Annotated in this window: 100 protein-coding genes, 7 tRNA genes and 4 pseudogenes; 43 read left to right on the top strand and 68 right to left on the bottom strand. The window is 61.3% G+C overall.

Annotated elements, in window-relative coordinates:
* Positions 1-239: 239 nt before the first annotated feature.
* The 3 genes from ACF8FG_RS02435 to ACF8FG_RS02445 are packed head-to-tail and all read right to left on the bottom strand — an operon-like array spanning position 240 to position 4434.
* Positions 240-2651, bottom strand: a complete 2412-nt coding sequence (locus ACF8FG_RS02435; protein ID WP_019437906.1) for a DUF3772 domain-containing protein — start codon at positions 2649-2651, stop codon at positions 240-242.
* Positions 2652-2707: 56 nt separating this feature from the next.
* On the bottom strand, positions 2708-3760 hold the full coding sequence (ada, locus tag ACF8FG_RS02440) for a bifunctional DNA-binding transcriptional regulator/O6-methylguanine-DNA methyltransferase Ada (RefSeq protein WP_392518598.1): 1053 nt from the start codon (positions 3758-3760) through the stop codon (positions 2708-2710).
* Between the two features lie 47 nt (positions 3761-3807).
* Entirely contained in the window at positions 3808-4434 is a 627-nt protein-coding gene (locus ACF8FG_RS02445; RefSeq protein WP_014589644.1) for a DNA-3-methyladenine glycosylase, read from the bottom strand.
* Positions 4435-4605: 171 nt separating this feature from the next.
* Between ACF8FG_RS02445 and ACF8FG_RS02450 the strand changes: the two genes are divergently transcribed.
* Positions 4606-5121: a sigma-70 family RNA polymerase sigma factor gene (locus tag ACF8FG_RS02450; RefSeq protein ID WP_014589643.1), complete on the top strand. Its 516-nt coding sequence runs from the start codon at positions 4606-4608 to the stop codon at positions 5119-5121.
* Positions 5108-6064, top strand: coding sequence for a FecR domain-containing protein (locus ACF8FG_RS02455; RefSeq protein WP_019437910.1), 957 nt, complete (start codon positions 5108-5110; stop codon positions 6062-6064). The genes ACF8FG_RS02450 and ACF8FG_RS02455 overlap by 14 nt, the downstream gene beginning before the upstream one ends.
* A 7-nt stretch (positions 6065-6071) precedes the next feature.
* Here the strand turns inward: ACF8FG_RS02455 and ACF8FG_RS02460 are convergent, their stop codons facing one another.
* The 3 genes from ACF8FG_RS02460 to ACF8FG_RS02470 form a co-directional block, all read right to left on the bottom strand.
* A complete protein-coding gene (locus ACF8FG_RS02460) occupies positions 6072-7229 on the bottom strand; it encodes an MFS transporter (RefSeq protein WP_014589641.1) in 1158 nt (385 codons plus the stop codon).
* An 83-nt stretch (positions 7230-7312) separates the two neighbouring features.
* The gene (locus ACF8FG_RS02465) at positions 7313-7450 is read right to left on the bottom strand and encodes a hypothetical protein (RefSeq protein WP_019437911.1); all 138 of its coding nucleotides are present in this window, start codon (positions 7448-7450) and stop codon (positions 7313-7315) included.
* A gap of 103 nt (positions 7451-7553) precedes the next feature.
* Positions 7554-8768: an MFS transporter gene (locus tag ACF8FG_RS02470; RefSeq protein WP_392518599.1), complete on the bottom strand. Its 1215-nt coding sequence runs from the start codon at positions 8766-8768 to the stop codon at positions 7554-7556.
* A gap of 193 nt (positions 8769-8961) precedes the next feature.
* Here ACF8FG_RS02470 and ACF8FG_RS02475 point away from each other — a divergent pair, with 193 nt between their 5' ends.
* Together ACF8FG_RS02475 and ACF8FG_RS02480 are read left to right on the top strand one after the other, a co-directional pair.
* Entirely contained in the window at positions 8962-9885 is a 924-nt protein-coding gene (locus tag ACF8FG_RS02475) for a FecR domain-containing protein (RefSeq protein WP_014589639.1), read from the top strand.
* 95 nt (positions 9886-9980) lie between these two features.
* Positions 9981-10057 (top strand) — tRNA-Met (locus ACF8FG_RS02480).
* Between the two features lie 130 nt (positions 10058-10187).
* Here the strand turns inward: ACF8FG_RS02480 and ACF8FG_RS02485 are convergent.
* Positions 10188-10802: a LysE family translocator gene (locus ACF8FG_RS02485; RefSeq protein WP_014589638.1), complete on the bottom strand. Its 615-nt coding sequence runs from the start codon at positions 10800-10802 to the stop codon at positions 10188-10190.
* Positions 10803-11029: 227 nt separating this feature from the next.
* On the opposite strand from ACF8FG_RS02485, the gene ACF8FG_RS02490 reads away from it, so the two are divergent.
* Entirely contained in the window at positions 11030-11947 is a 918-nt protein-coding gene (locus ACF8FG_RS02490; RefSeq protein ID WP_019437366.1) for a LysR substrate-binding domain-containing protein, read from the top strand.
* Here ACF8FG_RS02490 and ACF8FG_RS02495 read toward each other — a convergent pair.
* Genes ACF8FG_RS02495 through ACF8FG_RS02505 form a run of 3 tightly spaced genes read right to left on the bottom strand, consistent with a single transcriptional unit; the run spans position 11887 to position 13757 of the window.
* The gene (locus ACF8FG_RS02495) at positions 11887-12462 is read right to left on the bottom strand and encodes a D-Ala-D-Ala carboxypeptidase family metallohydrolase (RefSeq protein WP_318075812.1); all 576 of its coding nucleotides are present in this window, start codon (positions 12460-12462) and stop codon (positions 11887-11889) included. The genes ACF8FG_RS02490 and ACF8FG_RS02495 overlap by 61 nt on opposite strands.
* 57 nt (positions 12463-12519) lie before the next feature.
* A complete protein-coding gene (gene rimI, locus ACF8FG_RS02500; protein ID WP_014589636.1) occupies positions 12520-12975 on the bottom strand; it encodes a ribosomal protein S18-alanine N-acetyltransferase in 456 nt (151 codons plus the stop codon).
* On the bottom strand, positions 12972-13757 hold the full coding sequence (locus ACF8FG_RS02505) for an energy transducer TonB (protein WP_081384656.1): 786 nt from the start codon (positions 13755-13757) through the stop codon (positions 12972-12974). Before ACF8FG_RS02505 ends, rimI begins: the two co-directional genes overlap by 4 nt.
* 211 nt (positions 13758-13968) lie before the next feature.
* On the opposite strand from ACF8FG_RS02505, the gene mksB reads away from it, so the two are divergent.
* Genes mksB through mksF form a run of 3 tightly spaced genes read left to right on the top strand, consistent with a single transcriptional unit; the run spans position 13969 to position 18783 of the window.
* Positions 13969-15258, top strand: coding sequence for an Mks condensin complex protein MksB (gene mksB, locus ACF8FG_RS02510; RefSeq protein WP_003247449.1), 1290 nt, complete (start codon positions 13969-13971; stop codon positions 15256-15258).
* On the top strand, positions 15248-15955 hold the full coding sequence (gene mksE, locus ACF8FG_RS02515; RefSeq protein WP_003247452.1) for an Mks condensin complex protein MksE: 708 nt from the start codon (positions 15248-15250) through the stop codon (positions 15953-15955). Before mksB ends, mksE begins: the two co-directional genes overlap by 11 nt.
* Positions 15952-18783: an Mks condensin complex protein MksF gene (gene mksF, locus ACF8FG_RS02520; protein ID WP_019437368.1), complete on the top strand. Its 2832-nt coding sequence runs from the start codon at positions 15952-15954 to the stop codon at positions 18781-18783. Before mksE ends, mksF begins: the two co-directional genes overlap by 4 nt.
* Positions 18784-19010: 227 nt before the next feature.
* On the opposite strand, the gene ACF8FG_RS02525 is transcribed toward mksF, so the two are convergent.
* The 5 genes from ACF8FG_RS02525 to rplU all read right to left on the bottom strand — a co-directional run bounded on the left by ACF8FG_RS02525 (position 19011) and on the right by rplU (position 22698).
* A complete protein-coding gene (locus ACF8FG_RS02525; RefSeq protein ID WP_010951941.1) occupies positions 19011-19472 on the bottom strand; it encodes a CreA family protein in 462 nt (153 codons plus the stop codon).
* A complete protein-coding gene (gene proB / locus ACF8FG_RS02530; protein ID WP_014589633.1) occupies positions 19469-20587 on the bottom strand; it encodes a glutamate 5-kinase in 1119 nt (372 codons plus the stop codon). The genes ACF8FG_RS02525 and proB overlap by 4 nt, the downstream gene beginning before the upstream one ends.
* Positions 20588-20672: 85 nt before the next feature.
* Positions 20673-21899 (bottom strand): Obg family GTPase CgtA, encoded by a 1227-nt coding sequence (gene cgtA, locus ACF8FG_RS02535; RefSeq protein ID WP_003247460.1) that lies wholly within the window; start codon positions 21897-21899, stop codon positions 20673-20675.
* Positions 21900-22087: 188 nt separating this feature from the next.
* Positions 22088-22345 carry a 50S ribosomal protein L27 gene (gene rpmA, locus ACF8FG_RS02540; protein WP_003247464.1) on the bottom strand — a complete coding sequence of 86 codons (258 nt, stop codon included), beginning with the start codon at positions 22343-22345 and terminating at the stop codon, positions 22088-22090.
* Between the two features lie 38 nt (positions 22346-22383).
* A complete protein-coding gene (gene rplU / locus ACF8FG_RS02545; protein ID WP_003247466.1) occupies positions 22384-22698 on the bottom strand; it encodes a 50S ribosomal protein L21 in 315 nt (104 codons plus the stop codon).
* Between the two features lie 244 nt (positions 22699-22942).
* Here rplU and ACF8FG_RS02550 point away from each other — a divergent pair, with 244 nt between their 5' ends.
* From ACF8FG_RS02550 to ACF8FG_RS02560, 3 genes are all read left to right on the top strand, one after another.
* Positions 22943-23911 carry a polyprenyl synthetase family protein gene (locus tag ACF8FG_RS02550; RefSeq protein ID WP_014589632.1) on the top strand — a complete coding sequence of 323 codons (969 nt, stop codon included), beginning with the start codon at positions 22943-22945 and terminating at the stop codon, positions 23909-23911.
* Positions 23912-24071: 160 nt separating this feature from the next.
* The gene (locus ACF8FG_RS02555; RefSeq protein ID WP_010951939.1) at positions 24072-24413 is read left to right on the top strand and encodes a zinc ribbon domain-containing protein YjdM; all 342 of its coding nucleotides are present in this window, start codon (positions 24072-24074) and stop codon (positions 24411-24413) included.
* 84 nt (positions 24414-24497) lie between these two features.
* Entirely contained in the window at positions 24498-24743 is a 246-nt protein-coding gene (locus ACF8FG_RS02560) for a hypothetical protein (protein WP_010951938.1), read from the top strand.
* 26 nt (positions 24744-24769) lie between these two features.
* On the opposite strand, the gene ACF8FG_RS02565 is transcribed toward ACF8FG_RS02560, so the two are convergent.
* From ACF8FG_RS02565 to ACF8FG_RS02585, 5 genes are all read right to left on the bottom strand, one after another.
* Positions 24770-25387 (bottom strand): FKBP-type peptidyl-prolyl cis-trans isomerase, encoded by a 618-nt coding sequence (locus tag ACF8FG_RS02565; protein WP_003247482.1) that lies wholly within the window; start codon positions 25385-25387, stop codon positions 24770-24772.
* Between the two features lie 85 nt (positions 25388-25472).
* Positions 25473-25778, bottom strand: a complete 306-nt coding sequence (locus ACF8FG_RS02570; protein ID WP_014589631.1) for a DUF6482 family protein — start codon at positions 25776-25778, stop codon at positions 25473-25475.
* A gap of 216 nt (positions 25779-25994) precedes the next feature.
* Positions 25995-26483: a TIGR00645 family protein gene (locus tag ACF8FG_RS02575; RefSeq protein ID WP_003247486.1), complete on the bottom strand. Its 489-nt coding sequence runs from the start codon at positions 26481-26483 to the stop codon at positions 25995-25997.
* Positions 26484-26672: 189 nt separating this feature from the next.
* Positions 26673-27011: a hypothetical protein gene (locus ACF8FG_RS02580; RefSeq protein ID WP_010951936.1), complete on the bottom strand. Its 339-nt coding sequence runs from the start codon at positions 27009-27011 to the stop codon at positions 26673-26675.
* A gap of 162 nt (positions 27012-27173) precedes the next feature.
* Positions 27174-29612, bottom strand: coding sequence for a Lon protease family protein (locus tag ACF8FG_RS02585; protein WP_004575710.1), 2439 nt, complete (start codon positions 29610-29612; stop codon positions 27174-27176).
* 250 nt (positions 29613-29862) lie between these two features.
* Here ACF8FG_RS02585 and ACF8FG_RS02590 point away from each other — a divergent pair, with 250 nt between their 5' ends.
* The 4 genes from ACF8FG_RS02590 to ACF8FG_RS02605 all read left to right on the top strand — a co-directional run bounded on the left by ACF8FG_RS02590 (position 29863) and on the right by ACF8FG_RS02605 (position 33414).
* Positions 29863-30351 (top strand): DUF3015 domain-containing protein, encoded by a 489-nt coding sequence (locus ACF8FG_RS02590; protein WP_003247492.1) that lies wholly within the window; start codon positions 29863-29865, stop codon positions 30349-30351.
* A gap of 71 nt (positions 30352-30422) precedes the next feature.
* Complete coding sequence (locus ACF8FG_RS02595; protein WP_049586363.1) at positions 30423-32276, top strand: DUF4105 domain-containing protein; 1854 nt, start codon at positions 30423-30425, stop codon at positions 32274-32276.
* Positions 32277-32492: 216 nt separating this feature from the next.
* Positions 32493-32849 (top strand): hypothetical protein, encoded by a 357-nt coding sequence (locus ACF8FG_RS02600; protein WP_070383435.1) that lies wholly within the window; start codon positions 32493-32495, stop codon positions 32847-32849.
* A gap of 67 nt (positions 32850-32916) precedes the next feature.
* Positions 32917-33414, top strand: coding sequence for a GreA/GreB family elongation factor (locus ACF8FG_RS02605; RefSeq protein ID WP_014589629.1), 498 nt, complete (start codon positions 32917-32919; stop codon positions 33412-33414).
* A gap of 164 nt (positions 33415-33578) precedes the next feature.
* Here ACF8FG_RS02605 and gdhA read toward each other — a convergent pair whose 3' ends face one another.
* From gdhA to ACF8FG_RS02620, 3 genes are all read right to left on the bottom strand, one after another.
* Positions 33579-34919 (bottom strand): NADP-specific glutamate dehydrogenase, encoded by a 1341-nt coding sequence (gene gdhA, locus ACF8FG_RS02610; RefSeq protein WP_003247498.1) that lies wholly within the window; start codon positions 34917-34919, stop codon positions 33579-33581.
* Positions 34920-35140: 221 nt separating this feature from the next.
* Positions 35141-36808, bottom strand: coding sequence for an energy-dependent translational throttle protein EttA (ettA, locus tag ACF8FG_RS02615; RefSeq protein ID WP_010951931.1), 1668 nt, complete (start codon positions 36806-36808; stop codon positions 35141-35143).
* A gap of 304 nt (positions 36809-37112) precedes the next feature.
* Positions 37113-37517, bottom strand: coding sequence for a hypothetical protein (locus tag ACF8FG_RS02620; RefSeq protein WP_014589627.1), 405 nt, complete (start codon positions 37515-37517; stop codon positions 37113-37115).
* Between the two features lie 248 nt (positions 37518-37765).
* On the opposite strand from ACF8FG_RS02620, the gene ACF8FG_RS02625 reads away from it, so the two are divergent.
* The 3 genes from ACF8FG_RS02625 to ACF8FG_RS02635 all read left to right on the top strand — a co-directional run bounded on the left by ACF8FG_RS02625 (position 37766) and on the right by ACF8FG_RS02635 (position 44358).
* Positions 37766-41596, top strand: coding sequence for an EAL domain-containing protein (locus tag ACF8FG_RS02625; RefSeq protein WP_014589626.1), 3831 nt, complete (start codon positions 37766-37768; stop codon positions 41594-41596).
* A 306-nt stretch (positions 41597-41902) separates the two neighbouring features.
* Positions 41903-43156: a serine hydroxymethyltransferase gene (gene glyA / locus ACF8FG_RS02630; protein ID WP_014589625.1), complete on the top strand. Its 1254-nt coding sequence runs from the start codon at positions 41903-41905 to the stop codon at positions 43154-43156.
* 248 nt (positions 43157-43404) lie between these two features.
* Positions 43405-44358, top strand: a complete 954-nt coding sequence (locus ACF8FG_RS02635; RefSeq protein ID WP_070383433.1) for an arsenic resistance protein — start codon at positions 43405-43407, stop codon at positions 44356-44358.
* Positions 44359-44386: 28 nt separating this feature from the next.
* Here the strand turns inward: ACF8FG_RS02635 and ACF8FG_RS02640 are convergent, their stop codons facing one another.
* The 9 genes from ACF8FG_RS02640 to ACF8FG_RS02680 all read right to left on the bottom strand — a co-directional run bounded on the left by ACF8FG_RS02640 (position 44387) and on the right by ACF8FG_RS02680 (position 54106).
* Entirely contained in the window at positions 44387-44734 is a 348-nt protein-coding gene (locus ACF8FG_RS02640; RefSeq protein ID WP_070383432.1) for a RidA family protein, read from the bottom strand.
* A 16-nt stretch (positions 44735-44750) separates the two neighbouring features.
* Positions 44751-46169, bottom strand: a complete 1419-nt coding sequence (locus ACF8FG_RS02645; protein ID WP_318075759.1) for an aldehyde dehydrogenase family protein — start codon at positions 46167-46169, stop codon at positions 44751-44753.
* Positions 46170-46181: 12 nt separating this feature from the next.
* Positions 46182-47225 (bottom strand): homoserine dehydrogenase, encoded by a 1044-nt coding sequence (locus tag ACF8FG_RS02650; protein ID WP_014589621.1) that lies wholly within the window; start codon positions 47223-47225, stop codon positions 46182-46184.
* Between the two features lie 198 nt (positions 47226-47423).
* Positions 47424-47861: an Lrp/AsnC family transcriptional regulator gene (locus tag ACF8FG_RS02655; RefSeq protein ID WP_014589620.1), complete on the bottom strand. Its 438-nt coding sequence runs from the start codon at positions 47859-47861 to the stop codon at positions 47424-47426.
* A complete protein-coding gene (locus tag ACF8FG_RS02660; protein WP_014589619.1) occupies positions 47858-49246 on the bottom strand; it encodes a threonine synthase in 1389 nt (462 codons plus the stop codon). The genes ACF8FG_RS02655 and ACF8FG_RS02660 overlap by 4 nt, the downstream gene beginning before the upstream one ends.
* 24 nt (positions 49247-49270) lie before the next feature.
* Positions 49271-50155, bottom strand: a complete 885-nt coding sequence (locus tag ACF8FG_RS02665) for a LysR substrate-binding domain-containing protein (protein WP_014589618.1) — start codon at positions 50153-50155, stop codon at positions 49271-49273.
* 45 nt (positions 50156-50200) lie between these two features.
* On the bottom strand, positions 50201-51640 hold the full coding sequence (locus tag ACF8FG_RS02670; RefSeq protein WP_014589617.1) for an amino acid permease: 1440 nt from the start codon (positions 51638-51640) through the stop codon (positions 50201-50203).
* 142 nt (positions 51641-51782) lie between these two features.
* Positions 51783-53054: a cystathionine gamma-synthase family protein gene (locus ACF8FG_RS02675; RefSeq protein ID WP_104886707.1), complete on the bottom strand. Its 1272-nt coding sequence runs from the start codon at positions 53052-53054 to the stop codon at positions 51783-51785.
* A gap of 167 nt (positions 53055-53221) precedes the next feature.
* A complete protein-coding gene (locus ACF8FG_RS02680; protein ID WP_189637576.1) occupies positions 53222-54106 on the bottom strand; it encodes a homocysteine S-methyltransferase family protein in 885 nt (294 codons plus the stop codon).
* Between the two features lie 118 nt (positions 54107-54224).
* Here ACF8FG_RS02680 and ACF8FG_RS02685 point away from each other — a divergent pair, with 118 nt between their 5' ends.
* Together ACF8FG_RS02685 and ACF8FG_RS02690 are read left to right on the top strand one after the other, a co-directional pair.
* Positions 54225-55046, top strand: coding sequence for an ABC transporter substrate-binding protein (locus ACF8FG_RS02685; RefSeq protein WP_318075755.1), 822 nt, complete (start codon positions 54225-54227; stop codon positions 55044-55046).
* On the top strand, positions 55043-55864 hold the full coding sequence (locus ACF8FG_RS02690) for an amino acid ABC transporter permease (RefSeq protein WP_003247513.1): 822 nt from the start codon (positions 55043-55045) through the stop codon (positions 55862-55864). Before ACF8FG_RS02685 ends, ACF8FG_RS02690 begins: the two co-directional genes overlap by 4 nt.
* A gap of 61 nt (positions 55865-55925) precedes the next feature.
* Here ACF8FG_RS02690 and ACF8FG_RS02695 read toward each other — a convergent pair whose 3' ends face one another.
* From ACF8FG_RS02695 to ACF8FG_RS02705, 3 genes and pseudogenes are all read right to left on the bottom strand, one after another.
* Positions 55926-56285, bottom strand: a complete 360-nt coding sequence (locus ACF8FG_RS02695; RefSeq protein WP_318075753.1) for a hypothetical protein — start codon at positions 56283-56285, stop codon at positions 55926-55928.
* Between the two features lie 5 nt (positions 56286-56290).
* Positions 56291-56542: pseudogene (locus tag ACF8FG_RS02700) on the bottom strand (Hcp family type VI secretion system effector); the annotation flags it as partial.
* Between the two features lie 118 nt (positions 56543-56660).
* Entirely contained in the window at positions 56661-57590 is a 930-nt protein-coding gene (locus tag ACF8FG_RS02705) for a malate dehydrogenase (protein ID WP_014589614.1), read from the bottom strand.
* A 430-nt stretch (positions 57591-58020) separates the two neighbouring features.
* Between ACF8FG_RS02705 and ACF8FG_RS02710 the strand changes: the two genes are divergently transcribed.
* Positions 58021-59406, top strand: coding sequence for a gluconate:H+ symporter (locus ACF8FG_RS02710; RefSeq protein WP_318075752.1), 1386 nt, complete (start codon positions 58021-58023; stop codon positions 59404-59406).
* 64 nt (positions 59407-59470) lie between these two features.
* Here ACF8FG_RS02710 and ACF8FG_RS02715 read toward each other — a convergent pair whose 3' ends face one another.
* From ACF8FG_RS02715 to ACF8FG_RS02730, 4 genes and pseudogenes are all read right to left on the bottom strand, one after another.
* On the bottom strand, positions 59471-59698 hold the full coding sequence (locus ACF8FG_RS02715) for a hypothetical protein (protein WP_014755271.1): 228 nt from the start codon (positions 59696-59698) through the stop codon (positions 59471-59473).
* Entirely contained in the window at positions 59691-59819 is a 129-nt protein-coding gene (locus ACF8FG_RS02720) for a hypothetical protein (protein WP_260441141.1), read from the bottom strand. Before ACF8FG_RS02720 ends, ACF8FG_RS02715 begins: the two co-directional genes overlap by 8 nt.
* A 593-nt stretch (positions 59820-60412) precedes the next feature.
* Complete coding sequence (locus ACF8FG_RS02725) at positions 60413-60880, bottom strand: helix-turn-helix transcriptional regulator (protein ID WP_318075746.1); 468 nt, start codon at positions 60878-60880, stop codon at positions 60413-60415.
* Positions 60861-61241: pseudogene (locus ACF8FG_RS02730) on the bottom strand (type II toxin-antitoxin system HipA family toxin); the annotation flags it as partial. The gene ACF8FG_RS02725 and the pseudogene ACF8FG_RS02730, both read right to left, overlap by 20 nt.
* A 1012-nt stretch (positions 61242-62253) precedes the next feature.
* On the opposite strand from ACF8FG_RS02730, the gene ACF8FG_RS02735 reads away from it, so the two are divergent.
* Positions 62254-64251: a CHAT domain-containing protein gene (locus ACF8FG_RS02735; RefSeq protein WP_392518600.1), complete on the top strand. Its 1998-nt coding sequence runs from the start codon at positions 62254-62256 to the stop codon at positions 64249-64251.
* Between the two features lie 591 nt (positions 64252-64842).
* On the opposite strand, the gene ACF8FG_RS02740 is transcribed toward ACF8FG_RS02735, so the two are convergent.
* The 3 genes from ACF8FG_RS02740 to ACF8FG_RS02750 form a co-directional block, all read right to left on the bottom strand.
* On the bottom strand, positions 64843-65520 hold the full coding sequence (locus ACF8FG_RS02740; RefSeq protein WP_392485058.1) for a hypothetical protein: 678 nt from the start codon (positions 65518-65520) through the stop codon (positions 64843-64845).
* 71 nt (positions 65521-65591) lie between these two features.
* Positions 65592-65825 carry a hypothetical protein gene (locus tag ACF8FG_RS02745; RefSeq protein WP_392518601.1) on the bottom strand — a complete coding sequence of 78 codons (234 nt, stop codon included), beginning with the start codon at positions 65823-65825 and terminating at the stop codon, positions 65592-65594.
* Positions 65826-66265: 440 nt separating this feature from the next.
* Positions 66266-67021 carry a hypothetical protein gene (locus tag ACF8FG_RS02750; protein WP_392518602.1) on the bottom strand — a complete coding sequence of 252 codons (756 nt, stop codon included), beginning with the start codon at positions 67019-67021 and terminating at the stop codon, positions 66266-66268.
* A gap of 256 nt (positions 67022-67277) precedes the next feature.
* Between ACF8FG_RS02750 and ACF8FG_RS02755 the strand changes: the two are divergent.
* Positions 67278-68133, top strand: a pseudogene (locus ACF8FG_RS02755) (IS5 family transposase).
* A gap of 1195 nt (positions 68134-69328) precedes the next feature.
* Here ACF8FG_RS02755 and ACF8FG_RS02760 read toward each other — a convergent pair.
* The 3 genes and pseudogenes from ACF8FG_RS02760 to ACF8FG_RS02770 form a co-directional block, all read right to left on the bottom strand.
* A pseudogene (locus tag ACF8FG_RS02760) lies at positions 69329-70484 on the bottom strand (Fic family protein).
* A 251-nt stretch (positions 70485-70735) separates the two neighbouring features.
* Positions 70736-70811 (bottom strand) — tRNA-Thr (locus tag ACF8FG_RS02765).
* 71 nt (positions 70812-70882) lie between these two features.
* Complete coding sequence (locus ACF8FG_RS02770) at positions 70883-71293, bottom strand: pilin (RefSeq protein WP_012051131.1); 411 nt, start codon at positions 71291-71293, stop codon at positions 70883-70885.
* A gap of 216 nt (positions 71294-71509) precedes the next feature.
* Between ACF8FG_RS02770 and ACF8FG_RS02775 the strand changes: the two genes are divergently transcribed.
* The 4 genes from ACF8FG_RS02775 to yacG are packed head-to-tail and all read left to right on the top strand — an operon-like array spanning position 71510 to position 74407.
* Positions 71510-72718: a type II secretion system F family protein gene (locus tag ACF8FG_RS02775; RefSeq protein ID WP_019437920.1), complete on the top strand. Its 1209-nt coding sequence runs from the start codon at positions 71510-71512 to the stop codon at positions 72716-72718.
* A 2-nt stretch (positions 72719-72720) separates the two neighbouring features.
* Positions 72721-73587, top strand: a complete 867-nt coding sequence (locus ACF8FG_RS02780) for an A24 family peptidase (RefSeq protein WP_318075734.1) — start codon at positions 72721-72723, stop codon at positions 73585-73587.
* Positions 73587-74210, top strand: coding sequence for a dephospho-CoA kinase (gene coaE / locus ACF8FG_RS02785; RefSeq protein ID WP_014589601.1), 624 nt, complete (start codon positions 73587-73589; stop codon positions 74208-74210). Before ACF8FG_RS02780 ends, coaE begins: the two co-directional genes overlap by 1 nt.
* Entirely contained in the window at positions 74207-74407 is a 201-nt protein-coding gene (yacG, locus tag ACF8FG_RS02790) for a DNA gyrase inhibitor YacG (protein WP_014589600.1), read from the top strand. The genes coaE and yacG overlap by 4 nt, the downstream gene beginning before the upstream one ends.
* Before the next feature lie 176 nt (positions 74408-74583).
* Here the strand turns inward: yacG and ACF8FG_RS02795 are convergent, their stop codons facing one another.
* Complete coding sequence (locus ACF8FG_RS02795; protein ID WP_076402508.1) at positions 74584-75291, bottom strand: energy-coupling factor ABC transporter permease; 708 nt, start codon at positions 75289-75291, stop codon at positions 74584-74586.
* An 86-nt stretch (positions 75292-75377) separates the two neighbouring features.
* On the opposite strand from ACF8FG_RS02795, the gene ACF8FG_RS02800 reads away from it, so the two are divergent.
* From ACF8FG_RS02800 to ACF8FG_RS02815, 4 genes are all read left to right on the top strand, one after another.
* Positions 75378-75809, top strand: coding sequence for a hypothetical protein (locus tag ACF8FG_RS02800; protein ID WP_014589598.1), 432 nt, complete (start codon positions 75378-75380; stop codon positions 75807-75809).
* Between the two features lie 55 nt (positions 75810-75864).
* A complete protein-coding gene (locus tag ACF8FG_RS02805; protein ID WP_003247546.1) occupies positions 75865-76494 on the top strand; it encodes a DUF1780 domain-containing protein in 630 nt (209 codons plus the stop codon).
* 132 nt (positions 76495-76626) lie between these two features.
* The gene (locus ACF8FG_RS02810; RefSeq protein ID WP_008091951.1) at positions 76627-76800 is read left to right on the top strand and encodes a DUF3094 domain-containing protein; all 174 of its coding nucleotides are present in this window, start codon (positions 76627-76629) and stop codon (positions 76798-76800) included.
* Between the two features lie 84 nt (positions 76801-76884).
* The gene (locus tag ACF8FG_RS02815) at positions 76885-78180 is read left to right on the top strand and encodes an NAD(P)/FAD-dependent oxidoreductase (RefSeq protein WP_003247549.1); all 1296 of its coding nucleotides are present in this window, start codon (positions 76885-76887) and stop codon (positions 78178-78180) included.
* A gap of 191 nt (positions 78181-78371) precedes the next feature.
* Here the strand turns inward: ACF8FG_RS02815 and ACF8FG_RS02820 are convergent.
* The 8 genes from ACF8FG_RS02820 to rluD all read right to left on the bottom strand — a co-directional run bounded on the left by ACF8FG_RS02820 (position 78372) and on the right by rluD (position 83690).
* A tRNA-Lys gene (locus ACF8FG_RS02820) sits at positions 78372-78447 on the bottom strand.
* 5 nt (positions 78448-78452) lie between these two features.
* Positions 78453-78529 (bottom strand) — tRNA-Pro (locus tag ACF8FG_RS02825).
* 47 nt (positions 78530-78576) lie between these two features.
* Positions 78577-78652: transfer RNA gene (locus ACF8FG_RS02830), tRNA-Lys, on the bottom strand.
* Positions 78653-78658: 6 nt separating this feature from the next.
* Positions 78659-78735 (bottom strand) — tRNA-Pro (locus tag ACF8FG_RS02835).
* Positions 78736-78739: 4 nt separating this feature from the next.
* Positions 78740-78815: transfer RNA gene (locus ACF8FG_RS02840), tRNA-Asn, on the bottom strand.
* 362 nt (positions 78816-79177) lie between these two features.
* Positions 79178-81742, bottom strand: a complete 2565-nt coding sequence (gene clpB / locus ACF8FG_RS02845; RefSeq protein ID WP_019437916.1) for an ATP-dependent chaperone ClpB — start codon at positions 81740-81742, stop codon at positions 79178-79180.
* Between the two features lie 248 nt (positions 81743-81990).
* Entirely contained in the window at positions 81991-82731 is a 741-nt protein-coding gene (gene pgeF / locus ACF8FG_RS02850) for a peptidoglycan editing factor PgeF (RefSeq protein ID WP_014589596.1), read from the bottom strand.
* Complete coding sequence (rluD, locus tag ACF8FG_RS02855; RefSeq protein WP_049588123.1) at positions 82728-83690, bottom strand: 23S rRNA pseudouridine(1911/1915/1917) synthase RluD; 963 nt, start codon at positions 83688-83690, stop codon at positions 82728-82730. Before rluD ends, pgeF begins: the two co-directional genes overlap by 4 nt.
* A gap of 147 nt (positions 83691-83837) precedes the next feature.
* On the opposite strand from rluD, the gene ACF8FG_RS02860 reads away from it, so the two are divergent.
* The 10 genes from ACF8FG_RS02860 to ACF8FG_RS02905 all read left to right on the top strand — a co-directional run bounded on the left by ACF8FG_RS02860 (position 83838) and on the right by ACF8FG_RS02905 (position 93741).
* Positions 83838-84857 (top strand): outer membrane protein assembly factor BamD, encoded by a 1020-nt coding sequence (locus ACF8FG_RS02860; RefSeq protein ID WP_004577276.1) that lies wholly within the window; start codon positions 83838-83840, stop codon positions 84855-84857.
* Between the two features lie 94 nt (positions 84858-84951).
* On the top strand, positions 84952-85182 hold the full coding sequence (locus tag ACF8FG_RS02865) for a PP0621 family protein (protein ID WP_019437915.1): 231 nt from the start codon (positions 84952-84954) through the stop codon (positions 85180-85182).
* Between the two features lie 266 nt (positions 85183-85448).
* Positions 85449-86213, top strand: coding sequence for a FadR/GntR family transcriptional regulator (locus tag ACF8FG_RS02870; RefSeq protein ID WP_019437914.1), 765 nt, complete (start codon positions 85449-85451; stop codon positions 86211-86213).
* 90 nt (positions 86214-86303) lie between these two features.
* Complete coding sequence (locus ACF8FG_RS02875) at positions 86304-87506, top strand: ABC transporter substrate-binding protein (RefSeq protein ID WP_019437913.1); 1203 nt, start codon at positions 86304-86306, stop codon at positions 87504-87506.
* Positions 87507-87571: 65 nt separating this feature from the next.
* Positions 87572-88432 carry a branched-chain amino acid ABC transporter permease gene (locus tag ACF8FG_RS02880; protein ID WP_003247565.1) on the top strand — a complete coding sequence of 287 codons (861 nt, stop codon included), beginning with the start codon at positions 87572-87574 and terminating at the stop codon, positions 88430-88432.
* A 1-nt stretch (position 88433) separates the two neighbouring features.
* On the top strand, positions 88434-89453 hold the full coding sequence (locus ACF8FG_RS02885) for a branched-chain amino acid ABC transporter permease (protein ID WP_014589591.1): 1020 nt from the start codon (positions 88434-88436) through the stop codon (positions 89451-89453).
* A complete protein-coding gene (locus ACF8FG_RS02890) occupies positions 89453-90205 on the top strand; it encodes an ABC transporter ATP-binding protein (protein WP_014589590.1) in 753 nt (250 codons plus the stop codon). The genes ACF8FG_RS02885 and ACF8FG_RS02890 overlap by 1 nt, the downstream gene beginning before the upstream one ends.
* Positions 90205-90900 (top strand): ABC transporter ATP-binding protein, encoded by a 696-nt coding sequence (locus ACF8FG_RS02895; RefSeq protein WP_009683015.1) that lies wholly within the window; start codon positions 90205-90207, stop codon positions 90898-90900. The genes ACF8FG_RS02890 and ACF8FG_RS02895 overlap by 1 nt, the downstream gene beginning before the upstream one ends.
* 152 nt (positions 90901-91052) lie before the next feature.
* A complete protein-coding gene (locus ACF8FG_RS02900) occupies positions 91053-92330 on the top strand; it encodes a Zn-dependent hydrolase (RefSeq protein WP_318075695.1) in 1278 nt (425 codons plus the stop codon).
* Position 92331: 1 nt separating this feature from the next.
* Entirely contained in the window at positions 92332-93741 is a 1410-nt protein-coding gene (locus tag ACF8FG_RS02905) for an amidase (RefSeq protein ID WP_318075693.1), read from the top strand.
* Positions 93742-93953: 212 nt separating this feature from the next.
* Here ACF8FG_RS02905 and thiO read toward each other — a convergent pair whose 3' ends face one another.
* The 5 genes from thiO to ACF8FG_RS02930 are packed head-to-tail and all read right to left on the bottom strand — an operon-like array spanning position 93954 to position 96781.
* Entirely contained in the window at positions 93954-95051 is a 1098-nt protein-coding gene (thiO, locus tag ACF8FG_RS02910; protein ID WP_135199443.1) for a glycine oxidase ThiO, read from the bottom strand.
* Between the two features lie 54 nt (positions 95052-95105).
* The gene (locus ACF8FG_RS02915; RefSeq protein WP_318075690.1) at positions 95106-95495 is read right to left on the bottom strand and encodes a type IV pilin protein; all 390 of its coding nucleotides are present in this window, start codon (positions 95493-95495) and stop codon (positions 95106-95108) included.
* A gap of 1 nt (position 95496) precedes the next feature.
* Positions 95497-95961, bottom strand: coding sequence for a hypothetical protein (locus tag ACF8FG_RS02920; protein WP_070383407.1), 465 nt, complete (start codon positions 95959-95961; stop codon positions 95497-95499).
* On the bottom strand, positions 95958-96602 hold the full coding sequence (locus ACF8FG_RS02925; protein WP_014589584.1) for a PilW family protein: 645 nt from the start codon (positions 96600-96602) through the stop codon (positions 95958-95960). Before ACF8FG_RS02925 ends, ACF8FG_RS02920 begins: the two co-directional genes overlap by 4 nt.
* Positions 96599-96781, bottom strand: coding sequence for a prepilin-type N-terminal cleavage/methylation domain-containing protein (locus tag ACF8FG_RS02930; RefSeq protein ID WP_014589583.1), 183 nt, complete (start codon positions 96779-96781; stop codon positions 96599-96601). The genes ACF8FG_RS02925 and ACF8FG_RS02930 overlap by 4 nt, the downstream gene beginning before the upstream one ends.
* A 109-nt stretch (positions 96782-96890) precedes the next feature.
* Here ACF8FG_RS02930 and ACF8FG_RS02935 point away from each other — a divergent pair, with 109 nt between their 5' ends.
* Complete coding sequence (locus ACF8FG_RS02935) at positions 96891-97373, top strand: GspH/FimT family protein (protein ID WP_019436798.1); 483 nt, start codon at positions 96891-96893, stop codon at positions 97371-97373.
* A gap of 76 nt (positions 97374-97449) precedes the next feature.
* Here ACF8FG_RS02935 and ispH read toward each other — a convergent pair whose 3' ends face one another.
* The 6 genes from ispH to murJ all read right to left on the bottom strand — a co-directional run bounded on the left by ispH (position 97450) and on the right by murJ (position 104785).
* A complete protein-coding gene (gene ispH, locus ACF8FG_RS02940) occupies positions 97450-98397 on the bottom strand; it encodes a 4-hydroxy-3-methylbut-2-enyl diphosphate reductase (RefSeq protein ID WP_004577287.1) in 948 nt (315 codons plus the stop codon).
* Between the two features lie 14 nt (positions 98398-98411).
* A complete protein-coding gene (gene fkpB / locus ACF8FG_RS02945; protein ID WP_003247607.1) occupies positions 98412-98849 on the bottom strand; it encodes an FKBP-type peptidyl-prolyl cis-trans isomerase in 438 nt (145 codons plus the stop codon).
* Complete coding sequence (gene lspA, locus ACF8FG_RS02950) at positions 98842-99357, bottom strand: signal peptidase II (RefSeq protein WP_014589581.1); 516 nt, start codon at positions 99355-99357, stop codon at positions 98842-98844. The genes fkpB and lspA overlap by 8 nt, the downstream gene beginning before the upstream one ends.
* Positions 99350-102181, bottom strand: coding sequence for an isoleucine--tRNA ligase (gene ileS, locus ACF8FG_RS02955; protein WP_014589580.1), 2832 nt, complete (start codon positions 102179-102181; stop codon positions 99350-99352). The genes lspA and ileS overlap by 8 nt, the downstream gene beginning before the upstream one ends.
* Positions 102178-103128: a bifunctional riboflavin kinase/FAD synthetase gene (gene ribF, locus ACF8FG_RS02960; protein ID WP_014589579.1), complete on the bottom strand. Its 951-nt coding sequence runs from the start codon at positions 103126-103128 to the stop codon at positions 102178-102180. Before ribF ends, ileS begins: the two co-directional genes overlap by 4 nt.
* Positions 103129-103246: 118 nt before the next feature.
* Positions 103247-104785 carry a murein biosynthesis integral membrane protein MurJ gene (gene murJ / locus ACF8FG_RS02965; protein ID WP_014589578.1) on the bottom strand — a complete coding sequence of 513 codons (1539 nt, stop codon included), beginning with the start codon at positions 104783-104785 and terminating at the stop codon, positions 103247-103249.
* A gap of 250 nt (positions 104786-105035) precedes the next feature.
* Here murJ and rpsT point away from each other — a divergent pair, with 250 nt between their 5' ends.
* On the top strand, positions 105036-105314 hold the full coding sequence (rpsT, locus tag ACF8FG_RS02970; protein ID WP_003247625.1) for a 30S ribosomal protein S20: 279 nt from the start codon (positions 105036-105038) through the stop codon (positions 105312-105314).
* Between the two features lie 234 nt (positions 105315-105548).
* Here rpsT and ACF8FG_RS02975 read toward each other — a convergent pair whose 3' ends face one another.
* The 3 genes from ACF8FG_RS02975 to ACF8FG_RS02985 are packed head-to-tail and all read right to left on the bottom strand — an operon-like array spanning position 105549 to position 109111.
* Complete coding sequence (locus ACF8FG_RS02975; protein ID WP_014589577.1) at positions 105549-107849, bottom strand: PqiB family protein; 2301 nt, start codon at positions 107847-107849, stop codon at positions 105549-105551.
* On the bottom strand, positions 107842-108465 hold the full coding sequence (locus tag ACF8FG_RS02980; RefSeq protein ID WP_014589576.1) for a paraquat-inducible protein A: 624 nt from the start codon (positions 108463-108465) through the stop codon (positions 107842-107844). Before ACF8FG_RS02980 ends, ACF8FG_RS02975 begins: the two co-directional genes overlap by 8 nt.
* Complete coding sequence (locus ACF8FG_RS02985) at positions 108452-109111, bottom strand: paraquat-inducible protein A (protein ID WP_020190949.1); 660 nt, start codon at positions 109109-109111, stop codon at positions 108452-108454. The genes ACF8FG_RS02980 and ACF8FG_RS02985 overlap by 14 nt, the downstream gene beginning before the upstream one ends.
* Between the last annotated feature and the right edge of the window lie 205 nt (positions 109112-109316).

The raw sequence follows: 109316 nt of genomic DNA on the forward strand, positions 1-109316 counted from the left end.
ACAGTGAACGGCGGGTGGAAATTGGCCAGCAGGCCTGACCCTTTCGCGGGTAAACCCGTTCCTACACGACGGCCTGTGTCCAACCCCAGAGGTGTGTCCACCACCAATCTGTGTAGGAGCGGGTTTACCCGCGAATACGGTAGCGGCGGCAACAGTGAACGGCGGGTGGAAATTGGCCAGCAGGGCCGGCCCTTTCGCGGGTAAACCCGCTCCTGCCAGCTGGACAGCCCACCCGATGCCTACACCGACTCGTCAGCCGGCCGCGCCCCCTCCTGCACCAGCACCATGCTCTGCGGCGAAGACAGTGGAATGCCTTCATCACGCAATCGGCCAAGAATGGTGAACAGCAGGTCGCTGCGGGCTCCCGATACCTGCCGCGGCCCGGCCACATAGCCACTCACACCAATCACCATGCCGCTGGCCGTCAGGTCCTTGAACGACACCGAGGTAGCTGGCGCATCCAGAATCGCCTCATGCTCATGGTAAGCCGCCAGCAGCAGCTCACGCACACGGTTGGCATCGGTCTCCAGCGGCAGTGTCAGGGTAATGCTGACCACGCCCAGCGCGTTGCCCATGGTCACGTTGCGCACGTTCTGCGAGATGAACTGCGAGTTGGGCACGATCACCGTGGAGCGGTCAGACATCTGGATCTCGGTGGCGCGGACATTGATGCGGCGGATATCACCCTCGACACCCGCCAGGCTGACCCAGTCGCCGACCTTCACCGGGCGCTCGGTCAGCAGGATCAGGCCGGAAATGAAGTTCTGCACGATCTGCTGCAAACCGAAACCGATACCGACCGACAGGGCACTGACCACCCAGGTCAGGCTGGTGAGGTTGATACGCAAGGTCGACATCACCAGCATGGCCAGGAACAGGAAACCCAGGTAACCCACCAAGGTCACCAGCGAGGCCCGCATACCGGCGTCCATCTCGGTTTCCGGCAGCAGGCGGTCGCTCAGCCAGCGCTTGACCACACGGATGGCGAACAGGCCGCCGAGGAAGATCGCCAAGGCCAGCATGATGTCCTGCGGCACGATGTTCAGGTTGCCGAGCACCTTGCCGCCGGTCCCATCCCAGTCGCCCAGACTCAACAGCAATTCGCTAGGGCTGGTGCCCGACGGCATCAACACCAGCAGCAGTGCCAGGAACAGCACGACAGTGCGGCCGATGCCGGCCAGTATGGTACTGGCCTGGGCCTGGTGGCGAGGCGCCAGACCCAGGGTCGACGCCAGTGCCAGGCCACCGGGCTGGCGGGGCGACAGCAGGGTTTCGCACAGGTCGCCGAAGAAGGTGGTCAGCAAGTAGGCGCAGGTGATCACCAGGCTGACCCACAACAGCTTGGCGGTGAGGAAATAGGCGAGTGTCAGGTAGCCGGTGAGCAGGGCCAGCAGGATCAACGTCAGCCAGATGACCATCACGAACGGGATGAGCCCGGCCAGGCCCGTCGGGCGCTCCAGGTCATGCTTGCGCAGGGTGCGGCGGTAACACAGCAGCGCGCCTGCAAAGGTGAGCGCCACCACCAGCGCGGTCAGCCCGTTGACAGCCACCGTCAGCGCCAGGCTGGCGCCGATCACGCTGTTCATGCGCTCCATGGTCATCATGACCATCAGTGCCAATGCCAGCACCTTCGGGAACCAGCCCAGCGCACTGGCGACTTCGTCGTGGATCGCCGGCAGCCGCCAGGACGGACGCTGCAGCATCAGCATGGCGCGGCCCAGGCCTGTGATGAAGGCACTGAACACCACCAGAGTGAGAATGTGATTGGTCAGGCTGGCGATATCCGAACCCAATCTTGCATTGCTTTCCAGCCCCCAGCGCAGCAACGACACCGAGCCGGCGATGGTGCCCAGGGTTGCCAGGCTAACGCCCAGAGCCAAGGCGCTGCGGCGCAGGCGGCCCTCCGGTAACCAACGGATCATGGCACTGGCCAGCAAGCGTTCAAGCACGCGCCTTACCAACGTCCACACCAGAATTGCCGCCACCAGGCTGGCAACGAACTGCCAGCGGTTTTCGGCGCTGAAGGCGCTGCTGATGGCATCGGCCGCCTCACCGCGCAGATCACGCAGGCGCGCCACGTCGTCCTGGGTGGGGCGGATGATGCTCTGCCAGAACGCCGGGCTCAGCGGCGAGGCTGCACGGCTGGTGATTTGCGAGTTGAACTGGCTGCGGCGCAGGTTGACGATTTGCGTGGACAGGTCACGGGCCGACTGGGTCAGCTTGGTGGCCTGATCCTGCTGGGCTACCAGCGCCTTTTTCTCGGCCTCCAGCGCTTTGCGCTGCTGCGTCAGGGTAGCGGCCTCGTCCGGCTGGGCCGGGCCGATGACCTTCAGCTGATCGTCGAGTTTTCCCACATCGGCAGTGCGCAGCGCACTCAATGCATCAGCTTGACGCTGAACCTGCATCGCGCCCAGGCGCAGTTGCGACAGCACGTCGTCGTTGGCCTCGCTGGTGACGCCTTGCCGGATGAGGTCCAAGCGGTCGCTCAGCTGTTCGAGGCTGGCGTTTTCGTCCAGTGCGGGCGCCTCGGCAGCCGCCAGGTTGGACAATGGCGTGGCCGGGGCCGACCAGGTCGGGCTGACAAACAACAGCATCAGGGCCAGCAGGGCAATCACACCTGGGCAATAACGGGCAAGGCTGACACGCCTCATCGAATATTCCTCTTTGCAATTCGATTTGGCGGGAGATTCTACGCGGCTTCGGGCGGTCAGGAGAGTGCCGTTTCTCGCTTCAGCAATTGCTGTTTGCGCTCCACGCCCCAGCGGTAACCGCTGATGTCGCCATCCCGGCGCACCACGCGGTGGCAAGGGATGGCCACGGCAATACGGTTGGCCGCGCAGGCCATGGCTACCGCCCGCACGGCTTTGGGGGTGCCAATGCGCTCGGCGATGTCGGTGTAGCTGACCCGGCTTCCGGCCGGCACCTCACGCAGCGCCTGCCACACCCGCTCCTGAAACGCGGTGCCTTGCACATCCAGCGGCAGGGCGAGGCCCAAGGCTGGCGCTTCGACGAAACCGATCACTTCGGCAACCATGTTTTCGTAGGCGCTGTCGCCGCCAATCAGGTGGGCCTTGGGGAACTGATCCTGCAGCTCGTGTAACAAGCCCTCGGGGTCGTCGCCCAGCAGAATCGCGCAGATGCCCTTGTCGCTCTGGGCGACCAGTATTGCACCCAGCGAGCACTGCCCAAGGGCGAAGTGAATGGTTGCCCCGACACCGCCGGCGCGGTATTGCCGGGGGCGCATGCCCAAGCGCTGGTCGGCGCTTTCGTAGAAGCGGCTGTTGGAGTTGTAGCCGGCGTTGTAGATAGCATCGGTGACTGAGTGCTGGCCGCCTTCCAGGTGCGCACGCAGGCGCCGGGCACGGAAGGCCATGGCGTAGGCTTTGGGGGTAACCCCGGTTTCGGCCTTGAACAGCCGATGCAGGTGGAAGGGGCTGACGGCCAGCCGTGCACTGAGTTGGTCGAGGCTTGGCGCGGGGTCGCTGGTTTCGATCAAGCGGCAGGCGTGGGTAACCAGCTGGCTGTGGCGGGTGGCGCTGGCCTTGCTGATACAGCGTTTGCAAGCACGGTAGCCGGCAGCCTCGGCGGCTGCGGCAGTGTCGTAGAACTCGACGTTCATGCGCTTGGCCTGGCGTGATTTGCAGCCGGGGTGGCAGTAGACGCCAGTGGTACGTACGGCGTAGACAAAGTGGCCTGTGGCGGCAGTGTCGCGGCTCTTTAAGGCTTGCCAGCGTTGGTCGGGGGTGGTGTAGAGGTTCATCTTTGTTTCCCGGATATGTTGTTGCCTGTACGGGCGATGCAAAAACCTCAGGCCCGCCACAGGTACCAGGCCGCCACGGTACGAAACGGCCGCCAGGCGCCGCCCAGCGAACGCATTTGCGCCGGTGTCGGCGCCGTCTCCAGCCCTTTGAGCCGCCGATACCCCTCACGCACGCCAAAATCGTCCACCGGCAGAATGTCAGAACGGCCCAGGCTATAGATCAGCAGCATCTCCACCGTCCACCGCCCTACCCCACGCAGCGCCACCAGGCGTTCGATCAACGCCTCGTCAGCCATGTTTAACGCCTGCTCCCGCGTCGGTACCAGGCCCTCCAGAGTGGCTTGAGCAATGCCCTGGACCGTCACCAGCTTGCTCGCCGAAAAGCCGCAGGCACGCAGGGTTTCCGGGGTTACCGCCAACAACTGCTCTGGCTGCGGAAAATCATCTGCCGGGAACAGTGCCAGCAAACGCCCCAGGATCGCCTCGGCGGCACGGGCGTGCAGTTGCTGATAGGCAATCGCCCGCACCAACGCCTCATAAGGCTCCCGTCCCGGGGTAGCCTGGTGCAGGCAGGGCCCGATCGCTGCGATATGCCGTGACCAGTCCGGGTCAAGTGCCGCCAGGTGTTGCGCGGCCTCGCGATAGGCCTCAGGCGAAAGGTCGGCCAGCATCATGGCACCTCCATCAAGTCGATTGCAGTTCCAGCTTAGCGCAGCCGTTCATCGGGCAAACGCCGGTTCTTGCGCAGCTAATCTTTGGCATGCCATTGCTCCGCGCCATCTTCCCCGCATAGAATTGAGAACTATTCACAATCGCACACAACACTGGACTGGGCCTTCTCTACGATGCAGATCAACGACACGCTCAAGCCCAACGAGGTCGCTCTGCTCTACCAGTCTCACCATGCCTGGTTGCGTGGCTGGTTACGCAGCCGGGTCGGTTGCAGTGAACATGCCGCAGACCTGGCCCAGGATACCTTCGTGCGGTTATTGCGCGCCCGCCAGGTGTCACCGCTCAAAGAACCCCGTGCCTACCTCAGCAGCATCGCCCGTGGCTTGATGATCGACCAGTTCCGACGCCGCGCGCTGGAGCGGGCCTATCAGGAGAGCCTGGCTCACCTGCCCGAAGCAGAAGTGCCCAGCGAAGAGGATAAGCTTGTCCTCCTCGATAGCCTGGAACGCCTCGACCGCGCCTTGCAGCAGTTGAAACCGCGCGTCCGCCAAGCGTTCCTGCTGGCCCAGCTAGACGGTTTGAGCATCGTGCAGGTTGCCCAACGTCTAGGAGTGTCCAGGGCCACTGTTGAGCGCGACCTGGCCAAAGCCCTGGGCGCCTGCTACCGGTTGCGCTATGCCGATGCCTGATGGTACGCCCGCACAGGCGCAGGTCGATCAGGCCATCGACTGGCTGGTGAAGCTGCGTTTCGATACCCCCAGCCCGCGCACCGAGCAGCAGTTTCAACACTGGCTGGCCAGCCACCCACACAACCGCCTGGCCTGGCAGCGGGTCAGTAATCTGGGTGATGAACTGGCCGGGCTGCCCAAGGACCTGAGCCGGCGCACCCTGGACGCTAGCCAGCACCCAAAAGCCAGCCGCAGGGACCACCTGAAGTTGCTGGGGCTGTTGGCCGTCGGCGGCAGCCTGGGCTGGGCCGCGCGCGAACCGCTGGGCCTGCCACAACTGCTGGCCGACACCAGCACTGCCACAGGCGAACGGCGTCAATGGCAAGGCAGTGACGGCAGTCGTCTGCAGCTCAACACTGCCAGTGCCATCGACTTGCACTACAGCGCGGAACAACGCCAGCTGAAACTGATCCATGGCGAGGTCAGCCTGGACAGCAACCCCAACGACAACCGCCCATTCCACGTCGCCACCCCTGTCGGCCCGCTGACCACCTTCGATGGCCAGCTGTTGCTGCGCGAAAACAGCCAGGGCCTGCTGCTGTCGGTGCGGCGTGGTGAAGTCACGCTGTTCCCTGCCTCGGCGTCAGCGAGGCAGGTGCTGCCCGGTGAAACCTTGCAAATCACAGCCGAAGGCAGCATTCAGGCCAGAGCACTGCACAACGACCCCTGGGGTTGGACCGAAGGTGTACTCAGCGTGCAGCAGATGCCGCTTGCCGAGTTTGCCAGCGAACTCGGCCGCTACCGACCGGGCCTGTTGCGCTGCGCTCCAGAAGTGGCGGGCTTGAAGGTTTCCGGCACCTATCAGTTGGCTGACACTGGGCAAATCCTGCAACTGCTCACCCGCAGCCTGCCCGTGCGGGTCGAGTACAGAACGCGCTACTGGGTAAGCATCGGCGCGGCGTAAAGGGATATCACTGCGCCACAGCCCGCATCCGCCCACGGCGCCGGTATGACTGCCTGGCAAAGCACACGAACAGCCCGGCCATCAGTGCCAGCGCCATGGGCAAACCGTGGGGCGCGACATTCATGGCCGCCCCACTGACCAACGGCCCGACCAGGCTGCCTACGCCCCAGAGCAAGCCCACGCTGGCGTTGGCAGTGACCAGGTCCTGGCCCTTGAAGCGCTGCCCGATCAGCACCAGCGCCAAGGTATAGATCCCCCCCGCCACCGCGCCCAGTACCACCAGCAGCGGCCACAGCAGCCAGGTCAGATTCAGCAGCCAAGGCAAACCGATGCCGATCACCATCGCCACCAGCCCGCACGCCAGGTGCAGCCCTGTGCGCTCAACCCGATCGGCCAACCAGCCCAGCGGCAGCTGGAAAAGCATGTCGCCGGCAAACACCACCGTCACCATCAACGCCGCCACGCCAACGGCAAAGCCATGGCTGGTGGCGTACACCGGCAGCAGCGACAGCACCACGGCATCGAAGAACGAGAAGAACAGCACCGCCATGCACAACGCCGGTGCCACCCGGAAGAACCCGGCCAGGCCGAAGCTTTTTTCGCCCTCTTCGTGCTCGACATGGTCGTTGGGCACAGTCAGCACAATGCACAGCAACGCCAGCCCATAACAGACCGTGACAACACCCGTGATCCACGGGCTATCGGCGCCCAGCACTGCCAGCATGGCCGGGCCCAGCACCTGAAAGCCCGTAAAGCTGGTGGCGTACAGGGCCATGATCTTGCCGCGGTTATGTTCGGGGCACAGTTCGTTGACCCACGACTCGCCGAGGATGATGGCGATCCCCATGCCAAGCCCCAGGCCCAGGCGCAGCAACGCCAGCAGCCACAACGAGCCGAACGCGGACTCGAGCAAGGCGATGCTGACCGTGCACAGGCTGAAACACAGCAGATAGATAGTACGCCGGGTGAGATGGCGGCAGCAGACGTCGACCAGAAAAGCCGAGAGCATCATGCCGGCGGCAGGGATGGCCGAGATGATGCCGATTTCCAGGGTGCTCGCCCCCGCTTCATGCAGGCGCAACGACACCAGCGGCAAGCTGGCCCCCAAACTGAAACCCACGACAGAAACGGCGAACAACAGGCCCGCCAATAAACGCATGTTCATGTACCACTCCTGGCAAACCGAAAAGACGTGCAAAAACAGGCGCGCACGCCGGAACGGCGAGCGACGCTAAAGCGCAGATCAGTTCAGGCGAGGTGTGGCGAGAAGGTGAAGGCAAACAGCACGCTGCGGCGGCGCTTGAGCACCGTGTCACTCGGCCATGCACGACGCAGCGCCTGAAGGGCAGGCTGGCGGGCGTGTGGGAGGGACTGGGTACGGCGCATTGCTTTGGCTACTACGCAGGTGATTGAAAAAAGAGGCGGCACTCTAGCCACCTCCAGGGGGCTAGTCAATTGCCCGGGGGCCGCTGTCAGGCCCCCGGCGCGTTCAGCGTTTACCTGTACTTGGCAGGAACACCGCCAACAACCCGGACAATGGCAGGAACGAACACAACCCATACACATATTCGATACCACGCAGGTCCGCTACGTACCCCAACAGCGCAGCGCCAATGCCGCCAAAACCGAACATCAGGCCGAAGAAGATCCCGGCAATCATGCCCACGCTGCCCGGCACCAGTTCCTGCGCATACACAACGATCGCGGAAAACGCCGAAGCCAGGATAAAGCCGATCACCACGCTCAGCACCGTGGTCCAGAACAAGTCGGCATACGGCAGCGCCAGCGTGAACGGCGCCACGCCCAGTATCGAAAACCAGATAACAGCCTTGCGTCCGATACGGTCACCGATCGGCCCGCCAAAAAAGGTGCCCGCCGCCACCGCGCCGAGGAACAGGAACAGGTGCAGCTGCGAGCTGGCCACCGACACACCGAACTTCTCGATCAGGTAGAAGGTAAAGTAGCTGGTGAAGCTGGCCATGTAGAAGTACTTGGAGAACACCAGCAAGCCCAGCACGATCAGCGCCGCGATTACCCGATTGCGCGAAATGCCGTGGGTGGCCTGAACTGCCTTGCGCGCCTTGGCCTGATTGAGGTGTTCCTTGTACCAGCCGCGCAGCATCAGGGTAACGCCGAGGAAGAACAGCCCGGCCAGGCCGAACCAGGCCACATGGGTCTGACCGAACGGTATGACGATGGCCGCTGCCAGCAGCGGGCCCAGAGCAGAGCCGGTGTTGCCACCGACCTGGAAGGTCGATTGGGCCAGGCCGAAGCGCCCGCCCGAGGCCAGCCGTGCAATACGCGAGGTTTCCGGGTGGAAGGTCGACGAGCCAATGCCCACCAGCGCCGACGCCAGCAGGATCATCGGGAAACTGCCAACGAAGGCCAGCATCACAATCCCCACCAATGTGCACAGGGTGCCTAGCGGCAACAGATTCGGCGTGGGCCGGCGGTCGGTGAAGAAGCCAACCCACGGCTGCAACAGCGAGGCGGTGATCTGGAACGTGAGCGTGATCATGCCGATCTGGGCGAAGCTCAGGTCGTAGTTAGCCTTGAGCATCGGGTAAATCGCCGGCAGCACCGACTGGATCAGGTCGTTGATCAAGTGCGCCAAGGCGCAGAAACCGATGATACGCATAACCATCGGCGAGGCTTGGCTTGCCGCTGCCGGGTTGGATGCGGTGGAGGCACTACTGGTGGCCATTTGCCTAAATCTCCGTCCTCTGGTTTGGGATCCGATTATCAGGAATCAAATAGATACATAGCTACCTTTTTTATCCCCCTGTCGCCGCGTACTTGAAAATGGTTCTCAATATAATTAGCATCTTCTGCCAATGACTCCCGTCATCGTTAGGCCAAACGGCCCCTATCGTGAGCAGACCGCCCCCATGAGCCCGATGTCCGCCAAGCAGCTGCAGCCCGATCCGCAACAGGAAGCGCTGGCGTGGTTTTCGTTGCTGCGCCAGCCCGGTTGCGACGAAACCCAGCGCCAGGCATTTGCGGCCTGGTGTCAGGTACAAGAGAACGCCCACGCCTACGCCGAGCTGGAGACGTTCTGGCAACAGCTGCAACCCGCACCTGCCCGCCCTCGCCCACGGCATGTCACTGTCCGTCGCAGTCACCTGGGTAAATGGTTGGCGCTTGCGTTTTTGCTAGGGTTGGGTGCTGCTGCTTACCTGTACTGGCCGCTGATGCAGCGTCTGGCCAGCGAGCTGCACACCGATGTGGGAGAGCGCCGCAGCATACGCTTGGCGGATGGCACGACATTGAACCTGGACAGCGCCAGCGCGATGAACGTCGACCTGCGCGGCCGCACCCGCCAACTGCACCTGGTGCAGGGCCAGGTGCATCTGGAAGTCGTGCTCGACGGGCGCGCCATGGACGTGGAAGTGGGCAACGCACGCATCCAGGTATACGGCACTCGCCTGCAGATAGCCCGCCATGCAGGGCGCGACGAACTCGTGGTATTCAGTGGCAAGGCCATGGTCACCCAGGGGGGTGAGCAGCGGATGGTCTCGGCGGGTGAGCGGGTAACCTTCGATGACACACGCATCGACCCGGTGCGTAAGGCTGATCTGAAAACCGCTGACAGTTGGCGCAATGGCCGCCTGAAAGCCACAGACATGCCATTGAGGCAGGTGCTGGAGCGCCTTGCCGGTTACCAAGGGCAGCGTCTGTGGATGATGGATGAACAAGTGGCTCATCGCCGTGTAAGCGGCGACTTCAACCTCGACCAGCCTGGCCAAAGCCTGCAATCCTTGGCTGCAGCCCAGCAGTTGCAGTTGCTGGGCGTGCTCGGGCACTGGCTTGTGGTGCGCTGAAACCGGGGCTGGCCGCTAAGTTTTTGAAAGCGTGCAAATTTTTTTTGAAATGAGTGTTGACAGAGGGGGCGTTCAAGAGAATAATGCGCGCCATCGGCTACATAGCTCAGTTGGTTAGAGCATAGCATTCATAATGCTGGGGTCCGGGGTTCAAGTCCCTGTGTAGCCACCAAACAAGACAAAGGGCTTACCGCAAGGTAAGCCCTTTTTCTTTGCCTGCGAAAAAGTTGCTGATGCCCGCGCCAACCAATCCCGCAGCAGCCGGGAGCCGAATCACAGGTTTCGGCGCAGCTATCGTCGCCTCAACGTATTCCGGTCACCGCCACAGCCAGGCCAAGCCCGATCAATGCCAGACCAATGGCCCGGTCCACCAGCACTTGCCGCTCGATCATCGCCCTGCGCAATGCCGTACTGGAGAAAAATACCGCCACCAGGCTGAACCATAGCCAATGGGCAACGGACATGAACGCACCGTAGGCGAAGTTCAGCGCCAGCGGGCTGCCAGGCTGCACCACCTGGGTGAAGGCACTGATGACAAACAACATGGTCTTGGGGTTTAGGGCGTTGGTCAAAAAGCCGGTGCGCAGCGCTTGCAGTACGCTGGCAGCAGACTGGCCAACCCCGTCCAGGCTGATGCGTCGGGTGTTGGTCAATGACTTGTACCCGAGGTAGATCAGGTAGCCCGCACCCAGCACCTTCATGACGAAGAACAGCGTCGGGCTCTGGCTGATGATCACGGCAATGCCCAACACCGTGTACAACACATGCACCTGCACCCCCAGGGCGATGCCCACAGCAGCAGCCAGCCCGGCCTTGCGCCCCTGCGCATAACTGCTGCGGGTGACCATGGCGAAGTCCGCGCCGGGGCTGATGACGGCGAGCAGGGTGAACAGGGCGACGGCGATGAGTTCGGTCATGCTGAGGGCTCTCGATAGGCGATGGAAATGCACAGACCGCCGATTATCAAGCGCTTACAGATGCGGAAAAATCGATTTATGCTGAGATGAATCTGATAGTTTTACTCACAGATATGTACAGCCTGCCTTGGCCTCTTCGCGGGTAAACCCGCTCCTACAGGGAAATATGTGGCCATGTAGGAGCGGGTTTACCCGCGAAGAGGCCGGCACAGCTGAACAGGGATATCATGAAACTGCCGCCACTCAACGCCTTCCGCTACTTCGACATTGCCGCCCAGACCGAAAGCTTCGTGCGTGCCGCCGAACATTTGCACGTCACTCACGGCGCGGTCAGCCGCCAAATACGCCTGCTGGAAGAAAGCCTTGGCGTGGAACTGTTCGAGCGCCGCAACCGGGCCATTTTCCTCACCCCCGCCGGTCGTGCCCTGCAAAGCACCACCCAGGCGATCTTCGAACAACTCGAAGGCGCTGTGCAGCGCCTGCAGCAACAAGCTCGCGACAATGTGCTGGTGCTGTCTTGCGAGCCGACCATTGCCATGCGCTGGCTGATACCGCGCCTGCCGCGCTTCCATGCCACCCACCCCGACCTTCAGTTGCACCTGGTAGCCGCAGGCGGCCCGCTGGACTTCGCCCGCAGCGGTGTCGACCTGGCAATTCGCCGCGACGACTTCCACTGGGACAACCAGCTGTACAGCCAGAAAATCTGCGATGAATGGATCGGCCCGGTGTGCCACCCCGCCGCCAGCGCCAGACTCGATGGCCAACGGCTGCTGCACAGCGCCACCCGGCCTGCTGCCTGGCCCACCTGGCTGCGCCTGAGCGGCCAGCAGGCGCGGCACTGCGAACGCAGCGACTACGAACATTTCTACCTGTCGATTCAGGCCGCCAGCGCCGGACTGGGCCTGGCCATTGCCTCAGCCCTGATGGTGCGCGACGAACTCGACAGCGGGCAGCTGCAGGCGCCGTTCGGTTTTGTGCGCGATGGCTCGGCCTACCACCTGCTCAGCCCGCAGCCTCTGGCCGACAGCGGCAAGCGCCAGCGCTTCGCCGGGTGGATAATGGACGAATGCCGGGAGTGCCTGGCTCATTTGGGGTTGATACAGAACGACGCCCCCGCACCGCCATCACCACCCCAGGTGCGATAACCGGCGGTATCCAAATGGATACGGCCTGATGGGTAGCGGCCCAGCCCCATGTTCCAGGCTTGGCCGTGCTGCTGCCAGAAACGGCACAGCGGATTGGAGTCGGCCCAGGCCGGCAGCAGTATATCGACGGCGAACGCGCGGGTATGCGCACTGTTGGCCGCCCCGCCCGCGCAGGCGTTCAGGCGCGGCTCACGGTAAGCCGAAACCACCTCGAACTGGCGCAGGATGCCTTGATCGTCGAGTGCCTTGATCAACGCGAGGGTCGAGCGCACAGCGGCCCAATTGCCGGGGGGCGGTACGGCGAAAGGCGATGCGTTGCACAGTTTCCAGTCCGATGCCGAGCGCAGCAACTGGTGAATTGGCACTACACCGTAAAGCCGGGCATCTACCAGCATTTCACGGAAGGGGCGGGTTTGATGATCACCCGCCCACTGGGCGAACATCCACACGTCACGCTCGTCAGCGTGAGCAGCGCTTGCGCTACACAGGCTCGCTGCCAAAAGCAGTTTTCTCATTCTTTATCCGTCCCTGCCGAGAACAAAGCCTGCGCGCCCGGGTACGCCCCTGCATAGTCAGTCTTCGAACAGGGTACAGGCCATCACCAGGGCGTCTTCACGGCCGCCGGCGATCGGATAATAGTCGCGGCGGCGGCCAATTTCGTTGAAACCGTAACGTTCATATAAACGATAGGCCGACTGGTTGCTGGCGCGCACTTCCAGAAAGCATTCGCGGCCATTGAGCTGATAGGCCCGGGCCATCAGGTGTTGGAGCAGCCGCAATCCCAGGCCGCAGCCTTGGTTTTCCGGCTTTACGGTGATGTTGAGCAGGTGCGCTTCATCGATGATCACGTTGATCACCCCATGGCCCACTTGCTGCTGGCCATCGAACATCAGCCAGACTTCGTACGACTTGAGCGCATCCTGAAAGATTCCACGGGTCCAGGGGTGACTGAATGCGGCATATTCGATCTTAAGTACGGCATCCAGATCCGCCTCGGTCATCGGGCGGAAGCTGATCGAGTCACTCATTCAACGCTCTTCCAGCGCGCCATCAGCTGGCGCATGGCTTTCCAGACGTCCGCCTTGCGTTGCGGCTCGTCCATCAACAGTTCAAGGCCCGGCAATGCCCAGGCGTCGCCCAGGCCGTCGAGCGTCAGGGTTTGGTAATAGGCGTCGGCGTCGGCATTGGCGGCAAAACGCAGTGCCGGCAGGCCGACCAGCCACAGACAGGTACACGGTGCGTCTTCCAGGCGCGCCTGAACGAAGCCCTGGACGAAATCGCGCGCAGCCTCCGGCCCCTGGTCCATGTTGCCGCGCACCAGCAGTGGCCAGCGTACCGGCTCGCCGATGATCTGCGGGGCGTCGGGCAGGCCGGCAGCGCGCAGCATGTCCTTGAGTAGCAGATAGGAGGGATCGCGGCTCTGGAACGGCTGACCGGTGGCCAGTTCAACCAGCAGCAGGCAACTGCCGGCGCGCAACAACTGCAGCGAGAAGCGCGGTGGCGGCACCGGTGCCGGGCGCGGAGCAGCGGGCTGCTCTTGTGCCTCGGCGGGCTTGACGGCGGGTTTAGGCACACTGCCCGGGCGCGGGATCTCGATTTTTGGCCGCTCGCCGGAGCGGGCCTGGGGGGTGACGGGCGTTTCGTTGGCTGCCGATGCCGGCCTGACCTCGAAATCGATGTCCTCGACCGGCGCCACCGGCAGCAGCAGCTCGGGCCGTGACGGTGCGGCGAACGGCAGCTCGGCGCGCGGCAGCCAGTGCACCACTTGCATGGCGGAAAGGTAGGCGCGGCGACGGGGTTCGGTCAGCAAGGGGCGGATATCCGAGGGGGTGAACGCAATTGGGCATTCTAACGTGTACGCCGTGTTTTTTGCAGCGCCTATCAGACCGAGCGCCGTCACATGAACAACGCCCTGCACCTGCACATCCCATGGTTATCTCTCATTACAGACCAAGGGGTAAAAACCACCCCCGCGAATGCAGTACAATCGCCCCCTTTTTCTTGGCAACGAGTCGAAGCCAATGATCGAACCCAAGCGCGTCCTGCGCGCCCTAGCCGAACACTGGGCCCTGATCGAGCCGCTGTGCGAGCGTTTCGACCAGGGCACCCTGAGCCTGGTCGAACTGCGCCAGCATGTGGCCCGCCAGCAGCTCGAAAGCACCCCGCAGGACATCACCCAGCTACTCGACGTGTGGATCCGCCTGGATATCCTGGTGCCGGTGGCCAAGAGCCCGAACCGTTTCGAGCTCAACGCACAGATCCACGACTTCCTCGCCTACCTGCGCCGCGAACACCGGCTGGGCCTGTGCCTGGAGATCGAAGCCTACTTGCGCCACCTGGAGCGCCTGGCCGGGCACATCCAGGATGCCTTCGACAACCGCGACAGCGACGACCTGGCACGCCAGTTGCGCCTGCTCGACATGCGCGTGCGCGATGTGCTGAAAAAGCTCGACAACGACGAGCAGGCACTGGTGGCCGTGGCCGAACGGGCCAAGACCAGCAATCGCCAGATTCCGCTGCGCCAGCGTTATGCCGAAGTGCTGGCCACCTGGGACGAATACGTCGAGCCGATGATTCAGCTGGTCAACGCCGACGGCGCCTTCGAGCAGGGTGTACGCAAGGTCGAGACCGTGTTGCTGAAACTGCTGGGCGAACAAGCGCGCCTGGGCCACCTGGTCGACGACGACATGCTGCTGCGCACCCACGCGCGCATTCTGGAAATGCAGACCAGCGCCCAGTTGACCCTGCGCCACGCCCGCGAACTGCTGCTACCGCTGCGCGAAGAAGCCCGCCGGCACAACGCCGTGACCCGCGGCGCCGCACTGGCCCTGTCGGTGATCCGGCGCAAGGGCATCGATGCCGTACCGCAGGCGGCCATGCCGATGTTCACCCGCCCGCAAAGCACCTTCCTTGGCAGTGCCAGCCAGGTCGAGGCCTACGTTTACGCACTGGCCCGCTTCGAGCCCAAACCGGCGCGCTTCCCCAAAGCCCACAAGACCCAGTCCGGCGCCCTGCCCCGTGCCCCGCGCACGGTCAAGGAAATGGCCGAACGCTGCGAACAGGCCCTGCCACTACCCGACTTGATGGTCTGGCTGCTGGAGCAGGAGCCCGAAGGCGCCACCGACGAGCTGTTGTACTGGTTCTCGCGCCTGTCGCGGGAAAAGCGCTTCAAGCGCGAACGCCTCGACCGCCGCGAATACACCACTCAGGAACACTTGGTCAGCCTGCATTCGTTCGCCCTGACCTCCAGCCGCGAAGACGCCCCTAGCGCGCCTACCGAACCCAACGCGAGCCCAGCCCATGCATCTTGATCTTTCCGAACTGTCCCAGCTCGCGCCGATCTTCCGCGAGCTGTTCAAAGGCTTCCACGTCAGCCGGCGCGACCCTGAGCTGTACGCCCAGCTGTCGAACTTCCAGGACCAGTACCGCACCCTGTTCAAGGCCTTGGGCTTCGAACTGGTATGCGACACCCGTGGTTTCTACTACTTCGTCCCGGACATGACCGCCGCGCAGGTCAACAAGACCGCACAGCGCCTGTCGCTGTTCACCTTCATCCTGGTCGAGCACCTTGCCGACCAGGGCCGCGACCCGATGGCCGTGCTCGACGGCGGCAGCATCGGCCGCGACGAACTGCCCTCGCTGCTGGACAAGTACCGCGACCTGTTCCTGCAGGCCGAAGTACAGACCGTGGACGAGCTGGAAGAAAAAATCCTGCGGCGCATGACCCAGCTCGGCTTCGCCCATGAGGAAGGTGGCATCTACCGCTTCCTGCCACCCATGCACCGCTTCCTCGATGTGTGCCTGTCGGTGCAGCAGGACCGCGACCTGGCCGCCACCCTGCACAGCGCCCTGCCGCTGCCGACCCCGGTACTGGTCGAGGAAGAAAGCGCCGAAGAACTCAACCGTACCGACGACCCGCTCGACCTCACGCCTTTCCAGGGCGAGGAAAGCGAAGAGGACGCCTTGGCCCGGGCCATCCGCGAAGAGCAACAGGAGATTGACGCATGAGCCAGGAACGCTACGGCATCCGCCGCTTCGCACTGCTCAACACCGCCGGCTACAGCCTTGGCCTGTTCCCGCTGGAGCACCCGCTGTCGGTATACGGCGCCAACAACCTGGGTAAATCGGCGTCGATCAACGCCCTGCAGTTCCCGATCCTGGCACGCATGTCGGACATGAGCTTCGGCAAGTACAGCCTTGAGCAGTCGCGCCGCTTCTACTTCGCCAGCGACACGTCGTACATTCTTTGCGAACTGAGCCTGCCCCACGGCCCGCACGTGATCGGTGTGGTCGGACGCGGCCCGGGTGGCGGTTTCGGCCACCAGTTCTTCGCCTACAAAGGCGAACTGGACCTGGCCCACTACCAGAAGAACGACACCTGCCTGCGTCAGAAAGAGCTGTTCACCAACCTTGAGCGCCTGGGGATCAAGGCTTACGAGCTGAAGCCGGACGAACTGCGCCGGCTGCTGGTGGGCGGACACACTTCGGTGCCGCTGGACCTGACCATGATCCCGCTGCGCTCCACCAGCGAGCAAAGCCTGAAAACCTTCCGCGCGCTGTTCATCAACCTGCTGCACATGCGTGAGATCACCGCCGCCAAGCTCAAGCAGCTGTTCCTCGACGCCTTCGAGCACAGCCTGCGCTCGGGCAGCGTCGACTACATCGCTGCGTGCGAGGAAGCCTTCCGCGACGTACGCCGCATGGAGCAGGACTACAACGCCCTGGTCGCTGCCGGCCCGCTGGTCGAGGCCCTGGCTGGTGGCGTGGCCCAGCGCGACATCCTGCGTGGCAAGCTGCACCGCATTTCGCCTGTGCTCGACACCCTGCTGGGCACCTGGCAGGAATACGCCATGGCGCGCAAGGAAGAGCTGGTCATCCAGTCCGAGCATTACCGTGGCGAGCAGGACCGCCTGCAGAACGACCAGCGTGGCGGCACCCAGGAGCTGATGCGCCTGGAGCGTGAAATTACCGGTATCCAGCGCTGGCTAGGCGAGCTTTCGGTGCTCAAGCACCGCTTTGCGCTGGTCGATGACGTCAAGGTACTGGAGCAGCAACTGCTGGCGGCCAAAGACGCCCACGACGAGCTGGCCGGCGCGCTGGCCCAGTCACGGCAGTTCAGTGCCGAAGACCTCGACGAGCGCGTACGCGACCTGGAAAAACGCCTGAAGCAGGTCAAGCAGCAGCTGGATCACGCTGACAACAACAGCTATGCCCGCCTGCGCGAAGAGTTCTCGCAGCAGGACGTCGACCGCCTGATGCGCCTGTTCAACGGCGCGCTGTTCAGCCTGCCGCTGGGCGAGCGCGGCATCGAGCTGGACGACAGCGACCTGTGGGTAAAATCGCTGGAAGCGGTGCTCGACGGCTTCAAGGGCGAGCGCTTCGAGGCCCCAGGCCTGGCCATCGACCTGACCCACATCGACCCACCGGCCCTGCAGGCCCTGGCCGACCGCGCCGCCCTGCGCGACCAGAAAGAGCGCCTGGAAAAAGAACTCAAGCAGCTCAAGACCCAGCAGGCCGTGGCCGCCGACCGCTCCGCGTCCAAAGCGCAGACCGAAACCCTGTACCAGGAAGTGCTGGACGCGCAGAAGGCGCTGGAAGACTTCCGCCGTAGCCAAACCCTCGCCGCCGAAGAACCCGAGAAGCTGGAACAGCTCTCGCAGCTGGAAGCGGCCCAGGACGAACTCAAGCGCTCCAGCGACGCCTTCACTGAGCGCGTCCAGCAGCTGTCAGCCAAGTTGCAACTGGTCGGCCGCCAGCTCGGCGACCTCGAGTCCAAGCAGCGCACCCTGGAAGACGCCCTGCGCCGTCGCCAGCTGCTGCCGGCCGACCTGCCCTACGGCACGCCTTACATGGAAGCCATCGACGACTCGATGGACAACCTGCTGCCGCTGCTCAATGACTACCAGGACAGCTGGCAAGGCCTGCAGCGGGTGGACAACCAGATCGAGGCGCTGTACGCCCAGGTGCGCCTCAAAGGCGTTGCCAAGTTCGACAGCGAAGACGACATGGAACGTCGCCTGCAACTGCTGGTAAACGCCTACGCGCACCGTACCGACGAAGCCCTGACCTTGGCCAAGGCACGCCGCGCTGCGGTCACCGACATCGCCCGAACCCTGCGCAACATCCGCAGCGACTACGACAGCCTCGAGCACCAGCTGGCCCTGTTCAACCGCGAGATCAACAAGCGCCAGGTGTCCAACCTGGAAAGCTTCCGCGTGGTACTGGCGCCGAACAAGGAAGCGCTCAAGCACATCGACCAGATTATCCACAGTGCCGGCCAGTACGAAGAAGGCGAAACCCTGTCGGTCTTCGACCTGACCCAGAGTGCCGATCAGGACAACAAGAACGAAGAGGCCAAGGAGTACCTGGCACGGCTGGTGGCGGCCAACCACAACCAGCTGGGCCTGAAGGACCTGTTCGAGCTGGCGTTCGAGATCACCAAGGTCAATGGCCAGCCGATCATCCACGCCGACATCGACGGTGCGGCGTCCAACGGCACCACCATGACCATCAAGGCGCTGACCAACATGTACCTGTTGCTGCACCTGATGGACCGTGACCTGGCCGGGCGCATTCGCCTGCCGTACTACCTGGACGAAGCGGCAGACATCGACGAACGCAACCAGGCGGCACTGCTGGAGACCAGCCAGCAGCTGGGCTTCGTACCGATCCTGGCGAGTGTGAAACCACAGGTATCGGCGCACGTTGCGATCGACCTGGAAGGTGGCAGCGGGCCGAACGGCATCTACATCGACGAGGCGGACTGGAAGTTCATCAGCCGGCTGGATGAAGTGAAGGCGGTTGTGCGTGATGATCAGGCCGAGGAATTGGCCTGAGGTAGATGGGGCCGCTTTGCGGCCCATTCGCGGGTAAACCCGCTCCTACGGCGGCCTGTGTCCAACCACCGATGCGTATGTAGGAGCGGGTTTACCCGCGAATACGGTGGCGGCGGCAACGGTGAACGGCGGGTGGAAATTGGCCAGCAGGTCCGGCCCTTTCGCGGGTGAACCCGCTCCTACGACGACCTGCGCCCAACCACCGATGCGTATGTAGGAGCGGGCTATCAATGAGCCCAAGGCAGGATCGGAATGGCAGTCACCGCATTCTGCGGGCTGCCTTCGATCATGCGGTCGCTGTACACCAAGTACACCAGCGTATTGCGCTTCTTGTCGAGAAAGCGCACCACCTGCATGGTCTTGAACACCAGCGAGGTGCGTTCCTTGAACACTTCCTCGCCATCTTTGAGCTCACCCTTGAAGTTGATCGGCCCGACCTGACGACAGGCAATCGATGCCTCCGCCCGGTCCTCGGCCAGCCCCAAGCCCCCCTTCACCCCGCCAGTCTTGGCCCGGGACAGGTAGCACGTCACGCCCTCTACCTTAGGGTCGTCGAAGGCCTCGACCACAATGCGGTCGTTCGGCCCGACGAACTTGAACACGGTGGACACCTGGCCGACCTCTTCGGCGCCGGCCAACATCGGCAGCACGCACGCTGCCACAGCGATTACGTTCTTCAGCAGGCTCATACCAGCACCAGGTTGTCGCGGTGTACAAGTTCCGGCTCGGCGCTGTAGCCAAGGATCGACTCGATGGCTTCGGACGACTGACCAATGATCTTCTGCGCCTCCAGGGCGCTGTAGTTGGCCAGGCCGCGAGCCACTTCAACACCGTCCGGGCCGACGCACACCACCATCTCGCCACGACGGAAGCTGCCCTGCACTGTCTTCACGCCAACTGGCAGCAAGCTCTTGTTGGCCTGACGCAGCGCTTGCACGGCACCGGCATCCAGCACCAGGGTGCCACGGGTTTGCAGGTGACCGGCCAGCCACTGCTTGCGCGCAGCGATCATGCCGCGCTCAGGGGACAGCAAGGTGCCCAGGCGCTCGCCCGCCTTCAGGCGGTCCAGCACGCGCTCGATGCGGCCACCGATAATGATGGTGTGGGCACCGGAACGGGCAGCCAGGCGCGCCGCACGCAGCTTGGTCTGCATGCCGCCACGACCCAGGGCACCACCGGTACCACCGGCCACGGCATCCAGTGAAGGGTCGTCGGCGCGGGCTTCGTAGATCAACTGCGCTTCGGGGTTGTTGCGCGGGTCGGCATCGAACATACCATCGCGGTCGGTGAGGATCACCAGCAGGTCGGCCTCGACCAGGTTGGCCACCAGCGCCGCCAGGGTGTCATTGTCGCCGAAGCGGATCTCGTCGGTGACCACGGTGTCGTTTTCGTTGATCACCGGCACCACGCCCAGATCGACCAAGGTGCGCAGGGTGCTGCGGGCATTCAGGTAACGCTTGCGGTCGGACAGGTCGTCATGGGTCAGCAGGATCTGCGCGGTGTGCTTCCCGTGCTCCCCGAAGCTCGACTCCCAGGCCTGCACCAGGCGCATCTGGCCGAGCGAGGCAGCCGCCTGCAGCTCGTTCATCGCACTCGGTCGCTTGGTCCAGCCCAGCTGGCTCATGCCGGCAGCCACGGCCCCGGAGGAGACCAGTACCAACTCCACGCCTGCCTCACGCAGCGCGACCATCTGCTCGACCCAAACGGCCATTGCACCGCGGTCGAGGCCCTTGCCATCGGCGGTCAGCAGAGCACTGCCAATCTTAACGACCCAGCGCTTGGCGCCCGTCACCTTGCTTCGCATCTTCTTCCAACCTATGTCGAATCTGTAGATACCGTGGATACAAAAACGCCGCTCCAGAGAGCGGCGTTTAGTGTACTGCAACCGATCAGTCGCGCACGTAAATGATTTCCGGACCGTCTTCGTCGTCCTCGAAATCATCGTCCCAACCGTCATCGTCGCCGATGTCATGCACGCTCTTGACGCCGGTACGACGCAGGGTACGGGCGTCGTCCAGGGCCTGCAGCTGGGCACGGGCTTCGTCTTCGATGCGCTGGTCGAGGTCGGCCAGCTCTTCGGCGTAGGCCGGGTCGTTGGCCAGGCGGTCGGCGCGGTCTTCGAGGTAGCGCATCAGGTCGTGGCTGAGCTTGTCGGTGCCCTGCTTGGAAATAGCCGAGATCACGTAGACCGGGCCTTCCCACTCCAGACGATCGATCACTTCCTGCACACGCTCGTCACGCTCGTCGTCCATGACCATATCGGCCTTGTTCAGCACCAGCCAGCGCTCACGCTCGGCCAGCGACGGGCTGAAGCGGGTCAGCTCGTTGACGATGACTTCGGCGGCATCGGCCGGGCTGCTTTCGTCCAGCGGCGCGATGTCCACCAGGTGCAGCAGCACGCGCGTACGCGCCAGGTGCTTGAGGAAGCGGATACCCAGACCGGCACCTTCAGAGGCGCCTTCGATCAGGCCGGGGATGTCGGCGATGACAAAGCTCTTCCAGCGGTCAACGCTGACCACACCCAGGTTTGGCACCAGAGTAGTGAACGGGTAGTCGGCAACTTTCGGCTTGGCAGCCGAGACCGAACGGATGAAGGTACTCTTGCCGGCGTTCGGCAAGCCCAGCAGGCCGACGTCGGCCAACACCTTCATTTCCATCTTCAGGTCACGCTGCTCACCCGGTTTGCCTGGGGTGGTCTGGCGCGGCGCACGGTTGGTGCTCGACTTGAAACGGGTGTTGCCCAGCCCGTGCCAGCCACCTTGCGCGACCATCAGCTTCTGGCCGGGGGTAACCAGGTCACCGATCACTTCCTGTGTGGAAGCATCGATCACGGTGGTGCCGACCGGCACACGCAGGAACAGGTCTTCACCCTTCTTGCCGGTGCAGTCGGTGCTCCCGCCGTTGGAGCCACGCTGGGCTTCATGGTGACGGGTGTAGCGGTAGTCGACCAGGGTGTTCAGGTTTTCGTCGGCAATCATGTACACCGAGCCGCCGTCACCACCGTCACCGCCGTTAGGGCCGCCGTTCTCGATGAACTTCTCGCGACGGAAGCTCATGCAACCGTTGCCACCGTCACCGGCCTTGACCCGAATGGATACTTCGTCAACAAACTTCATTAAAACCGCCTCTCGTCGGCAGACGAGCTGAATGACTCAAAAACATGAGGCTCTTGCAAAAATGAGCGCGGCGGCCCCGTACGACCGTAGAAACCAACGCCGGCAACCCAGACAAACAGCTTTGCAAGAGGCTCACCACAAACGAAAAAGCCCCGTCGCATGACGGGGCTTCTGGAGCGACGTCGCGATTAAGCGGCGACGATGCTCACGTAACGGCGCATGAACTCGCCTTTCTTCTCGAACTTGATCACGCCTTCGATCTTGGCGAACAAGGTGTGGTCCTTGCCCATGCCAACGCCGTAGCCAGCGTGGAATTCGGTACCGCGCTGACGGACGATGATGTTGCCTGGCTTGATAACCTGGCCGCCATACATCTTCACGCCAAGGCGTTTCGATTCTGAGTCGCGACCGTTACGAGTACTACCACCAGCCTTCTTGTGAGCCATGGTTCAATTCTCCAAATAAATTCAGGGGATCTAGGGGATTAAGCCTGGATGCCGGTGATTTTGATCTCGGTGAACCACTGGCGGTGGCCCATACGCTTCATGTGGTGCTTACGACGACGGAACTTGATGATGCGAACCTTGTCGTGGCGGCCTTGCGAAACGACTTCGGCCACTACTTTAGCGCCAGCAACAACTGGAGCACCGATGGTGACTTCTTCACCGTTGGCGACCAGCAGAACGCGATCGAAGGTCACGGATTCGCCAGTGGCGACTTCCAGTTTTTCGATCTTGAGGAATTCACCTTCAGCGACTTTGTACTGCTTGCCGCCGGTAACGATTACTGCGTAAGACATGGTATTTCTCCGATAATCCTGCTCACCCAGCGCTTTATATGATGAGTATTGGCTGGCATGGCTGCACAGGGCTGGAACGGCCCGGCGCAATTGCGTAAGGCAGGTGCTGCCCAGGAAGTTAGGGTGCGCGATTGTACGCAACCGCGGTTTTGCTTGCAAGTACCGCCCCCGGCCAGCTGGCACCGCGCCTTGACACACCGGGACCCGCGACCTAGCATGCCGCGCAACCTCACTGGAGCAGCCGATGCAACCCCAAACCTTCTACCGCGCGGTGGCTGATGATTTCAGCGCCGTCGACGAGATCATCAAGAAGCAGCTGACCTCGCGCGTGCCGCTGGTATCGAAGATCGGCGACTATATCACGTCCGCCGGTGGCAAGCGCCTGCGTCCCCTGCTGGTACTGCTGTGTGGCAAGGCCCTGGGCCGCGAAGGCGACGACCTGCGCCTGCTGGCCGCCACCATCGAATTCCTGCACACCGCCACCCTGCTGCACGACGACGTGGTCGACATGTCCGGCATGCGCCGTGGCCGCTCTACCGCCAATGCCCTGTGGGGCAACGCGCCGAGCGTACTGGTGGGCGACTTCCTTTATTCGCGCTCGTTCGAAATGATGGTCGAACTGGGCTCGATGCCGGTCATGCAGATCCTGTCCAAGGCCACCCGGGTGATTGCCGAAGGTGAAGTGCTGCAACTGTCGCGCGTACGCGACGCCAGCACCACCGAGGAAGTCTACATGGAGGTCATTCGCGGCAAGACGGCGATGCTGTTCGAAGCCTCTACCCACAGTGCTGCGGCGCTGGCCCAGGCCACCGACGAGCAGCGCGAAGCCCTGCGTACCTTTGGCGACCATCTGGGCGTGGCCTTCCAGCTTGTCGACGACCTGCTGGACTACAAGGGTGACTCGCAGACCTTGGGCAAGAACGTCGGTGACGACCTGGCCGAGGGCAAGCCTACCCTGCCGCTGATCTACACCATGCGCGAAGGCACTACCGAGCAGGCGGCGCTGGTACGCCAGGCGATCCAGAAAGGTGGCCTGGAGGATCTGGAACAGATTCGCGTTGCGGTCGAAGAATCGGGCGCACTGAAATACACCGCCGAGCTGGCGCGCGATTACGTGAAACGCGCCATCGCCTGCCTCGAAGTGCTGCCTGCCAGTGAGTACCGGGATGCGCTGGTTGAACTGAGCGAGTTTGCGGTCGCGCGTACGCACTGACAGACCGAGTCGTCTTCATTCGCGGGCAAGCCCGCTCCTGCACCATTTGTGGGGAGCGGGCTTGCCCGTGGTGCTTTTTGTCCGGACATAATCACTTCCGGAAAAATACCTTTTACAATGTGGGCTTTTAACCGCCCGTCTGTTTGTTTGAGGAACCGAAGTGAGCACTCTGCCACCCTGCCCAAAATGCAACTCCGAATACACCTATGAGGATGGCACTCAGCTTATCTGCCCTGAATGCGCCCATGAGTGGTCGGCCAGCGGCGATGCCGAGGCGGCCAGCGACGATGTGGTGAAGAAAGATTCGGTCGGCAACATCCTGCAAGACGGTGACACCGTCACCGTGATCAAGGACCTCAAGGTCAAGGGTTCGTCCCTGGTGGTCAAGGTTGGCACCAAGGTCAAGAACATCCGCCTGTGCGACGGCGACCACGACATCGACTGCAAAATCGACGGCATCGGCGCCATGAAGCTGAAGTCCGAGTTCGTCCGCAAAGTCTGATCAGGCAAAAAAACGCCAATTGGCGCTTGCTATTCTGGTAATAAGAATTATTCTCATTGGAATTGCTGTCCAAGGAGAATAGCCATGACTTATCTGATCGACGCCTGGCTGGAACGCCCTCACCCCTACCTGCGCATTCTTCATCGGGAAACCGGCGAAGTGTGCGCGGTGCTTGAAGAAGAAGCCCTCGACGAACTGCGTGACCAGGGTGACCTGGACATGAGCGGGCTGAATTCGAGTGAGCCGGGGGTGCTCAAGGAACTGGTACGGAATCTGTTTCTGTTCTGCTATGCGCGGGCGTTGCGCCCTGGGGGGACAGACTGGAATTGAGGCCGGCAGGGCCGGCCTCCAGGGCATTACAGAACGTCGAGCAGCTCGACGTCGAACACCAGTACGCTGTGCGGCGGGATGCTGCCAACGCCTTGGGCGCCGTAAGCCAGCTCGCTTGGCACGTACAGGCGCCATTTGCTGCCAGCGTTCATCAGTTGCAGGGCTTCGGTCCAGCCAGCGATCACGCCGCCTACCGGGAATTCAGCCGGCTGGCCGCGCTCGTAGGAGCTGTCGAACACGGTGCCGTCGATCAGGGTGCCGTGGTAGTGCGTACGCACATTGTCTTCGCGGGTCGGCTTGGCGCCTTCGCCAGCGGTCAGCACTTCGAACTGCAGGCCCGAAGCCAGCGTGGTGATGCCTTCACGCTTGGCGTTCTCGACCAGGAACTCCTTGCCAGCAGCAGCAGCGGCTTCGGCCTTGGCTGCAGCTTCGGCTTGCATCACCTCGCGGATGACCTTGAAGCTGGCCGACAGGTCGGCTTCGCTGACGCGGCTGTCGGCACCGTTGAAGGCGTCGGTCAGGCCGGCCAGGATGGCTTCCAGGCTAACGCCTGGTGGCGGGTTGTCGCGCAGCTGGCCGCCCAGCTGACGGCCGATACCGTAGCTGACGCGCGTTTCGTCGGTAGACAGGTTGAGTTCGGACATTGTCGTGCTCCACTGCAGGGCGCAATGCAGCCGCGCCCTTGATAAAAAGGGCGAGCAGCCTAGCACACTGGGGCGCTGCGAGCAGCTACCAGGCCGAACGCTGGGAAATCGGCACCTTCAGGTCTTCTTCCGGGTGCGTACCCATGCCGCACATTTCGTCCTGCACCGACCAGTGCACCAGGTTCATCGAGACCATAGGGATGGTTTGCAGCAACTTGCGCGCATCCTCCACCGAGTGCACGCGCAAGCGTTCACCGCGGGTATCGGACAGGGGGTGAGGATGGCCTTTGACCCGGGCCTCGAGCAGGTAGTCACCGCCTTCGATGGCGATCAGGTTCAGTTCGTCGACATGGCCAGCCCTGGCCTCGGTATTGAGCTGATGCAGGTTCATGAGAGCACCTCGCGATGGGAACCACGCATGAGAGCTCATTTTTTGTACAGGAAGGGAGAATGCGCAAGGCATGACTGAAGCCACTCGTCAGTTGAACCTCGATCTCTGTGTGAGCGGGCGTGCCCGCGAAGCAGGCCACGCGGTGGCTGGCACCGGCTTTGCCGGTGTTCGCGGGCATGCCCGCTCCCACAGGAGTTGCAGTGAGGCCTGGCGGACTCAGTGCTTGGTCAGCTTGTCCAGGTAGCCCATGCAGAACGCCGAGACCACGAAGGTCATGTGGATGATCACGTACCACATCAGGTAATCGGTGGAGATGTTCTGCGCATCCATGAACACCCGCAGCAGGTGAATGGAGGAAATCGCCACGATCGACGCGGCAACCTTCATCTTCAGCGACGAAGAGTCCATCTTGCCCAGCCAGTTGAGCTTTTCCTTGCTTTCATCGATGTCCAGTTGCGAGACGAAGTTCTCGTAGCCGGAAATCATCACCATCACCAGCAGACCACCAACCAGCGACATGTCGATCAGTGACAGGATGACCAGGATCAGGTCAGCTTCGCTCAACGCAAAGACATTGGGCAGGACGTGGACCACTTCCTGGAAAAATTTCAGCGCCAAGGCCAGCAGGCCGAGGGACAAGCCGAAGTAGATCGGTGCGAGCAGCCAGCGCGAGGCATACATCGCGTTTTCGAGGATACGTTCCATGAAGTTCAGGACTCATCAGGTGACTAAAAAAGCGACGGCGAGTATAGCCAGCCACCTGTTACAGCAAAAGCCCGGGGGCTGCTCCGCAGCCTGATCGCGACACAAGGCCACACTCCCACAGCAAGCCGATGCTGTACCTGTGGGAGCGGCCTTGTGTCGCGATGGGCCGCAAAGCGGCCTCGGCATTCTTCAGGTCTCAGGATGAAACTGGTAATCCCCCAGGTTGCGACACCGCTCACCATTGATCCGCCGCAACTGCGCCTGCAAATGCAGACACCAGATCTGCGGGTCATCGGCCACCTGATAACCATGCATGGTCAGGCTGTCGACGATGGCATTGAGCACCGATTCGGCCACCAGTGGCCCATGAAACGGGCCCTGCGCCTTGATCGCGGAGGGTTGTTCACCGGCCATGCCGGCGGCGAACAGCAGGGTCCACATGCCGTTATCCCCGGCCAGTGGACGAATGCTGCATTCGATACGGGTCACCAGGCCCAGGCACTGGCGTGTGAGGCTGAGGTTGCGCATGGCCGCGTCCCCTCCAAGGAGCCTTGTTCAGCCCGAAACCCTCAGGCTGTTTCCATCCTGAACGCTGTACCGTCCTTAAGTTCCAGCATAGAGGAACCGCTCAGAAAGATGGAAAACTGGCGCTGAACGGTAGCACATCGCCGCTAGCGCCAGTTTATTGACTCAGGCGGGTTTGGCCTGGGCAATCACTTCTTCCAGGCGTTCCTTTTCTGCCTTCTCGATGTCTTCCTCGCTGATCATCTCGGCAATTTCACGCAGGCGCTCCACCACCCGGGCATTGACGCTGCCCTCGGTAAACAGCCCCTTGTCGTCGAGTACCCCGGCCTCCTCGCCCACCAGCAGGCTCAGCGCCTCATCAGCCTGGCTGACCGCGTAGACGTGGAACATGCCGTTCTCCACCGCCTGCAACACGCGCTCGTCAAGCATCAGGGTGGCGACGTTGGCACGCGGAATGATCACCCCCTGCTCGCCGGTCAGGCCACGCGCCTCGCAGAGGCGGAAGAAGCCCTCGATCTTCTCGTTCACCCCACCCACCGCCTGCACTTCACCAAACTGGTTGATGGAGCCTGTGATGGCGAAGCACTGCTTGAGCGGCGTGCGCGACAAGGCCGAGATCAGCGTGCAGGCTTCGCCCAGCGAGGCGCTGTCGCCGTCCACGTAGCCGTAGGACTGCTCCAGGGCGATGCTTGCGGAGATCGCCAGCGGGAACTCCTGGGCATAGCGGCTGCCCAGGTAACCGGTGAGGATCATCACCCCTTTGGAGTGGATCGGCTGGCCAAGGTTGACCTCACGCTCGATATCGACAATACCGCTGCCGCCGGGGTAGACGGTGGCCGAAATACGCGCGGGCATGCCGAACGCCGAGTCCCCCACTTCCAGCACGGTCAACCCGTTGCACTTGCCAATGGCCGCGCCTTCCGTGTCGATCAGGATGATGCCGGCGAGCATGTCGTCCAGCACCCGTTGCGACACACGGCCGGTACGAGTGGCCTTGGCCTTGAGTGCACGCTCGATGTGGCCTGCGTCGGTCATTTCGTCACTGGCCAGCTGGCGAATGAAGTCAGCCTCGCTGACCAGCTGGAACAGGTCGCCGATACGCGCCGACAGGCGCGACTGGTTTTCAGCCAGACGAGCACTGTAGGTGGCCAGACGCGCCACCGCGTCACTGGTCAGCGGCGCCATGCCCTCTTCGTTGGTGCGGGTGCGCAACAGCTGGGCGAACTGCTCCAGGTTCTCGTCGACCATCGGCATGTCTTCATCGAAGTCCACAAGCACGCGGAACATCTCCTGGAAGTCCGGGTCGTGGTCCTGTAGTGCGTAGTACAGCTGACGCGAGCCGATGATCACCAGCTTGACGTTCAGCGGAATCACCTGCGGCTGCAGGCTGACAGTGGCAACACGGCCCAGCTCACCGATCGGCGACTCCATCTTCAGCTTGCGCGACTGCAGCGCACGCTTGAGCGCGTCCCATACGAACGGCTCGCCCAGCATTTTCTCGGCTTCCAGAATCAGGAAGCCGCCGTTGGCACGGTGCAGCGCGCCTGGGCGCAGTTGGCGATAGGAGGTATACAGCGCACCTTGGTCGGTGCTGTATTCGATACGGCCAAACAGATTGTCGTAGGTCGGGTGCGGCTCGAACACCACCGGCGCGCCACCGTCAGCATGATGGCCCACGACCAGGCTGGGCGCGTACTGCTCTTCGAGCAGCTTGCGGGCCACGGCGTCGGACTTGCTGTCATCGACCAGTTGCTCGACCAACGTCCGCAACAGGTTCAACTGCACCGATTGCAGGTAGGCGCACACGGCCGCATTTTCGGCGTACTTTTCCGACAGCGGCGCCAACAACGGCTGCAGCGCCAGCGTGATGGTTTCTTCGTTGAGCTGGCGCAGCTGGTTGTTCGATTCGCGCTTCCATTGCGGCAGGCTGGCCAGCTCTTCGTTAAGGCGCTCCTCAAGCAGGGCAATGTCCTCGTGGAACTGCTCGCGCACCTCCTCCGGCAATTGGGCAAACTCAGCTTCATCCAGCGCCTTGCCATCAGCCATCGGCGTGAAGGCGACGTTGCTGGCATCGCGGTACAAGGCAACGTCCTTTTCCAGCGATGCGCGCTCGATCACATCCAGAGCGCGGTCATAACGCTGGTTGAAAGCGCGGTCGATGGCGCCCTTCTTCTGCTGGTAGGACGGGTGTTCGAACACCGCCGGGAACGTCGACAGCAGGTTGTCGATCAATCCGCCCATGTCGCTGATGAACTCGGCGGCGCTTCCGGACGGCAGCTCCAGTGCGCGTGGTTCACGGGTGTCGTCGAAGTGGTTGACGTAGACCCAGTCGGCCGGGGTCTGCTGGCGCTTGCCCTCGGCCTTGAGGTAGCGCTTGACGAACGAGAAGCGCCCGGTGCCGGGCTCGCCCATCACATACACATTGTAACCAGGACGCGGCATGGCCACGCCAAACTGCAGGGCCTCGACAGCACGTTCCTGGCCCAGAACTCCGCGAAACGGCTCCAGATCGTCGGTATGGGTAAAAGCAAACTGCTCGGGGGAGAAACGCCGGGTCAGGGCTTCAGGCGCAAGACGCAGGCGCGCAGCGACAGGATCGGGCATTGGGTTTCCTTACTTCGGCGGGGCAGATACGCAGCATTCTGGCGCTGCCCGCGCGCGCCTTGCAAGGCTCCACGGGACTTTATGTCGCAGCCGGTGCAGTCTTGTGACAGCAAATTTTTCGCAATCAACAACGCAACCTTTAGATCGTGCCTAAACTCCAAGCTGCGCGGGTGGGTGAAAAGCTTTCCCGACCTGGCAACCGAGTTGCCAGAAACCCTGACCCTTGGTTAAGACAAAGAGAACAAATGCTATGAAACGGATTCTTCTGGGTACTCTGTTCACCGTGGTCTCGCTGAACGCCATGGCCGAAGCGCCAGGCGGCCCGAACTGCGGCTGGGGCAACATGCTGTTCGAAGGCCAGCGCGGCACGCCGGCACACTTCCTGGCCTCTACCACCAACGGCACCTCCGGTAACGCCACCTTCGGCATGACCTCCGGCACCAACGGCTGCTCGACCAAGGCTTCGCTGACCTACGGCGGCAAGTCCTGGTTCGCCATGAACGGCATGATGAACGAGCTTTCCGAAGACATGGCCATGGGCCAGGGCGAAGCACTGACCACCTATGCCGTCGTTCTCGGCGTAGCACCGGAGGACCGCAGCTACTTCAACTCGGTCACCCACCAGCACTTCAACCAGATCTTCAGCAGCGCCGACGTCACTGCCGAAACTGTCCACAGCAACACCCTGGCCGTTCTGAAGAGCGACCCACGCCTGGCCAAATACGCTACCGAGGCCTAAGCACAGCTGCTCCCGCCCCACCCGGGGCGGGTTTCGCCTTTTTCGGCATCGTCAAGAAGTAGTTGCCCGATATGCTCAAACGCCTCGCTGCCCTGGCGCTGTGTGCCTGCGCCCCTGTTCATGCCGCCCCCATGCTGGATCCAGGCCGTCTCCAGCAATTGGCCAATACCCCCTACTGGCTCGCCATTGGACATTACGAAACCGCCAAGCTCGGCGGCTGGCGCAGCTATGTGGATGATGATGCGTTCTTCCTCGCCGAAGATGGCGCGCACCATCCGGACCAGGAACTCAAGGCTACGGTCGCTGCGCTGTATGCCCCGGCCAGCCTCGGTGACAAGCACGCCCAGTGCGTATTCCCCGCGCGCACCCGCTGGCTGCGCGAACAGCTCGACCTGCAAGACTTGCCACAACCGGACTGCCAGGAATTCAAGACCTGGTACCAGTCGATCGACCCGCACAGCGCCGCGTTGATCTTCCCGGCAGCCTACCTGAACAGCCCGTCGTCGATGTTCGGGCACACCCTGCTGCGCATCGACCAGTCCAACACTCGCAGCGACGACACCACGCTGCTGAGCTACGCCATCAACTTCGGTGCCTATATCGAAGGCAGCGACAACAGCATCCTGTACGCCTGGAAAGGCCTGATGGGCGGCTACCCGGGGCTGTTTGCGCTGATGCCCTACCAGGAAAAACTGTCCGAATACCGCAGCCTGGAAAACCGCGACCTGTGGGAATACCAGCTGGACCTGACCCCCGAAGAAACCGGACGTATGGTCGAGCATGTTTGGGAGCTGAAGCAGATCCAGTTCGACTACTTCTTCTTCGACGAAAACTGCTCGTATCGCCTGCTGGAGCTGCTGCAAGTGGCCCGGCCGAGCCTGGACCTGACGTCTCAGTTCCCGCTGACGGCCATTCCCACCGACACGGTGAAAGCCGTGAAGCAGTCCGGCCTGGTCGCCAGCGAAACTTACCGCCCCTCTCGCGAACGTGAATTGCTGGCCAGGGCCGAGCCACTCGACCACGACGAAAAGCGCCAGGTGCTGGCTGTAAGCGCCGACACTGCGCAATTGCAAAGCCCAGAATTCCAGGCCCTGCCTCGCGAACGCCAAGCGTTGGTGCAAGATGCCGCGTATCGCCTTGAGCGCTATCGGGCCAATGGCCAGGAACGCGACCCAGGGCAGGCCAAACGAAGCTTCGAGTTGCTGCGGGCGATCAACAGCAACCCGCCGCCGCCCCTGCAGATCGAGCGCCCCGGCCTGCCCGAGGATGGCCATGACTCGCGCACCTGGCAGTTGGGCGTAGGCACCCGTGAAGACCGCGCCTACGCCGAATATGGCCTGCGCATGGCCTACCACGACCTGAATGACAACGCCTATGGCTTCCCGCTGGGCGCACAGATCGAAATCCTGCAATTGAAGCTGCGCCAGTACGAAGGCAACGATTGGCAGGTGCAGCGCCTGGACCTGGCCACCATCCGTTCACTGACACCCCGTAACGAGCTGCTCAAGCCTTGGTCATGGCAAGTGGCCGGCGGGCTGGAGCGGGTGCCGGGCAAGCATGATGACGAAGTGCTGGTGAGCCATGTGAATGGCGGCGCTGGCGGCACCTGGCAGCTGGCTGACGGTTTGCTGGGGTTTGCCTTGGGCACGGTGCGGGTCGAGCATCACAACGACTTCGCTCAGTTCATTGCCCCGGCGGCTGGCTTCAATGGCGGGCTGCTGTGGCGCAATGGGCTAGGCAACATGACGCTGGAGGCCAAGGGCGATTACTTCACCAACGGCGAAGTACGTCGCAGTGTAAGCCTGAACCAGCAGTGGGAGATCAGCCAGAACCTTGGGCTTCGGTTGAGTGCCTCGCGGGAGTTCAGCCACCTGGCTACGGCGCAAAACGAGGTGATGCTGGAGCTGAAGTGGTATCACTACTGAGGCCGCTTTGCAGCCTTTCGCGGGCACGCCCGCTCCCAAAGGGTCCCCACACGATCCGAGGCCTGTGCAAGTACCTGTCAGAGCGGGCTTGCCCGCGAATTGGCCAGTCAGGCTAGTAAAGCAGTGTGACTGAACCAACTCTTTGACACTGTTTTGACACCTACCCGACAAATCGCCACCTAGACTCTCCACCATCAACTGGAGGGCTTTGTGGCTATGTCGCGGTACTGGTTCGGCGTGTGCATTGCGTTGTTGCTGTCAGGTTGCGAAACCACCCACGAGCAGATGGTCAACCACGGTTACCCTCCTGCCTATGCGGATGGCTTCCAGGACGGCTGCAGCAGTGGCCGCCAGGCTGCCGGGCTAATGGTGGGCAACTTCCGCAAGAACGTACCGCGCTACCTGCACGAGCGTCAGTACGAAACCGGCTGGGACGATGGCTTCCGCCAATGTCATGCCATGCAGAACAGCGCAGAACAGCGCCAGTACCACGAGCGCTTCTGGGACCAGCGTGACCGCGAGTGGGAGCAGGAAAAGGACCGCGGCGCTGCCAAGGCCTATCGCCACAATTGAGTCGCAAACGGACATCCCTTTAAACCGGCGGCCTGCCATGATGGTCTCATGCACAAGGAGGCCCTGCATGAGCCGAGCATTCGTCAACGAAGACCAAGCCGCCGACCAGGCCGACCAGCCGGTCGAGCGGCGCATCAGTGAACAGCCCAACTACGTGACGGCCAGCGGCCTGCGCCAGCTGCAGACGCGGGTGGCCGAGCTGAATGCCTTGCGCAGCGAATTGCAGGCGCAGGGCGAACGGGGTGACAAACAACGGCTGGCCGATACCGAGCGGGATCTGCGCTACTTCAGCGCGCGGGTGCAAAGCGCCCAGGTGGTACCGGCGGCGACTTCGCATAGCAAGGTACAGATTGGTAGCCGGGTGCGGTTTGTCGATGCGCAGGACCAGGAGCAGTTGGTGCAGCTGGTGGGCGAGGATGAGGCGGATGCCGGGCGGGGCTTGATCAACTGGGGTTCGCCATTGGGGCGAGCGTTGCTCGGGGCTGGGCCGGGTGATGAGGTGGTCTGGCAGCGGCCGGTGGGGGAACAGGTGATAGAGGTGGTTGAGATTCTGGGTGAGGGTTGAGGCCCTGGGGCTGCTTTGCAGCCCATCGCGACGCAAGGCCGCTCCCACAAGCTGGACTGCCCCCGAGAAATTGGACACCAATCCAACCCTTGGTAGCCTGTGAGAGCCTATGGGAGCGGCCTTGCGTCGCGATGGGCCGCAAAGCGGCCCCTTACCGTCTCAGATCAGACCACGCCCTGAGCCAGCATCGCATCGGCCACTTTCACGAAGCCCGCGATGTTCGCCCCCTTGACGTAGTTGATCCGACCATCAGCCTCTTCACCGTAGTGCACGCATGCATGGTGAATCGACTGCATGATGTTGTGCAGCTTGCTGTCCACTTCACCGGCCGTCCACAGCAGGCGCATGGCATTCTGCGACATTTCCAGGCCCGACACAGCTACGCCGCCCGCATTGGAGGCCTTGCCCGGGGCGTACAGAATGCCGGCGTCCAGGAAAATATCCACAGCCTCGAGGGTAGTCGGCATGTTGGCGCCTTCGGCCACACAGATACAGCCGTTACGCAGCAAGGTGCGGGCATCTTCGGCGCCCAGCTCGTTCTGCGTGGCGCATGGCAGGGCGATGTCGCACGGCAGGCTCCACGGGGTCTGGCCCTTGCGGAACTCCAGGCCGAATTGCCCGGCCAGCTCGCTGATACGTCCGCGCTTGACGTTTTTCAGCTCCATCAAGGCGTCCCACTGGGCGTCGGTCAGGCCGGCTTCTGCATACAAGGTACCTTCAGAGTCAGACAGCGAGATCACCTTGCCGCCCAGGTCCATGACCTTACGCGCAGCATACTGGGCGACGTTGCCCGAACCGGACACCGCCACGCGGCGGCCGTCGATACGCTTGTCCTGACGCTTGAGCATTTCTTCGGCGAAGTAAACGCAGCCATAACCGGTGGCTTCCGGGCGGATCAGGCTGCCGCCATAGGTCATGCCCTTGCCGGTCAACACCGAGGTGAACTGGTTGGCCAGACGCTTGTACTGGCCGAACATGAAGCCGATTTCGCGGGCACCCACGCCGATGTCACCGGCCGGTACGTCGCAGTCGGCGCCGATGTGGCGATACAGCTCGCTCATGAACGCCTGGCAGAAGCGCATCACTTCGGCGTCGCTCTTGCCTTTCGGGTCAAAGTCCGAGCCGCCCTTGCCGCCGCCCATGGGCAGCGAGGTCAGCGAGTTCTTGAACACCTGCTCGAACGCCAGGAACTTCAGCACGCTGAGGTTCACCGACGGGTGGAAGCGCAGCCCGCCCTTGTACGGGCCAATGGCACTGCTCATCTGAATGCGGTAACCGCGGTTGACCTGCACCTTGCCCTGGTCATCGACCCAGGAGACGCGGAACAGTACGGCGCGCTCGGGCTCGACCATGCGCTCGAGGATGCCGGACTGCAGATAGTGGGGGTTGGCTTCAAGGAATGGCCACAGGGTGCGCAGCACCTCTTCCACCGCCTGGTGGAATTCCGGCTGGCCTGGGTCACGCTGCTTTAGGCGTGCAAGGAAATTGTCGACAGATTCGATCATGGTAGACATCTCACCAAGAGGATTGGACTTATTGGTTTTTTTCAGAAATGTACCAAGAAGCAATCGCACCGGAATAGGGCGAAATGTCGTTTTTTTGAAATTATTTGGTGCGTTTTATGTAAGTGTATACAAAATACACCTACGCTTCGCCATTTATAGCGGTCCGCCAGGCACAAAAATGGGGCCTCTTGGGCCCCATTCTTGTGCATCAGAAAACCGGCTTACTGGGCCAGTTTCTTGTGCCGTACACGGTGCGGCTGGGCAGCAGCATCACCCAGACGCTTCTTGCGGTCGGCTTCGTACTCGGTGTAGTTACCCTCGAAGAACACCACGTTCGAGTCGTCTTCGTACGCCAGGATGTGAGTAGCCACACGGTCCAGGAACCAACGGTCGTGGGAAATCACGATCGCGGCGCCCGGGAAGTCCAGCAGGGCTTCTTCCAGCGAACGCAAGGTTTCGACGTCGAGGTCGTTGGACGGTTCGTCGAGCAGCAGAACGTTACCGCCTTCCTTCAGGGTCAGGGCCAGGTGCAGGCGGCCACGCTCACCACCGGACAGGTCCTTGACGAACTTCTGCTGATCGCCACCTTTGAAGTTGAAGCGGCCAACGTAGGTACGCGAAGGGATCTCGTAGTTGCCGATGCGGATCTGGTCGGAACCGTCGGAGATCTGCTGGAACACGGTCTTGGCGCCGTCCAGGTCCTCGCGGCTCTGGTCCACACAGGCCAACTGCACGGTTTCACCGATCTCGATGCTGCCCGAGTCCGGCTGCTCCTTGCCCATCAACATGCGGAACAGGGTCGACTTACCGGCACCGTTACCACCGATCACGCCAACGATGGCGCCTTTGGGCATGGAGAACGACAGGTTGTCGATCAGCACACGGTCGCCGTAGCCCTTGGTGACGTTCTTGAACTCGATAACCTTGTCACCCAGGCGCGGACCGGCCGGAATGTAGATTTCGTTGGTTTCGCTGCGCTTCTGGAATTCCTGCGACTGCATTTCTTCAAAGCGCTGCAGACGGGCCTTGGACTTGGACTGGCGGGCTTTGGCGCCTTTGCGCACCCACTCCAGTTCCTCTTTCATGGCCTTCTCGTGGGCGCTCTGCTGCTTGGATTCCTGCGCCAGACGCTCCGACTTGGCTTCCAGCCAGCCCGAGTAGTTGCCTTCGTACGGGATGCCGGCGCCGCGGTCCAGCTCCAGGATCCAGCCGGCGACGTTGTCGAGGAAGTAACGGTCGTGGGTAATGGCTACCACGGTGCCCGGGAAGTCGTGCAGGAAGCGCTCCAGCCAGGCCACCGAGTCGGCGTCCAGGTGGTTGGTGGGTTCGTCGAGCAGCAGCATGTCGGGTGCCGAGAGCAGCAGGCGGCACAGGGCTACACGGCGCTTCTCACCACCGGACAGGTGTTCGATGCGCGCATCCCAGGCGGGCAGGCGCAAGGCGTCGGCAGCGACGTCCAGCTGGCGCTCCAGGTTGTGGCCATCAGCGGCCTGCAGGATGGCTTCCAGCTTGGCCTGCTCGGCGGCCAGCTTGTCGAAGTCGGCATCCGGCTCGGCGTAGGCCGCGTAGACCTCGTCCAGGCGGGCCTGGGCGTCCTTGATTACGCTGACCGCTTCCTCGACCACTTCACGCACGGTCTTGGTTGGGTCCAGTTGCGGTTCCTGTGGCAGGTAACCCACGTTGATGTCGGGCATCGGACGGGCTTCGCCGTCGAATTCCTTGTCGACGCCCGCCATGATCCGCAGCAGGGTCGATTTACCGGCGCCGTTCAGGCCAAGTACGCCAATCTTGGCGCCTGGGAAGAACGACAGGGAAATGTTCTTGAGAATTTCCCGCTTCGGCGGCACGACCTTGCTCAGCCGATGCATGGTGTAGACGTATTGAGCCAAAACCAAGCCCTCTAATCAGATAGGTAAAGACATCGCCGATCGCCCCGGCACGCGGTGGCCAGTGGGATGTGTTTACGGGGTGTCATTGAACAAAGTCGACCATTCTACGCCAACGCGCGGCGTTGCATAGGAGGGGCCGATGGTGGGGTGTGATCAGTGCGGTCACTGGGATGAATTCATTGCCTGTGCCGGCCTCTTCGCGGACATGCCCGCTCCCACAGCGTCACCACAGAGTCTGAAGAATCCGCGATTCCTGTGGGAGCGGGCGAGCCCGCGAAAGGGCCGGCACAGCAGCCGAAGAGACTCAGACGTGACGCTGTTTGGCCTTGCCCCGCGGCAAGCGGCAACGGTCGCCCTGCTCGGCCAGGCGCGCGGCCCAGGCGGACTTCACGCTGAAGCTGCCGCTGCGGGCAGGTTGCTGCTCGGCCGCCTTGGCCGGTTTGGCCGGTGCAGGCGCAGTGCTGACCACCTTGGCTGCCGGCTTGGCCGCCGCCACGGCAACAGCCGGCTCTGCTGCCACCTTGGCGGTCTTGCGCAGTTCAGCCAGCGATGGGGCCTTGCTTTTTGCGGCAGCGGCCGCCTCGGGTTTGCCCAGCGAGCGCTGGCAAGACTTGCAGGATACGTCCTCGGTCACGGCAGTGCTGACAAGGGTCTGACTGCTGCGCCCGCAGGCGGAATCGAGGCCATTGGAGGAAAAGTGAGTAACCAAAACCGAACATCTCCGATGCGTTGTCATGTATAGCGGGCGCTATTCTCGCACAGGTTACAGGGGCTTGCCGAACCACCAGGCAGCCACCATCGGTCAGCATGGCTGGCACTTTGCCATAATCCGAGGCATGCTAGCCGGTTTCGGGTATCCGGCCTTATAGTGCGCCACCGCGGTGCGCAAGCCCGGCGCCGGCACGCACCGTGCACGATCATTCCCTGCCATCGCCAGCCCAATCGCAGGATCAACGCTTGACCAACCTTACTCATCCGTCGTCATTGCGTTCCGCCCCACAAGCACCCGCAACTATCCTGCGCGGGTCGATCAAGGGTGCGCTGGCGCTGCTGGCCCTGATCCTGCTGGGCCTGCTGCTGTGGCAGCTGTTCGCCCAGTTCAACCATACCCAGGCCGAATTGCGCAAACAGAGCCTGGACGCCTCCGCGGAACTGGCCGACCACCTGAGCCTGAACATGGCGCTCAAGGCGCAACAGGCCGTGAACGTGGTGCAACCCTACCTTGATGCACCAACACCTGCCGCCCTGCCTAGCCTGCTCGGCACCCTGCGCGAGCGCCTCCCCGCCCTGCAGAGCGTGGCCTGGCTGGACAACACCGGGCAGCTACGCGCCGACAGCCTGGCCGGCAGCCCCGACCGCCAGTCGCTTGACGAGTTGCTCGTGCTGAGCCAGGGACGCCCGTACTTCTTCACCAATTCGGCCGACAACCACATCCTGTACCTGTTGCTGCGCCAGGATGCCTCACAGGGTAGCGGCTACTGGCTACTGCGCCTGTCACCGGACTATTACCGCGAGCTCACCCTCCACCTAGAGGGCAGTGGCCACCCGCAGTGGCTGCTGGAGAACAGCCGCAGCGGCGAGGTGCTGCAGCGCCATGCCGCAGCCGACACCAGCGACGAACCGCTGCAAAGCGTGATGCTGGCCTTTATCGAAAACAGCACCTGGCAGCTACGCGGTCTGTTCGACGCCAAACTGGCCCAGCAAAAATTATTGCCGGCGCTGCTCGGCAAGTGCCTGCTGGTGCTGTTCTGCGCCCTGCTGCCGGTGCTGGCGCTGATCAACATGCGTCGCCGCCAGCGGGCGTTGCAGGAAGACCGCCGGCGCTATCAGGAAATTTTTGAAGGCACCGGCGTTGCCCTGTGCGTGCTCGACCTGTCCAGCCTGCCCGGCCAGCTCGACCGCTACCACCTGCGTAACCGGGCCGCACTCAAGCACAGCCTGGCGCTGGACCCGAACCTGCGCCGCTCGCTGCTGCTGGAGCTGAAGATCACCGAGGTCAACCAAGTGGCGCGCCAGCTGCTGAACATCCACTGTCACGAAGGTGCCTGGCAGCGGCTGATCGATGGCACTGGCGACAGCCGAGACAGCGTCGGCATGCAACTGATCGACGCACTGATCGAACAACGCCCGTTGCTGGAGCTGGAAGTGCGTCTGCCGACACCGCAGGGCACCGAGCTGCACCTGTGGCTGATGGCCCGGCTGCCGCTGCAGCGTCGTGATTATCAGGCGGTGATCCTCAGCATCAGCGATATCACCAGCCGCAAACAGGTGGAGCTGTCGCTACTGGAACGCGAAAGCTTCTGGTCGGACGTGGTACGCACCGTACCCGACCAGTTGTATGTGCAGGATGTGCCGAGCCAGCGGATGATCTTCAGCAACCGCCACCTCGGCCAGACCCTGGGCTACGACCGCACCGAGCTGGCACAGATGGGCGACCGCTTCTGGGAACTGCTGCTGCACCCCGAGGACGCCGCACACTACCAGGCACTGCGCCAGCAACAGCGCGACAGCGGTCATGACCAACCGCTGCACTGCCAGCTGCGCTTCCGCCACCGCGACGGAAGCTGGCGCTGCTACGACATCCGCGAGCAGGTGCTGAGCCGCAACGCCGAAGGCCTGGTGACGCGCATCATCGGTGTGGGCAAGGATGTGACCGTTCAGATCGAGGCCAGCCAGTCGCTACGTGACAGCGAGCAACGCTACCGCATGCTCGCCGAAAGCATCAGTGACGTGATCTTTTCCACCGACAACCAGCTCAAGCTCAACTATGTCAGCCCCTCGGTACAGAGCGTGCTGGGCTACCAGGCCGACTGGATCTTCGCCAACGGCTGGCAGTCGATCGTCGCCAACCCGGCCCAGCTCACCGGCATCTACAGCCTGATGGAGCGTGTCAGCAAGGCCATGGGCGATCCGGCGCAGATGGCGCAACTGTGCAGCCAGTTACCCACCCAACTGTTCCTGTTCGACTGCCTGCGTGCCGATGGCCGCAAGATCCCGATCGAGCTGCGCCTGGTGCTGGTGTGGGACGATGACCAGCGCTTCGAAGGCGTACTCGGGGTGGGCCGCGACATCAGCCAGCAACGTCGTGCCGAAAAAGACCTGCGCATGGCCGCGACCGTATTCGAACACTCCACCTCGGCGATCCTCATCACCGACCCGGCCGGCTATATCGTCCAGGCCAACGAGGCGTTCAGCCGCGTCAGCGGTTACGCCGTCAGTGAAGTGCTCGACCAATTGCCGGGCATGCTCACTGTCGACGAACAGCAGGAAGGCCACCTGCGCTATGTGGTCAAGCAACTGCACCAGCGCGGCAGCTGGGAAGGTGAAGTGTGGCTCAAGCGCCGTGACGGCGACCATTACCCGGCCTGGGTCGGCATCACCGCGGTACTGGACGACGAAGGCGACCTGGCCAGCTACGTGTGCTTCTTCACCGACATCAGCGAACGCAAGGCCAGCGAACAGCGCATTCACCGCCTGGCCTACTACGACGCCCTTACCCACCTGCCCAACCGCACACTGTTCCAGGACCGTTTGTACAACGCCCTGCAGCAGGCCGAGCGGCAGAAGGCCTGGGTGGTGCTGATGTTCCTCGACCTCGACCGCTTCAAACCGATCAACGACTCCCTCGGCCATGCGGCCGGCGACCGCATGCTCAAGGACATGGCCCTGCGCCTGCTGGCCTGCGTGGATGACGACGACACTGTGGCACGCATGGGCGGCGACGAGTTCACCCTGCTGCTGCAACCGCGCCCCACCCGCGAAATGGCCCTGAACCGCGCCATCCACGTGGCCGAGAACATCCTCGGCAGCCTGGTGCGGCCGTTCGTGCTGGAAAACCGCGAGTTCTTCGTCACCGCCAGCATCGGCATCGCCCTCAGCCCGCAGGATGGCAGTGAGCTGAGCCAGCTGATGAAGAACGCCGACACCGCCATGTACCACGCCAAGGAGCGCGGCAAGAACAACTTCCAGTTCTACCAGGCCGAAATGAACGCCAGCGCCCTGGAGCGCCTGGAGCTGGAAAGCGACCTGCGCCATGCCATGGAGCAGAACGAGTTCATCCTCTACTACCAGCCGCAGTTCAGCGGCGACGGCAAGCGCCTGACCGGCGCCGAAGCGCTGCTGCGCTGGCGTCACCCGACCCGTGGCCTGGTGCCGCCGGGTGACTTCATCCCGGTGATCGAAGAACTGGGCCTGGTGGTGGACGTGGGCGACTGGGTGCTGCGCGAGGCCAGCCGCCAGCTCAAGGCCTGGCACAAGGCCAAGGTGCGGGTGCCGAAAGTGTCGGTGAATATTTCGGCGCGGCAGTTCTCCGACGGCCAGCTAGGCACTCGGATTGCCAACATCCTGGAAGAAAGCGGCCTGCCGCCGGCATGCCTGGAACTGGAGTTGACCGAAAGCATCCTGATGCGCGAGGTGAACGAGGCGCTGCAGATTCTTGCCAGCCTGAAGAACCTCGGCCTGAGCATTGCGGTAGACGACTTCGGCACTGGCTACTCGTCGCTCAACTACCTCAAGCAGTTCCCTATCGACGTCCTGAAGATCGACCGGACCTTCGTCGACGGCCTGCCCGAAGGCGAGCAAGACGCGCAGATTGCCCGGGCGATCATCGCCATGGCCCACAGCCTCAACCTGGCAGTCATCGCCGAGGGCGTGGAAACCCACGAACAGCTGGAGTTTCTGCGCGAGCATGGTTGCGACGAGGTGCAGGGCTACCTGTTCGGGCGGCCGATGCCGGCGCATCAGTTCGAGGCGCAATTCTCCAACGAGACCTTGTTCATGTTCCATTGACCCGCACGCTGCCTGCTCGCAAGGTCCCCCGTAGGAGCGGGTTTACCCGCGAACACCGGCAAAGCCGGTGCCATGCACCGCGCCGCCTTCTTCGCGGGTAAACCCGCGCCTACAAGTACGATGTCGCGACACAATCCTGCATAAAAAGCGGACTTCCAGGTCAACTCCTGCCCCCGCCCAGCCCAGAAACGGCGCGGGATGCAAGATGAAGCCCATTGGTCTGCGACTTGACGCCACTTCATATGCCAGCCGCGAATCAATCGGTTAGAATGCACACCCAAATTACCCCGATCCTTGAGGACCGCCATGTTCAGCCGTGATTTGACCATTGCCAAGTACGACGCCGAGCTCTTCGAAGCCATGCAGCAAGAAGCTCTGCGCCAGGAAGAGCATATCGAGCTGATCGCTTCGGAAAACTACACCAGCCCGGCAGTCATGGAAGCCCAGGGCTCGGTCCTGACCAACAAGTACGCCGAAGGCTACCCAGGCAAGCGCTACTACGGCGGTTGCGAGTACGTCGACGTCGTCGAGCAACTGGCCATCGACCGTGCCAAGGAGCTGTTCGGCGCCGACTACGCCAACGTACAGCCGCACGCTGGCTCCCAGGCCAACGCTGCCGTCTACCTGGCCCTGCTGTCTGCCGGTGACACCATCCTGGGCATGAGCCTGGCCCACGGTGGCCACCTGACCCACGGTGCTTCGGTAAGCTCCTCGGGCAAGCTGTACAACGCCATCCAGTACGGCATCGACGGCAATGGCCTGATCGACTACGACGAAGTCGAGCGCCTGGCTGTCGAGCACAAGCCCAAGATGATCGTTGCCGGCTTCTCGGCCTACTCGCAGGTTCTGGACTTCGCCCGCTTCCGCGCCATCGCCGACAAGGTCGGTGCCTACCTGTTCGTCGACATGGCCCACGTTGCCGGCCTGGTTGCCGCTGGCGTGTACCCGAACCCTGTTCCGTTCGCCGACGTGGTCACCACCACCACCCACAAGACCCTGCGCGGCCCGCGCGGCGGCCTGATCCTGGCCCGTGCCAACGCCGACATCGAGAAGAAGCTGAACTCCGCCGTCTTCCCGGGCGCCCAGGGCGGCCCGCTGGAGCACGTCATCGCGGCCAAGGCCATCTGCTTCAAGGAAGCCCTGCAGCCAGAGTTCAAGGCTTACCAGCAGCAAGTCGTGAAGAACGCCCAGGCCATGGCCAGCGTGTTCATCGAGCGCGGTTTCGACGTGGTTTCCGGTGGCACCCAGAACCACCTGTTCCTGCTGTCGCTGATCAAGCAGGAAATCTCCGGTAAGGATGCTGACGCCGCCCTGGGCAAAGCCTTCATCACCGTCAACAAGAACTCGGTACCGAACGACCCGCGTTCGCCGTTCGTCACTTCGGGCCTGCGTTTCGGCACCCCAGCCGTTACCACCCGTGGTTTCAAGGAAGCCGAGTGCAAGGAACTGGCAAGCTGGATCTGCGACATCCTGGCCGACCTGAACAACGAAGCGGTGATCGACGCCGTGCGTGAGAAGGTCAAGGCCATCTGCAAGAAGCTGCCGGTTTACGGCAACTGATTGGTGCTTGCCTGAAGTGAAAAAGCCCGGCCCAGTGCCGGGCTTTTTCGTGAACGGACCATGAAACACGTTCGCAGGCCTGATACACATCCTGTGGGAGCGGGCGTGCCCGCGAAGAAGGCTACGCGGTGGATGGCACCGGCTGCGCCGGTGTTCGCGGGCACGCCCGCTCCCACAGGGAATGATTTCGAGCAGCCACGTGCCATCACGTATTACCCTGTTTGACACCACCAACCACAGGCCACACCTTGACCAGAGAGCAACTCGAAACCCGGCAGATCCCCATCTACTTCGCCGCCGTACTGGCCGCTATCGTCTTCGGCCTGCTGGCCAGCGACACTGCGCGCCAGCTTGAAGCCCTGATCACCCCCGCCATCGCCGTGCTGATGTACGCGATGTTCCTGCAAATACCCTTCCTCGACCTGCGCCAGGGCCTGGGTAACCGCCGCTTCATCACGGCCCTGCTACTGGCCAATTTCATGCTCGTTCCGCTGCTTGTCTGGGCCATCACCCGTGGGCTGGTGGAACACCCGGCGATCCTCGTCGGGGCCTTGCTGGTGCTGCTCACGCCCTGCATCGACTACGTGGTGGTGTTCACCCACATTGGCAAAGGCGACTCACGCCTGACCCTGGCCGCAACCCCCGTGTTATTGCTGGCGCAACTGGTGCTGCTGCCGGTGTACCTGGCCCTGATGCTGGGTGGTGGCAGCCAGGTGGCAATCTCCATCACACCGTTCGTGGAAGCTTTCGTGCTGTTGATCGTGGTGCCGATGGCCCTCGCGGTACTCACCAGCGCCGGTGCCCGGCGCTCGCGCGCAGTCGCGACCTGGAACGACGCCTGGGCGTGGTTGCCGGTGCCGGCCATGGCCTTGGTGCTGATGGTGGTGATCGCTTCGCAGATTGTCGTGGTACTGCGTGATTTCGACCGTCTGCTGCCGGTGGTTCCGGTATACATCGGCTTCATGCTGCTGGCCCCGGTGCTCGGCTTCATCTGTGCGCGCCTGCTGCGCCTGCCGGCCAGTGAGGCACGCTCGGTGACGTTCAGTGCAGCCACGCGCAACTCGCTGGTGGTGCTGCCGCTGGCGCTGGCGTTGCCAGAAGAGATGCGCGGGTTGGCGGCGGCAGCCGTGATCACGCAAACCCTGGTAGAACTGGTGAGCGAACTGATCTATGTACGGGCGGTACCACGGTTTGTGCGTTGACCCGTGGTACTCGTCATAGAGAAAAGGACTATTCGGGGCACACAGCGAACACCTGCACCTCTACCAGGTAGCCAGCCCCCAGGGCGGAGCCCACACAGGCCCGCACCGGTTTTGCACAGCCTTGCAACCAGGCGTCGTACACTTCGTTGACCAGGTCGAAGTGGCGGTAGTCGGCCAGCCACATCTGAACCCGCGTCAGCTGCGCCTTGCCGACGTTGGCTTGCACCATCAGGCCGTCGATCACGCTCAGCGCCTGACGTAACTGCCCCTGCACATCCTGTTGCAGGTCGTCGGCCACGATGCCTGCCGTTTCGAACAGGCCCCTGTAACTGACCGCCAGTGACATCCGCGCGCTTGATCCGTAGCGAGTGATCATCGAGGTACCCTCCCCCTCAACCCATCTGGTTGAAGCAGACGACTTTGGGTTGGGTCATGTCCTCGTAGGCGAACCGCACTCCCTCACGCCCAAGACTCCCATACTTGGCCCCACCAAATGGCATGGCATCGAAGCGGTAGTCGGAAGAGTCGTTGATCATTACACCGCCGGCCTCGATACGCCGGGCCAGGCTCAACGCCAGCGACAGGTCGCGGGTGAACACACCGGCATGCAAGCTGTACTCCGGGGCATTGGCCAGCGCTATCGCCTGCTCGACAGTCTCGAAGGGCGCCAGCATCACCACCGGTGCAAAAACCTCCTCAAGCCACAGCCGGCTGACGTGGTCCACGCTTTCGAGCACTGTCGGCGCATAGATCGCCCCCTGACGCTGGTGGCCGCAGAGCAGGCGGGCACCGCCCTCAAGCGCCTGGTTGACGCGTTCTTCGATCTGTCGGGCAGCCGCTTCGGTGATCATCGGCCCCATATCCGTTTCGCGCCGGCCCGGATCGCCCCAGACCATCGCCTGGGTCAATGCCACGAAGCGTTCGCGGAACGCCTCATAGATCGAGGCATCTACGAGAATGCGCTGGGTGCCGATGCAGTTCTGCCCGGCCGCCCAGAACGCGCCCGACACACACGACTCGACCGTGGCTTCCAGGTCGCAGTCCTTGAGCACCAGCACCGGGGCGTTGCCGCCAAGGTCCATGGCAAGTTTTTTCAAGCCAGCCCCGTGCGCAATCTTTTCGCCCGTAGCGAAACCGCCCGTAAAGGAAACCATGCGCACCTCACGCACAGCCACCAGCGCCTTGCCCAGTTCGGCTCCCCCCGTGGCTACAGTGACAACGGCCTCCGGCAACCCTGCATCCACCAGATACTGCACCAGTTTCAGGGCAGAAAGAGGGGCCAGTTCCGAGGGTTTCAGAATGACCGCATTGCCCCCTGCAAGTGCTGGCCCCAGCTTGTGCGCCACCAGGTTGAGCGGGTCGTTGTACGGGGTAATGGCCAGGATCAACCCCAACGGCTCGCGGGTGAACCAGCCCTGACGCGATTCGGAGCCTTCATAGGCATCGAAAGGCACCACCTCACCGGCGTTGCGCCGTGCCTCTTCGGCAGACAGCTTGAGCGTGTTGATGCAGCGTTTGACCTCTTTTTCGGCCTGCCGCAGGGTCTTGCCCGCTTCATCGACGATCAGGCCGGCAAAGTCTGCCGCATCCCGTTCAATGAGTTGAGCGGCGTGTTCAAGAATGTGCGCCCGGCGGTGCCGGGGCAGCGCCGCGCTTTCACGCACACCCTGACGGGCACGGGCGAGCAAGGCAGGCACCGCTTCTGCGCCGAGGTTGTCGACGCTGCCAACCAGGCTGCCATCGAAGGGGTTGTACACATCGATCAAGTCGGGTTGCTGAACAAGCGCCCGGGATACGGAAGTCAGGCTCATGAACGTTGCTCCTCAGGCCGAATGGCCGGCCGCGTGAATGGCGACAATGTCCGACAGCAAGGCAAAAGCCGTTTCGATGCGCCCCGCCCCCGGGCCGGACACGGTTACAGCCCCCAGCAACTCGGTGTCGAACGCCAGCGCATTGGTGGCGCCTGAAATACCTGCCAAGGGGTGATGGCCAGGCAGCAGCTTCGCTTCGACGCTGGCTCGCACCGAGCCATCGGCTTCACGGCGGGCACTGCCGATCAGCTTCCAACGCTCGCCCGCCGCCTGTGCCCGCTCGATAGCCGCGCTGTCGATGGCACTGATACCGCTGCAGGCCACATCACCCACCTGCAGACAGGCGCCGAGCAACTCATTGGCGAGGATCACCACCTTCAGGCGTACGTCATGGCCTTCCACATCGGCGGTCGGGTCAGCCTCGGCAAAGCCAAGCGCTTGTGCCTGGGCCACCGCCTCGTTGAAGCCCAGCCCTTCCTCCATGCGCGTGAGCACATAGTTAGAGGTACCGTTGAGAATGCCCTCGAAACCTACCAGGCCCGCGCCCGCCAGGGTTTGGCGCGCCATGCGCAGCACCGGTGTGCCGCTCATCACGGCGCCTTCGTATTCGAACGACACATCGTTGGCCTTGGCCAAGGCCTTGAGCGCCTGGGCATGCAAGGCAATCGGCCCCTTGTTGGTGGTGACCACGTGCTTGCCCGCCTCCAGCGCCCAGCGGCAGAAGGTTGCCGCCGGCTCACCGTCCTTGGGGTTGGTGAATGTGGCCTCGGCGATGATGTCGGCGCCTGATTGCTTGATCACCGCCTCATTGAACGCCTCGGCCGAACCTTGAGGGATTTGCGCCAGCGCGCCCTTCTGGGCCGGCAGCGCGGCCAGCATGGCGGCATCCAGGCCGTCGCGGTCGATCACCGACCCCAGGAACAAGTCGGTGACACCAACGATTTTCAGGCCAAAGCCCAACTCTTGCTGCCAGCGCGCATTGCGTTCGGCGATCAGTTGGGCAAGAGCGCGGTTAACGCCACCAAAGCCAACGAGTGCAATTTTGTATTCGGTCATGGTTTGCTGTCCTGTCCAGGCAGTGGGTCGATGAGGACTAGCGTAAGAGCCGTGCACTGCCAGTTGAATATGGCAATCCGCTGTATTTATTGGCCAATCTGGCCAGTGCAAAGCGCGCGCCTGCGCCAGGGCAAAACGCACAACGCCGCCAGGGCGCGAACCCAGGCGGCGTTGTGCTAGCCAATGCAAAGACGCGGTTCAGACTACCGCGGCCAGGACGAACGAAGTCACCGTGTTCTCCACCCCGGGCATGGCAGCGATTTCCTTCCACACATGGTGCACCCGCTCCGGGCTGGAGGCCTCGACGCGCAACATGAGGTCGAACTCGCCGCTGAGCACTTCACACTGGATCACCTCGGGGATCTGGCGCAGCGCATCGAGTACCGCGTCACCGCGCATGCGGTCATAGCGGTAGACGAAGATCACCGCGTTGATCAACGACGCCGGCCGTCTGCCCTCACCAATGCGCAGGGTATAACCCTGAATGGCGCCGTCGCGCTCCAGGCGCTCGATGCGCTGGCGTACCGCATTGCGCGACAGGTTCACCTTCAACCCCAACTCAGCGTGGGCGATACGCGCATTGGCGGTGAGCTCGGCGAGAATGCGCTCGTCCAGGGGGTCGAGGATGCGCTTCATCGCCCAGCCTGCAACCGGGCCAACAAGGCATGAACACCGGCCAGGTCGTCAGGTGCCAACAGCGGCTCATCACCCGCTGTGCCGACCGCACCGGCGGGCACCTCACCGTGCCAGGCCCCCAGCTCCGCCAGCAGCCCGGCAGACTTTTCAGGGGCAAACTGCCCCAGCGTGACGATGGGCGCACCGATGTTGCGCCGATGCAGGCGCCCGGCGAATACCCCTGTCGCGGCATGAGGGTCTACTGCGCTGCCCGTTTCGTGGAACAGCGTGACAATTTCTTCGCGAATCAGCACGTCGTCCACGGCATAGGAGTCGAACAGCATGCGCGCATGCAACCACTGGCGGTTGCCGATGCTCAGTTCGCCACACGCCTCGAAGTGCTCCATCAGTGCCCGGGTCGCCCCGCCATCGCGGTCATACAGTTCCCAGACGAAGCGCTCAAGGTTGGAGAACAGCGAAAAGTCCATGACCGGTGACAAGGTCTGGCTGGTTGAGCCACGGCTGTAGCGGTTGCAGTGGATGAACCGGTGCAAGGCATCGTTGCGGTTGGTGGAGACGATGATCTGGTTGATCGGCAGGCCCATTTTCTGGGCAATGAACCCCGCGTAGATCTCGGCAAAACTGGCCGTGGGGATGCTGAACCCGACCGGGCGTATTCCGCCACCGAGCTGCAGCGCTGCATGGAAATAGAACACGATCTGCGCCAGCACACCGACCCAGTTGGTGGAGTTGAAGCTGACCGGAATCAGCCCGGGGCATGGCCAATCACGCAGCAGCGCCGACACCAGCGACTGGCAATCGTCAAAGCTGCCATCCACGGCCACGCAGCTCACGCTGTCAGACGCGGCGCTGCGCATCACTGCCGCGCGGTCGGCGGGCGTGCCTGCGCTGGGGTATAGCGCCAGCAAGCCTGCTGCCGGGCAATGCCGCAACGCTTCGATAGCCGCTACTGCAGTATCGCCGTTGCTGGCACCGACCAGCATGACCCGCTCGCACTCCGCCCCCAGAAAGTGCCGGACAAAGCGCGCCTGCAACTGCGCGGCAAAGTCCTTGGAGGACCGGGTAGGCCCATGGAAAAGCTGCAGGATCCATTCGTTATGGCCAAGCTGCTGCAACGGCGCAATACCGCGGTGGCGGAACCCGCGATAGCTGTCGCTGACCAGCGCCCTGAGGGTAGGCTCGTCGAGGGTATCGCCGACAAACGGTGCCATTACCCGCCAGGCCAGTTCGTCGAAGGGCAACCACGACCAGCTGGCAATTTCCTGTGGGCTGAACACCGGCACCGAGGTGGGCACATAAAGCCCACCATCATCGGCCAGGCCGGAAAGCAATGCCGTGCGGAAATCGACACGTATCTCGTTGCCGCGCGTGGATGTGTACTGCATCGGTGCTCCAGATAGCTACGTAAATTAACGATGCGCCATGGCCACCAGCCAATGGCTGAACGCCTGGGCATCGGGGGACAACGCTTCACCCAGGCCGCGTACCAGGAAAAACGACTCGCTTGCCTCGATACGCTGGGCAAAAGGAGCGACCAGCCGCCCCTCCTGCAGCAGGTCCTCTACCAGCGACGAGCGTGCCAGCGCCACGCCCAGCCCCAGCTCCGCCATGCGCAGGGTCGACACCAGCGTGTCGAACTGCAGGCCACTGGAAGAGTCGACCTGATCGGCGCCGACCCGCTCCAGCCAGTAGCCCCACCCCTCCTCGTAACCCAGCACATGCAGCAACGGCACACGGGCCAGGTCGCGCGGGTCGCGCAGCGGGCAGCTGGCCAGCAGCGCGGGGGCGCACACCGGCACCAGCACGTCGCGGGTCAGGCGCTGCGCCTCCACCCCGGCCCACTGCCCGCTGCCCCAGCGGATTTCCAGATCATCTTCGGCATCCAGCTCCTTGACCCACAGGTTGCTGATGTAGCGGATGTCCACCTGCGGGTGCGAACGCCGAAAGTCGGCCAGCCGGGGGGCCAGCCAGAAGTGCAGGAACGACAGGCTGCCCCGTACCTTCAGGGGCCGACGTTGGCGTTGCCCGAAGATTTCATTGGTGCCTACCGCAAGGCGGCTGATGGCGTCCTGCACCACCGGCAGGTAGGACTGCCCTTCTTCGGTCAGCCCCAGCCCGCGCGGCAGGCGCTTGAACAGCGCCACACCCAATTGGCTTTCCAGGTGACGAATCTGCTGGCTCACGGCCCCTTGGGTAAGGTGCAGCTCTTCTGCCGCATGGGTGAAGTTCAAGTAACGCGCCGACACTTCGAAGGCTCTCAGCCAGTTCAGGGGGGGCAGGGTTTTCTGAGTCATCGGCGGCTTCTCGTGGCTAGGTTCCGGTGGCCTAGTATCACCTGCTCAGGCGGCCTCGGAACCTGGGGCGACAATTTCCACCGGGCCCGTACGGCGGCTGCGGTACTTGCACGTCAGCCAATAGGCCAGGTAGCACCAGGCAATGAAGGGCAAGCCGAAGTACAGGGCAACACGCTGAGCAGGGTCGAAGGCAATGCCGACGCAGGCCAGTACGCAGCAGAATATGGCCCCCAGTGGTACGAACGGGTAGCCACGCACCCGGAACTTGAGGTCCTCGAGCTTGCCGCCGCTGGCGATGTAATGACGGCGGAATGCGATTTGGCTGGCCGCGATGCTGATCCACACCACCACCACGGCCAACCCTGAAATCGACACCAGCGCCAGGTAGATGGTGTCGGGGGCGAACACACTGCTCAACAGCGAAGCCATGCCGCCAGCCATGCTCAGCACAATCGCATTGAAGGGTGTGCCGCGGCGCGACAGCGTGGCGTAACGGCGGGGCATGTTGCCTTGGTCGCTGAGGGTCCAGAGCATGCGCGAAGCGGCGTAGAGGCCGGAGTTGGCGGCAGACAGCAGCGCGGTGATGATGACGAAGTTCATGATATCGGCCGCATACGGGATACCAATCATCGCAAAGACCATCACGAACGGGCTTTCAATAACCCCGGCCTGTTCACGCGGCAGCAAGGTGGCCAGCACAAAGATGGTGCCGATGAAGAACAGCGCCAGGCGCAGCACCGTGGTGCGAATGGCCTTGGGCACGTTCTTTTCCGGGTCTTTGGTTTCGCCGGCAGCGATGCCGATCAGCTCGGTACCCGAGAACGCGAAGGCCACTGCCAGCAGGGTCATGGCAATTGACCAGAAACCGGTGGGGAACAACCCTTCACGGGTGAAATTGCCCAGCCCTGCACTGTGCGCCTGCTGGATCTCGAAGCCACCCAGAATGGCCCCGCCGCCCACCACCAGAAAGGCGATGACGGCCAACACCTTGACCAGTGACAACCAGAATTCGGTTTCGGCGAACGATCGCACCGAAATGATATTGCTGATGAACACCGCGGCGCCGAACAGCGCACTCCACATCCATACCGGCGTGTCGGGGAACCAGCGCACCATCAGGATGCCTGCGGCGGTGAATTCGGAGCCGATGGCCACCGTCCAGGTCAGCCAGTACATCCAGGCCACCATGTAACCGGTGCCCGGGCCGAGGTAACGCGTGGCGTAACTGCTGAACGAGCCGACTTCCGGCATGTGTACCGCCAGCTCACCCAGGCACATCATGACCAGGTACACCATGATTGCGCCGAGTATGTAGGCGATGACCGCGCCCAACGGGCCGGCCTGGTTAACGGTGTAGCCCGACGTGAGAAACAGGCCGGTGCCTATCACACCGCCCAGTGCCAGCATGACGATGTGGCGGGTTTGCATATCCTGCTTGAAGGTATGCGCCGAGGCATTTCTAGTTGTGGTTGTCTGCACGGACATTGTGGGTTACTCATGAAAGTTGGCGGGCAAGGACGTAGCAACGACCTCGTCTTGGCAGAGCGAATCGAGTTGCCTTGCATATTGTTTTTGTTCGACTTCATGAAGTGGCACCCACCACACGGGTGGGTGCTACGCGCCAGCCTCAGGCCTGCACCGGGCTCTGGCAGGCGTCTGCGTCAGCGTGCAATTCCTTTGCGACGGCCAGTTCCTCACGCACCGATGCACAGGCTTGTGCCAGGTCCGCCAGCAGGTCATCGGTTTCCTCGATGCCCACTGAAATGCGCACCAGCCCTTCGGAAATGCCCAGCGCCAGGCGCTCTTCCAAAGTGTTCTCGACATGGCTGGTGGTGCGCGCCGGGCCATAGATGGTCTCTACCGCGCCGAGGTTGCCGGCCCGATGGGCATACTTCAGCCGCGGCAGCAAACGGGCCACGGTCGGCATGCCGCCCTTCAGCACGAAGCTGACAATGGCGCCAAACCCGCGCATTTGCGCCTTGGCAATGGCATGCCCGGCATGCGCCGGCAAACCTGGGTAGTTCACCGCTTCAACCAGCGGCTCGGTGCTCAGGTAAAGGGCCAACGCCATGGCACTGGCTTGCTGCTGGCGCAGGCGCACTGCCAGGGTCTTGATACCGCGGATGATCAGGTAGGCCGAGAACGGGTCCAGCGCCGCACCGTTGATTTCCCGGTAGTGCCGCACCTGGGCCATCAACGCCTCCGCGCCACACACCACGCCACCCAGCACGTCACCATGCCCGGACAGAAACTTGGTTGCGCTGTGCACCACTACATCAACGCCCAGCGCCAGCGGGTTCTGGTTCAGTGGCGTGGCAAAGGTGTTGTCGGCCACCACCAGCGCCCCCACCTTGTGCGCAGCGGCGCTCAGCCGACGAATGTCCAGCACCTTCAGCGTCGGGTTGGTGGGGGTTTCCAGGTACAACAGGTCGCAACCGGCGGCAATCTCGCGCTCCAGCGCTTCAGTGTCCAAGGTATCGCACAGGCACACTTGCACCCCCATGCGCGGCAGGAACTCTTCGAAGATCTTGTTGGTGCCGCCATAGCTGTCGCGGGTCGACACCACGCGTTTGCCGTTGGACAGGAAGGTGTGCAGCACGGCACTGATGGCCGCCATGCCGCTGCTGAACGCGACTGCCGACTCGGCTTGCTCCAGTTCGGCCAATTTTGCTTCCAGCGTGGCGACCGTGGGGTTGCTCATGCGGCTGTAGATGAAGCCAGGCTGCTTGCCCTGCGCCACGTCGTACCAGGCATCGATATCGTTGTAGCCATAAGCGGCGCTGACCACGATCGGGGTCTGCGTGGCGTTGTACGGGTGCTGTACCTGCTCCCCGCTCCACACGACCCGCGTCCCCACACCGGCCGCAGCATTGCCCTCGATTTTTTCGTTGTTGTTCATATCCGCTTCCCGCCCAGCTGAGTTGTGTACACCGATGCAGCATCGGCCTTCAGCGGACTATAGGGAGATGACGGAGGCCTGAAAAACGATGGAATCCGGGTCTGACTGGCGTTTTTTTTAATGGCTGCGGGCCGGGCGCTGCAAAAGCCGCCCGGTCACGTGGGCGCTTAGGCCAGGTTGCGCTTCAGCTCGGCGATGTGCTCCGGGCCGATGCCACAGCAACCGCCGACCATGCTGGCACCCCGCGCACGCCAGTCCTTGGCCCATGCCAGGTAACCCGGCGGATCGAGGTCTTCGCGCAGTTCGTCCAGGCCATCGTTGGCAGTGGCTTCTTTGGGCTGCGGCGGGAAGGCGTTGGCATAGGCACCGATGGCAATCTCGGCGTTGTGTCGCTCGATGACCGAGCGCGCGACATCAATGGCGGCGCCGATCACCTCAGGCTGGCTGCAGTTGAACAACACCGCAGCCACGCCCAGGGTGACTGCGGCCTCGATGGCTTCGGCCACCGGTTCACCGGAACGCAGGCGCGGAACCTCGTCAACGTCCTCGTCCTGCAGGGTGAAGGACACCCAGAACGGCCTGCCATCTGCCGGCAAATGGCTCTGAATGGCCCGCACTTCGGCCACGGAACTCTGGGTTTCGGCCAGCCACAGGTCAACATGCGGGGCCAGGCCCTGGAGCAGCGGGGTCAGCACCTCTGCCACACGCTCGGGCTGGAACAGGTCGGGGCGGTAGGACCCGAACAGCGGCGGCAACGAACCTGCCACCCTGACCGGGTGCGCGCCGCTATCTGCCGCATGCCGCGCAAGCTGGCCTGCGATATGGGCCAGCTGTCGCCCTTCGGCGGCAAAGCGTTCTTCACCGATGTGGAACGGCACTACTGCATAGCTGTTGCTGGTGATGACCTGCGCACCCGCATCGATGAAGGCTGCATGCACGCCCACGACCGCCTCCGGCGCCTCGCTCAGCGCCAGCGCCGACCACTCGGGCTGGCGAAACGGTGCACCGCTGCGCTGCAGCTCTCGGCCCATGCCACCGTCCAGAATTACCATCGTTCGCTCTGCCATATAACTTCTCTGAAGGTTCTTATGAATAAAATTCATTATGGGGTTTGGGGTTATAACTATTAAATACCCTATCACCCATTTGCCCAACATATCAGGTATGTACATGCGATTTTCTTCTCTGCTGGGTGCGGGCCTTGTACTGCTCGCAACTGCCACCCAAGCCTTTGCTGGCGCCACGTTGGAGCGGGTTGAATCGCGCAAGGAAATGGTCAACGTGCTGATGGAAAGCTACCCGCCGTTTTCCTTCCTCAATGACCACAACCAGCTCGACGGTTACGACGTGGACGTGGCCAAGGCAGTGGCCGACAAGCTCGGCGTCAAACTGCGCCTGGAAACACCGTCCTGGGACGTGATTGCCGCTGGCCGTTGGAGCGGGCGCTACGACATCTGCATTTGCTCGATGACCCCAAGCAAGGCGCGCGCCGAGGTGTTCGACTTCCCCGTGGAGTACTACGCATCGCCCGCCGTGATCGTGGTCAATGCCTCGGATGAGCGCATCCATGGCGCCAAAGACCTGGAAGGCCGCAAGGTGGGTTCGATCAGTGCATCGAGCTACGAAAGCTACCTGAACAAGAACCTGGTCATTGAAGGCAAGGAAGACCAGAAGATCGATTACCCGTTCGACTTCGTGCAGGCTGCGCCCTACGACACTGAAAACGTCGCCTTCCAGGACTTGGGCCTGGGCACTGGCGTGCGCCTGGACGCCATCATTACCAACCTGGTGACCGCGCAGCCGCGCCTGCAGCAAGACAAGCGCTTCAAGCTGGCCGGCACGCCGCTGTATGAAGAGCCCAACGCGGTAGCCATCGAAAAAGGCGACCCTGAGTGGGATGCCAAGGTACGCCAGGTGTTCGCCGAGCTGAAGGCTGATGGCACCCTGGCCAAGCTGTCGCAGAAATGGATTGGCGCCGACATCAGCAAATGAGCACCTTCCCCCCCTCCCCCAAGCCCGTGGCAAAGCCTGCGGGCGCCGGCCTGTTCGGCTTTCGCACCCGGTTACTGCTGACCTGGCTGGCGCTGTTCGGGCTGTTTGTCGCCTTCTTCCTCAGCTTTGACCTGAAGTTCGCCATCATTCTGGAGAAGTTTCCCAACCTGGCCGGTTTCAAGCTGGGGCCCAATGGTTTTCTGCAAGGCGCCGCACTGACCCTGTTCCTGTGCCTGTGCTCGATGGTGGTATCCGTGCTGCTCGGCTTTGCCGCCGCGCTGGCACGGTTATCCAACAGCGCGGTGCTGGTGGGTGTGGCCAGCTTCTACACCTCGTTCTTCCGTGGCACGCCGCTGCTGATCCAGATTCTGCTGATCTACCTGGGGCTGCCGCAGGTGGGCCTGGTACCCGGCGCCATCAGCGCCGGCATCATCGCCTTGTCGCTGAACTACGGCGCCTACCTGAGCGAGATCTTCCGCGCCGGCATCCTCGGCGTGGCCCGTGGGCAACGTGAAGCAGCATTGGCGCTGGGCATGCGCACGCCGCAGATCTTCTGCCACATCATCCTGCCCCAGGCCATGCGGGTGATCATTCCGCCCACCGCCAACCAGTTCATCTCGATGCTCAAGGACTCGTCGCTGATTTCCGTGATGGGGGTTTGGGAGGTGATGTTTCTGGCGCAGTCGTATGGGCGTTCGAGCTATCGCTACCTGGAAATGCTGACCACCGCCGCCGTGATCTACTGGGTGCTGTCGATACTGCTGGAGCTGCTGCAGGCGCGCCTGGAACGGCATTTTGGCAAGGCTTATCAGCGCTGAGGGCTACACGGCTCGCGCACAACCGACAGGCCTGACCGCGCCCCATGCAGGAGCGGCCAGGCTACGCATAAGTGAAAATAATCAGCGCGGTGGCCAGCAGGATATGAATGACCAACAGACTCACCAGCAGTCGTCTCATGCTTGAGGGGAAACGTTTGACTTCATCGAAGTCAATCAACCCCCTGGGCACGAAGAGGCTCGGTACAGCCAGCACCATGGAGATCAACCCCGTACGCATGACCTTGCCCAGAAGGCCTGCATGTTGAAACGTAATTTTATTGCCGGTCACGAAGCTACATCGCGTTAGGAACGACTCGTAGTACTCGGTGTATTTATGTGCGATGAAACACTGTACGACCATCGCCAGCATCATGGGGGCAAGAATCAGAATCGCAATTAGCCCAGGCTCAACTTCATTCACTCCGATACTTCCTTGATATGCGGGTCCGAGCAGCTGGCTTCCAGCCGCTTGCAACTCGCGCTGTCGAGAAACTTGGTGATCGTGAAGTTGGTCAAGGTGGTACGTCCCGATGTTGCACCGCCGGAAGAGCTTGCGGTAGCCGAGGTGCCTTGATGGACGCCGAAGTTGTAGCCATTGATCTCGATCCAGTTGGTGTACTGCACATCCAGCGCTTCGCCAGCGATGTTGTCGATTTGGATGAAAGCGTCAAAGGCCATGCCTACCTCTCCTTGGTAATGGTGGGTCCGAACCCCAATGAACGGGTGTGACAGGTACGGAGGCAAAGTGTTCCCCCACTGCCCGAGCCGCCACACCCGATGCATGACGCTTCAAGCCCTACAACGCCTTCATCTCTGCAATATCCCGCGCCACCTGGTCTGCCGAGTGGTCGAACATCGCCTGTTCCTGCGCATCCAGCGGCAACTCGATCACCCGCGCAAGCCCCTTCTCTGCCAGTACGCAGGGCACACCCATGGCGATATCCGTTCGCCCATACTCGCCCTCGAGAATCGCCACCGCCGGCAAAATACGGTTCCGCCCGTTGGCGATCGCATCGACCATCTGCGCAATGGCCACGCCCGGTGCATCGCAGGCGCTCCCCGTCTTCTTCAACCCCAGAATCTCGCCGCCGCCCTTACGGGTGCGCTCGACAATCTGTTCGATCTGCTCGCTGGACAGGAAGTGCGACAGCGGCACCGAGCCGATCTGGCAGTAGCGCATCAGCGGCACCATGCTGTCGCCATGCCCGCCCAGCACCAGCGCCGTGATATCCCGTGCAGAAAACCCGGTTTGCTCGGCGATGAAGCACTTCATGCGCGCGGTATCCAGCACCCCCGCCTGCCCGAACACCTTGTCGCGCCCCTGCCCGCTGACGCTCCAGGCACGATAGGTGAGCACATCGACCGGGTTGGACACCACCAGCACCGTCGCTGTCGGCGCGTGGTGCTTGATATCCGCCATGATGCTGTCGAGGATTGGCAGGTTGGTACTCAATACATCCTGGCGCGACTGGCCGGGCTTGCGCGGCACGCCCGCCGTGATCACCACCAGCTCGGAACCCTCCAGCATCTCGGCTTTGGCCCCGCCGTGAACATGGGTATCGGAACCTGAATCCACCGCCGCCTGCCAAACGTCCAGCGCCTTGCCCTGCGCCAGTTCACCCTGCACGTCCATCAACACCAGCTCACGGCACAACTCATCCCGGGCGATGATCTGCGCCGCCGCCTCGCCGACCAGGCCGGCACCCACAATCGTTAATTTGTTCACCAGACACCTCCCAGCGGCGCGCGCCACCAGGAACACGCCTGCGTATAGAGAGAAGTATTGCCTGCCGGGGCTAAATGGCCACCCAAGACGATGCGACTACCTTCACTTGACAGTATTCCATGGCAGCGCGAATACTTTGGCCAGATTCATATAGATGACCATACAACAAGGTGAATCAACCAATGAACATGCTGCCCAAGCGCCCTGTCGCCACACCACTGCCCACCGGCCTCAGCGCCACGCCTCCCTGCTGCCCACCTTCCGTTACCAGGCGCCCGCCTGTGAGCGGCAGCTAGCGCAAAGCCGCGTTCCCTTCCTCGAAACCGTAGCAGCAGCCCCAACGGCAGCCACCTGCATGCCCCGTAGAAACGCCCGTCACGCCTTCAAACCCTGAGTGCAGCCGAGCGCCAGCCCAACCGAGATTCCTTGAATGACTCCCTTAGATATACAGCTATTACTGACGGCATTGGCCAGTGTTCTGGTGCTGGTGGCGCTCATCGTTTCGCGCCTGAAGATGCACCCGCTGCTGGCCTTGCTGGTGGTGTCCATTGGCGTGGGCTTCGCGACGCATATGGCGCCAGGCAGCATCGTCTCCCACCTGCTCACCGGCGCCGGCAAGACACTGGGCGCAGTGGGGGTGGTGATAGCGCTGGGTGCGATGCTCGGCAAGATCCTGGCTGACGCTGGCGTCACGGAACAGGTCGCGGATGTCATCCTCAAGCGCACCTCCGACCGCATGATCCCTTGGGCCATGATGCTGGTTGCCTTTGTCATTGGCATCCCCATGTTTTTCGAAGTCGGCCTGGTGATCATGCTGCCGCTGATATTCAGCGTGGCGCGCAAACTGGAAAGCAAGGCGCGCTTCAAAGGCTCGTCGTATGTGTATGTAGGTGTGCCGGTCATTTCGGCGCTTGCCGCCATGCACGGCATGGTACCGCCGCACCCTGGCCCCCTGACCGCCATCGCCGTGCTCAAGACCTCGGTTGGGCCCACCATGCTCTATGGCTTCGTTGCTGCCATTCCGGCAATGATCCTGGGCGGCCCGCTGTACGGCATGTTCATTTCACCGCGCATGAACACGCGGCCCGATCAGGCATTGCTGGACCAGTTCACACTGGCTGAAAAAGCCGATGGCCAACCCCGCCCCGGGGTGATGGTCGGCATGCTGGCCGCATTGCTGCCGGCCATCCTGATGCTGGTGCATGCCGTTGCCGAGATGCTGCTGCCCAAAGGCAATGCGCTGCTGGAACTGGCCAGCTTCCTGGGCAACCCGCTGATCGCCATGCTGCTGGGCGTGCTGTTCGCCGGCGCCAGCCTGGTGCTTGCGCGCGGCGGCGACGCCGAACAGCTGCGCGATGCACTGGGCAAAAGCCTCAAGCCGATTGCCTCGATCATCATGATCATTGCCGGTGGCGGTGCCTTCCAGGAGATGCTGACCAGCGCCAAGGTTGGCGATGCCATTGTGCACCTGACCCAGCAGTCTGCCTTCCCTCCCCTGATTCTGGGGTGGCTGATCGCGATGTTGCTCTCGGTGTCTACCGGTTCCGCCACGGTCGGTATCGTAGGGGCTGCCGGCCTGCTGGCGCCGCTGGCAGGTGCAGACCCCAGCCTCAACCTGCCTTTGCTGGCCTTGTCCATCGGCTGCGGTTCGCTGTTCTTCAACTATGCGAACCATGCAGGCTTCTGGATGGTGAAAGAATCCTTTGGCATGACCATGGGCGAAGCCACCAAGACCATTTCGGTGGTGCAGTCGATTGTGGCGGCGGTTGGGCTGATGGTGGTGTTGATGTTGAATGCGGCCATCACCATAGGTTGAACTCGAGTCAACGGGGGCTGCGCAGCAGCCCCAATCTGGCCCCACCCTCGAGCAACGATCTGGCCTAACGCTGCAGATCCTGCTCGCTTCGTTCCATTACCTTCCCACACTGCTCACTGGCCAACCGGCTGATGATCCGGATCGCCTGATGGATACCGGCCGTGTTGCGAAAACTCAGCCGCGGGTTGTGTTCGCACTCGAGCATTTCGTCGTGCTGGACCAGGGCTTCGCCTAGCAGTTCCAGGGTCCAGGCGTAGCTTTGGATGGTGGAGAGGCGTTCTTGGTCAGACATGGCGGGCCTCCGGGTGGACGGAGGTGAAGAAAGGTTTGCCGCCGGCGAGCTCACTCAGCGCCGCCGAAGAACAACGGCGGCGAACGGATACGCGGATCTGTAACGGATTTACGGTGGTCATGCATGAGTTCCTTTCGTGATGGAACTGCCACCGCTCGCGGCCAAGCAAGTTAAGGTGGCAGCAGTACGCGGGTTGGCCGACCGGGACGAAAGGAGCCCGGCACACCCGAAGGTGTCCCGCGCACCACCGCCATAACGCAACATCGCGGGCACAAAAAAGCGCCTGCGATGAAGATTGGGCGCTGATGCGCCTTTCGATTCCGACCGGCCAAGGTCGCATCGCCGATGCTTCGGCGACGTAGGGACTTTATTCCTGGGTGGCTGTTTTCGCAAGTTTCTCGGGGCACGAATAGCCAACGCGCGCCGTAGGAAAACGGCTTGCCACAGGTCACATGTACTTCCCAGGATAAATGCGGTCCGTGTAGGAGCTGGCTTGCCTGCGAAGGGCTGCGCAGCAGCCCCATACCCCGACATGACTGGAATAATCCTTCAACGGCCTTCAGCAGACTAGGCCAGGCGCAACATGCGATACCTGGCCAATCAACACCCTCGCCTAACCCTCCAACTCCTGGCCATCGCGTTCCAACACCTTCCCACACTGCTCACTGGCCAACCGGCTGATAATCCGAATCGCTTGATGAATCCCAGTTGTAGTTATTCCTGACTGCTTTTCCGTGCCCGTGACGATGCCGGCCTCGACACTGCCTTCTTCGCTTTGGCTGCCGCAGGGCTTTTCCCTCGTTTCGGTCCGGCCACCACGCAGGAACTGGCCAGCGGCGCGGCCACAGCGATTGGCCCACCAACCTTCAACTGGCCGACCGTGTTGCCGACGAGCGTTGCAGTGGGCTTATCTTTGGCAGTCATCACCATCCCCATCCGCACACCAAAGAGACGCAGCACGGCCTCCAAAGTGCTGAGCTTCGGATTCGACTTCCCGCTTTCCAGTTCGTACAGGCTTTTCGTGGACATCTTGCACATGGCCGCGAAGGTCTCTTGGTCAAGCCCGGTGACTTCGAGCCGTAGACGGCGGATGGATGCCCCTATTGGATCGAGCCCGGCCGCGTTGCGCTTGACGATATCCTCTACGAGCTGGGCGCGCTCTTCAGGCTGTAATTTTTTCATCGCGTCCCCACTCTACGAGTCGTTTATCTAGGTTATTCACGGGTAGAGAGGCTGCATTGTGCATCGATTAAGGCGCATCGGTCAGCAGATCGGGCAACGCCCTGAATGCCTCAGCCGCATTCATCAACCGTTGCAGCAGGACATCGGGATCGGTGTAACCAATAAGCTCAGCGCAGTTGTAGCGCCAATTGGAAGACCCCTTGCGCTCCGCCGCCCACTTCGTCGTCCGTGTGATGCCCTCTTCATCCAGGATCGTTGGCGCGAGGTCATAACGAAACCTCCCACCCACACGCATGATGGAGGTGTTGCGGCCGTGGTTATCGGTGTTCCCTAGAATGCGGTTCAGCAGATCGCGATGAAGTAGTCGGCGTAGGCGACAAGGCAGCTTCCATCAGCAACACGCTCGGGGTTCTCAACCGAGAGTGTCGCTGCCTCGCGCCATGCGCCATCGGAGAAGCCAGGATCGTGAGTCTGAGCGGCATCGCGACACCATTAATCAGCATTTGAATACCGATTAAACTAGTGCGCACGACTGGAATCGGCAATATTTTGCCGATTAAAAGCTTAAGCACGGGCAAAACCGGCACCACACTACCGATTATGCATTCACAGCGCGTCGGTGGGTGCTACAGGTCGTTACTGCGCCTGGGAAGCAGGAACTGCATGTGACTCGGCCTTTGGGTTATAGGACTATGTTTAATTGCGCTGGGTAGGTGGTGGATGGCACGGGCTTCGCCCGTGTTCGCGGGTAAACCCGCTCCTACAGGGGGGTGGAACGGCTAAGTCCGAGGTTTGCAGGCCTGATGAGAAAAGACAGGCATAAGAAAGCCCGCATTAGGCTGGCTTACATTGATGGCCCGATAGCAAAAATCACCATCGGCCAAATTTTCTGGTGCGGAGACAGGAATCGTATCAAAACGAAAGTAGCTGATCTCACTGGGTATTATTTTTCATGGTAGAGCACTTTGTCTCTAAAATTATCCTTTTACTTCTAGATTGCCAACCGCCGTAAGCAGCGCTGACAGCACACAACCCTGAGGTCGAATTGCGGTGCGATGAGAGTCTTCGATAACAATATTTCCGCACTACTGCAAGGTTATTTAAAAACAATCTTGCTCTCTTTGATAGCAACCACATGTCAAGCGAACAAGCATTTTAATTTGCTATGCTGGCGCATAAACTATAGCCTTGGGCACCACTACCAAGGCTAACAATTTTCAGCCCCTCCTAGCAAAACCACTATTAAACTTAAGCAAAAAACAGGCACCATTATGTCGAGAATATTGTACATCATAGTAGTACCAACAAGTGAGGACGCGACTCTTTTCCAAGGGTGGTGCCGAACGCTAGCCAACTCGGAATTTCTTTCCCTGTTGACAACAGCCGCAACTGCCCCATTTGACACAGGCGAAATTTTTTTAGAGCAAGAAGCTCTTATTTCGCGTAGAGCAGATGGAGTGCACCGCGAAGTAATAACTTTAGGCGATGGATTTCTGGATATGATCCCAGAAATAGCCAAGGACAGGTTCTGCATAATAATCACGCCATGCGCACTAGCCAAAAAAGTAGTTGACATAGATTTCGGGCAAGGAATTCGTCCTATCATTGCCACTACTAAAGAAACAGCAGGAGCCCTAAAAATACCATTCGACGAAATCGAAAATCCTATTCACTTACTGGATCGTATGATCCTAGAAAAAATAGAAGAAGCTGAAACCTTAGCTGGCAGCGAAATATCACCAAAACAACTCAGAGACACATACACACGTAAGGCAAGCACCCCTGGGTACGGATCAGGATCAACTCTAGCAAATAACTTAGTTCACTATTCTCTTGGAATTATGTACAATGAAGAACGTCGAATCAAGGCTGACAAAATAGAAAATTTTAAAGCAGCAATTAACGAAAGTGTAGAATCCCTACTAAGCACTTTAGGCGAAAAACATGGCGAAGCTATAGTTTATGCGCCAGCCATTAAGGCTTTTTTATACAATACAAACTCACACCTCTGGAACCAGATACTTCGCCAGCTATCAGAAAGATGGCAAAAGGACATGATAAAGAATGGACTTATTAAGAATCCTGGATATTCCGGTATCAGCCACCCTGTTGGACAGCCTGTATTCAACCCCTACAAGATACCCTATCTCGGTGAAATCTTACACGAGAGGCAATCAGAACTTGCCTTAACAAATCACTCGATAGCATTACTCGCCAGCAGCGAATGCATCCCAGCGATTCGCCTGCCAAACGCTATTAACCTTCACACCGCTGAGCTTAAGGAGATCGAGTTCCTGCATAAACGCGGCGATCAAAAAGCAGCCCGACAGTTACAGATTAAGTTCAAAGCCTTATCAGACTCCATGCAATCAGAAATTGGCCCGCAACTTGAACAGTTAATAGCAAGCCGTTTTTCAAGTCTAAAGCTCTGTAGCGATGCGCCACTTGAATGGATCTATCTTGGAAAACTTCCACTCATGATCAGCCATGAGGTAAGCAAGATATGCATGACCCCTGGAAATATGCTTCTACAGCAAAGCGCAATAGGATATTCAAAGAATATACCCTCAGACTTACTGAAAGACATTCTAGTAATTCGTTCCTTTCAAAATCATGACAGAATAAAAAAATTTCTCGAAACCGGAATCAATATATTCCCTCTTAAAAATGGGACAAGAATCACATTCAAGGATGTAAATACCACCGCCGAAGTTAAACATGCCCTGAACGCCTTCAAAGGTGCAATAGTCATATTTGACTGTCATGGCGACCACAGCGGGAACGAAGGGGGAGGATGGCTTCAAATAGGAAAAGAGAAACTGAATAGTTGGGAACTATTTGATCAAGCTCGTGTTCCGCCGATCGTAATGTTGAGTGCCTGCTCAACAGCACCGATCACTGGCTCTCATGTAACTGTTGCGAATGGCTTTATCCGGTCTGGAGCATCTAGTGTTATTGGCACGTTCTTGCCTGTTGATGCAAAAGCTTCTTCTGCTTTTATTAGCAGAATTATCTATAGAATTGATGCTTTCTTACCTGCCATAAAAAAGCTTGGATATGAAGCAATAACCTGGAGATCTTTGATAGCGAGCTTTATGCGAATGTCGTATGCGACAGATGCCCTGCGCTACTTTCATAAAACATGTGAACTTATTACACCAGAGCAATATCTTGAAATACACATGAATGCTAATTCCCGCATCAACTCGATGAGAACGGACTGGTACGATGAACTTCTGAAAGAAACAGCTCTAGCGTCTGGCTCATCTGCCGAAGCACTACTCGAAATGATCAAAGATAACACCCCGCTCATGGAAACCATGCTTTATAGCCAGCAAGGCAGACCTGAACTTATAAATATTATTTTATAAATCGACACTCCATATTCCGGAGTATAAGTAGGGCGTGGCTGATGGGATGCGTTGATCACCACCCCCACTCATAATCCGCAACTGGTGGAGCGACAATGCTTAGAATCGATACTCCGCGAGAGCCATCTAAGCGCAACCGCCCCGGCCTTGCGTTTCGTTAAACAACTCAGCGTTCATAGCCTAGGCCTCATCCGATTGTTGGAAACGCTTTACCATCACAGAATTCCTTTCCATAGAGGGCTCGAAAAACTAAAGCCTTCAGCTTTCGAGGGGCGCCGATTTAGTTATTCGGGATTTCCGTGCAGATCCTTGGGCCTTGTCAGAATGCGCATGCTCGTGAACCGCTTGATAGAGGGCGTACGGCCTCATGAATTACAAGAGTTTTAGAGAATATTGAGTGATCGACCGATTATCATGCCTCATCACGAGAGTGAAGTCTTCAGCGTGCACATCGTGGCACTCTGCGCCTGGCTAGCCTACGCTGCTACCTCGCCAACAGAGACGGCCCAAAGCCACTTTGCACTGATAGTCAGATCGTGATCACTGAACGACAACCTTCATGCCTTACCTGAAGCAAGGCTGGAGTAATGACTAATCGTCTTCTTGCTTATTAGGACCAGCGATCTTCTCCCATTCGATACCCAAGCCTTTAAATTTTTGAGCAAAAGGTATAACTATCAACGCTAAAGCCGCGCCAATCAAGCTAATACGTTCCGCAGTTAACATATCTCGATCGTATTCTATTTTAACGTAGAAGTCGCCAATCACTAGCACAAAAAGAACAAATGATACACTCCAACAAACTACGGTGAATTTCTCACTCGCCTTGTCCCGCCGAACCCTAAGATCTGCTTTCCTGTCTGCTTGCTCCTTGATCGCCAACGCCTCAAATGTTGGAAACAGAGTGTGGTCGATTACACTTATCTCTCCTTGCTCGTTAAACGAATGAAGCAGAAATGGAGATGAGTCATTAAAATCAGTAGACACAATGAATACGGGAACTGAGTTCGCACCTAGAGCCTTTCGATAGTCAATCATATTTTCATAAATAAAGCCACCCGGACCTTCTTCATGTATCTTGGCTTCCTTGACCTCCACAATTGCTAGATATTCATTCGTTTTAGGATCTATGAGTGCAAAGCTTGGCCTGTAACATTGCATGTGCCGCACAGGCTGTATACCCGGCTGATAGGCAATCGACTCCTTTGGATAGCCTATAGACAATAAATATTCGAAAAAAAACTTCTCCAACTTGCGATCGTAGTCCATTACTATTTACTCAGTATCTACTAAAGTTCAACGTACACATTCAAATTAAACCGCACCTGCTAGATAGCCAATCAAAGCTTGCTAGAGTATTCTCGAACCACCCTTAAGTTTGGATATTTTTTCTCAACAATTGAAATGGCATCATTTAGATTATTCGCATCTACCGTTTCAGTAAATCCGACCAAATCCGAATGAAGCACTTCTCCGCTTTCGTTGACACGCTGATTTCTATCCCAAAAATCACGATAATCGCGGTCTCGCCCTTCGCGAATCACGGAAACTGAATAGGTGTATTTTTTCGCCAAGATTTCACACTCCCTTAAATTTTTAACTTAAAAATCTAGAGTCATAATAAAGCATTTCGTGCGCAGCTATCTTCTTCTACCATAAAGATATTACACATATTCTTGGTATTTTACCAGATCTCCCAAGAGAACGTTGCCATATCAGCACAGAAAAAAGGCCAACCGGAGATAGGTGTATAATTTTAAAAAATGCAACGTGAAGTACCCAGCCATTTAAATCAGTTTTTTCTGCTTAGGTAATGTTCCACGTGGTTAGGTTTATCGAGCGAATTCTAGGAAATTGCTTTTTTCCTTTATTACTATTCGCGAGAGGCACAATCATCTTCCCTAGAAAGTTTTTCATGCTGATTTCTGCGCTTCTCAAACGACAGCTTCGAGTCGTTAGCAGCCATTCGTGAAAAAGGGTGATAATCAGCCAATTTTGGCTGTCCCCTTTTTGGCTACAACTGAACTATTCGCACTTTTCTCTTCTGTTTTTTTGAGTCCCGCCAAACTTCCACACGAAACTGCTGACCAATAGGCTGCTCAGGCTTAGGTCGTGGCAAGCGCGGCTTACGCATCTTATTGTCAGCTTGGAGGATGGTGTCTTGCCCGATACTATTCAGAGGTAAGTCCAGTTGCGTAGCTAGCAGAGGCGTGCTTTCAAATGAGTCTTTTAGTTCAGCCATGAAGTGCGGCTCAGACCTTACTTCATCACCAAGAATAAGTTCAGCCTTCAGCATTGCCTGCTCAGCGGTAATTTCTCCCCTCTGAACCTTATAAAACAACCGCTGCAACTCACCCAAAGAGCCATTGTACTTCTTAGTTTTTGGTTTGATTTTATCATAAGAAAAAGGTGTAACGGCCTGGGCAGCTAAAAAACTTCCTACTGCGCTTACCTGAGCTTGTATAGTTTGCAGCCCTGAAATAAACGAACCGTACTGGCCTATACCAAAATAGAGTGCGCCAAGGGTAGCGGCGATTTTAGCGCCGCCCTTTATTGACCCTTCTTGAACCTCAAGCGCAAGTGAATAATCTGGAATCTTTAGTGCACTTTCAACATACACCTCCCACTTATCAAACAATTTAGTAGAGTATTGTTCGAATTCGTGCCGAGGCAGACTCGGTACGTCGATATAAAAATCCGTGCCGCCGAGGTAAATCATACTCAATCCATGTGCAGTTTTATACTTATCAACACTAAGAGCAGGCAACATGACTGCTCACTCCTAAGCGCAGGCTATCTTTTTGCCATCATGATGTCCACTGATGGCTCCCCCTTACCCGCCAGCTCCTAAGGATCAGCTGTGAATCGCATTCTGCCAGCCGAAATCCTCCGTTTATCGACTTCAAAAGTGAACACTGTGTGCCACATTTCTAGGCTCTGTCTGAAATTCCAAGAAACTGAAATGTGGCCCCGGAACAGCCTGGGTTTTGTACAGTCGCCGACCATCTACGGAAAGGAATTCTGTGATGGCAAAGCGTTATGAATTCTCGGATGAAGCGTGGGCGGTGGTCGCCGATCTGTTTACGGCAGTCCACGTCGGGGGCAGGCCCCGCAACAGTGACCGCTTGATGCTCGATGGTGTACTCTGGGTGCTCTGCTCAGGAGCAGCCTGGCGAGATATGCCCGAGCGTTTCGGGTCTTGGGCGACGGTCTATCACCGCTTCCGAGTCTGGCGAAACCGCGGAACGTTCGATCAGATGCTCAGGCGATTGCACCTCAGACTCAATGACAAAGGCTTGATCGCCCCCCACACCTGGATGATCGATTCGACCGCTGTTAGAGCAACCCGTGCTTCATCTGGAGCGCGAAAAAAAGGGGGCCTGACGAGCCTGCCGATCACGCTCTAGGCCGCAGTCGTGGCGGCCTGACAACCAAAATCCACATGCTCTGCGACACCAACGGGATACCGTTGCGCTTCCTTCTCTCTGGCGGTCAAGCCAGTGACATCAGCTACGCACAACCACTGTTGGACGAGGTCAGCATTCCATCGAGCCAACGTGGCCGCCCGCGCAAGCGCTGTAAATGGCTGCTTGCCGACAAGGGCTACGACGCCGAAGCGCTACGCCGCTACTGCGACCAATATCGAATGCACCCGTCATTCCGCTGCGTTCGATGAAGCGCAAGCCCAAGCCTGGCCTACCCAGACTGTTCGACCGGCCCAAATACCGACAGCGCAACATCATCGAACGCATGTTTGGCTGGCTGAAAGAGAACCGCCGAATCGTCACACGCTTCGACAAGCTCGCGAAAAGTTATGCCGCAATGGTCTCGCTGGCTTGTGTCATGCGGTGTATGCGACGGCTTTTTTCAGACAGAGCCTAAGGCCTTGCTTGAGATAGCCACACTCGCTAGGCCACTCAACATCTGCAGCCACAGAATCGTCCCCCACGTCATCCCGCCAAGAATGCTGAGTGTTATCAGGAATCAAGGCCCCTGCTAACTGTGGGGATGTCCTCTAACGAGGGACTGGCGGCTCCTTACGACCAAGAGCAAGGGCAAGGGCATCTCATGATCTGGCCTCCTAAACACCGTTACCGGTGGGCGGGTGGAGGCAGCACTGGCTGACGAGACCAGCGCCTGAAGATCCTGAGCCGGGTAAACGCAGCAATGCGATGACCGGGGCATGCCTGACTGTCAGTCAGGTGCAGTCCATTCCCTGGTCTGCGGCACCATCATCTACGTGGCTGTTGCTGGTGACATCGGCGTTTGTCACGCCGATTGTCACGAGGGGGATTGCCGCAAAGCCAAGTGCGATGAGGGCTGCAGCAGTGCTAGAAGCGCCCGTCTCTTTCCAGGAGAAAGAGACGGGCACAGGTTGGCGCAATATTCGCCCAAGCGGATAGGTTGCTGCAGGACCGCGAAGTAAAGAGAGAACGTCTGGCGCACGAAAGCTGTGTACTGGAATAGGCGTCCATCACATGGGTAGTGAACGTGCGAGCTACCGGCTTGGGGAGTACACCAAAAATCATTGCCGGGGGCTTTCAGGGCTCGTACCACAGGTCGCTGACGAAAATTGCATTGGCACTGTTTTTTATACGTGCGTATGGCGGGTCAGTATCTCGGCGCATGGCACGGGCTTCACCCGTGTTCGCGGGCAAGCCCTAATGCCAGTCAGTTAATGTTTTCCGGCTTGGTTGGGGCTGCTTTGCAGCCCTTCGCGGGCTTGCCCGCTCCCACAGGGATCGCGCTAGCTTTTAGAAATTGAGCAAGACAGTTGGCTCACACAGGTACGGGGTAATGTTCCGGGTAGCGATACCTGTTCGACTGCCCGGCTGCGCATGCTTTGAAAAGCTGCTCCGACGTATCTTGAAAGGGTTTCGTGGGGAGAGGGAACTGTGTTGCAGGGCACAGTTCCGCGGTGGAGCAAGAATTGCCGGGGCCGCGTTGCGGCCCTTTCGCGACACAAGGCCGCTCCCACACAGGGCGTGGAATGTTTGAGCATCGTGCTTACATCCGGGCATTAAAGTCCACGAAAGGAGGCGAATTAAAGCTGAATTAGTAACGATCTTGCAGTTATTCACGGCCTGTCGAGTGGCTCTGGAATGAACCCCTGCTCCCTCAGTGCCTTGATGACCCCACGCACCAGGTAATTGTTGGAAAAACCAATGGTGTATTGCCTCGAACCTGGGTTGATTGGCAGAAGCATGCCTTGCTCTACCAGGTTCTTGATCTGATAAGTCCGTTGGTTAGCCGTGAGCGCGGGGAGTGCCTGAGCAATGTCACTCGATTTCACGACCTTCATCTTTATGACGCTGACCAGAATCTGTTCCTCGGTCTCGGTAATCCACTCCCGACTGCGTGCAAAACTCACCGCCGGCAACAGAATGCACTTCGTGAGGTAGCCATAGTCGGTGAGCTTGTCCACCTTCTCCAATTCGTCGCGGATGCCCTGCAGCACATAGGTACACCATGCCTCCAGCCCTGCTGTGGTGCCAGTATCGGCAAGCCCTAGCATGGTGTAGTACTTGTCCCGGTCATTGCAGAACACCGCTGTGGGGTTGAGCACCCGACCACCCGTGTTCACGTTGAAACCGTACTTCATCAACAGCGCATAGGTCAGCAGCCTTACCACCCGCCCATTGCCATTGCCGAATGGGTGAATCCAACCGAAACGGTGGTGCGCCAGGGAGACCTTCATCAGCGCGTATTTAGGGGAATCGTCGCGATTGATGAAGCTGACCAACTCCTGCATGTACTGCGGCACCAGCACACCTTCTGGAGGCAGATGCTCCGCCTGGGCGATCCTGACCGCCCCTTCCCGGTAGACGCCTGGCGTTTTATCGCCTTCACGCCGTAACCCCAGTACGGTCATGGCGTGCAGTTCTCGAATCGTATGCTCTGTCAGGTCTGCACCGGGCTCGATCACCGCTTCGATGTAATCCATCGCCTTCTCGATGTTGGCAATTTCCAGTAACTGATCGGTGCTCTTAGCCTTCCCTTCGACTTTGCTGTCGATGTAGTCGGCCAGTGTGGTGTGGTTGCCCTCGATTCGAGCAGAGCCCAAGCTTTCCAGCGTGTGGAACAGCGCCTTCAACTGAAAGAACACCTGAGGTGGAGTGTCCCCTTCCAGCCTCAGCCTGCGCAGAAACTTGAGCTGGGCCAGAACGTCAACCAGCGGCGAGTCGAAGGACGGGTTCAGTAGTTTGCAGGTCGTGGTGAGAAAACTGGGGCATCTCAAAATTATCCCTAAACGGGAAAATCATTATCTAGAAAAATTTCGGTTCTCACCCCGTAAACACTGGCCAAAACCTGATCGACAGCTAACCATTATCTAAAAATACGTCCAACCCTAAGTGGAAAACTGCGAACCGTTAAGTCAAAAACACGCAGATCCGTGGGGAAAAAAGCGGGAACAAAAAAACCCGCACAAGGCGGGCTTCTATTGGTGCCAGGTAGCGATAAATCGCCATAGGCCAACTGATTCTGGTGCCGGAGACAGGAATCGAACCTGCGACCTTCGCGTTACGAGTGCGCTGCTCTACCGACTGAGCTACACCGGCGTGTAGCGCAACGTACCACTGCTCACACCCGTAACGCAAACCCCTGTTTCCGCTGGTTTATTGCCCTGCCCTCAAGCCCCCTTGCACCCTTTGGGCGCCAGGTCTTCCTCGATGTCGGTCGTGCACGCCCAGCCGCTGGCCGAACGCGTCAGGGTCAGGGCCTTGCCCAGCGCGTTGGCCGGCGCATCCACCAGGGTGCATACAATGCTGCCGCTGCCATCTGCGGCCTTGCCACTCGCCGTGATCGCACAATGCGCCGTCGCCGGCTGGCCACCAAGGGCGGCTACATCCGCTACATCCTTTCCATCATTCAGCCGCAGATCCATCGCCGTCTTCAGCGCGCTGATCTCCAGCAACCCGGCCGCGGCCTTGGAGCGTGCCTGGTGGTTGGTGTACATCGGTAAGGCGATGGTCGCCAGAATGCCGATGATCGCGACGACGATCATCAGTTCGATCAGGGTGATACCGCGTTGCCCTTTCATGAACGTAGTTCCTTTTTGATTCGCTTACACATTGAGGTCAGTTGCGCCCCAACCGGCAGCGGCGCAGTAGGCCTGAACAGACACCTTTTGTCACCCCTGCCCGCACGGGCGTCATCTTCGCTGAACTACTCTAGTGAGCATCACGGACGCGTGCCCTTGCATGGACGCGGCAAGCTGTTTCCAGGCTTGTCGCCGGGGCTGAACAAGGACCTTTGCATGACTTCATCTTCACTTCTCTACCGCTGGCACGGCACCGACGCCAATGGCGCGCCGGTCAGCGGCCAAACACCCGGGCGCAGCCCGGCTTATGTGCGCGCCGGGCTGATTCGCCAGGGCATCACGGTGGCGAGTTTGCGGCCGGCCAGCGGGCTGGCGTTCAGCTTGCCAAAGCGGCGCGAAAAGGCAGACCCGGCGGGGTTCAGCCGGCAGTTGGCGACGTTGCTCAAGGCCGGCGTGCCGCTGCTGCAAGCGTTCGAGGTGATGGGCCGCAGTGGTTGCGATGCGGCGCAGGCGGCGTTGCTGGAAAGATTGAAACAGGATGTGGCCTCGGGCCTGGGGCTGGCGGATGCGTTGCAGCGTCACCCGGCATGGTTCGATGCGCTGTATTGCAACCTGGTACGGGTGGGCGAGCAGTCCGGTACGCTCGACCGCCAGCTGGAGCAACTGGCCGGCATGCTGGAACAGCGTCGGGTGCTGCACAAGAAGGTGCGCAAGGCGATGATCTACCCGCTGCTGCTGTTGCTGACCGGGCTGGGGGTGTCGGCGATCTTGTTGCTGGAGGTGATTCCGAAATTCGAGAGCATGTTCTCGGGCATGGGCGCGGCGTTGCCGGCATTTACCCAGTGGGTGATCAACTTGTCCACAGGGCTGAGCCGGTTTGCGCCGCTGCTGCTGGTGATGGGCCTGGTGTTGGGTGTTGCCGTGCGCCAGCTTTACCGGCAGCACGCGCCAGCGCGCCTGTGGATATCTTGGCGGGTGCTGGGCTTGCCCGTGTTTGGCAAGTTACTGGGGCAGGCCGCGCTGGCGCGGTTTGCGCGCAGCCTGGCAACGTCCTACGGCGCCGGGGTGCCGTTGCTGGATGCGCTGGGGACGGTGGCGCGGGTAACGGGTGGCGACCTGCACGAGCAGGCGGTGTTGCGGCTGCGCCAAGGCATGGCCAATGGGCAAGGGCTGAACCAGGCAATGGCAGGTGAACCGCTGTTTCCCCCCTTGCTGGTGCAGTTGACGGCCATCGGTGAATCCAGCGGCACGCTGGACCAGATGCTGGAAAAAGCCGCCAGCCATTACGAGGAACAGGTCAGCCAGGCGCTGGACCAGTTGACCAGCCTGCTGGAGCCGGCCATCGTGCTGATCCTGGGCTTGCTGGTGGGTGGCCTGGTGGTGGCGATGTACCTGCCGATCTTCCAGTTGGGTAGTTTGATCTGAACATGACTTTATGGGCTTTGCTGGTTGAACAGCCAGCGTATTTCCTGACTCTTGCCACGGTGCTCGGCCTGCTGGTGGGCAGCTTTATCAACGTGCTGGTGTACCGCCTGCCGATCATGCTGGAGCGGCAATGGCAGCGTGAGGCGCAAGAGGTATTGGGGCTGCCGACCACGCAGCACGCGCGTTTCGACCTGTGCCTGCCCGCCTCCCGGTGCCCACACTGTGCGCACCGGATTCGTGCGTGGGAGAACATTCCGGTCATCAGTTACCTGGCCTTGGGCGGGCGCTGTTCGTCCTGCAAAAACCGCATCAGCCTGCGTTACCCGGTAGTGGAAGTGGCCAGCGCGCTGCTGTCGCTGGTAGTGGCCTGGCGCTTCGGCGCTTCGGTAGAGGCGTTGCTGGCTCTGCCGCTGACCTGGTGCCTGCTGGCGCTGAGCCTGATCGATGCGGACCACCAGCTGCTGCCGGATGTGCTGGTGCTGCCGACCATGTGGCTAGGGCTGATCGTCAATGCCTTTGGCATCCATGTGCCCCTGGCCGACGCACTGTGGGGCGCAGTGGCCGGGTACCTCAGCCTGTGGACGGTGTACTGGGTGTTCAGGCTGGTCACCGGCAAGGAAGGCATGGGCTATGGCGATTTCAAGCTGATGGCGCTGATCGGGGCATGGGGTGGTTGGCAGGTGCTGCCGTTGACGCTGCTGTTGTCGTCGGTGGTAGGGGCGCTTGTTGGCCTGTGCCTGCTGCGTTTTCGCCGGCATGCCTTGGGCACGGCTATCCCGTTTGGCCCTTATCTGGCAATTGCGGGGTGGATTGCCGTGCTCTGGGGTGATGAAATATACGCCTCATACATGCAACTGCTTGGATACTGATGACCACTGCGGCCTTTACCCCCTGGATTCTCGGCCTGACCGGCGGCATTGGTAGCGGCAAAAGCGCCGCTGCCGAGCGCTTTGTCGAGCTTGGCGTGCACCTGGTCGATGCCGACCAGGCCGCGCGCTGGGTTGTCGAACCTGGCCGCCCCGCCCTGGCCAGCATCGTCGAGCGCTTCGGCCCGGGCGTGCTGCAGGGCGACGGCCAGCTCGATCGCGCCGCCCTGCGCCAGCTGATATTCGCCGACCCGGCGCAACGCAAATGGCTGGAGCAACTGCTGCACCCGCTGATCGGTCAGGAGATTTTCAGCTATCTGGCCAAGGCGCAGTCGCCATATGCGGTGTATGTGTCACCGCTGCTGATCGAATCGGGGCAGTACCACAAGACCCAGCGCGTGCTGGTGATCGATGCGCCGCAGGACCTGCAAATAGCGCGTACCCTGGCGCGGGACAACACCAGCGCCGAGCAGGTGCAGGCGATTCTTCAGGCCCAACTGGCCCGTGAGGATCGCCTGCGCCATGCCGATGATGTGGTGGTCAACGACGGCGGCCTGGCCGCGCTGCATGAGCAGATTGACCGCCTGCACCACTTTTACCTGACTTTGAAAGGAGGCCAGCCATGAGCCAGCCATTGACCGTCGATTGCCCGACTTGCGGCGCGCCTGTGGAATGGAGCGAAAAAAACGCGTTCCGACCGTTTTGTTCGGACCGTTGCAAGCTGATCGACCTGGGCGCCTGGGCGGCTGAGGAACACAAGATTCCGGGGTCGGAAGAGTCCGAGGATGAGCTGTATTCGGGGGACCTGGAGCCGCGGCATTGAGCTGATCCACAAATACAACGCGGGCCCACAACCCGCGCGGTACCTGTGGAAGCAGGCGCCGCAGTGGATGGCACGGGCTTCGCCCGTGTTCGCGGGCATGCCCGCTCCCACAGTGAGAGTGCAACCTCTGAGTGCTGTGCATTACCCCCGAAGAGGCCGGCACAGCCACCACACATTCACCGCTCATCTTCCTTCCAGGGCGCCTGCAGGTACCGTGTGCGGTTGAAGGTTTCCAGCCACTCGGGGCAAAACACCACCAGCGCACTGATCACCATGCCGTTGATGAACGCCTCGGGGAACATCATCAGCCACAGGTAGCCCACAAAGTCGCTGAGCCACTCCGGCAGGGCAAAACGCCCGTCCAGCCACAACACCCCTAGCGCTGCGGGGACGCAAACCAGCACGGTCAGCGCGGCCGGAAAAAAACCCGAACAAAAGATGTAAACGAACAGGTTGCGGGGCTGGGCACGCTCCACCAATACCGCGCACACCTCGGTAATCAGCACCGGCAAGCCAACCAGCAACAAACCATTCAACCCCAGCGCCGCCAGGTCCTGACGCCCCAGCGCCAGCAAGCCGAGCTGGGCCATGAACCCACCCAGCACCGCCAGCGGCCAGTCCAGCAACAGGGTGACCGCCGTCATGCCAATAAAGTGGTACGACACCCCGGTATCAAAGTCGCGCCGCACCAGCCACAGCGCAAACAGGCAGAACACCGTGCCAAACAGCAAATGCTGGCGGCGCCGGTCGGTAAACAGTTCCACCCAGCGAACCCGGCTGACCGCCCAGATCAGCAACGGCACATAACCCAGCCAGCCAAGGGTAAGGGTGGTGCCGGATAACACCTGCGCGCTGATCACCTGAACAATACCCTTTGCGGCCATGTGGATAAAACCGAGTCTACACCCTTTCTCCCATTCCTTCGGCTGCGGTAGGCTGACGCTTCCATTCGATGCAGGAAGCATTGGTCATGCTGGAAGGAACCAACCCCGCCCTGCTACTGGCAGCGGCCCTCAACGCCACCATCGGTGTAATTCACCTGGCCATCATCGCCGTGGGGCCGCGTTGGTACCGTTTGTTCGGGGCCGGTGAGCGCATGGCGGTGGCCGCCGAGAAGGGCCGCTGCTACCCGGCGCTGATCACCGCCGCCATCGCCTGCGTGTTGCTGGCCTGGTCGGCCTATGCGCTGTCGGCTGCCGGGGCGATCGGGCGGCTGCCCTTGCTGCTGCCAGTCATTTGCCTGATCACCCTGGTGTACTTGCTACGCGGCCTGCTGGGGCCAGTATTGCTGGCGGGCACCGGGCGTTCGCAGCGTTTTATCGTGGTCAGTTCGCTGATCTGCCTGGGCTTTGGCTTGGTGCATCTGGTCGGGCTGGTGCAGCAGTGGCCGGTGCTGGGCTGATTCTCACGCTTAAACAGCATCTTACCGTCATCGATTAGCGGCTAAGCTTGTCTGCATGGATGACTCAGACTACCTGCGCCTGCTTACCATCCAGGCCGAACAAGCCAATGCATTTCTCTCCAACGCCCGTAAGTGGGAGCGGGAGCGTTGGGTGTGCCAGCGCCTGTTGCAGGGGCTGAACATTCCCTACCGCAGCGAGGACTTCACCCCGGCGGGGCAGGAGCCACCAGACGTGCTGTTCCGCGACGCCGCCTTCGAGGTGTTTTTCGTGCTCGACGAGGGCCGCCGGCTGAACGATGAATGGCGCGAGGAGCTGCAGCGGCGGCGCAGTGCGTTTTCCCTGGCGCAGCTGGTACGCCGCGAAGCACGCCCACGGCGCATCAGTGCCACCGAACTGCTGGGGCGCCTGGCGCCCACCTTGCGCAAGAAGGCGCACAATTACCGGGAACGCGGGCTGGAGCTGAACGAACTGGACATCATCGCGTTCTCCAGCCTCAAGCGCGAAGTGCTCGACCTCAACACCCACTTCCCGCCGCCTACCGAATACCTGCGCCAGGGCTGGCGTTCGTTGTCGCTGGTTGGGCCAACCTTTGCCCGGGTACTGTTTGCCCACCCCGATGCGCCGGATTTCCTGCGCGGTAACCTGGGCCGCAGCATCGTCTTCGACGTAGGCATCAGTCTTTGATCCAGTGCAGCGACTGTTTGCGATGGCGTACACTCGGCGCCAGGGATAGAAAGCATTATCATTTGTTTCAAGCGCCTGCGCGAACGCTGTAGCGTTTGCGCAGTCACAAACGTCTACCTGACGAGGCCCACCATGACCAGCCGCCTGAACCCGGAAGATCAGCGTCGTGTCGATGAGTATCTGCGAGCCCCCCAGCACCAAGTCGAGCGCAGGCCCTTCCGGCCGTGGCTGCTCCTTGTGCTGGTGCTGGCCGTGACCATCGGGTTGGGTCTCATCAGCCGCCTGCTGAGTGGACTGGTGCTATGAGCTGCTTCGCGCTCGCCCTCCCCTCGTGCAGTTTGCGGCCGGCCCCCAGGGCCACGCATTCCGTAAACCTTATGAGATATTCCCATGACTCATCGCATCGTGATTGTCGGCGGCGGCGCCGGCGGCCTGGAACTGGCGACCCGCCTGGGTAAAAGCCTGGGCAAGCGCAAGCAGGCCGAAATCACCCTGGTCGACACCAACCTCACGCACATCTGGAAGCCGCTGCTGCACGAAGTGGCCGCCGGCTCGCTGAACTCCTCGGAAGACGAGCTGAACTACGTGGCTCAGGCGAAGTGGAACCACTTCAATTTCCAGCTGGGGCGCATGAGCGGCCTGGACCGTGAAGGCAAACAGATTCAACTGGCTGCCACCCTCGACGAAGAGGGCCGCGAGCTGCTGCCTGCGCGCACCCTGGGCTACGACACCTTGGTGATCGCCGTGGGCTCCAACACCAACGACTTCGGCACCCTGGGCGCAGCGCAGCACTGCCTGTTCCTGGATACCCGCAAGCAGGCCGAGCGTTTCCACCAGCAACTGCTGAACCACTACCTGCGTGCCCACGCCGGCGACGTGGCCAGCGAGAAAATCAGCGTAGCCATTGTCGGCGCCGGTGCCACCGGTGTAGAGCTGGCGGCCGAGCTGCACCACGCTGCCCACGAGCTGGCGGCCTATGGCCTGGACCGCATCCAGCCCAAGGACATGCACATCACCCTTATCGAGGCGGGCCCGCGCGTTCTGCCGGCGCTGCCGGAGCGCATCAGCGTACCGGTTCACAAAACCCTGGAAAAACTCGGTGTGAAGGTGATGACCAACGCCGCAGTCAGTGAAGTGACCGAGGACGGCCTGAAAACCAAGGACGGTGAAGTGATCCAGGCCAGCCTGAAGGTGTGGGCAGCCGGTATCCGCGCGCCAGGTTTCCTCAAGGACATCGATGGCCTGGAAACCAACCGCATCAACCAGCTGGTCGTGCGCCCTACCCTGCAAACCACCCGCGACGACAACATCTTCGCCTTCGGTGACTGCGCCGCCTGCCCGCAACCTGGCAGCGACCGTAACGTGCCGCCGCGCGCACAGGCGGCGCACCAGCAGGCATCGATGCTGGCGCAAAGCCTGAAGGCGCGCCTGGAGAACAAGGCCCTGCCGACTTACGAGTACAAGGACTATGGCTCGCTGGTGTCGCTGTCGCGCTTCTCGGCGGTGGGCAACCTGATGGGTAACCTGATGGGCAGCGTGAAGCTGGAAGGCTGGCTGGCGCGGATGTTCTACGTGTCGCTGTACCGCATGCACCAGATGGCGCTGTACGGGTTCTTCCGCACGGCGTTGATGATGCTGGGCAGCAAGATTGGCCGGGGCACCGAGCCGCGCCTGAAGTTGCACTAACAGGCGCCCGCATGCCCTGCATGGCGCGGGTTTACCTTTGAATGCGATGGTGGCTGCACTGCCGCATTCGCGGGTGAACCCGCTCCTACAAAGGGGCGGTGTGGCAAAGGGATACAGGTCGGATTTGCACCGATAGCGCATTTTTCGGGGCAAAAGAAAAAGGGCATCTCATGCGAGATGCCCTTTGTTCATGGTGGGTCGTGTAGGATTCGAACCTACGACCAATTGGTTAAAAGCCAACTGCTCTACCAACTGAGCTAACGACCCAAAAATGGTCGGGGTGAGGGGATTCGAACTCCTGACATCCTGCTCCCAAAGCAGGCGCGCTACCGGACTGCGCTACACCCCGAGTGTTTCAAAAAAAAGGGCATCTCTTTGGAGATGCCCTTTTCTACATGGTGGGTCGTGTAGGATTCGAACCTACGACCAATTGGTTAAAAGCCAACTGCTCTACCAACTGAGCTAACGACCCGGAAAATGGTCGGGGTGAGGGGATTCGAACTCCTGACATCCTGCTCCCAAAGCAGGCGCGCTACCGGACTGCGCTACACCCCGAGATTGGCTCCGCGACCTGGACTCGAACCAGGGACCCAATGATTAACAGTCATTTGCTCTACCGACTGAGCTATCGCGGAACTGAACTTCGGTACAACTCCGAAGACTGTGTTCGCTTCGGACCCTTTAGCTTCTTCGCTTTCGCGTTGTCGCTGCTGAGGCCGGCTATTCTACATTCTTCGTTTTGCTTGTCAACCACTTTTTTTCATTCAACTTACTGATTTGTAAGTTGTTTTGCGATCGCCGATGTTGCTGGTGATTCGCTTAGTGCCTGACAACGCGGCGTATATTAGGGGCACTCTAAATTTGATGCAAGCAAAAATTTCAAAAATTTCAGTCGGTTACCCCGGATTGGCGCAAAGGCCCGAAATAGCTGGGCTGTGCCGGCATTGGCAACAGGCAAAAAAAGCCCCGCAAACGCGGGGCTCATGGTGCAACACAATCAGCCAAAGACGATTTCGTCGCCTTCCACCTTGGCGGTGATCGCCGAACCCGGCAAGAACTTGCCTGCCAGAATCAGCTGCGCCAGCGGGTTCTCGATCCAGCGCTGGATCGCACGCTTCAGCGGCCGCGCACCGTACACCGGGTCGTAACCCACGGCAATCAGCTTGTCCAACGCCTCTGGGCTCAGGCTCAGCGACAGTTCGCGCTCCAGCAGGCGGCTGCGCAGGCGGCCCAGCTGGATTTCGGTAATACCGGCAATCTGCTCGCGGCCCAAAGGCTCGAACACCACCACTTCGTCGATGCGGTTGATGAACTCCGGACGGAAGTGCGCCCCCACCGCATCCATCACTGCAGCACGCTGTGCCTCGCGGTCACCCACCAGTTCCTGAATCTGCGCGGAACCCAGGTTGGAGGTCATCACGATCACGGTGTTGCGGAAGTCCACGGTGCGCCCATGGCTGTCGGTCAGGCGGCCGTCTTCCAGCACCTGCAACAGCACGTTGAACACATCCGGGTGGGCTTTTTCCACCTCGTCCAGCAGCACCACCGAGTAAGGCTTGCGGCGCACGGCCTCGGTCAGGTAACCGCCCTCTTCATACCCTACATAGCCTGGTGGTGCACCGATCAGGCGCGCTACGGAATGCTTCTCCATGAATTCGGACATGTCGATGCGCACCATCGCCTCTTCCGTGTCGAACAGGAACTCGGCCAGCGCCTTGCACAGTTCGGTCTTGCCCACACCGGTCGGGCCGAGGAACAGGAACGAACCACTTGGCCGGTTCGGGTCGGACAGCCCGGCACGTGAGCGGCGTACGGCGTTGGCTACGGCGGTTACCGCCTCGCTCTGGCCAATCACGCGCTGGTGCAGCAGCTCTTCCATCTTCAGCAGCTTCTCACGCTCGCCTTCGAGCATCTTGGCCACAGGAATGCCGGTCCACTTCGACACCACTTCGGCAATTTCTTCCTCGGTGACCTTGTTGCGCAGCAACTGGTTGTCGGTCTTGCCGTGCTGGTCGACCATCTGCAGGCTGCGCTCCAGGTCCGGGATCACCCCGTACTGCAGTTCGGCCATGCGGTTCAGGTCGCCTTTGCGACGGGCGGCTTCCAGCTCCTGGCGAGACTGCTCGATCTTTTGCTGGATCTGCGCCGAGCCCTGCACTTCAGCTTTCTCCGAAGCCCAGATTTCTTCCAGGTCGGAATACTCACGCTCCAGCCGCTCGATTTCCTCGGTCAGCTTCTCCAGGCGCTTTTTCGCCGCTTCGTCTTCTTCTTTCTTCAGCGCCTGCGACTCCACCTTCAGCTGGATCAGGCGGCGATCAAGGCGGTCGAGCACTTCCGGCTTGGAGTCAATCTCCATGCGGATGCGGCTGGCCGCTTCGTCGATCAGGTCAATGGCCTTGTCCGGCAGCTGGCGGTCGGTGATATAGCGGTGGCTGAGCTTGGCCGCTGCGATGATTGCACCGTCGGTGATGGCCACCTTGTGGTGCACTTCATAGCGCTCTTTCAGGCCACGCAGGATGGCGATGGTGTCTTCCTCGCTCGGCTCCTCGACCAGCACCTTCTGGAAGCGGCGCTCCAGGGCGGCGTCCTTTTCGATGAACTGGCGGTACTCGTTCAGCGTGGTGGCACCTACGCAATGCAGCTCGCCGCGGGCCAGGGCCGGCTTGAGCATGTTGCCGGCGTCCATGGCGCCCTCGCCTTTGCCGGCGCCAACCATGGTGTGCAGTTCGTCGATGAACAGGATGATCTGGCCTTCCTGCTTGGACAGTTCGTTCAGCAGGCTTTTCAAGCGCTCTTCGAACTCACCGCGGTACTTGGCACCGGCAATCAGCGCGCCCATGTCCAGCGCCAGCAGGCGCTTGCCTTTGAGGCCGTCGGGCACTTCACCATTGATGATGCGCTGGGCCAGGCCTTCGGCAATGGCGGTTTTACCCACGCCAGGCTCACCGATCAGCACCGGGTTGTTCTTGGTACGGCGTTGCAGCACCTGCACGGTACGGCGGATTTCATCGTCACGGCCAATGACCGGGTCCAGCTTGCCCTCTTCGGCACGCTTGGTCAGGTCGACGGTGTATTTGTCCAGCGCCTGGCGCGATTCCTCGGCGTTGGCGTCATTCACTGCCGCGCCGCCACGCAGGTTGTTGATGGCATTTTCCAGCGCTTTCTTGCTCACGCCCTGGCTCAGCAGCAGCTTGCCGAGCTTGCTGTTTTCGTCCATGGCGGCCAACAGCACCAGCTCGCTGGAAATGAACTGGTCGCCCTTCTGCTGTGCCAGGCGGTCTGCCTGGTTAAGCAGGCGTGCCAAGTCCTGCGACATGTTCACGTCGCCGGTAGGGTTCTGTATTTTCGGCAGTTGGTCGAGCTCTTTCACCAGCCCCTGGCGCAGGCCATTGATGTCAAAGCCTACCTGCATCAGCAGCGGTTTGATGGAGCCGCCCTGCTGTTCGAGCAGCGCCTGTAACAGGTGCACGGGCTCGATGGCAGGGTGGTCCATGCCAACGGCCAAAGACTGGGCATCGGATATTGCAAGTTGCAGCTTGCTGGTTAAACGGTCTATTCGCATGGTGTACCTTCCTTTAAAGGGCAGGTCGGAGCGATGGACAGCGCCTGTTTATAAAGAAACCTGCCTGAGATGACTTTATAGATAAGGCTGATTCTGGAAGATTCAAGCGTAGCGGGGTTGACCAAAGTCAACCTGTTGGATTAATGGGGGCCATTCGCGGGCATGCCGCCCCCACAGTTACACCACCGGTTTCAACGTTTGCGGAATCTCTGTGGGAGCGGGCGTGCCCGCGAAGAGGCCGGTACAGGCTAGCGCGGGTCCAGCCAGACCAACGATGCAAAACGCCCACCCTGCGGGGTACGGCGATAGGAGAAGAACCGCGCATCACTGACCGTGCACAAGCCACCGCCATAAACAGCAGTCACGCCACGGGCAGCCAGGCGAATACGCGCCAGCTCATAGATATCCGCCAACAGCTTGCCTGGCCGTTCGCCGTCGACGAATGCCCGAGCTGCTTGCGGGTGCACGGCGGTAAAGGCATCACGCACTTCCAGCCCCACTTCGAACGCTTGCGGGCCGATGGCAGGCCCCAACCACACCAGCACCTCTTCTGGCGGCAGCGCCAGCCGGTCCAGCGTGGCTTCCAGCACGCCACCCGCCAGCCCACGCCAGCCAGCATGCGCCGCCGCCACGCGGGTGCCGGCACGGTCGCAGAACAACGCAGGCAGGCAATCGGCGGTCATCACGGTGCAGGCAATGCCAGGCTGGCGGGTCCAGCTGGCATCGGCCTCGGCCACCACGGCCGGGTCGGCATCCGCCACCACCCGCCCATGCACCTGCTTGAGCCAGGCCGGTTGGATGGCGAACTGTTCACTCAGGCGGCGGCGGTTCTCGGCGACCGCGGCAGGGTCATCCCCAACATGGTCGCCGAGGTTGAAGGTTTCATAGGGCGGCAGGCTGACGCCACCCTGACGGGTGGTGACACAGGCGCGGACCGAAGCCGGGGCCGGCCAGTCGGGGAACAGCAACGCCTGCGTCAGCTCACTCATCCGATGAAGCTCTCGCGGTCCTGGTTCAGCAGCGACAGCAACCAGACGAAGTCATCCGGCAGTGGCGATTCCCACTTCATGACTTCACCGGTAATCGGGTGGGCCAAGGCGAGGAAACGCGCATGCAGCGCCTGGCGCGGGAAGGTCTTGACCGCCTCGACCATGGTCGGGCTGGCAGCGGGCGGAATGCGGAAGCGCCCGCCGTACGTCTGGTCGCCAACCAGTGGGAAACCCACGTGGGCCATGTGCACGCGAATCTGGTGGGTACGGCCGGTTTCCAGCTTGACCCGCACGTGGGTGTGCGAGCGGAAGCGCTTGAGTACGCGGTAGTGGCTGACCGCCGGCTTGCCGCCGTCGGTTACAGCCATGCGCTGGCGCATGCCGCCGTGACGGCCGATGGGCGCGTCGATCTTGCCACCGGCAGTCACCACGCCAATCACGATGCACTCGTAGATGCGGCTGACCTTGCGAGCCTGCATCTGCTCGACCAGCTTGGTCTGCGCCTGCAGGGTCTTGGCCACCACCATCAGGCCGGTGGTGTCCTTGTCCAGGCGGTGCACGATACCGGCGCGCGGCACGTTGACGATGTCTGGAACATGGTGCAGCAGCGCGTTGAGCAGGGTGCCGCTGGCATGCCCGGCCGCCGGGTGCACAACCAGCCCGGCAGGCTTGTTGATCACCAGGATGTGGTCGTCTTCGTAGACGATATCCAGTTCGATATCTTCTGCGATCCACTCGCCCTGGGCCTCTTGTTCGGCCTCCAGGGCAAGCTGAGAGCCACCATGAACAAGGTCTCGAGGGCGCACGACTGCACCATCGACCGTCAGGCGGCCCTCTTTGATCCACGAAGTTAGCCGCGAACGCGAGTACTCGGCGAACAATTGGGCGGCGACCTGGTCGAGGCGTTGGCCGCCCAGTTCGGACGGTACCTCTGCGCTAAGTTGAATGATCTCGGACATGCTCGATTCGGCGGGCGCACAGCCTTTGGTTTCGGCTGCGAGCTTGTGGTTAAATACGGCTTCTTTTGTCCCGGGGTTGGCCGGGGCGCTCATCATAACAGGACGGCACCGCCCAAGACAGCGGCCGTCAAAGGGACGCAAGCCGCCATGCGAGTGAAACACCTGCTGCTGATCGCCATCCTCGGGCTTACCGCGGCCTGTTCCTCTAATAAAGAGGTCATTGACGAGAACCTCAGCGAGGCCGAACTGTACCAGCAGGCCCAGGCTGATCTGGACAACTCCAGCTACACCAGCGCCGTGAACAAGCTCAAGGCCCTGGAGTCGCGCTACCCGTTCGGCCGCTATGCCGATCAGGCGCAGCTCGAGCTGATCTACGCCAACTACAAAAATTCCGAGCCCGAGGCCGCCAAGTCGGCCGCCGAGCGCTTCATCCGCCTGCACCCGCAGCACCCGAACGTCGATTACGCCTACTACCTCAAGGGCCTGACCTCGTTCGACCAGGACCGTGGCCTGCTGGCGCGTTTCCTGCCGCTGGACATGACCAAACGTGACCCGGGCGCCGCCCGCGACTCGTACAACGAGTTCGCCCAGCTGACCAGCCGCTTCCCCAACAGCCGCTACGCGCCAGACGCCAAGCAGCGCATGATCTACCTGCGCAACCTGCTGGCTTCGTACGAAATCCACGTGGCCGACTACTACCTGAGCCGCCAGGCTTATGTAGCAGCTGCCAACCGTGGCCGCTACGTGGTCGAAAACTTCCAGGAAACCCCGTCCGTCGGTGACGGCCTGGCCGTGATGGTCGAGTCGTACCAGAAGCTGCACCTGGACGAACTGGCCGCCACGAGCCTGGAAACCCTCAAGCTCAACTATCCGGACCACCCGAGCCTGGTCGATGGCGAGTTCCAGCCCAAGCAGACCGAGTCTGACGGCCGCGGCTGGCTGTCCAAGGCCACCTTGGGCCTGATCGAAACCGATACCCCGCTACCGCCAGGCGAAACCCGCGCCAACCAGGACGTGGTCAAGCAGTTCCAGGACGCGCGCGACGAGATGCCGCGAGAGCTGCTGCCTAAAGACGAGAACGGCGACCCGATCGTGCCGGAAGGCCCGAAAGAAGCCGAGAAAGACCGTTCCTGGTTCAGCTACATGACCTTTGGTCTGTTCGACTGACCTTCAGTGGTGAATGAAAGGGAGGCCTTGGGCCTCCCTTTTTTATTGGCCGCGTCCTAGACTGTCGGCTTCTTCAATCGACAAGCTGGACATCATGGTTCGCCTACTTTTCTGGATCGCCCTGATCGCCGCCGCGTTCTGGCTGTGGCGCAAGTACAAAGTCAGCCAGCAGTCGCACCCCGAGGCGAAGCTGGATGCGCCGCTGAAGATGGTGCGCTGTGCCCATTGTGGCGTGCACCTGCCCAACGACCGTGCGCTGCAGCAGGGCAATGAGTGGTATTGCAGCCAGGCCCACCTGCAGCAGGGCCCTGGCCACCAAGACTGAACACGATGTCTGTTCAATCCTGAAACCAATTCGAAATCTGTGGGAGCGGGCTTGCCCGCGAAGCAGGCACCACGGTGTATGGCACCGGCTTCGCCGGTGTTCGCGGGCACGCCCGCTCCCACAGTTTTTATCTGCAATTTCGTGTTCCACATATCCCTCCCCGACCCTTTCACACCATTTACGACCCCTCCCCCCCGCCAGCATTGACCCGTCCGGCCAAAATTCGCTAAATCCTATTTATCCGCATAAATATGAAAAATAGCGAAATGCTCAAACCCAAACGCAAGCGCCAGAAGCTGTCCGATGTGATCGTCGAATCAGTCAAGCGCTCGATCGTCACCGAAGCGCTGCACCCCGGCGACCGCCTGCCCACCGAGCGTGAGCTGATGGAGCATTTCGAATGTTCCAAGGGCACCGCCCGCGAAGCGCTCAAGGCACTGGAGGTAGAGGGCCTGGTCAGCACCCGCACCGGCCCGACCGGGGGGGCCTACCTGAACGAAGTGGGCACCGAGCCAGCCAGCCGCGCACTGCGCAACTACCTGCACTTTCAGCACCTGGACGGTGAACAGGTGTACCAGCTGCGCAAAGTCATTGAGGTAGAACTGGCGGTGTCGGTGATGGGCAAGCTGAGCGAAGCCGATTACGCCGCGCTGCAGGCCAACATCGACTTCTGCAGCGCGCCGGAAGACAGCGAGGAAGGCCAGCGTGAGCAGCGCTTGGCGGAACTTGAATTCCACACCTTGCTGGCCAACCGCTGCCCCAACCCGTTGCTGCGTTTCATGGCGGTGTTCCTCAACGACCTGCTGCGCGACCTGGTGGTGCTGAAAAAGGCCTACCTGCCCAAGCGCCAGCAGTTCGCCGCCGCCAACATCGGCTACCACAAGCAACTACTGACCGCCTTGCGCGCCAGCGACGAACCCGCCGTACGCCGGCTGATGCACGAACACATGTGCGACGCCGAGCACCACATGACCGCGCTGGAAGGCGAGGTTGCCCGTAACTTCCTGCTGGAGTTCGATCACCACCACTGATGCGCCTGTAAAGAGGCCTGCACACAGGCCCGGCCTTACCCGCTTTGTCATTGCCACTCCTGCCTAATAACCACAAACAAGGAGTTACTCATGCAAAGACGTACCCTGCTCAAGGCAGGCCTTGCCCTGGGTGCCTTAGGTAGCCTCCCCTTGGGGGCACACCGGGCATTCGCCGACCAACCGCTGACCTTCTATGGGCTCAAGTCCATGTCGGGCGCCTTCGCCAGCTACGGCAAGTACGCCGACATGGGCTCGCGCCTGGCCATCGCCGAGCACCCGCAGTTGCTCGGCCACCCGCTCAAGTACAAAGTTATCGACACCGAAGGCAACGCCGGCAAGGCGGTGCGCAAGGTGCAGGAAGCCATCGGCCAGGATGGCGCACGCTTCTTCCAGGGGTGCACCCTGTCGTCTTCGGCACTGGCGGTGTCCAAGGAGATCCACAAAGCCGGCGGCGTGTTCATGACGCCTGTGGGCGCCGATGAAATCACCGGCAAGGACTGCAATGCCTCAACCTTCCGCTGGTCGGTGCCCACCTATGGTGCCATCCGCGAAACCCTGGTGCCGATGAGCCGCCAGCTGCCCCAGGCCAAGCGCTGGTACACCATCACCCCGCAATACGTATTCGGCGATGCCCTGCTGGACAACGCCCGCAAAGTGTTCGCCGAGCTCGGCGTGGAACACATCGGCAACAGCTACCACTCGCTGCAGGAGCAGGAATTTTCCGGCTACCTGACCAACGCCATCGCCGCCAAGCCCGACGTGCTGGTGCTGCTCAACTTCGGTAGCCAGGCCTCCAACGCCCTGCGCCAGGCGGTCAACTTCGGCATCAAGGACCGCATGAAAGTGCTGATGGTGTGGTCTGCCGGCCTCGACCAGTTCCAGGAACTGGGCAGCGACGTGCTCGAGGGCGTGTACCTGGGTGCGCAGTACTGGCACCAGGTCGACACCCCGCTGAACAAACAGTTGGTCGCCGCCACCCGCAAGGCCTATGGCATCAACCCCAACTACCCGCTGGCCGCCGACTACATCGGCACCAAGGTGATGCTCGAAGCCATCGTCAAGGCCGGCAGCCTGGACGGGGCCGCCGTGTCTGCGGCATTGCAGGGCATGCGCTTCCAGGGCCCGACCGGCGAAGAACTGATCCGCCCGGGTGACCACCAGGTGCTCAAGGACTACTACCTGCTGCGCGGCAAGCCCCAGGGGCAGATGCGCGACGAGGACGACCTGGCCGAAGTCATCAGTTCGGGCCGCTCGTTCGTCGAGGTCAATCACACCGGTTGCGCCCTGGCCTGAAGCTGCGGCGTTAGTCACAAACACTTGTACAGGCAGCCGCCCGGCGCGCTGTCGAGGGCACGCTCATGCTCGATTTGTACCTGTTCCAACTGCTCAACGGCCTGGGCCTGGGGATGATCTACTTCCTCATCGCCGTGGGCCTGACGATCATTTTCGGCCTGCTCAACTTCGTCAACTTCGCCCACGGCGCGTTTTTCTTGCTGGGCGCCTACCTGTGCTACACCGCCGTGGCCGTCACCGGCAACTTCTGGCTGGCGCTGCTGATTGCGCCACTGGTGGTGGCCGCGCTGGCCTGGGCGGTCGAGCGCCTGTTGATCAAACGCATCTACCACCTGCCGCACACCTTCCAGATCCTCGTCACCCTCGGCATCGCGCTGATCATCCAGGAAGCGTCGGTGCTGATCTGGGGCCCGGTGGGCAAGAACATTGCCGTGCCACCCGAACTGCGCGGGGTGCTGATACTCGGCGACTTCATCTACCCCTACTACCGCTTGTTCCTGATCGGCTTCGCAGCGCTGATCGGTATTGGCCTGTGGCTGCTGCTGGAACGCACCCGTTTCGGCGCACTGGTGCGGGCCGGTAGCGAAAGCACCGAAACCGTGTCGCTGTTGGGCACCAACATTTTCCGCCTGTTCTCCCTGACATTCGCCCTGGGCGTGGGCCTGGCCGGTGTGGCGGGTGTGCTGTTCGCGCCGCTACGGGGCGCCCAGCCCTTCGTCGGCCCGGAAATCCTCGGCATTGCCTTCGTGGTGGTGGTGATTGGCGGCATGGGGTCGTTCGGCGGGGCGCTGGTTGGCGGCCTGCTGGTGGGTGTGGTGCAAAGCATGATGACCAGTCTCTGGCCGCAAGGTGCCAGCCTGATGATCTATGGCGCCATGGCAGCAGTGATTCTGGTCCGTCCCTACGGCCTGTTCGGGAGAGCCTGAGATGAGCGAGAAAAACCCATTGCCAGTCGCCAAGGGCCGCGCCCCGGCGCTGCTGTCGCTGGTAGTTGCCAGCCTGGTGGCGCTGCCGCTGTTGTTGCCCTCTGCCACCCTGGCCACCGAGATCCTGATCTTTGCCATGGCCGCACTGGCCTGCAACCTGCTGCTCGGCTACACCGGACTGCTGTCGTTCGGCCAGGGCATCTTCTTTGGCGTGGGCGCCTATGGCGCAGCGCTGCTGATGATCCACCTGCAGTGGGGCATGTTCGCCGCACTGCTTGGCGCAGCTGTGTTCGGCGCCCTTCTCGCGCTGCTGGTGGGCGCACTGGCGATCCGTCGCACGGGCATCTACTTCGTCATGCTGACCCTGGCCTTCAGCCAGATGGCCTACTTCCTGGCCTATACCCTCAGCGACTGGACCGGCGGTGACAACGGCCTGCTCGATGTGCCACGGCCGAATATCGAAATCGCCGGCCATGTGCTGGTCGACCTGGCCGATCCGCGGCACTTCTATGTGTTCGTCGCGGTGCTGTTCCTGTTGATCTTCGCCGCAGCCCTGCGGGTGATCCGTTCGCCGTTCGGCAGCACCCTGCTGGCTATCCGTGAGAACGAGACCCGCGCCGCTGCCATCGGCTACGACACCCGCCATTTCAAGATTCTGGTGTTCATGCTGTCGGGCGCCATCACCGGCATCGCCGGGGCGCTGTACGCCATGCTGCTGCACTTTGCGCCGCTGTCGAACATCGACCTGATGATGAGCGAGAACATCCTGATCATGACCATCGTCGGTGGCACCGGCTCACTGTTCGGCTCGCTGCTGGGGGCCGGCGCCATCGTGCTGCTGGGTGACGTGCTGTCGGAGCTTTGGCCACGCTGGCTGATGCTGCTGGGGGTGATCCTGATTCTGGTGGTGGTGTTCATGCGTGGCGGCCTGTGGGGCGGCCTGACCGAACTGGGCAAGCGCCTGCTGGCCACCCGCAATGCCGATGACAAACCCCAGGCCAAGACCAAGGAGACCCTGTGATGAGCGACTACCTCCTGGAAACCCGCCAGCTGGAGCTGGCTTACGGGCCGTTCAAGGCGGTCGCGGGCGTTGACCTCAAAGTGCGAGCCGGCACCATCCACACCATTATCGGCCCCAACGGCGCTGGCAAGACCAGCCTGTTCCACTGCCTGACCGGCGAACGTCAGGCCACTGCCGGCAAGATCCTGTTCAATGGCCAGGACATCATTCGCAAGCCGTCCCACGGGCGGGTGGCACTTGGCATGGCGCGTTCGTTTCAGCTCACCAGCCTGTTCCAGAACCTTTCCGTGCGCGAGAACCTGCGCCTGGCCGCCCAGGGCCGTGATGGCCTGGGCGCGCTGAACTTCTGGCGCAGTGTCGAGCACAAGCGCAGCCACTGGAACACCGCCGACCAGGTGCTGGAGCGCCTGAAACTGAGCGCCCGTGCCGACACCCTGGCGGGCGAGCTGTCGCACGGCCAGCAAAGAGTGCTGGAAGTGGGCATGTCGATCTGCGCCAAGCCCACCCTGCTGATGCTCGACGAACCCACTTCGGGCATGGGCATCGACGACATCCCGGTGATGACCGACCTGATCAGCGACCTTGGGCGCGACCATACCGTGCTACTGATTGAACACAACATGAGCATTGTCATGTCGATCAGCCAGCGCATCACGGTGATGAGTCACGGCCAGATCCTGGTCGAGGGTACCCCTGAACAGGTGCGCAACGACGAGCGCGTACGCACCGCCTACCTTGGAGAGGCCGCCTGATGCTCAACGTCGATTCGATCCATTCCTACTACGACAAGAGCCATGTGCTCGAAGGTGTCTCGCTCAAGGTTGAGGCTGGCGAACTGGTAACGCTGCTGGGGCGCAACGGTGCAGGCAAGACCACCACCTTGCGCAGCATCCTTGGCATCGTCCGCCCACGACAGGGGCAGATCAGCTTCAACGGCCAGCAGTTGGTCGGACGCGAAATTTTCGATATCGCCCGGCTCGGCATTGCTCTGGTGCCGGAACACCGCGGCATTTTCCGCCAGCTCAGCGTGGAGGAGAACCTGAAGATTGCCGTGCGCAAGACCAGCCGCTGGCAGCTGGAGGACGTGTACAGCATGTTCCCGCGCCTGAAGGAGCGTCGCCGCAACGGTGGCTTTGCCCTGTCCGGTGGTGAGCAACAGATGCTCGCTATCGCCCGCGCCCTGCTCAACGGCCCCAAGCTGCTGATCCTCGACGAGCCCACCGAGGGCCTGGCCCCGGTGATTGTCGATGAACTGGTGAAGATCCTGCGACGGATCAAGGACGAAGGGCTGTCGATCCTGCTGGTAGAGCAGAACCTGATGGTCTGCGATGCCCTTGCTGATCGCCACTATGTGCTGGAGCAGGGCCGCGTCGCTTACCAGGGCAGTGCGGCGCAGTTCCGCGAGGACCCGAGCATCAAGAACCGGTACCTGGCCCTTAGCGCCTGACCCGACCGTGCTTACCTGTACCGGCCCTTTCGCGGGTAAACCCGCGCCTACAAAGGTGTAACCACCCTCAGCCCTGCGAGGCCTTTGTAGGAGCGGGTTCACCCGCGAATAGGCCGGTACAAGCCACCCAGTAATTTCAGGAGAGATGAACCATGAACACCCGCATCGATCCCTCGCAGCACCTGCTCGGCCAAGGCCCGTTGGTCAACCGCGAGCGCCTGTGGCAATCATTGATGGACCTGGCCCAACTCGGCGCCACCGCCAAGGGTGGCGTATGCCGCCTGGCCCTGACCGACCTCGACCGCCAGGCGCGCGACCTGTTCGTCCACTGGTGCGAAGAGGCCGGCTGCAAGGTCAGCGTCGACGCCATCGGCAACATCTTCGCCCGCCGCCCCGGGCGCAACCCTGCCCTGCCGCCCATCATGACCGGCAGCCACATCGACACCCAACCCACCGGCGGCAAGTTCGATGGCTGCTACGGCGTCATGGCCGGCCTCGAAGTGATGCGCACGCTCAACGACCTGCACCTGACCACCGAAGCCCCGCTGGAAGTGGTGGTATGGACCAACGAAGAAGGTTCGCGCTTCCCGCCCTGCATGATGGGCTCGGGCGTGTTTGCCGGTAAATTCGGCTTGCAGGAAACCCTGGACAAGGTCGATGACCAAGGTCTGTCGGTCGGCGCTGAGTTGCAGCGCATCGGCTACGCCGGCCCGCGCGTGCCTACCGGGCACGCCGTGGGCGCCTACTTCGAAGCACATATCGAACAAGGTCCGGTGCTGGAAGACCAACGCACCACCATCGGCGTGGTCCAGGGCTGCCTGGGGCAGAAATGGTTTGACCTGACCCTTACCGGCGTCGAGGCGCATGCCGGCCCCACGCCCATGCACCTGCGCAAGGACGCATTGGTCGGCGCAGCCGAGGTGGTGGCTGCGGTCAACCGCGTCGCTCACGCGCACCAGCCACATGCCTGCGGCACGGTCGGCTGCCTGACCTTGCACCCAGGCTCGCGCAACGTTATCCCCGGCCAGGTGCACATGACCATCGACCTGCGCCACCTCGACCCTGGGCACCTCGACGCCATGGTCAGCGAAGTGTGCGCAGCCATCGAAAACAGCACGGCGAAACATGGCCTGAGCTATCAGTTGACCCCGACAGCCGACTTCCCGCCGCTGTACTTCGCCGAGCAGTGCGTGGATGCCGTGCGCCAAGGGGCGCGTGCGCTGGGCCTGAGCCACATGGATATCGTCAGCGGCGCCGGTCACGATGCAATCTTCCTCGCCGAGCTGGGCCCGGCCGGGATGATCTTCGTGCCATGCGAAGGTGGCATTAGCCACAACGAAATCGAAAATGCCGCGCCCCAGGACCTGGCCGATGGTTGCGACGTCCTGTTGCGCGCCATGTTCCAGGCCGCCAACCCGGGAGCCCGTTGAAATGACCCAGAAAACCGCGATTGGCGAACTCACCGCCGTCGAACTGCTCGAACTGTACCAGCGCCGCCAGTTGTCACCCGTCGAGGTGGTCGACGATGTGCTGGCGCGCATCGACCTGCATAACCCGGCGGTCAACGCCTACTGCCATGTCGACGGCGAAGGTGCCCGCGCCGCCGCCCGTGCCAGCGAACAGCGCTGGCAACGTGGCCAACCCTGTGGCCGACTGGATGGTGTACCCGCCTCGATCAAGGACCTGACCCTGACCCGCGGCATGCCTACCCGCAAGGGCTCGCGTACTACCTCGGGCGCCGGCCCATGGGAGGTCGATGCGCCCTTCAGCGCCTTCATGCGTGAAGCCGGTGCAGTGCTGGTAGGCAAGACCACCACGCCGGAGTGCGGCTGGAAAGGCGTGACCGACAACCCGCTTTACGGCATTACTCGCAACCCTTGGGATACCAGGCTGACTGCCGGTGGTTCGTCTGGTGGTGCTGCGGCAGCCGCCGCGCTGAACCTGGGGGTGCTGCATCAGGGCAGCGATGCCGGTGGTTCGATTCGCATCCCCTGCGCCTTTACCGGCACCTTCGGCATCAAACCGACCTTCGGCTATGTACCGCAATGGCCGGCCAGCGCCATGACCGTGCTGTCGCACCTGGGGCCGATGACGCGTACCGTGGACGACTCGGTGCTGATGCTCGACTGCGTAGCGCGCCCCGATGCCCGCGACGGTTTGGCCGGCGCACCCCGGCAGGCGCCTTGGCTCAGCCAGCAGCAAGATCTGAGCGGGCTACGCATCGCCTACAGCGCCAACTTCGGTTACGTGCAGGTCGCCCCACAGATCCAGGCACTGGTGGCGCAAGCGGTGCAGCGCCTGGCGCGGCTGGGTGCGCAGGTAGAGGAAGTGGACCCGGGCTTCAGCGACCCGCTGGAAACCTTCAATACCCTGTGGTTTGCCGGTGCGGCGCGATTGGCCAGTGCCTTGAGCGATGAGCAGAAAGCGTTGCTTGACCCGGGGCTGCGCTGGATCGCCGAACAAGGCGCACAGATCAGCCTTGGCGAATACACTCAGGCGCTTGAGGCCCGGGCAGAATTGATTGCGAAGATGAATGCCTTTCATCAGCGATATGACGTGCTGGTATCGCCGATGCTGCCGTTGGTGGCGTTCGAAGCCGGACAGAACGTGCCGCCTGGATCGGGGATGGCGCAATGGATGGAGTGGACGCCGTTCAGCTATCCCTTCAACCTGACCCAACAGCCGGCAGCCTCGGTGCCCTGCGGGTTTACCCGCGAGGGGTTGCCGGTGGGCCTGCAGGTGGTGGCCGGGCGCTTTGCTGATGAGCAAGTGCTGCGGGTGTGCAAGGTGTATGAGCAGCATTATCCGAGCCGGCACTTGCAAGCACCGATTACTGGCTGAAATCTGTATTGGCTTCTGCGGCCCTTTCGCGGGTGAACCCGCTCCTACACGCACCGATTACTGGCTGAAATCTGTATTGGCTTCTGCGGCCCTTTCGCGGGTGAACCCGCCCCTACACGCACCGATTACTGGCTGAAATCTGTGTTGGTTTCTGCGGCCCTTTCGCGGGTGAGCCCGCTCGTGTAGGAGCGGGTTTACCCGCGAAGAGGCCCTCAGCCCAAACGCCCTTCTGGCGCATACGGCGCCGGGTCGATAATCGGCTCGGCCCCTGTCAGCAAATCGGTAAACAGCTGGCACGAAGCCGGCGCCAGCACCAGCCCATTGCGATAATGCCCGCAGTTCAGCCACAACCCTTCATGCCCCGGCACAGGCCCAATGTAAGGGATGCCTTCTGGCGACCCCGGCCGCAGTCCCGCCCAGTGCGCCACCACTGTGGCGCCTTCAAGCTCTGGCAACAAGTCCACCGCCGATGCCTTCAGGCTTTCCAGCGCATCCCCGGTCGGGGTCTTGTCATACCCGGCGTGTTCCAGCGTGCTCCCCACCAGAATGTGCCCGTCACGTCGCGGGATTGCATAGCGCCCCTTGGCCAGCACCATGCTCGGCAAGAAGTCTTCAGCGCACTTGAACAGGATCATCTGGCCCTTCACGGGCTCCACCGGCAGTTCAAGGCCAAGGGTGCGCAACAGGTCGCCACTCCAGGCGCCTGCGCTGAGCACAACCTCATCCGCCGCCAATACGCCATCAGCCGTCTGGACACCGGTCACGCGCCCCTTTTCCTGCACGAAGCCGGTGATCTGGCAGTGTTCGCGCAAGGTCACGTTCGGCAGCGCCAGCAACGCCGCCTTAAGCGACTTGACCAAGCGTGGGTTGCGCACATTGGCCACGCCAGCCATGTAGATGGCGTGCTTGAAGCCCGGGCCCAGCACCGGCACCGCATCGTAGGCCGCCGAAATATCCACGGCACTGAGCGGCCGCTGCTCACGCACAGCCCAGGCCAATGCTTCGGCCTCATCGTCCAGGTCGAGCCAGTACAGCCCGGTGGTGTGAACTTCGGGGTCGACGCCGGTGCTGGCGAACAGACGCTCGCCCAGCTGTGGATAAAAGTCCTGCGACCAGTGCGCCAGAGCGGTCACGGCGGGGCTGTAACGCCACGGGTACAACGGCGAGACAATGCCACCGCCAGCCCAGGACGACTCTCGGCCAACCTCGCCCTGATCGCACACCACCACCTGGCCGACCTTGGCTGCCAGGTTGAATGCCGTCAGCAGGCCGATCACCCCGCCGCCAACCACCACTACTTGCTTGCTCATCTGTCGATCCAACACCTGAAGTAAAACCGCGATGCACCGGGCATCATTGAACCTTCAACTTCCCCAACAGTGCGTGCTGTGCACAACGGCGCCCGGATTGTGCTGCACGCCAGCCTGGTCGAGCTGGAAATCGCCACAGCCATCCTGCGCCATCAGCCCATGCGGTAGCCGCCGGGCGCGCAGCGTGAAGGTGTCACTGTCGCGCTGGGCCTGCAGGCTGTAGTAGCGGGTACCTTCGGGCAAGACCAGGTCGCCCTCGGCGTATTGGCCAGTGCGCACGCGGTGGCGCTCCAGGCGCAGGGCGGCATCATGCAGCAAGCCAACCACTTCGCTGCGCGCGGCTCGCCGAAGCTGGTCGCTGTAACTGGGGTAGGCAATGGCTGCCAGAATGCCGGTCACGGCCAGCACAATCAACAACTCGATCAGGCTCAAGCCTTGCTGCATGTCAGTCTCCTCGCAATCTTTGCCGCCAGGTGATGCGTTGGGTTTGATTGCCGGCCACGGCGTAGACCGCTTCCAGCACATGCCGTGAGCGGCTTTGCTTGCTGACGGCGGTAATCCGGAACAGGCTAACCGGCTGCCCTTCGGGCATGTGCGCGGCACGTGTGCTGACACCCAGGTTCTGCAGCTGGAAAAAGCCGGTCTGGGTTCCTTGCCACTGCCCAACCAGATCGTGCGGCCTGGGCGGTGGCAGGCACGCGTTACAAACGTCAGGGGGCGCCCGTTCAAGTTCGCGTACCCCAGCCAGCAAAGTGGCCTCAGCCTCTTCCAGCGCCATCAGGCCATCGCTCAGGTAGCCGGTCATCCGCGATTCCACCAGCGCGTCGCGCAGGGCAGATGTGGCAAGCAGGCCCAGCAGGACGCTCAGGACCAAGGCCAGTAGAAGAACCACGCCACGCTGGTGAGTCATGAAGCGGGGACCGGGTTGCGGATTGCGACGCTCAACTCATGGCGCTGCTGAACCTTGAGCGTGGGTTCGTAAAGCGTCAGGCTGATATCCACCCGTTCTCCCCCCACCATCTGCACACGCTCCACACGCATCGCCTGCACATTATCAACCAACGGTTGAAATTTGCTGTTTCCGCGTTTGAACCTCAGCTTATCGTCCTGGAGCTGGTAGACATACCTGCTGACCGGGTACACCAGTGGGTCCCCAGCCTTGCGCGCTTCATCGACAGACACTTCGGTCAGGCAATTGGTGTGCAGAAACCAGTCAGGTCGGCCAGCTTGCCCAGGCAACTCCGCCACGATCAGGCTGAGGGTGGACGCTTCGATCACCAGGGGGCGAGCGAAGACCTGCTGTAATGCCGGGTCATCGAAATCGGAAGGTTTCAGGCGCAAACAGCCAAACATGCCGGCCATGCGAATATCCTGGGCCATGCGCAGCAACGCCTGCCGCGCCTCATCCTGCATGCGCAGCGCAGTACTTTGCAGGCGCCAGGCCTGGTGAGCCGATGCAAAGAGCTGACTGGCGGCCGCCAACAGCATCAACCCGATAGTCAGCGCCAACATCAGCTCAACCAAACCAAAACCACGTTGGCCGCGCCTCATCGACGCCCCCGTTCATGCTCGCTGTGCGCCGCCATTGCCGCCTGCCCATTGCGACGCGCGCTGTCCACAGCCTGCAAGGCCTGCAGTTGCAGCCCCGCTGCGGCGAACATACCCACGGCCACGACCACAACCGCCAACAGCACTTCCAGAAGCGTCATGCCCCCTTGCCTTTCGTGCATCCCTGCACCTCCTGCGACTTTTCCCGTCATTGCTTTCAACTTGGGCGACTGGACCTCTTGTCCAACCGCCAGGAAGCTATAGCCAAGCACGTCCAGGGAGGAATGCACGGTGAAGCAACGCGGCGTAACACTGATACAAATGTTGTCGGCCTTGGCCGTGGCGGTCTTGCTGACCCAACTGGGCATGCCGGCCTACGCCCGAATGAGCGATGACCTGCACCGGGCGGCGGCTGCCCGTGATCTGGCGCAGGCGCTGCGCAGTGCACGCAGCCATGCGCTGTTGCAGGGTCAGCCGGTGCTGGTGCTGGCGCTGGACGGTAATTGGGGGAATGGGTGGCGGGTAGTGCTGGAGCATAACCGGCAGGTGCTGCGCGAACAGCGCCTTCCAAAGCCGCTGAAAATAACCAGCAATCGCGGTGAGCAGTTCAAATTCAGTGCGCTGGGCGTGCCAATGACGTTGGGCAACAGCTGGTTGGGCGCAACACTGGAAATGTGCGAACGCGCCGCTGCTCGCAGCCGATATCAGGTGGTGCTGGCATCAAGCGGCAGAGTCAGGTTGCTTACGGAGGACCTGAGCAATGACCGCTGCTAGCGCGGTCATTGCAGGAACAGTCTTGAGTCGCGCAAGGGCTGCAAAGCAGCCCCTGCATTGGCGGCGGTGCTGCCCGTCAGATCAGCGAGCGAACCCGCAGTTCTTTGGGCATTGAAAAGGTGATGTTCTCTTCGCGCCCGTCCAGCTCTTCAGCGCCAGTAGCGCCCCAGGCCTTGAGCTGTTCGATCACGCCACGCACCAGCACTTCGGGTGCCGAAGCACCGGCGGTGATGCCGATCCGCGCGGTCTGGTCAAACCAGCCGCGTTGCATGTCCTCGGCACCGTCGATCAGGTAGGCCGGGGTGCCCATGCGCTCAGCCAGCTCGCGCAAACGGTTGGAGTTGGAACTGTTCGGGCTGCCCACCACCAGCACCACGTCGCTCTCGCCGGCCAGTTGCTTGACGGCGTCCTGGCGGTTCTGGGTGGCGTAGCAGATGTCGTCCTTGCGCGGGCCACCGATGTTCGGGAACCGCGCACGCAGCGCATCGATGACGCGGCTGGTGTCGTCCATCGACAGTGTTGTCTGGGTGACGAAAGCCAGGTGGTTCGGGTCGCGCACCTGCAGGTTGGCAACATCTTCCTCGTCTTCGACAAGGTAGATGGCGCCGCCGTTGCTGGCATCGTACTGGCCCATGGTGCCTTCGACTTCCGGGTGCCCTTCGTGGCCGATGAGAATGCACTCACGGCCATCGCGGCTGTACTTGGCCACTTCGATGTGAACCTTGGTCACCAGCGGGCAGGTGGCATCGAACACTTTCAGGCCACGGCCAGCAGCTTCCTGGCGCACAGCCTGGGAAACACCGTGGGCACTGAAGATGACGATGACATCGTCCGGCACTTGGTCCAGCTCTTCGACAAAGATGGCGCCGCGGTTACGCAAGTCTTCCACCACGAACTTGTTGTGCACCACTTCGTGACGCACATAGATCGGCGGGCCGAAGACTTCCAGCGCGCGGTTGACGATCTCGATCGCCCGGTCGACCCCGGCGCAGAAGCCGCGCGGGTTGGCGAGTTTGATTTGCATGCTCGGCTCCAGGCTTACAGGGCCTTCACCTCGAGGATCTCCACCTCGAAGGTCAGGGTCTTGCCAGCCAGTGGGTGATTGAAGTCGATGGTGACCTGATCGTCATCGAACGCTTTGACCACACCCGGCAGCTCGGTGTTGGCGGCGTCGTTGAAGATGATCAGCAGCCCTTCGGACAACTCCATGCCTTCGAAGTTGGACCTCGGCATGACCTGCACGTTCTGCGGGTTAGGCTGGCCGAAGGCGTTCTCCGGGGCAACCACCACGGTGCGCTTGTCACCGGCCTTGAAGCCGAACAGGGCGTTTTCAAAGCCCGGCAGCAGGTTGCCATCACCCACTTTGAAGGTGGCCGGGGCTTTATCGAACGTGCTGTCGACGGTGTCGCCGTTTTCCAGGTGCAGCGCGAAGTGCAGGGTGACTTCGGTGTTCTGGCCGATACGGGTGTCAGTCATGGACCGGATCCTCGGACTTCTTGCTCTTGAACATATCCAGCGCCAGCATTACCGCACCAACGGTGATGGCGCTGTCGGCCACGTTGAAGGCCGGGAAGTAATGACGGTTCTGCCAGTGCACCAGGATGAAGTCGACCACATGGCCCAGCACGATGCGGTCGTACAGGTTGCCAATCGCCCCACCCAGCACCAGCGCCAGCGCCACGGCCAGCCAGGTCTCGTTGCGCCCCAGGCGCTTGAGCCAGACGACCAGTACCGCGCTGACCACCACGGCGATCAGGGCGAACAACCAGCGCTGCCAACCCGCACCGTCAGCCAGGAAGCTGAACGCGGCACCGGTGTTGTAGGCCAGGGTCCAGCTGAAGTAGTCAGGAATGACCACGATCTGCTGGTACATGGTCAGAGCGTTGTTGAAGTACAGCTTGGTGGCCTGGTCGACGACCAGGACCAGCAAGCTCAGCCACAGCCATGCAAGGCGCCCGAAGCGCCCCGCTGCAGGGTTAGGCATAGTGGCGCACCTCACCAGAGCCGGTCAGGTTGTCGACGCAACGGCCGCAGATTTCCGGGTGCTCCGGATGGCTGCCGACGTCGGCGCGGAAGTGCCAGCAACGGCCGCACTTGGTGTGGCCGGACTTGACCACTTGCAGCTTGAGGCCTTCGACTTCGGTGGCTACGGCTTCGGCCGGCGCCTGCGCGAACGGCACCACGCTGGCGGCCGAGGTGATCAGCACGAAGCGCAGCTCGTCGCCCAGCTTGCCCAGGTCGGCACTCAGGCCTTCGTCGGCGTACAGGGTCACTTCGGCTTGCAGGTTGCCGCCGATGACCTTGGCGGTGCGCTGGTTTTCCAGCTCCTTGTTGACCGATGCCTTCACTGCCATCACGCGGTCCCAGTAGGCGCGGTCCAACTCGGTGCCTTCCGGCAGCTCGCTCAGGCCTTGGTACCAGCCGTTGAGCATTACCGACTCGTTGCGCTCGCCCGGCAGGTACTGCCAGATTTCGTCGGCGGTGAATGCCAGGATCGGCGCGATCCAGCGCACCAGCGCCTCGCTGATGTGGTACAGCGCAGTCTGGCAGGAACGGCGGGCGACACTGTTGGCGCCGGTGGTGTACTGGCGGTCCTTGATGATGTCGAGGTAGAAGCCACCCAGCTCCTGTACGCAGAAGTTGTGCACCTTGGAGTAGACGTTCCAGAAACGGTACTCGCTGTAGTGCTCTTCCAGTTCGCGTTGCAGCAGCAGGGTACGGTCCACGGCCCAGCGGTCCAGCGCCAGCATGTCTTCCGGGGCCAGCAGGTCGCGGGCCGGGTCGAAGCCGGACAGGTTGGACAGCAGGAAGCGGGCGGTATTGCGGATACGCCGGTAGGCGTCGGCACTGCGCTGCAGGATCTGCTCGGAAACGGCCATTTCACCGGAATAGTCGGTGGCCGAAACCCACAGGCGCAGGATATCGGCACCCAGGGTGTTGTTGACCTTCTCCGGCTCGATGGTGTTGCCCAGCGACTTGGACATCTTGCGGCCGTTCTCGTCCACGGTGAACCCGTGGGTCAACAGTTCGCGGTATGGCGCATGGTTATCGATGGCGCAACCGGTCAGCAAGGACGAGTGGAACCAGCCGCGGTGCTGGTCGGAACCTTCCAGGTACAGATCGGCGCGCGGGCCGGTGGCATGGCCAATGTCGTGCGAGCCACGCAACACGTGCCAGTGGGTGGTGCCCGAGTCGAACCACACGTCGAGGGTGTCGGCGATCTTGTCGTACTGGTCGGCTTCAGCGCCCAGCAGTTCAGCAGCGTCCAGCTTGAACCAGGCCTCGATGCCTTGCTGCTCGACACGCTTGGCCACTTCTTCCATCAGTTCGACAGTGCGCGGATGCAGCTCGCCGGTCTGCTTGTGCAGGAAGAACGGAATCGGCACACCCCAGTTGCGCTGACGCGAGATGCACCAGTCCGGGCGGTTGGCGATCATCGCGTGCAGGCGCGCCTGGCCCCAGGCCGGGACGAACTTGGTGTCTTCGATGGCTTTCAGTGCACGCTCACGCAGCGGCTCGCCGGTGCTCGGCTGCTTGTCCATGCCCACGAACCACTGCGCGGTGGCGCGGTAGATCAGCGGGGTCTTGTGGCGCCAGCAGTGCATATAGCTGTGGCTGATGGTTTCGGTGTGCATCAGCGCACCGACTTCGCTCAGCTTCTCGACGATGGCCGGGTTGGCCTTCCAGATGAACTGGCCGCCGAAGAATGGCAGCGACTCGACATACACGCCGTTGCTCTGCACCGGGGTAAGGATGTCGTCGTTGACCATGCCGTAGCGCTTGCAGGTGACGAAGTCGTCTTCACCGTAGGCTGGCGAGGAATGCACCACGCCGGTACCGGCACCCAGCTCGACGTAGTCGGCCAGGTAGATTGGCGACAGGCGATCGTAGAAAGGATGGCGGAAGTTGATCAGCTCCAGCGCCGAACCTTGGGCGGTGGCAACGACCGAACCTTCCAGGTTGTAGCGCTTCAGGCACGACTCGACCAGCTCTTCAGCCAGCACCAGCAGGCGTTCGCCGGTGTCGACCAGGGCGTACTTGAATTCCGGGTGGATATTCAGGGCCTGGTTGGCCGGGATGGTCCACGGGGTGGTGGTCCAGATCACGATGGCGGCCGGCTTGGCCAGCGATGCCAGGCCGAAGGCGGCGGCCAGCTTGGCTTCATCGGCAACCGGGAAGGCCACGTCGATGGTCTGCGACTTCTTGTCGGCGTACTCGACTTCTGCTTCAGCCAGCGCCGAACCGCAATCAAAGCACCAGTTCACCGGCTTCAGGCCCTTGAACACGAAGCCTTGCTTGACCATCTCGGCCAAAGCGCGGATTTCACCGGCCTCGTTGGCGAAGTTCATGGTCTTGTATGGATTGTCCCAGTCACCCAGTACGCCCAGGCGGATGAACTCGGTCTTCTGCCCTTCGATCTGCTCGGCAGCGTACTCGCGGCACAGCTCGCGGGTACGGTCGGCAGAAAGGTGCTTGCCGTGGGTAACCTCGACCTTGTGCTCGATCGGCAGGCCGTGGCAGTCCCAGCCTGGCACGTACGGCGCATCGAAGCCGGCCAGGGTCTTGGAACGGACGATCATGTCCTTGAGGATCTTGTTCAGCGCATGACCGATGTGAATCTTGCCGTTGGCATAGGGCGGGCCGTCGTGCAGGACGAACTTGGGACGATCCTTGCCAATTTCGCGCAGCTTCTGGTACAGGCCAATGCTGTCCCAGCGCTGCAGGATCTGCGGTTCGCGCTGAGGCAGGCCGGCCTTCATGGGGAAGGCGGTGTCCGGAAGGTTAAGCGTGGCTTTGTAGTCGGTCATTTCAGGCTCTTCGTTAGCGGTTGAGCGTGCCAATGTGCACGTGCGGCGGCGATATCCGCATCGATCGCCGACTTCAGCGCCTCCAGGGAGGCGAATCGCTGCTCTTCACGCAGCTTGTGGTGGAACTCCACCGTCAGGCGCCGGCCGTAAAGATCGCCGGCAAAGTCCAGAAGATGAATCTCCAGGTGCGGGCGCCCATCACCGGCAACGGTGGGGCGCACGCCGATATTGCCGACACCCGGCCAAGCTTTGCCGTCGATCACGATGCTGGCCAGGTATACCCCGGACAGCGGCACGCGGCGGCGCTTGAGCTGGATGTTGGCGGTTGGTGTGCCGAGCTGGCGGGCCAGCTTCTGGCCGTGCAGCACGCGGCCTGTAATGCGGTACGGGCGGCCCAGCAGGTGTTCGGCCAGTTCGAAGTCGCCCTCGGACAAGGCCTTGCGCACTTCTGTGCTGCTGACCCGCAGGCCATCCTGGATGACCGTGTTGGCGGCCTCGACGGTAAAGCCGTACGCGTTGCCGGCCTCGACCAGGAAAGCGAAGTCGCCAGCGCGATCGCAGCCGAAGCGGAAGTCATCGCCCACTTCGAGATGACGCACGCCCAGGCCGTCGACCAGGATGGCCTTGACGAAGGCATCGGCACTGAGCTTGCTCAGACGATGGTTGAACGCCAGGCACAGCACCCGGTCGATACCTTCGGTCGCCAGCAGCTCGATCTTGTCGCGCAGCCGGGCCAGGCGCGCTGGCGCGGTATCGGGTGCGAAGTACTCGCGTGGTTGCGGTTCGAAGATCACCACGCAGGTCGGCAGACCCAAGGCCTGACCGCGCTCGCGCAGACGCGCCAGGATTGCCTGGTGGCCGCGGTGAACCCCGTCGAAGTTGCCAATGGTGGCGACACAGCCCCGGTGCTCGGGGCGCAGGTTGTGAAGACCTCGAACCAGCTGCATAACGCGCTTCTTGCTCATAAAGTGGCCGATTATAACCACACCCGGGCGCTGGTGACAGGCAGCAGCGCCCAAGGGCGGCGTGGAATGCGAAAAACCGACGCCTGACCCGCCAAAAGCCTCAGTGCAAGGCCTTGCGAGCGAAATGCCGGGGCCGGAAGCCACACAGGTACAGGCAGCCAAAATACGTCACGACGCCCGCCAGGATCAGCGCCCCAAGCCGCAGGAAGCGCTCAAGCATGATGCCCTGTTCCCAGGCCGGCATATAGTGCATGCCCGCCAGCAGTACTGCCGACATCAGCGCCACCGCCAACACAAGCTTGAGCAGGAACACTGCCCAGCCAGGCTGAGGCTCGAACAGCTGCTGACTGCGCAGCTTCCAGAACAGCAAACCGGCATTCAGGCAGGCACCGAGGCTGATCGCCAATGCCAGGCCGGCATGTGCAAGCGGGCCGACCAGGGCAAGGTTGAACAGCTGGGTGCAGACCAAGGTGAAGACTGCGATCTTCACCGGCGTGCGAATATTCTGCTGCGCATAGAAGCCAGGTGCCAGCACCTTGATCAGAATGATCGCCAGCAAGCCCACGGAATAGGCGATCAACGCCCGCTGGGTCATGGCCGCATCAAACGCGCTGAACTTGCCATATTGAAACAGCGCAACGGTCAGCGGCTCGGCAAGAATGGCCAAAGCCAGGGTGCAGGGCAGCACCAGCAGGAAGCACAGGCGCAGGCCCCAGTCGAGAATCCGTGAGTACTCCTCGCGGTCCTTGTTGGCGTAGGTCTTGGCCAGGGTCGGCAGCAGGATGGTGCCCAGAGCAACGCCCAACACACCGGAAGGCAGCTCCATGAGGCGGTCGGCGTAGTACATCCACGACACCGAGCCGGCCACCAGGAAGGAGGCGAAGATGGTGTTGATGATCAGCGAGATCTGGCTCACCGACACCCCCAGGATCGCCGGCAGCATCTGCTTCAGTACCCGCCACACACCCACGTCCTTGAGGTTCAGTCGCGGCAGCACGAGCATGCCGATCTTCTTCAGCGCTGGCAGCTGGTACAGCAACTGCGCCAGGCCACCCGCCAGCACGCCCCAGGCCAACGCCATGATTGGGGGGTTGAAGTACGGCGTCAGCAACACGGCGAAGGCGATCATCGCCACGTTCAGCAAGGTAGGCGTGAAGGCCGGCACCGAAAAGCGGTTCCAGGTATTGAGGATCGCTCCGGCCAGGGAAGACAGCGAGATCAGGAATATATAAGGAAACGTCACCCGCAACAGGTCGGTGGTCAGCTCGTATTTCTCGGTGCTGTCGACAAAACCCGGGGCCGTCGCCCACACCACCCACGGTGCAGCGAGGATGCCGATAGCGGTCACCAGGGCCAGCACCAGGGTCAGAAGGCCGCTGACATAGGCAATGAAGGTGCGCGTCGCCTCCTCGCCCTGCTGGGTCTTGTACTCGGCCAGAATCGGCACGAAGGCCTGGGAGAATGCGCCTTCGGCGAAGATGCGCCGCAACAGGTTGGGCAGTTTGAACGCGATGAAGAAGGCATCGGTAGCGACACCAGCACCAAAGATGCGGGCCAGGATGGTGTCGCGAACAAAGCCCAGCACCCGCGAAATCATGGTGATCGAGCTTACTGCAGCCAGGGATTTGAGCAGGTTCATCGAAAAGATTCACGCCAATGACAGAGGACGCTGCCAGACAGCGTCCGAATGTGCGATACTCCCGCGCCTTCGCAGGGGAGCCAAAAATTCCCGAGTGTACAGGTCGCGCAGCAGAAAGGAATCTTTCCCGCTTGTTGGCGCACCGCTCGGCGGAACCTTGCAGGTGGCCTTGACATCCGCTCGACTGATCGGCATGATTCGCGGCCTATTTTGTTTGCTATTTACCTAAAGTCTTTCGAGGAGCTCGACGGTGGCCAACACACCTTCCGCCAAGAAACGTGCAAAACAGGCTGAGAAGCGTCGCAGCCACAACGCCAGCCTGCGTTCCATGGTCCGCACCTACATCAAGAATGTAGTTAAAGCCATCGACGCAAAAGACGCCGAAAAAGCGCAAGCCGCTTACGTTCTGGCTGTACCTGTAATCGACCGTATGGCCGACAAGGGTATCATCCACAAGAACAAGGCTGCTCGTCACAAAGGCCGTCTGAATGGCCACATCAAGGCGCTGAAAGAAGCTGCAGCTGCCTAAGCGACGCGCTAGTCGAAAAACCGACCCTAGGGTCGGTTTTTTGTTGCCTGCGATTTATGCTTGCGGGCACAGCCCATGTGGGACTCGATCTCTGTGTGTCGCGAAAGGGCTGCGGAGCAGCCCCGGCAATCTCAGCTTCTGCGCTGAAACCGAGGGGCCGCTACGCGCCCCTTTCGCGACGCAAGGCCGCTCCCACAAAAAAGCAGGGCCGCGCTTGGCGGCCCTACTTTTACATCACTTGGCGATCTGAATCTTCGGTGCCCACTGCAGCCATTCATCCTCGGCCTTTTCGAACAAGGCAAAGGTCTGCTGCGGCCGTGCCGGGTTACCCATCTGCTCGCCATCTGGCGTTGCGAAGGCGATACCGCCATCGATCAGGGTTTCCACCGACTCGGTACGCACTGTAGCGCCCTTGAACAGACCCCAGTCGAAACCGAAACCACTGCTGTTCCAGAAGCGGCTACCGCTGCGCACCAAGGCGGCATAGCGCGGCTCGATGAGGATATGAATCAGCACGCGGTCAGCGCTCTGGCCCAGCTCGAAGCCTGTCACCTTGCCCACCGTAACCTCACGATAGGTAACCGGCACACCCGGCTTGATCGAGCCGCGGCGTGGCGCACTGAGCGTCAATGGCAGGCCGACCTCTGGCCCTGCTACCTCCGGTGCCTCGGCCAGGGCGATGAAATCGCGCTGTGGCCCACGGTTCTTGGCTGCTGGCTGCACTTCCAGGTACTGCCCACCTATCAAGGTGTCCAGGTTTTCAGTGCGCACCAGGCCCAGGGCCGGCTTGACCACCCAGAACTGCGTACCGGCACGGGCAATACGATCCGCCGCTTCGGTAATGCGCGCCCGTAGCAGCACCGCCTGCAGGTCATCGGTGAGGTCGACGCTCTCGATGCTGCCCACATCCAGGCCGCGGAAGCGGATGGCCGTGCCCGGTTTCAGGCCATCGGCACGCTCTACACGGATGGTGATCAACGTACCCGCACGGTTCACCGCTTCCTGGCTGTCATGCAGGCGGAAGCGTGGAATGTGCCGTTTCAGCGGTACATCGGGCCGTGGTGTATCGAACGCAATACCGCCGGCCATCAGTGTTTGCAGCGACTCACTCTTGATCTTGATGCCCGACAGGCCGCCGGTCAGGGTGATCCCACTGACGTTCCAGAAGCGCGACGAACCATTGACCAGCTTCTCGTACTCCTTCTCGATATGCACACCGATCAGGATGCGGTTGCTGTTACGGGCGAACTGATAGCTCTGCACGCTACCCACCTTCACCTGGCGGTACGTCACCGGGCTGCCGATTTCCAGCGAACCCAAGGTGTCGGCGAACAACACCATGTGCAGGCCCGGCGCTTTGAGGTCGAGCGGCGGCGCCTTGGCACGCGCCTCGAACTCACGCTCTGGCCGTGCGCCCTTCTCACCAGGACGAATGGCGATGTAGTTACCTTTGACCAAGGCTTCCAGGCCAGTGATTCCCGCCAGGGAAATCGACGGTTTGACTACCCAGAACTGTGTCCCGTCTACCAGGTAGTCCTCGGTCAGTGGGTCGAGTGTCAGCTCGGCCGAAGCGCTGGCCAGGTTGTCCTCCATCTTCAGGGCTTTCAGCGAGCCCACCTGGATGCCCTTGTACATGACCGGCGTGCGACCCGCCTGCAGGCCTTCATAATCGCTCAGCTTCACTTTTACCCGGATACCCGCCTGGGCGGCATCGAAGTCCTCGTACAGGCGGAACGGCAGGCTCGGATCGGTGGGAGGGCTGTCCTTGCGGTACTCCGGCGTGGCGAAGGCGATACCACCCGCCACAATGCTCGACAACGACTCACTGCGCACCTTCACACCCGAAAGCGAAGCATCGATGCTGACACCGCTGGCGTTCCAGAAACGCGTGTGCTTGCGCACCAGGCTGGCGTAGGCCGGCTCGATGAAGACTTTCACCTCTACGGTGCTCTGGTCCTCGGACAGGCGGTAGCTTTTCACCCGGCCAACCTGAATCTGCTTGTAGAACACCGGGCTGTCACGATTGAGCGAGCCCAGCCTGTCGGCCTTGAGGGTCAGGTGCAGGCCTGGTTCAGAATCCGAGAGCGGTGGCGCCACCTTCAATGCCACAAAGCGTTTGGTACGTTCCCCCTCTCCCGGGCTAACGGCGATGTAGTTACCCGACACCAGTGTTTCAAGGCCAGATATACCGGCCAGGCTGACACTCGGCTTCACCAGCCAGAAACGCGTGCCTTTGGTTAGATGGGGCTCGGCAGCCTTGTTCATCTCGATGGTAGCGATCACCCCCTGCGTGTCGCCCTTGGCGTCGAGCACCAGGCTTTTCACCTTGCCAACCGGCATGCCTTTGTAGATGACCTCGGTCTTGTTGGCGACGATACCCTCTCCCGACTCGAAGCGGACTTCAATTTCCACGCCAGCGTCGCGGTAGGCCTGCCACGCGAGCCAGCCACCGATCATCAGCGCAATCAAAGGCAGGATCCAGATGGCCGACCAGTTCGAGGCTGGGCGGGTTTTAGCCGTTGGCAGGTCACTCATGGTCGTCATCCGACTCCGTGTTATCCCAAATCAGTCGGGGATCGAAAGTTAAAGCGGCAAGCATTGTCAGGATCACCACAGTTGCGAAGGCGACAGCGCCCAGGTTGGCTTCGACACTGGCTATCCGGCCAAAATTCACCACTGCCACCAGGATGGCAATGACGAAGATATCCAGCATGGACCAGCGCCCAATGAATTCGATGAAGCGGTACATCAATATCCGCTGCCGGGCCGAAAGCGGCTGCCGCCGCTGAACGGAGTACAACAGCAAGCCGATGCCCACCAGCTTGAACGTGGGGACCAGGATACTGGCAATGAACACCACAGCCGCAATGGGCACCATGCCGTGCTTGAGCAAGGTGATGACACCGGACATGATAGTGTCCGGGCTGCCCTGACCGAGGGTACTGACGGTCATGATCGGCAGTATGTTGGCCGGGATGTAGAGGATCGACGCCGCAATCAGCAACGCCCAGGTGCGCACAATACTGTTCGGCCGGCGTGCATGCACGATAGCGCCGCAACGTGTGCAGGTTTGCGAAGTGCTGTCTGGCTCTTGCCTGTTCAGCTCGTGACACTCATTGCAGACAACAATACCTGCGTCAATCGCCCGCATGCAGGTCCTCCCCCGATAGCGCACTCCAGATCTGGTGGGGCGACATCACCACCTCGAGCCACACCTGGATCAATAACAGACTGATGAAACAGAACAGCCCAAGGCCCACGGTCAGTTCGGCCAGGTCCACCAGTTTGACGATGGCCACCAGCACCCCCATGAAATAGACCTCGAGCATGCCCCAGTCACGCAGATGGTGATAGATGCGGTAGAAGACCAGGCCGTAGTCACGCCCGAAGTTCAAGCGGATGCTCAACAGCACGGCCAGCTGACAGAGCAGCTTCGCCAGCGGAATGACCATGCTACAGAGCAACACCACTACGGCAACACCGCGCATCCCCGAGTTGTACAGGCCTAGCACGCCACTCCAGACCGTATCGTCCGAAGTCTGGCCAAGCAGGTGCAACTGCATGATCGGCAGGAAATTGGCGGGCACGAACAGCAAAAGGGCCGTCAGCACCAAGGCCAGGCTGCGATTGACCACATTGTGCCGATGGGCATAGAGCTCGTAACCGCAGCGCGGGCATTGGGCTTTCTCATCATGCTGCAGCACGGGCTTGCGCAGCAGCAGGTCGCATTCATGGCAGGCGACAAGCTCGTCCAACGGCAGCTGGGCCAGGGTTTCAGGTTCGACAGAATTGGACATAGAGCGCTTCTGTATAGGTGCGTGGGGCTATTCTAGTGTTCTGACTCGAATTATGGGAGGCGACGTTGTCCTGAAGGGTGTGCGCCCCTGCCTGGCGTTGCAACCTTCCCCGTAGGAGTGGGCTTACCCGCGAACACCGGCAACGCCGGTGCCATCTACGAAGCTGCCTGCCCCCGAGATTCGAGCAGGCCAGGCTTTTTTGCCC

This window comes from Pseudomonas sp. YQ_6, assembly GCF_043103245.1.
Lineage (GTDB): Bacteria > Pseudomonadota > Gammaproteobacteria > Pseudomonadales > Pseudomonadaceae > Aquipseudomonas > Aquipseudomonas alloputida.

Bases quoted from the DNA above. Each gene is read 5' to 3' on its own strand.
- ACF8FG_RS02435 (WP_019437906.1), bottom strand. From the start codon at position 2,651: ATGAGGCGTGTCAGCCTTGCCCGTTATTGCCCAGGTGTGATTGCCCTG.
- ada (WP_392518598.1), bottom strand. From the start codon at position 3,760: ATGAACCTCTACACCACCCCCGACCAACGCTGGCAAGCCTTAAAGAGC.
- ACF8FG_RS02445 (WP_014589644.1), bottom strand. From the start codon at position 4,434: ATGATGCTGGCCGACCTTTCGCCTGAGGCCTATCGCGAGGCCGCGCAA.
- ACF8FG_RS02450 (WP_014589643.1), top strand. From the start codon at position 4,606: ATGCAGATCAACGACACGCTCAAGCCCAACGAGGTCGCTCTGCTCTAC.
- ACF8FG_RS02455 (WP_019437910.1), top strand. From the start codon at position 5,108: ATGCCGATGCCTGATGGTACGCCCGCACAGGCGCAGGTCGATCAGGCC.
- ACF8FG_RS02460 (WP_014589641.1), bottom strand. From the start codon at position 7,229: ATGAACATGCGTTTATTGGCGGGCCTGTTGTTCGCCGTTTCTGTCGTG.
- ACF8FG_RS02465 (WP_019437911.1), bottom strand. From the start codon at position 7,450: ATGCGCCGTACCCAGTCCCTCCCACACGCCCGCCAGCCTGCCCTTCAG.
- ACF8FG_RS02470 (WP_392518599.1), bottom strand. From the start codon at position 8,768: ATGGCCACCAGTAGTGCCTCCACCGCATCCAACCCGGCAGCGGCAAGC.
- ACF8FG_RS02475 (WP_014589639.1), top strand. From the start codon at position 8,962: ATGTCCGCCAAGCAGCTGCAGCCCGATCCGCAACAGGAAGCGCTGGCG.
- ACF8FG_RS02485 (WP_014589638.1), bottom strand. From the start codon at position 10,802: ATGACCGAACTCATCGCCGTCGCCCTGTTCACCCTGCTCGCCGTCATC.
- ACF8FG_RS02490 (WP_019437366.1), top strand. From the start codon at position 11,030: ATGAAACTGCCGCCACTCAACGCCTTCCGCTACTTCGACATTGCCGCC.
- ACF8FG_RS02495 (WP_318075812.1), bottom strand. From the start codon at position 12,462: ATGAGAAAACTGCTTTTGGCAGCGAGCCTGTGTAGCGCAAGCGCTGCT.
- rimI (WP_014589636.1), bottom strand. From the start codon at position 12,975: ATGAGTGACTCGATCAGCTTCCGCCCGATGACCGAGGCGGATCTGGAT.
- mksB (WP_003247449.1), top strand. From the start codon at position 13,969: ATGATCGAACCCAAGCGCGTCCTGCGCGCCCTAGCCGAACACTGGGCC.
- mksE (WP_003247452.1), top strand. From the start codon at position 15,248: ATGCATCTTGATCTTTCCGAACTGTCCCAGCTCGCGCCGATCTTCCGC.
- mksF (WP_019437368.1), top strand. From the start codon at position 15,952: ATGAGCCAGGAACGCTACGGCATCCGCCGCTTCGCACTGCTCAACACC.
- ACF8FG_RS02525 (WP_010951941.1), bottom strand. From the start codon at position 19,472: ATGAGCCTGCTGAAGAACGTAATCGCTGTGGCAGCGTGCGTGCTGCCG.
- proB (WP_014589633.1), bottom strand. From the start codon at position 20,587: ATGCGAAGCAAGGTGACGGGCGCCAAGCGCTGGGTCGTTAAGATTGGC.
- cgtA (WP_003247460.1), bottom strand. From the start codon at position 21,899: ATGAAGTTTGTTGACGAAGTATCCATTCGGGTCAAGGCCGGTGACGGT.
- rpmA (WP_003247464.1), bottom strand. From the start codon at position 22,345: ATGGCTCACAAGAAGGCTGGTGGTAGTACTCGTAACGGTCGCGACTCA.
- rplU (WP_003247466.1), bottom strand. From the start codon at position 22,698: ATGTCTTACGCAGTAATCGTTACCGGCGGCAAGCAGTACAAAGTCGCT.
- ACF8FG_RS02550 (WP_014589632.1), top strand. From the start codon at position 22,943: ATGCAACCCCAAACCTTCTACCGCGCGGTGGCTGATGATTTCAGCGCC.
- ACF8FG_RS02560 (WP_010951938.1), top strand. From the start codon at position 24,498: ATGACTTATCTGATCGACGCCTGGCTGGAACGCCCTCACCCCTACCTG.
- ACF8FG_RS02565 (WP_003247482.1), bottom strand. From the start codon at position 25,387: ATGTCCGAACTCAACCTGTCTACCGACGAAACGCGCGTCAGCTACGGT.
- ACF8FG_RS02570 (WP_014589631.1), bottom strand. From the start codon at position 25,778: ATGAACCTGCATCAGCTCAATACCGAGGCCAGGGCTGGCCATGTCGAC.
- ACF8FG_RS02575 (WP_003247486.1), bottom strand. From the start codon at position 26,483: ATGGAACGTATCCTCGAAAACGCGATGTATGCCTCGCGCTGGCTGCTC.
- ACF8FG_RS02580 (WP_010951936.1), bottom strand. From the start codon at position 27,011: ATGCGCAACCTCAGCCTCACACGCCAGTGCCTGGGCCTGGTGACCCGT.
- ACF8FG_RS02585 (WP_004575710.1), bottom strand. From the start codon at position 29,612: ATGCCCGATCCTGTCGCTGCGCGCCTGCGTCTTGCGCCTGAAGCCCTG.
- ACF8FG_RS02590 (WP_003247492.1), top strand. From the start codon at position 29,863: ATGAAACGGATTCTTCTGGGTACTCTGTTCACCGTGGTCTCGCTGAAC.
- ACF8FG_RS02595 (WP_049586363.1), top strand. From the start codon at position 30,423: ATGCTCAAACGCCTCGCTGCCCTGGCGCTGTGTGCCTGCGCCCCTGTT.
- ACF8FG_RS02600 (WP_070383435.1), top strand. From the start codon at position 32,493: ATGTCGCGGTACTGGTTCGGCGTGTGCATTGCGTTGTTGCTGTCAGGT.
- ACF8FG_RS02605 (WP_014589629.1), top strand. From the start codon at position 32,917: ATGAGCCGAGCATTCGTCAACGAAGACCAAGCCGCCGACCAGGCCGAC.
- gdhA (WP_003247498.1), bottom strand. From the start codon at position 34,919: ATGATCGAATCTGTCGACAATTTCCTTGCACGCCTAAAGCAGCGTGAC.
- glyA (WP_014589625.1), top strand. From the start codon at position 41,903: ATGTTCAGCCGTGATTTGACCATTGCCAAGTACGACGCCGAGCTCTTC.
- ACF8FG_RS02640 (WP_070383432.1), bottom strand. From the start codon at position 44,734: ATGATCACTCGCTACGGATCAAGCGCGCGGATGTCACTGGCGGTCAGT.
- ACF8FG_RS02645 (WP_318075759.1), bottom strand. From the start codon at position 46,169: ATGAGCCTGACTTCCGTATCCCGGGCGCTTGTTCAGCAACCCGACTTG.
- ACF8FG_RS02650 (WP_014589621.1), bottom strand. From the start codon at position 47,225: ATGACCGAATACAAAATTGCACTCGTTGGCTTTGGTGGCGTTAACCGC.
- ACF8FG_RS02655 (WP_014589620.1), bottom strand. From the start codon at position 47,861: ATGAAGCGCATCCTCGACCCCCTGGACGAGCGCATTCTCGCCGAGCTC.
- ACF8FG_RS02660 (WP_014589619.1), bottom strand. From the start codon at position 49,246: ATGCAGTACACATCCACGCGCGGCAACGAGATACGTGTCGATTTCCGC.
- ACF8FG_RS02665 (WP_014589618.1), bottom strand. From the start codon at position 50,155: ATGACTCAGAAAACCCTGCCCCCCCTGAACTGGCTGAGAGCCTTCGAA.
- ACF8FG_RS02670 (WP_014589617.1), bottom strand. From the start codon at position 51,640: ATGTCCGTGCAGACAACCACAACTAGAAATGCCTCGGCGCATACCTTC.
- ACF8FG_RS02675 (WP_104886707.1), bottom strand. From the start codon at position 53,054: ATGAACAACAACGAAAAAATCGAGGGCAATGCTGCGGCCGGTGTGGGG.
- ACF8FG_RS02680 (WP_189637576.1), bottom strand. From the start codon at position 54,106: ATGGTAATTCTGGACGGTGGCATGGGCCGAGAGCTGCAGCGCAGCGGT.
- ACF8FG_RS02685 (WP_318075755.1), top strand. From the start codon at position 54,225: ATGCGATTTTCTTCTCTGCTGGGTGCGGGCCTTGTACTGCTCGCAACT.
- ACF8FG_RS02690 (WP_003247513.1), top strand. From the start codon at position 55,043: ATGAGCACCTTCCCCCCCTCCCCCAAGCCCGTGGCAAAGCCTGCGGGC.
- ACF8FG_RS02710 (WP_318075752.1), top strand. From the start codon at position 58,021: ATGACTCCCTTAGATATACAGCTATTACTGACGGCATTGGCCAGTGTT.
- ACF8FG_RS02715 (WP_014755271.1), bottom strand. From the start codon at position 59,698: ATGTCTGACCAAGAACGCCTCTCCACCATCCAAAGCTACGCCTGGACC.
- ACF8FG_RS02720 (WP_260441141.1), bottom strand. From the start codon at position 59,819: ATGACCACCGTAAATCCGTTACAGATCCGCGTATCCGTTCGCCGCCGT.
- ACF8FG_RS02725 (WP_318075746.1), bottom strand. From the start codon at position 60,880: ATGAAAAAATTACAGCCTGAAGAGCGCGCCCAGCTCGTAGAGGATATC.
- ACF8FG_RS02740 (WP_392485058.1), bottom strand. From the start codon at position 65,520: ATGGACTACGATCGCAAGTTGGAGAAGTTTTTTTTCGAATATTTATTG.
- ACF8FG_RS02750 (WP_392518602.1), bottom strand. From the start codon at position 67,021: ATGTTGCCTGCTCTTAGTGTTGATAAGTATAAAACTGCACATGGATTG.
- ACF8FG_RS02770 (WP_012051131.1), bottom strand. From the start codon at position 71,293: ATGAAAGGGCAACGCGGTATCACCCTGATCGAACTGATGATCGTCGTC.
- ACF8FG_RS02775 (WP_019437920.1), top strand. From the start codon at position 71,510: ATGACTTCATCTTCACTTCTCTACCGCTGGCACGGCACCGACGCCAAT.
- ACF8FG_RS02780 (WP_318075734.1), top strand. From the start codon at position 72,721: ATGACTTTATGGGCTTTGCTGGTTGAACAGCCAGCGTATTTCCTGACT.
- coaE (WP_014589601.1), top strand. From the start codon at position 73,587: ATGACCACTGCGGCCTTTACCCCCTGGATTCTCGGCCTGACCGGCGGC.
- yacG (WP_014589600.1), top strand. From the start codon at position 74,207: ATGAGCCAGCCATTGACCGTCGATTGCCCGACTTGCGGCGCGCCTGTG.
- ACF8FG_RS02795 (WP_076402508.1), bottom strand. From the start codon at position 75,291: ATGGCCGCAAAGGGTATTGTTCAGGTGATCAGCGCGCAGGTGTTATCC.
- ACF8FG_RS02800 (WP_014589598.1), top strand. From the start codon at position 75,378: ATGCTGGAAGGAACCAACCCCGCCCTGCTACTGGCAGCGGCCCTCAAC.
- ACF8FG_RS02805 (WP_003247546.1), top strand. From the start codon at position 75,865: ATGGATGACTCAGACTACCTGCGCCTGCTTACCATCCAGGCCGAACAA.
- ACF8FG_RS02810 (WP_008091951.1), top strand. From the start codon at position 76,627: ATGACCAGCCGCCTGAACCCGGAAGATCAGCGTCGTGTCGATGAGTAT.
- ACF8FG_RS02815 (WP_003247549.1), top strand. From the start codon at position 76,885: ATGACTCATCGCATCGTGATTGTCGGCGGCGGCGCCGGCGGCCTGGAA.
- clpB (WP_019437916.1), bottom strand. From the start codon at position 81,742: ATGCGAATAGACCGTTTAACCAGCAAGCTGCAACTTGCAATATCCGAT.
- pgeF (WP_014589596.1), bottom strand. From the start codon at position 82,731: ATGAGTGAGCTGACGCAGGCGTTGCTGTTCCCCGACTGGCCGGCCCCG.
- rluD (WP_049588123.1), bottom strand. From the start codon at position 83,690: ATGTCCGAGATCATTCAACTTAGCGCAGAGGTACCGTCCGAACTGGGC.
- ACF8FG_RS02860 (WP_004577276.1), top strand. From the start codon at position 83,838: ATGCGAGTGAAACACCTGCTGCTGATCGCCATCCTCGGGCTTACCGCG.
- ACF8FG_RS02865 (WP_019437915.1), top strand. From the start codon at position 84,952: ATGGTTCGCCTACTTTTCTGGATCGCCCTGATCGCCGCCGCGTTCTGG.
- ACF8FG_RS02870 (WP_019437914.1), top strand. From the start codon at position 85,449: ATGCTCAAACCCAAACGCAAGCGCCAGAAGCTGTCCGATGTGATCGTC.
- ACF8FG_RS02875 (WP_019437913.1), top strand. From the start codon at position 86,304: ATGCAAAGACGTACCCTGCTCAAGGCAGGCCTTGCCCTGGGTGCCTTA.
- ACF8FG_RS02880 (WP_003247565.1), top strand. From the start codon at position 87,572: ATGCTCGATTTGTACCTGTTCCAACTGCTCAACGGCCTGGGCCTGGGG.
- ACF8FG_RS02885 (WP_014589591.1), top strand. From the start codon at position 88,434: ATGAGCGAGAAAAACCCATTGCCAGTCGCCAAGGGCCGCGCCCCGGCG.
- ACF8FG_RS02890 (WP_014589590.1), top strand. From the start codon at position 89,453: ATGAGCGACTACCTCCTGGAAACCCGCCAGCTGGAGCTGGCTTACGGG.
- ACF8FG_RS02895 (WP_009683015.1), top strand. From the start codon at position 90,205: ATGCTCAACGTCGATTCGATCCATTCCTACTACGACAAGAGCCATGTG.
- ACF8FG_RS02900 (WP_318075695.1), top strand. From the start codon at position 91,053: ATGAACACCCGCATCGATCCCTCGCAGCACCTGCTCGGCCAAGGCCCG.
- ACF8FG_RS02905 (WP_318075693.1), top strand. From the start codon at position 92,332: ATGACCCAGAAAACCGCGATTGGCGAACTCACCGCCGTCGAACTGCTC.
- thiO (WP_135199443.1), bottom strand. From the start codon at position 95,051: ATGAGCAAGCAAGTAGTGGTGGTTGGCGGCGGGGTGATCGGCCTGCTG.
- ACF8FG_RS02915 (WP_318075690.1), bottom strand. From the start codon at position 95,495: ATGCAGCAAGGCTTGAGCCTGATCGAGTTGTTGATTGTGCTGGCCGTG.
- ACF8FG_RS02920 (WP_070383407.1), bottom strand. From the start codon at position 95,961: ATGACTCACCAGCGTGGCGTGGTTCTTCTACTGGCCTTGGTCCTGAGC.
- ACF8FG_RS02925 (WP_014589584.1), bottom strand. From the start codon at position 96,602: ATGAGGCGCGGCCAACGTGGTTTTGGTTTGGTTGAGCTGATGTTGGCG.
- ACF8FG_RS02930 (WP_014589583.1), bottom strand. From the start codon at position 96,781: ATGCACGAAAGGCAAGGGGGCATGACGCTTCTGGAAGTGCTGTTGGCG.
- ispH (WP_004577287.1), bottom strand. From the start codon at position 98,397: ATGCAAATCAAACTCGCCAACCCGCGCGGCTTCTGCGCCGGGGTCGAC.
- fkpB (WP_003247607.1), bottom strand. From the start codon at position 98,849: ATGACTGACACCCGTATCGGCCAGAACACCGAAGTCACCCTGCACTTC.
- lspA (WP_014589581.1), bottom strand. From the start codon at position 99,357: ATGCCTAACCCTGCAGCGGGGCGCTTCGGGCGCCTTGCATGGCTGTGG.
- ileS (WP_014589580.1), bottom strand. From the start codon at position 102,181: ATGACCGACTACAAAGCCACGCTTAACCTTCCGGACACCGCCTTCCCC.
- ribF (WP_014589579.1), bottom strand. From the start codon at position 103,128: ATGCAGCTGGTTCGAGGTCTTCACAACCTGCGCCCCGAGCACCGGGGC.
- murJ (WP_014589578.1), bottom strand. From the start codon at position 104,785: ATGAACCTGCTCAAATCCCTGGCTGCAGTAAGCTCGATCACCATGATT.
- ACF8FG_RS02975 (WP_014589577.1), bottom strand. From the start codon at position 107,849: ATGAGTGACCTGCCAACGGCTAAAACCCGCCCAGCCTCGAACTGGTCG.
- ACF8FG_RS02980 (WP_014589576.1), bottom strand. From the start codon at position 108,465: ATGCGGGCGATTGACGCAGGTATTGTTGTCTGCAATGAGTGTCACGAG.
- ACF8FG_RS02985 (WP_020190949.1), bottom strand. From the start codon at position 109,111: ATGTCCAATTCTGTCGAACCTGAAACCCTGGCCCAGCTGCCGTTGGAC.